We start from the raw sequence: 114,615 nt of genomic DNA, 5'->3' as shown, positions 1-114,615 counted from the left end.
CACGAGGACCAGGCTGCCCGCGCAGGCCAGGCCCGCGATCCCCCGTACCGCACTCTTCATCGCACGCTCCCGTTGTTCACTGTTGTGCGCTGGGAGTATGCCGGGCAGCCCCGCTCCTCATGACGGCGGGGTACTCACAACCGCACCATCACCTCGTCGAGGTCCTTCCTGGCCAGGTCCGGGACCCGGGCACCAGCGACCGGATAGCCGACCGGGATGACATAGGCGCCCCGTTCCTCCGCCGGGCGGTCGCAGATCTCGTTGAGGAACCGCATCGGGCTCGGGGTATGGGTGAGGGTGGCGAGTCCGGCCTGGTGGAGGGTGGCGAGGAGGAAGCCGACGGCGATACCCACGGACTCCTTGGTGTAGTAGGGGCGCGGCGTTCGCGGTCCCTTGTGCACCTCGAAGACGACGATGACGGCGGGCGCGGTCTGCAGGAACGGCTTGTGCTCGTCGGTGCCGAGCGGGGCGAGGGCCGCCAGCCACTCGTCGGAGGCGCGGCGCCGGTAGAACTCGCGCTCCTCCTCCTCGGCCGCGGCACGCAGCCGTCGCTTACGCTCGGGGTCGGTGAGCACCACGAACCGCCAGGGCTGCACATGCGCTCCGCTGGGCGCCGTGGCAGCGGTACGCACCGCCCACTCCAGGACACCGTCCGGAACGGGGCGGCTGTCGAAGTCGCGGACGGTGCGGCGACGGGACATGATCTCGTAGAACGACCTGGCACGGTCCTCCGCCTGCTGTGCGGGGACCTCCAGCGGCCGGAGCGGAACCGTCGGGAGCCGGCCGGGGCCGGAACCGGGACTGAGCTGACTGGTACGGACCATGCCCGCAGCACAGCACATGGCGACGCGCGGAAAAAGGCTTGCGGACGGCAAAAGCACGCGCGTATCGTCCTCGACGAATCTGCTGCCGTCGTTTGGAGAGGCCGTTGCGTATCTGAGGTCTGAGACACCGTGTGCCCTGTCTGTGTGCCACGAGTGTGACCTCGGAAGCGAGTCGGCCGGCAGTCTTCGCGCCTCTCATCTCTTCTGAACCCCCGCCCCAAACGGATGCGTCCACGGCTCCGTTCGGGCCCGGTGTCTCCCGCGTTGTTCATCTCCCACCGCGATGCGACCTGGAGGCCCTGTGCCCACCTCATCCCACTCCCCCGCCCTCGTCTGTTCCCGGCTGACCTTCGCCTGGCCGGACGGCAGCACTCTGCTCGACGGCCTCGACCTGTCCGTCGGCCAGGGCCGCACCGGACTGATCGGCCTCAACGGGAGCGGCAAATCCACCCTGTTGCAGCTGTTCGCCGGCCGGCTGCGCCCCACAGCGGGCACCGTCAAGGCCACGGGCGAGATCGGCTACCTGCCGCAGAACCTCACCCACGACACCTCGCTGCGGGTCGACGAGGCGCTGGGCATCGCCCGCACCCGGGCCGCGCTGTACGCCATCGAGGCGGGCGACGTCAGCGAGGAGCACTTCGCCGCCGTCGGCGACAACTGGGACGTCGAGGAGCGCGCCCGCGCCACGCTCGACGGTCTCGGCCTCACCCATGTGGGGCTCGACCGCACCATCGGTGAGGTGTCCGGCGGCGAGTCGGTGCTGCTGCGGCTCGCTGCGCTGCTGCTGGCCGGACCCGACGTCCTGCTGCTGGACGAGCCCACCAACAACCTCGACCGGTCGGCCAGGCGACGGCTGTACGACGCGGTCGCCTCCTTCAACGGCGTCCTGGTCGTCGTCAGCCACGACCGCGAACTGCTCGCCCTTGTCGACCAGATCGCCGAGCTGCGCGGCGGCGAGGTCACCTGGTACGGCGGCAATCTGGACGCTTACGAGGAGGCGGTCGCCATCGAACAGCAGGCCGCCGAACGCATGGTGCGCACGGCCGAGACGGACGTCAGGCGCCAGCAGCGCGACCTGGCCGAGGCACGGATGAAACTGGCCCGGCGCGCCCAGTACGGCAGGAAGACCGCCGCTTCCAGAAGCGAACCGAAGATCGTGATGGGTGCGCGGAAGCGGCAGGCCCAGGAGACGGCGGGCAAGCACCGCATCCTGCACGAGCAGCGCCTGGAAGAGGCCAAGGAGCGGCTGCAGGAAGCCGCCGAGCGGGTACGGGAGGACGCCGAGATCCGCGTCCAACTCCCGTTCACCGCGGTGCCGCGCGGCCGGCAGGTGCTGGAACTCGACGAGGTGGTACTGCGGAACGGTGCTGACGCTTCGCTGCGGGTGCATGGGCCCGACCGCATCGCGCTGGTCGGCCCCAACGGCGCGGGCAAGACGACGCTGCTGCGCACCATCGCCGGCGAGTTGGCGCCTGCGGCGGGCGAGGTGCGGACCCATGTGCCGCTGCGGTATCTGCCCCAGCGGCTGGATGTGCTGGACGACGGACTGTCCGTCGTGGAGAACGTGGCCAAGTTGGCGCCCGAGGCGACGAATCAGCACATCCGGGCGCGGCTGGCGCGGTTCCTCTTCCGTGGCGAGCGTGCCGACCGGGTGGTCGGCACGCTCTCAGGGGGTGAGCGCTTTCGCGCGACGCTGGCGGCGGTGATGCTCGCCGAGCCGGGGCCGCAGTTGTTGTTGCTGGACGAGCCGACGAACAATCTCGACATCGCGAGCGTGCGGCAGTTGTGCGGGGCGCTCGGCGCGTACGAGGGGGCGTTGCTGGTGGCCAGCCACGATGTACCGTTCTTGAAAGAGCTGAACATCGATCGGTACCTGGCCCTCGCGGACGGCCACCTCCACGAAATGGCCCCCGAGTCCCTGTGACCCCCTTCTGGGTGCCCCGCTTGCGTCCCGGCTGCCGCCGAGGGGTCGTGTCGGGGGCGGAGCCCCCAACATGGGAGGGAGCCAGAGGGCCGGCCCTCAGCCGTTGGGGGCGGTCCCAGTGAGGCGGGCGTCGGCACGGGTGGGGGCGTACAACTCGTCGACCACCATCAACGCGGCGCCGATCAACCCCGCCCGCTCCCCCAACCGTGAGGTCACCACCTGCAAATGGGCGGTCGTACGAGGCATCGCCCGCTGGTACAGCAACTCCCGTACGCCGGTCAGAAACGGCGTACCGGCCAGATCCCCGGCGATCATCAGAACGCCGGGGTTGAGCAGGGTGACGACAGTGACCAGCACCTCGCCCACGCGGCGCCCCGCCTCGCGGGCCAGCCGCACCGCTTCGGGGCGCCCCGCGGCGAGCTGGTCCCGAACGTCGGAGCCGGAGGCGGCAGGCCCTCCCGCGGCGGACAGCTGTTCGGCCAGCGCTCGCCCGCTGGCCACCGCGGCGAGGCAGCCATGGTTACCGCACATGCACAGTGCCTCGGGGCAGTCGGCCAGCCGGATGTGTCCGATGTCGCCCGCGCCCCCGTCGATACCCCGGTAGGGACGGCCGTCCACGACGACGCCGGCCCCGATCCCGGTGGCGACCTTGACCAGGAGGAAGGCCGCACAGTCGGGGTAGCCGACGCGCTGTTCGGCGTAGGCCATCAGGTTGGCGTCGTTGTCGACGAACACGGGGAGGGCGGAGGAGACGGGGGAGGCCGAAGGGGGTGCGGCCCCCGTGACGTGCGCCGCGTAGGCGTCCCGCATACGGGCGCGCAGCGGGTGCCCGTCCCAGCCGGGCATGATCGGCGGCTGCACGACGGTCCCGGAGCCGACGTCGACGGGGCCGGGCACCGAGAGGCCGATGCCGCAGACGCGGGCGGGGTCGGTGCCGTGTTCCTTGAGGAGCTCGGCGAACCACTGCCCGAGCCGGTCGAGTACCTGTTCAGGTCCGTCGCCTATGAGCATCCGGCCCGACCGTTCGGCCAGCACGTTTCCGGCCAGGTCGAGCACGCCGGCTGTGGCGTGCCGGGTGCCGAGGTCGGCGGCGAGCACGACCGCGTGCCCGGCGTCGAACTCCAGCCGCGCCGAGGGGCGCCCGCCGGTGGAGCCCGGGGCCCCTGCGGCCTCGCCCTCGCGGAGCCAGCCCGCGGCGAAGAGCTGGTCGAGGCGGTGGCCGACGGTGGACCTGGACAGTCCGGTGACCCGTTGCAGGGCGCCCCGGGTGGTGGCCCGGCCGTCCCGGATGAGCTGCAGCAGGTGGCCCGCGCTCGACTGGTTGCCCGTGGTACCGGTCATGCTCTCCTCAGCTCTTGTCCGCGCCGCTGGTCGGCAGCGAAGAACAGCGGGACGACGGGATGGTCGGTGCCACCGATCCTGCCAGCTGCTGGTGGCCGAGCGAGACGGTCCTCTTCTCCGGCCGCGCTGCCAGGAAGAGGAGGCACTGTGAGAATTTCATCACGTTTGTTCGGTTCGGGCTCACCCCAGCTCTCTCTGCTGTGGAATTCGTCACATTATGCATGTGAGTTATGCATCTCCACGCCAGTTCTGTCTGTCCATAAGACGTAACCTCGATGTACCTTCGACGAAACCTCTGAAGCCAAGCCGCCCGGAGCCCTTGTGGAGCGAGTCACCCAACCGCACCGAGACCGCGACAGGCGCGGCGTGTTGGCGACGGCTCCCCAACAGCGGCTCTCCCCGGGCCGAAGCCGGCGGCCGAAGCACGGGGCGCTGCGCAGCGCCGCCTGCCAGGTGCTGCGCGGCAACTGGACCGGCACCTCGACCGTCCCGTCCCGCGAGCTGTACCCGCACCAGTGGAGCTGGGACTCGGCGTTCATCGCGATCGGGCTGCGCCACCTGTCCCCCGTACGGGCCCAGCAGGAGATCGAGACGCTGCTGGCGGCGCAGTGGGGCGACGGGCGGGTGCCGCACATCGTCTTCAACCGCGCGGTGCCGCTGAACGCGTACTTCCCCAGCCCCGACTTCTGGCGCTCCTCCACGGCCGGCGCCGGCACCGGAGCCCCTCGCGGGGTCGAGACGTCCGGCGTGGTGCAGCCGCCGGTACACGCGCTGGCCGCCTGGCTGGTGCACGGCGCCGACCCGCACACCTCGCACCGGCGCGGCTTCCTGGCCCGGGTGTATCCACGGCTGGTGGCCTGGCACCGCTATCTCGCCGACCACCGCGACCTGGGCGGGCACGGGCTGGCAGCCGTGGTGCACCCGTGGGAGCCGGGCATGGACAACAGCCCGTGCTGGGACGGGCCGCTGGAGCGGATCGAGCCCGCGGCGCCCGGTTCGTTCCACCGCGCCGACCTGGTGCACGGCGCCGCGGCCGACCGGCCGACCGATCTGGACTACCGTCGCTATGTGCGGCTGGCCGCCGAGTACCGCGACCACGGCTACCGCGACGCCGAGGCCCCGCACTCCTTCGCCGTCGAGGACCCCGGCTTCAACGCCCTGTTCCTCGCCTCCGAGTACGCGCTGGCCCGGATCGCGGAGGCATTGGACGGCGAGCCGGACCCGCACCGGCGACGGGCTGCCGCGCTGACCGAGGCGCTGGTGGAACGGCTGTGGTCCACCGAGGCCGGGCAGTTCCTCTGCCGCGACCTGCGTGCGGAGCCCGGCGCGAGGGCCGGTGGGGAGCGCGGGGCCGCGGCAGGCGCGGAGGCCCGCGCCGCCGGAGCGGGTGACGGGCACGGCGGACGGCTGGTGGCCGAGCGCAGCGCCGCCGGCCTGCTGCCCCTGCTGGCGCCCGAGCTGCCCCGGTCCGTGGTGGAGACGCTGCTGCGTACGGTCGCGGGTGACCACTACGGCCTCGGAACCGCGGTGCGGTTGCTACCCAGTTACGACCTGCGCGGCACCGGGTTCGACCGGCACCGCTACTGGCGGGGCCCCGCCTGGTTCAACGTCAACTGGCTGCTGGAGCGCGGCCTCAGGCAGCACGGCGCCCACGCGCCGGCCGATGTGCTGCGCGCCGAGGTGCTGCACGCGGCCGCTGCCAGCCGGTTCGCCGAGTATCTCGACCCGTACACCGGGCAGGGCCGTGGCGCCGTCGACTTCGGCTGGACGGCCGCCCTCGCCCTGGACCTGCTCGTCCAGGAGACGGCGGCCGACCGCGCCACCTTCCCGGCGCCCGGCCGCGCCTCCGTCCCGGCGCCCGCCGACGTGCCCGCCTGCGAGTACGCGCCCGCCTCCGCGAACGGGCCCGGATACGTGGCGTCCTGACGGAGCGCATACGCGCCCTCGGCACGTAGTGTCGCGGCATGGGTGAGGTGACACATGGGTGAGGCGAGGCGCCGGGAAGGCGCTGAGGTGGTCGTCCTCGGTGGCGGGGTGATCGGGCTGACGACGGCCGTGGTCCTGGCGGAGCGCGGGACGGACGTACGGATCTGGAGTCCTGACCCCGCCGGTGCGACGACCTCGGCGGTCGCGGGCGGACTGATCTGGCCGTACCGCATCGAGCCCGAGAAGCAGGCCCTCGACTGGGCGGTCCGCTCCTTCCGGCACTTCTCCTGGCTCGCCGAGCAGCCGTCGGCCACGGGTGTGCGGCTGGTGCGCGGGCGGATGCCGGGCAGCACGCCGCCCCCGGAGTGGAGCGCGCTGACCGGGTCCCCTCCCCGCGCCCCCCTTGTCGACATGCCGAGTTATCTCCGTTATCTGGCCGACCGGTTCGAGGCCGCGGGCGGGCGCTGGGAACAGCGTGCGGCCGACTCCCTCACCGAGGCGGCGGCAGCGGCACCGGCCGTGGTGAACTGCACCGGCCTCGGCGCCCGCGAACTGGTGCCCGACCCGACGGTGCGGCCCGTACGCGGCCAGCTCGTCGTCGTCGAGAACCCCGGCGTCGAGGAGTGGTACGTAGCCGCGAGCGACAGCGCAGCGGAGACGACGTACATCCTTCCGCAGCCCTACGGACTGGTCCTCGGCGGTACGGCGGAGGACGGCGCGGAGGAGCGCGAGCCCGACAGCGCGACCGCCGCTGCGATCCTGCGGCGGTGCGCCGCCGTCCACCCCGGGCTGGCCACCGCCACGGTCCTCCAGCACCGGGTGGGGTTGCGGCCGTTCCGTCCCAGCGTCCAGCTGGAGGCGGAGCGGGTGCCCGACGGGCGGGGCGGTACCTCGCTGTGCGTACACAACTACGGCCACGGCGGCGCGGGCGTCACCGTCTCCTGGGGCTGCGCGGTGGACGCGGCGCGGCTCGTGGGCCCACCGTGAGCGGGCGTACCGGCGTGGGCAGGCTGTCGTTTCAGGGGGGCGGGGCTGTATCGATGAGCGGCTCCACCGCGTGGGCGCGCCCAGCCACGACTCAACCGGCGGCCCGCAACGCACCCTCAGCGGCAGCCCCGCTCAGCTAGTCAGCAGAATCCGCACCACACACCTGCACCGGCTTCCCCTCCGTCAGCCCGAACTTCGCCCGCCCGTCCAGCAGCAACGGCACCAGTGCCCGCTGCGACTGCCGCAGCGGTACGAACGCGCCGCCACCGTGCCGCTGCTCGGCCCGCACACCGTGCAGCCCCAGCGTGGAGCCGACCTCGCGCCACTGCGCGGCGGTCAACCCGTACCCGCAGGGAGGATCGGCCAGCACCTGGTCCTCCGCGGGCTCCTCATTGTCCGCGCCACCCAGATGGACGGGCCCGCGGTCGGCCGACCCCTCCGCGCGGGCCCGTTCGGTGGCCGCCTCGATCCGGCCGCGACGGCGCTCCGCGAAGTCGAACACACCCTTGAGCGCCGCCAGATGGGACCGGACGCGGCGCCGCTTGTTGACGGAGTCGTCCGACTTCTCCTCGTCGCTGAGGGGATCGGTGCGGGTCTCGGCCAGCAGTCCGACGGAGTGTTTGACACCCACGGTGTTGCGGAGGATGCGCTCCTGCCCGTCCCCGGCGACCTGTTTGACGGGCTCGCCGGTCTCCGGGTCGGTCCAGATGCCGTAGATGCCGGTGCTGTAGCCCGCGTCCTCGGCCGCGGGGCGTACATGTCGCTCGGACAGCACCGTGGCCTCCCGGTGCACGGGGCGCGCGGTATTGAGGTTGCGGGGCCACAGGGAGAGCAGGTCCTTGACGTAGTACGGCGCGTGGGCGCCGTACTCGTGCAGGTCGTGGACGGTGTCGGGGCGCCGGTCGCGGAGGACTGCCGCCAGGGCGCGGGCCTCGGCCGTCCGGAGGGCGAGGTGGTCGCGGTTGATGTCGGTGCCGCTGGAGTTGCCACGGGTGTCCGCCGCCCGGCCGTCGGGGTTGGCGGTGGGGACGACCAGCAGCGTCGTACGGCTGAGGAAGCGCCGGGTGGCGTGGTCCTTGGCGAACGCCAGGTCCCGGATCGTCGTCAGACACGCCTCGCGGCCCGCGGGTTCGTCACCGTGCTGTGAGCAGACCAGCAGCACGGAGTTGCCGCGCCGCACCTGCTCAGGGCTCGGCGGTGCGGGGGCGCCGATGCTGACGAGCTGTAGGGGGCGCCCCTGGGCGGTGCGGCCGATGGTCTCCATGGTGACGCGGCCACTGGCGCTGTCCACAGCGCGCAGAAACCTTTGCTCCTCGGACTGTGTCGTCCAGCGCTCACCGTGCGAGCGTTCGAAACCGGTGCGCGGGACCGAGGCGGCCGGGTCCTGGGCCGCGGCGCCTGGGGTGGCCCGTGCGGAGGTGGTGGCGAGCAGCGGGACGAGCAGCGCCGCCGCGGTCATGGCTGCGGTCTTCCACCGGGAGCGGACGAGCCGCGGGCTTATCCCCATATGAGGGACGGTAACCCTATGTACCCCTGTGCAGAAGGGGGCGTATGTCGACCGTATGAAGGCCGAATGACGATGGTTGCTGTGGACATGCCGTGTGACGCATGAGTACATACGCTTCGACGAAGTGACTCCTGTCGCAGGAAGAGTTGGAGGACTCGTGCGTCACAGACTGATCGTCCCGGGTGCCATAGCCGCGGCCTCGCTGCTGCTCGCGGTCCCGGCCTCGGCGGCCGAGCCGACCCCGGGAGCCCCGGGCGTGGGCGACCCCTACTACCCGGACTACGGGAACGGCGGCTACGACGTCTCCCACTACGACCTTCGGCTCACCTACCAGCCGAAGACGGACAAGCTGTCGGGCACCGCCACCCTGCTGGCCACCGCCGAGCAGGACCTCTCCCGCTTCAACCTGGACTTCGCGCTGGACGTCAGCGAGGTGCGGGTGAACGGCAAGAAGGCCCGTTTCAAGACCTCCGGCGCGCACGAACTGGAGGTGACACCGGCCGAGCCGCTCGCCGAAGGCCGACAGGCCACGGTCGTCGTGCGCTACCACGGCGTGCCCTCCAAGGTGAAGGTGAACGACTACACCTCCTGGCACCGCACCGAGGACGGCGGGGTGGCCGCCAACGAGCCCGAAGCCGCCTGGTGGTGGTTCCCCAGCAACGACCACCCCACCGACAAGGCCAGTTACGACATCAGCGTCGCCGTCCCCGACGGCACCCAGGCCATCAGCAACGGCACCCTCCAGTCGCAGCGCTCGCGGGCCGGCTGGACCCGCTACAACTGGCGGTCCCGCGCCCCGCAGGCCACCTATCTGGCCACCCTGGCCGTCGGCAGGTTCGACATCACGACGGCGAAGACCGACTCGGGCCTGCCCGTCATCAACGCCTACAGCAAGGACCTGGGCGAGCACGAGGGCGCGGCACGGGCCAGCGTCGAGCGCACCGCCGAGATCACCGACTGGCTGGAGGGCTACTTCGGCCGGTACCCCTTCGAGGCGCTCGGCGGCTACGTCCCCAACACGGACACCACCTACGCGCTGGAGACCCAGACCCGGCCCTTCTACAGCCCCGACGACTTCGCCGACGGCTCCAACACCTCAGTCGTCGTCCACGAGATGGCCCACCAGTGGTACGGGGACAGCGTCTCGGTCAAGGGCTGGAAGGACATCTGGATCAACGAGGGCTTCGCGCGGTACGCGCAGTGGCTCTGGTCCGAGGACCAGGGCGAGGGCACCGCGCAGGAGCTGGCCGACTACGCCTACGCCTCGCACCCGGCCGGCGACCCGTTCTGGAAGGTGAAGCCGGGCGACCCGGGGCCGGAGAACCAGTTCCACCGCGCGGTCTACGACCGTGGCGCCATGGCGCTTCAGGCCCTGCGCAACGAGATCGGCGACAAGGACTTCTTCGCCGTGCTGAAGGGCTGGCCGCAGAAGTACAAGGGCGGCAACGCGGAGGTGCGGGACTTCGTCGCGTACGCGGAGAAGGTGTCCGGCGAGCCGCTCGCCGAGCTCTTCGACACCTGGCTGTACCAGCCGTCGAAGCCCGCCGCCGGGGCGGACGCGGGAGCGGCGTCGTTCGCCGTCAAGGGCACACCGGAGCAGCCCCGTTCCTGGAAGCAGATCCACACCGCCGACCACCCTCGCCACTGAGCTCGGCGCACGACCCGTTGGGGTCGGCGCACGACCCGTGCGGGAGCGCCTGTCATCGCGGGCGCCCCGCGCGGGGCCGGCGCGCGGGGTCGGCGGCACCTTGCGCGGGTCGGCGGCGCGCCTCGCGGGCCCTGCGGGCGTAGGGCAAGTAGCGGAAGCGCTCGGGGAGGAGGGGCAGCGTATGGGCGAGGACGCGGCCGAGGCGGCGCAGCCGCCGTTCCTGACGGGGCGTCCACGGCAGCCGCAGGGCCTCACGGGCTTCGGGTGGCATCAGTCCGATGGTCATGAACCGCCGGAACCGGGCGAATCCGGGAAGCAGGAGCGGCCAGACCGCAGCGAGCGCCCGCCGCACGGCACGCGGCCCGTACGGCGGTGGCGGGATGTCGGTGTTCAGCGCCGTGAGTTCCCCGACGACCTTGGTGGGCTCGATCTCCTCGGCCAGCATCCGGCGCCAGTAGGGCCAGAACTCCTCCGTGGAGGACGGCATGTCCCGGTCGGCGATGCCCAGCACGCGGCCGACCTGAAGCCATTCGGCGTACAGTTGCCGCTCCTCGGCGTCGGTGTAGGGGCGGCGGCCGAGGTAGCGCTGGGCGTGCCGGTAGGTGGGGAAGCCGGTGGCGTGCACCCACGCGTAGTAGGCGGGGGTGAGCGCGTGGTAGCGGCGCCCATGGGCGTCGACTCCCTGGATGTGCTTGTGCAGTGCACGCAGTCTGCGCCCCTCGGCGAGGGCGTCTTCGCCGCCGTAGACCCAGGTCAGAAAGCTGTTCATGGAGCGTTCGCCGCGGCCCCACGGGTCGGTGCGGAAGACCGAGTGCTCGCCCACTCCGGCCCCGACGGCGGGGTGGGCGACCTGCAAGGTGAGCGCGGCGGGAAGGATGAGCAGCTGCCGCACTTCCCCGACGACGTCCCACAGGATGCCGTCCGGGGGCGGAGGCTGCGGCTCGGTGCGCGCCGGGTCTCGTCGTTCGCTTGCCTGCACTCTTCTCATGATGCCTCCGGGGCGCCCATGATGCCTGTGGTACCCGGTTCCGGCGCGGCGCGTGAGGCCGGTGTGACGGAAGGCGAGTGGGTGTGTGAACCGGAACACCCCTCTGGCACTTAGTGATCACTAACTGGCCTATATTGGTGCGACGTTGATCGGAGGGCTGCGGCTCAGCCTTCGCCTCTGCCCGGCTCCGTCCCCTAGGACCTGATTGATGACCTCCCCCGAGATATCACCGCCACCGGCCGCAGGCGCGGGCCAACCGGCTCTCGGCGCCGCGCAGCCGGCCACGGGCACCACTCAGCCGGTCACGGGCGCGGACCGGCCGGCCACCGCCGGTACCGGAACCGCCACCGGCACGGGGTCCGCCACCAGCGCCGGAGCCACCACAGGCACCGGGACCGCCACAGGTACGGCGCTGGCGCTGCTGGTCTCCGTCGTGGTCGCGGGTCTCGCGTGTGTGATCGCCGTGTACCTCAGCGACTCCTCCGCGCGCGCCGAGGTCGCCTGGGGCGCCGGTGCGGCCGGAGTGGTGCTGTGCGTCGCGGTCACCGTGGCGGCGCATGCCCGGCTCACCAGCCGCTCGCTGCGGGCCGCGCTGGCGGCGGCCCACGCGCGGGGAGCCGAACGGGAGGCCGCCGACGACCACTTCGCCGACGCGATCGTCCCCGCCGTCGTGGACCGGCTGCGGAGCGGCGGCTCGGCCGAGACCGCGCTGGCCGACGCTCCCCCTGTGACCTCCGAGACCCAGCGCCGCGTACTGGTCACCCTGGCGCGCGAGGTCCACAAGGGCGAGAACATGCGCGCCGCCGCGATGTCGGCCTGCGCCAACGCGGCCGGACGGGTGCAGGCGCTGGCCACCAGCATGGCTGCCGACCTGCGCGAGATGGAGCACCGGCACGCCGACGAGGACGTACTGGCCGACCTGCTGCAGTTGGACCACCGGAACGCGCAGATGGGCCGGATCGCGGACTCCATCGCCGTACTCACCGGCGCGCGCTCGGGCCGCCGCTGGGCCAAGCCGATCGTGATGGAGTCCATCCTGCGCGGCGCCATGGGCCGGATCAGCGGCTACCAGCGGGTACGGCTGCACTCGACGAGCGAGGTCGCCGTCGCAGGGCACGCGGCCGAGGGCGTGATGCACCTGCTGGCCGAGGTGATGGACAACGCCGCGAACTTCTCCCCGCCCACCTCCGAGGTGCACGTCTACGTCGAGGAGGTGGCCGCCGGTGCGGTCATCACCGTCGAGGACGGCGGCCTGGTGATGGGAGAGGTCGCGCTGCGCCGCGCCCAGCAGGCCGTCACCGGGGAGCACGGCGACCTGGCCACGCTGTCGGGCACCCGGCTCGGTCTCGCCGTGGTGGGACGGCTGGCCCGCAAACACGGCCTGTCCGTCTCCTTCCGGCCCTCCGCGCACGGCGGGACGGGAGTGCTCGTCCGCATCCCGCGCGAGCTGATCACCGAGCCGCGCCGCGAGGAGCGCATTCCCTCGGCTCCCCCGGTGGCCCAGCCCGCGCAGGCGCCCCGCGCCGTGCCCCGGAGCGCCGAGCCCGGGCCCCTGGCGGCCGACCGGTCCGGCGCGACCGCCGAGCAGGCCGGGGCCGCCCCCGAATCCTCCGTCGCAGCTGCCGGCCCTCTTCGTCCGGCCCCCGGCCACGCCCGGCAGCCGGAGCCGGCCGACACAGCGCAGCAGGGCGCCCAGGGCCACGACCAGCGGGAGAGCGGCGCCTATGCGACCGCTGCGCCGCCACCCCAGGAGTACGGCGAGAGCGGGCTGCCCAAACGGCGGCGGGGGCAGACCCTCGCCGCCGTCGCCCGGGCCTCGGCCGCCTCGTCCCGGACGGAGCGCACCGGCTCCGAGCGCGGGACCGCACCGGACGCCGGAGAAGGGGCCGCGGCCGACCCGGCAGCCTCCGGCAGGAAGCGCCCCTCCGGTGCGCGGTTCGGCGACTTCCGCCGGGCTGTACAGGGCGCCGGCGACTCGGAAGAAACCGGCCGGAACCCGCTGCCTTCCGCCTCCTCCCCCACCCGCTCCTCTTCCCTCTCGGAGGACGACACCGAATGATCACTGACAGCAAGCTCGACTGGTTGCTGGAAAGCCTCCTGGAGCGCACGCCGGGCGCCCGGCACGCTCTCGTGCTCTCCCGGGACGGCCTCAAACTGTGCCGTACCCCGGAGCTCTCCATCGACCAGGCCGACCAGCTCGCGGCCATCTCGGCCGGTATCCAGAGCCTGTCGCACGGGGCTTCCGTGGAGTTCGGCAACGGCAACGGCGGTGTCCGCCAGGCGATGGCGGAGTTCTACGGCGGCATCCTGTTCGTCGTGGAGGCGGGCGACGGCGCACATCTGGCCGTCGTCGCCGAGGAGGACTCCGACGTGGGCCTCATCGGCCACAACATGAACGAGCTGATCGAACAGCTCAGCGAGTACCTCAGCGCACCGCCGCGCCAGTCCGCCACGGGCGACGGCCGCGGCGGCCCGGCAGACGGAGGCGGAGCAGTATGACCCGGCCGGGCCGGGACGAGGACCCGGACCGGCTGTACACCGTGACCGGTGGGCGCAGCCGTTCCACGGTCGGAGCCGAGACCTTCGACCTGGTGACGCTCGTGGTCAGCGAGAGCGCCCCGGTCCGCGGCATGCAGTCGGAGCACGCCGCGATCCTCCGTATCTGCCGCTTTCCCACCGCGGTGGTGGAACTCGCCGCCGATCTGGGCCTGCCGGTGAGCGTCGTCCGCATCCTGCTGGGCGACCTGCTCGCCCAGGGGAAGATCACCGCCCGTCACCCGCGGCGGGCCCAGACCGCTGACGCACTGCCCGATCCCGACATCCTGAAGCAGGTGCTCGTTGGACTCCGCAACATCTGAATGGAATTCGGTGGCGACTGCAGGCGCCGAGGCCCGTCCGCCACTGCTCAGCACGGCGGCACAGGGGCTGAAGATCGTGGTCGTCGGCGGCTTCGGCGTCGGCAAGACGACCATGGTGCGGGCCGTCAGCGACATCCGTCCGCTGAACACCGAGGAGACGATGACCCGCGCCGGTGAGGGCGTCGACGACCTCTCGGCCGTGCAGGGCAAGACGACCACCACCATCGCCTTCGACTTCGGCCGGATCAGCCTGAACGACGAGACGGTGCTGTACCTGTTCGGCGCGCCGGGCCAGGAGCGGTTCTGGTTCCTGTGGGACCGGCTCTTCTCCGGCACCCTGGGCGCCGTCGTCCTGGTGGACACCCGGCGGCTGGAGGACTCCTGGTACGCCATCGACCGGCTGGAGGCGCACGGTACGCCGTTCATCGTCGCGAGCAACGACTTCGGCGGCCCGCGACACACGGCTGAACAGGTGCGCGAGGCGCTCGATCTGCCCGCTGAGATCCCGCTCGTCGAGTGCGACGCGCGCTCCCGCGAGTCCAGCAAGGACGTACTGCTGGCCCTCGTCCACCACCTGTACGCCCTGTCCACCGCGCGTTCCGCTTCCGAGGACCCCCTGTGACACCCCCGCAGCAGCGCAGCGTCACCCAGGCACCGCCGCCCGGCTGCCCCGCGCACCAGGGCGGCGACGCCGTTCCCCTGATGGGGCCGCGCTTCCAGAACGACGACCGGGTCCGGCTGTACCGGGAGATGTACGAGCAGCACGGCCCGATCGCCCCGGTCGTGCTGCCCGGTGACGTACCCTGCTGGCTGGTGCTCGGCTACCGGGAGCTGCACCGGATCACCTCCGACTCGGCGCTCTTCAGCCGCGACTCGGGGCTGTGGAACCAGTGGCCGAACATCCCGGCCGACTGGCCGCTGCTGCCGATGGTCGGCAAGCAGCCGTCGATCCTCTACACGGTCGGCGAGCGGCACCACCGGCGCTCGGCGCTGGTCAGTGACGCGCTCGCCGCCGTCGACCCGTTCGAACTGCGCGACCGCTCCGAGCGGTTCGCCGACCAGCTGATCGACCGGCTGTGCGGGCGGGGTTCGGCCGACCTGATCGCCGACTACGCCAAGGAACTGCCCGCGCTGGTACTCGCACAGCTCTACGGCTTCTCCGACCAGGCGGGCGCCGAACTGGTGCCCGGCATCAATGCGCTGGTCGACGGCGGCCCCGACGCGCTGCGGGGCCGCGACCGGGTCCAGGCCGCGATGAGCGGCCTGCTCACCTCCCGGCGCGAAGCCCCGGCAGCCGGGGTGGCATCGCGGATGCTGCACCACGACTATTCCTCGGACTTCTCCTTCCAGGAGATCCTCGAGGACATGATGGTCAACTTCGTCGCGGGCCACCAGCCGACCGCCGACTGGATCGGCAACTCGCTGCGGCTGATGCTCACCGACGACCGCTTCGCCGCCTCCCTCTCCGGAGGCCGGCACAGCGTCGCCGAGGCCATGAACGAGGTGCTGTGGGAGGACACCCCCAGCCAGAACATCGCGGGCCGCTGGGCGACCCGCGACACCCAGCTCGCCGGGCGGCACATCGCCGCGGGCGACCTGCTGATGCTCAGCTTCGCCGCCGCCAACGCCGATCCCCAGGTGCGCCCCGACCGCACGTCCTTCACCGGCGGCAACAGCGCCTTCCTCTCCTTCGGGCACGGCGACCACCGCTGCCCCTACCCCGCGCAGGACATCGCCGAGGGCATCGCGCGCACCGGGATCGAGGTGCTGCTGGACCGGCTGCCCGACGTCGAGCTGGCGGTCAGCGCGCACGCCCTGGTCTGGCGCTCTTCGCCGTTCCTGCGCGGGCTGGCCTCGCTTCCCGTCCGCTTCACCCCGACCCCCACGAGCGCCGCAGGAGTCTACAGATGACGTCGTGTCCCGTCACCGGAACCGGCCCGGACGGCGGGGACGCCGCGGACGAGGTGATCGTGCTCGACCCGCTGGTACGCGATCTGGCGGGCGAGGGCGCACGGCTGCGCGCCGCGGGACCGCTCGCGTCCGTCGAACTGCCGGGCGGGGTACGGGTATGGGCGGTCACCCACCACGCGGAGGCCCGCAAGCTACTGACCGACAGCAGGCTCGTGAAGAACATCGACCACTGGGCCGCCTACCAGCGCGGGGAGATCGCGCAGACCTGGCCGCTGATCGGGCTCGCAGACCCGGGCCCCAGCATGCTCACCTTCGACGGCCCCGAACACCGCAGGCTGCGCACCCTGACCGCGCAGGCCCTCACCCCGCGCCGGGTGGCGGCGATGCGGCCCCGCATCGAGGAGATCACCCACCAACTGCTGGACGGCCTGGCGGAGTCGGCGGACGCGGCGGGCCGCGTCGATCTGAAGGCCGCCTACGCCTACCCGCTGCCGATGGCCGTCATCGGCGAGCTGCTGGGCATCGACACCGGCCAGATCCCGCGGCTGCGCACGCTCTACGACGGCTTCTTCTCCAGCGTCACCCCGCCCGAGGAGGTGCAGGGCATCATCGCGGAGCTGGGGTCGCTGTTCACCGCCGTGGTCGCCCAGAAGAAGCAGGCCCCCGGCGACGACCTGACCAGCGCGCTGCTGGCGGCCGCCGAGGAGGGCGACTCGCTCAGCGACGAGGAGATCGTCGCCACCGTCCAGGTGCTGATCACCGCTGGGCACGAGACGACGATCAGCCTGATCGTCAGCGCGGTGCGGGCGCTGCTCACCCATCCCGACCAGCTCGCCCTGGTCCGCTCCGGCGAGGTGAGCTGGGAGGCGGCCATCGAGGAGACGCTGCGCTGGGACGCGCCCACCACGCATGTGCTGATCCGCTTCGCGACGGAGGATGTGGAGGTCGGCGGCACCGTGATGAAGCAGGGCGACGCGGTGATCATCGCCTATGGCGCGATCGGACGGGACGAGCGGCACCACGGCGCCGACGCCGAGCGCTTCGATGTGACCCGCGAGCCCACGCGGCATCTGTCCTTCGGCCACGGCCCCCATGTGTGCCCCGGCGCTCCGCTGTCCCGCCTGGAGGCGCTGGTCGCGCTCCCGGCACTGTTCGACCGCTTCCCGGGTCTTGACCTCGCGGCGGACCCGGCTGACCTCCGCAACAAGCCCGCCATCACCCAGAACGAGCTCTACGAGCTTCCGGTGCGGCTGCGGTAGCGACTCGGTTGAGGGCGTGCCCCGCCGGGAGCAAGGCAACCCCCTCATCAGCCTGCGTACAGCCGCTCGATGACCTGCCGGTAACGGGACCGGACGACTTTCCTGCGCAGCTTGAGTGACGGGGTCAGCTCCCCGGTCCGCGCGGTCCACTCGCGCTCCAGCAGGTGGTAGCGCCTGACCTGTTCGGGGCGGCTGAGGCGGGCGTTGGCTGCGGCCACGGCACGGTCCACCTCGGCGCGTACGGCCGGGTGCCCGGCCAGCGCCCCGGCGATCGCCTCCGGCGCGAGCCCTGGCGGTACGTCGATCCCGTTGCGGGCCGCCCAGCCCCGCGCCGTCTCGCCGTCCAGGACGAGGAGGGCGACCAGGTAGGGGCGGCCGTCGCCGTGCACCATGGCCTGGCCGATCAGCGGGTGCTCCTTGAGGGTGTTCTCCACCAGCGCCGGCGAGATGTTCTTCCCGGTCGAGGTGACGATCATCTCCTTCTTGCGGTCGGTCAGCCACAGGAAGCCGTCCTCGTCGATCCGCCCGATGTCGCCGGTCGCGAACCAGCCGTCCGCGTCGGTGCCGGGCTCAACCGAACCGTCGGGTCGCAGATAGCCGGTGAAGAGGGTGGAGCCGCGCACCAGGATCTCCCCGTCCTCGGCCGTACGGATCTCGGTGCCCTCCAGCGGGCGCCCGACCGCGCCGAGCCGGAAGGCGGCGGGGCCGTTGAGGGTGAGGGCGCCGGTCGTCTCCGTCAGCCCCCAGGCGTCCATGATCGGGACACCGAGGCCGGCCCAGAAGTCGAGCACATCGGGCGGCATCGGCGCCGAGGCGCTGGCGGACCAGACCAGCCGGTCGAGGCCGAAGGGCGCCAGCAGCGGCTGGAGCACCTCGCTGCGGGCCTTCTCGTACGCGGCTTCCGGCCCGGACTCCTGCGGGAGGCCGCGCTCCCGGCGGCGCACCTGGGCGCGGGCCGCTTCCGCCGCCTCCGCCACGGCGGCCCTGCGCGGCTCGGGCAGCGCCTCCAGCCGGGCGCGTAGCGCCGCGGCCAGCTTCTCCCATACGCGCGGCACCCCGAAGAACTCCGCCGGGCGCAGCTCCCGCACCAGCGCGGCCACCTGTGCGGGGTCGGGGCACAGATGGACGTGCGAGGCGCGGAGGACCGGCAGGTAGATGCCCAGCATCCGCTCGGCGATATGGGCGAAGGGCAGGTAGCAGATGTGATCGGCGTGGTCGGGCAGCTCGGCGATGCCGTCCAGTGCGATGCCGTTGAGGACGACATTGCGGTGGCTGATGACCACGCCTTTGGGGTCTCCTGTGGTGCCCGAGGTGTAGACGACGGTCACCGGGTCCTCGGCCCACGCCCGGCGCCAGGTCTCCTCGAAGGCGGCGGGCGCGTACGGGCGCGGCAGGGAGCGCCAGGGGGTGTGCGGGCCCACGGCGTCCGCGTCGGCAACCACGAGCCGCCGGAGGTGTCCTGGAGCCTTCTCGTCCTCTCCCTCGGGTGCCAGCAGCGGCTCCCAGCGGGCTCGTTCCTCGGCGCCCCCGACGACGGCGAGGCGGGCGCGGGAGTGCCGGGCGATATGGGCGATCTGCTCGGGTGCCGCCGTGCTGTAGACGGTGACGGGGACGGCTCCCAGGTGGACGAGGGCGAGGTCGGTCAGCCAGTGCTCGGGCCGGTTGTCCATCATCAGCAGCACGTGTTCGCCCCGGGTGACGCCCAGCGCGCCGAGTCCGGCGGCCACTTCGGCGATCCGGTGCCGGGCCTCGGCCCAGGTGAGTGTGGTGCGCGCGTCGGCCGTGTACCGCCCGTCGCGGTACCAGGTCAGGGCCGGCAGGTCGCCGTGGTCGTGGACGTTGCGCAGCAGCAGGTCCGGGACGGTCAGCTCGGACGGGTCCTTGGTCAGCCGCAGGATCGTCGTCATGACACCTCCGCGCGTGAAGGTGGGCCGAAGGTTTCACAAGAGTGGTGAGACAGCAATACTGTTGAACATGATCGGTACGGTCGGCACCCCCGTGGTGCCGCAGTGAGAGAGGCGCGGCCAATGGAGCGACAGGACGGGCCGGTGGACGGACCTGTGGAAGGGCCCACCGGCCAGCTCACCGTCGACCAGCTCGCGGCCCGCGCGGGTGTGACCGTGCGTACAGTCCGTTTCTACAGCACGCGGGGCCTGCTGCCGCCGCCCACGATCGGCCCCCGCCGTGTCGGCCGGTACGGCCCCGAGCACCTCTCCCGGCTGGCACTCATCGAGGAGTTGCAGAACCAGGGCATGACGCTGGCCGCCATCGAGCGCTATCTGCAGCGGCTCCCGGACGACATCAGCGCCCACGATCTGGCGATCCACCGCGCGGTGGTCGCCTCCTGGATGCCGGACACGGTCGATGAGACGACCCGCGTGCAACTGGAGGGCCGCGTCGGCCGGGAGCTGACCGACGACGACCTGGAGCGGCTGGAGGCGATGAGCGTCCTGGCCCGTACGGACGACCCCGAGGTCTTCCGCGTCGATCCGGCGCTGGTGCAGCTGGGGGTGCGGCTGCTGGACGTGCCGATCTCGCAGGAGGCGATCCTGGCGGCGCGCGAGGTGATGATGGAGCACACCCGCTCGGCCGCGCGGGAGCTGAGCCGCCTCTTCAAGCGCGAGGTGTGGGACCCGTACCGGGGCGTGGAGTCGGACCCGCAGCGGCTGCAGCGGATGAAGTCGCTCTCCGCGCATATGCAGCCGATGGTGGTGCAGGCCCTGGTGACGGCCTTCCAGCGGTCGATGAAGGAGGAACTGCGCGAGGTCTTCCCCCCGGACCCCGCGCCCCTCCCCCGGCCTCCGGCCGGGAGGTAACCCCAGGGGCGCGGGGAACCACGCGAGCGACCACAAACGACCCGCAGCCCGCGAACGACCGAAAGGGGCACCCCCTGATCAGAAGCGAACCGCGGACCCTCAGTCGCTGAAGGTCTCACCCCCGGCGGCTTTCTCCGCGAGCAGCGCGGGCACCGCGAACCGCTCTCCGTAGCGCTCGCCCAGCTCACGGGCGCGGGCCACGAATCCGGGCAGCCCGCCCTGGTAGCCGTTGATGTACTGGAGCACGCCGCCGGTCCACGCGGGGAAGCCGATGCCCATGATGGAGCCGATATTGGCGTCGGCGACGGTGGTGAGCACGCCCTCCTCGAACAGCCGCACAGTATCCAGCGCCTCGGAGAAGAGCATCCGCTCCTTCATGTCCTCGAACGGGATATCGGCGCCGCCCTCCCTGGCGAAGTGCTCGCGCAGCCCCGGCCACAGCCCGAGGCGCTTGCCGCTCTCGTCGTAGTCGTAGAAGCCCGCGCCGCCGCTGCGTCCGGTCCGGCCGAACTCGTCCACCATCCGGTCCAGGACGGTGTCGGCCGGGTGTGCGGGCAGGTCCTTGCCCTCGGCGCGCAGCGCCTGCCGGGTCTCGTCACGGATCCTGCGCGGCAGGGTGAGGGTGAGGTCGTCCATCAGCGAGAGCACCTTGGCCGGGTAGCCCGCCTGTGCCGCGGCCTGCTCGACGGTTGCCGGGTCCACGCCCTCGGCCAGCAGCGCGACGCCCTCGTTGATGAAGTGGCCGATGACCCGGGAGGTGAAGAAGCCCCGCGAGTCGTTGACGACGATCGGCGTCTTGCCGATCTGCCGCACCAGGTCGAAGGCGCGGGCCAGCGCCTCGTCCCCGGTCTCCTCGCCCTTGATGATCTCGACAAGCGGCATCTTGTCGACGGGTGAGAAGAAGTGCAGTCCGATGAAGTCGCCCCGGCGCTCCACACCTTCGGCGAGCGAGGTGATCGGCAGGGTGGAGGTGTTCGAACACAGCAGGGCCTCTGGCGCCACGAGGTGCTGGATCTCCTGGAACACCTTGTGCTTGAGCGCGGGGTCCTCGAACACCGCCTCGATCACCGCGTCACACCCGGCCACCGCCTGCGGGTCGGCGGTGGGCGTGATCCGGGCCAGCAGATCGTCCCGCTTCGCCTCGGTGGTCCTCCCGCGTGAGAGCGCCTTCTCCAGCAGTCCGGCGGAGTACGCCTTGCCCTTCTCGGCTGCCTCCTGGGAGACGTCCTTGAGCACCACCTCGATGCCCGCCTTCGCACAGGAGTAGGCGATACCGGCGCCCATCATGCCCGCGCCCAGCACGGCGACCTTGGCGACCTTGCGCTCGGCGATCCCCTGCGGCCTGCTGCGGCCGGCGTTGACGGCCTGGAGGTCGAAGAAGAACGCCTGGATCATATTGGTGGAGATCTGTCCGCAGGCCAGCTCCACGAAGTAGCGGGCCTCGATCACCTGCGCCGTCTCGAAGTCCACCTGGGCGCCCTCGACGGCCGCCGCGAGGATGTTGCGCTGCGCGGGGTAGGGCGCGCCGCCCGTCTGCTTCTTGAGGTTGGCGGGGAATGCGGGCAGGTTCTCCGCGAACCTGGGGTGCGCCGGTGTACCGCCGGGGATCTTGTAGCCCTTGACGTCCCAGGGCTGCCGCGCCGTGGGGTTGGCCTCGATGAAGGCGCGGGCAGCGGCCGTCAGCTCCTCTGGCGTGGCGGCGACCTCGTGGACCAGGCCGACCTCCTTGGCCCTGCCCGGCCGGTACTGCTGGCCCTGGAGCAGCACGTTCAGCAGCGCGTCCGTGATGCCCAGCAGCCGTACCGTACGGGTGACGCCGCCGCCCGCGGGGAGCAGGCCCAAGGTGGCCTCGGGGCAGCCGATCTTCGCGCCCTCGGCGTCGAGCGCGACCCGGTGGTGGCAGGCGAGCGCGATCTCCAGTCCGCCGCCCAGCGCGGTGCCGTTGATCGCCGCCACGACCGGTACGCCGAGGGTCTCGATCCGGCGCAGGTCGCGCTTGACCTGCATGCCGTAGTCGAAGACCTCCTGGGCGGTCTCGGGGCGCGCCGCGATGAGCAGTCGCAGATCGCCGCCCGCGAAGAAGGACTTCTTCGCGGAGGTCACGATGACGCCCCGCAGTTCGTCCTTCTCGGCCTCCAGCCGGTCGGCGACGGCGGTGAGGGAGGCCCGGAAGGCCGTGTTCATGGTGTTGGCGGACTGGTCGGGGTCGTCGAGGGTGAGGGTGACGATCCCGTCGCTGTCCTTGTCCCAGCGGATGGTCGACGACGCGGTGGATTCAGGCATGGGTGTCTCGTCTCCAGGTGAGGGGCAGGTCTTCTCAGGTGCGGGGAGAGGGCGGTGCGGGGAGCTGCTTCGGCTAGACCCTCTCGATCACGGTGGCGACGCCCATGCCGCCTCCCACGCACAGCGTGACCAGCCCGTACCGCTGCTGAGTGCGCTCCAGCTCGTCGATGCACGTACCGAGCAGCATCGCGCCCGTTGCACCCAGCGGATGTCCCATGGCGATGGCGCCGCCGTTGACGTTCACCTTCTCCAGGGGCAGTTCCATGTCCTTGACGAACCGGAGGACGACGGCCGCGAACGCCTCGTTCATCTCCGCGACGGCGATGTCGTCCACCGTCAGCCCGGCCTTGGCCAGGGCCTTGCGGCAGGCCGGTGCCGGTCCCGTGAGCATGATGGTCGGGTCCGCACCGGAGACGGCGGCGGAGACGATGCGTGCCCGGGGGCGCAGCCCGTACCGCTTGCCGACCTCCTCGCTGCCGACGGCGACCAGCGCCGAACCGTCCACGATGCCGGAGGAGTTGCCCGCGTGGTGCACGTGGTCGATCCGCTCGACCCAGTGGTACTTCTGCAGCGCGACGGCGTCGAATCCGCCCATCTCCCCAATGGCGGCGAACGACGGCTTGAGGCCCGCGAGGGTGTCGACGGTGGTGCCGGGGCGCATGTGCTCGTCGTGGTCGAGGACGGTGAGTCCGTTGCGGTCCCGCACCGGGACCACGGAGCGCTCGAACCGGCCCTGTTTCCACGCCTCGGCGGCCAGTTCCTGGGAGCGCGCCGCGTACTCGTCCACGTCGCGGCGGCTGAAGCCCTCCAGGGTGGCGATCAGATCGGCGCCGATGCCCTGCGGGACGAAGCCGGTCTCGAAGCTGGTCATCGGGTCGTTGAACCAGGCGCCGCCGTCCGAGCCCATCTTCACCCGGGACATGGACTCCACACCGCCCGCCAGCACCAGATCCTCCCAGCCGGAACGGACCTTGGCCGCTGCCATGTTGACGGCTTCGAGACCGGAGGCGCAGAAGCGGTTCTCCTGGACGCCCGCGACGGTGTCCGGCAGTCCTGCGGCGAGAGCTGCGATCTTGGCGATGTCGGAGCCCTGGTCGCCCAGCGGGCTGACGACACCCAGCACGATGTCGTCGATGGCCCCCGGGTCCAGCTCGGGCATCCGACGGCGCAGCTCGTCGATGAGGCCGACGACGAGGTCGACGGGCTTGGTGCCGTGCAGCGCGCCATCGGCCTTGCCGCGCCCTCGCGGGGTGCGGATGGCCTCGTACAGATACGCTTCTGAGCTCACGAGGGGGTGCCTTTCGTACGGGGCGGAGGGTGCGGTTTACAGGGGGCGCGGGGGCGCGGCCGCAGCGGGACGGTTCAGTTGAGCAGGGACCGGCCGATGATCTCCTTCATGATCTCGGTGGTCCCGCCGTAGATGGTCTGGATCCGGCCGTCGGTGAACGCCTTGGCGACCCGGTACTCGTTCATGTAGCCGTAGCCGCCGTGCAACTGGAGGCAGCGGTCGGCGGCGCGCTTCTGCAGTTCGGTCGCCCACCACTTGGCCATGGAGGCGTGCACCGCGTCCAGTTCCCCCTTGGCGTGGTCGGCGATGCAGCGGTCCAGGAAGGAGCGGGTGACGGCGCACTCGGTGGCCAGTTCGGCGATCTCGAAGCGGATGTGCTGGAGCTTGGCGAGCGGCCGCCCGAACGCGGTGCGCTCCTTGACGTATGCGGTGGTCAGCTCCAGCAGATGCTCGGCGGCGGCGATACCGGAGACGGCGATGGCCATCCGCTCCTGGGCGAGGTTGGTCATCAAGTGCGTGAAGGCGCCGTTGAGTTCCCCGAGCAGGTTCTCCTTGGGCACGTGGACGTCGGTGAAGAACAGCTCGGCGGTGTCCTGCGCCTTCTGGCCGATCTTGTCCAGGTTGCGGCCGCGCTCGAAGCCCGCCATACCGCGCTCCACCACGAGCAGGCTCATACCGTGCGCCCCGCCCTCGGGCGTCGTCCTGGCCACGACCACCACCAGGTCGGCGAGGATGCCGTTGGAGATGAACGTCTTCGAGCCATTCAGCAGCCAGTGGTCGCCCCTGTCCTCGGCCGTCGTACGGATGGCCTGGAGGTCGGAGCCGGCGCCCGGTTCGGTCATGGCGATGGCGGTGATGGTCTCGCCCGTGCAGAACCCCGGCAGCCAGCGCTGTTTCTGCTCGTCGGTCGCCAAGGAGATCAGGTAGGGGCCGACGATGTCGTTGTGCAGCCCGATGGCCAGGCCCGGAGCACCCGCACGGGTGAACTCCTCGGCGAGGACGGCGGCGTAGCGGAAGTCCGGCTCTCCCCCGCCGCCGTACTCCTCGGGGACCGCGAGCCCGAGCAGCCCCTGGCGGCCCGCCGCGCGCCACACATCGCGGGAGGTGACACCGTCCTGCTCCCACTGCGCGTAGTGGGGCTCCACCTCCTTGGCCAGGAAGGTGCGCACGGTCTGCCGGAACGCCTCGTGGTCCTCGGTGAAGATCTGCCGCTTCATCTGATGCTTCATGGGGTGGGGTGGTCTCCTTCGCGGGACGCGGCGGGTGCGGCGGGTGCGTACGCCGTCAGGGCAGGGACGTCCCAGTCGCGGGCGACCTCGGCCGTGTGCGCGCCCGGCTCGGCCGGACCCGAGGCGATACGGGTGGGCGTGGCGGAGAACCGGGGCGCCGGGGCCGGCTGGGTGATGCCGCTGTGCTCGACGTAGGTGCCGCGCGCCGCCAGCTGCGGATGGGACGGCGCCTCGGCCGGCGAGAGCACCGGCGCGACGCAGGCGTCGGTGTCCTGGAAGATCGCCGTCCACTCGGCGCGGGTACGGGAAGCGAACCGGGCGGCGATCAGCTGCCGCAGCTCCTCCCAGGCTGTGAGGTCCTCGCGGGGCGGGGCCTCGTCTGCGATGCCCAGCAGGCGGACGAACTCCGCGTAGAACGCGGGCTCCAGGGCACCGACGGCCATGTAACCGCCGTCGGAGGTGGCGTAGGTGCCGTAGAAGGGGCAGCCGCCGTCCAGCAGGTTGGCGGCGCGGCGGTCGCGCCAGCTGCCCGCGGCGCGCAGCCCCTGGATCATCGCCGTCAGGTGGCTCGTACCGTCCACGATCGCCGCGTCCACGACCTGGCCCGCGCCCTGCGGACCGCGCGCGTGATGCAGCGCGGCCAGCACGCCGATGACGAGGTAGAGGGAGCCGCCCGCGTAGTCGCCCAGCAGGTTGGCGGGTGCGACGGGCGGGCCCTCGGCGGGGCCTGTCATGCCGAGCGCTCCGGTGACGGCGATGTAGCCGATGTCGTGCCCGGCCCGCTGGGCCAGTGGACCGTCCTGGCCCCAGCCGGTCATCCGGCCGTAGACCAGGCGCGGGTTGCGGGCCAGACAGACCTCGGGGCCGACGCCGAGCCGTTCGGCGACGCCGGGCCTGAACCCCTCGATCAGGACGTCGGCGCGCTCGGCGAGGGAGAGCGCTGCGGCGACTCCCGTCTGCTGTTTGAGGTCGAGGACGACCGAGCGCTTGTTGCGGTTGGTGACGTCGTACTCCGGCGCGACGGCGAGCGCACCGCCCCCGGGGCGGTCGACACGGACGACGTCGGCGCCCAGATCGGCCAGCGTCATGGCGGCGAAGGGGCCCGGTCCGATCCCGGCCAGCTCCAGTACGCGCACCCCGGCCAGTGGGCCCCCGGCGGGGGCTCCGGCGTCTTCTTCCGCTGCTGCCATCGGGCCCCCAGCGCTGTGACACAACTGATGTAACACCGGTGATGCTATGAACAGCCCCGGCAATCCACAACCCCCCGCGGGGACGCCGGGGGACGGCCGCATCCCGCGGGACACCGGCTCGGGCAGCGGCTCGGGCAGCGGCTCGGGCAGCGGCACGGCCATGCACAGCCGCCGGCTCGGCCACATGCACGCCCGCGCCGAAAGCCACGGCCGAAAGCCGCCAGCGCACCCGGCGGGGAGCGGAGCAGCCTGGGTGCATGGACACCAGCTACGAGATCCGGGCGATCGCGCCCCGCACACTGGCCGAACTGCGCACACGCGACGACGCGGGCGCCCCGCCACGCCGGGTGGTGGACGAGGAGGGCGGCAACCCGCTGCGCTGCTGCCTGGAGCGGAGCAAACCGGGCGAGACCCTCGCCCTCGTCTCCTATGCCCCGCTGCGCCGCTGGGCACAGGAGACGGGAGCGGACCCCGGCCCCTACGACGAAGTGGGGCCCGTCTTCATCCACCCGCACGACTGCGGCGGCTGGGCGGGAGCCCCGGACGGCGGCTATCCGGAGGCGCTGCGCGGCGAACGGCGCTCTCTGCGCGCCTACTCGGCGCAGGGCCACATCCTGGGCGGGCTGCTGCTGGACCAGGAACAGGAGGGGACCGAGTCACTGGAAGAGGGACTGGCCCGGGTCTACGAGGACCCCCGGGTGGCGGCCGTGCACGTACGGGCGGTCGAGTTCGGCTGCTTCCAGCTGGAGACCCGGAGGGCCGGCGCCCGCTGAGCCGCCGGGAGGCATGTCCCCCGGAAGTGGGATGGACAGCTGACCGGGTGATGCGTAAAGTTGCGTGAAAGTCAGAGATTTCACGCAGCTTTACGCACCGGGCCCAGGGGCTCCGGTTCAGGAGGGGGTCCCAGGTATGAGCGAGACGGCGTACATGGAGCAGGAGTTGCGCAGCCAGCCGGAGACCTGGCGGGCGGCGGCCAGGATCGGCTCCGGTGACACCCCTCTTCCTGCGGCGGGCGCCCGGGTGGCCGTGGTCGGCTGCGGCACCTCGTGGTTCATGGCCCAGTCGTACGCGGCGCTGCGCGAGAGGGCCGGGCTGGGTGTCACGGACGCGTTCGCCGCCTCGGAAGCCTTCCTCGGCGAGGCCCGGGGGTACGACGCGGTGGTAGCGATCACCCGCTCCGGCACCACGACAGAGGTGCTGCGCGTACTGGAGGCGGTACGCGGCCGCATTCCCACGGTCACGGTGCTGGGCGACCCGGACACTCCGGCGACACCGCTGTCGGACGAGACGGTGGCGCTGCCCTTCGCCGACGAGAAGTCCGTGGTGCAGACCCGCTTCGCCACCTCGGCCCTGGCACTGCTGAGGGCACATCTGGGCGAGGATCTGGCGGGCCCGGTGGGCGAAGCGGAGGAGGCGCTGGCCGTCCCGCTGGAGCAGGAGTGGCTGGAGGCCGAGCAGTTCACCTTCCTCGGCACGGGGTGGACCTTCGGACTGGCCAACGAGGCCGCGCTGAAGATGCGGGAGGCGTCCCAGAGCTGGACGGAGTCCTACCCCGCCATGGAGTACCGGCACGGGCCGATAGCCATCGCCGCGCCCGGGCGGGTCACCTGGCTGTTCGGTGAGGCACCGGAGGGGCTGGAGGGCGAGGTGACGGCGACCGGTGGCCGGTTCGTGTGCCACGCCCGTGACCCGCTCGCCGATCTGGTGCTGATCCACCGGGTGGCGCTGGAGCGGGCCCGGGTGCGGGGGCTGGACCCGGACAACCCCCGCAGCCTCACCCGTTCGGTGATGCTGGACGGCTGACTCCCACCCGCTCCGTCCGTACACCCCCGCGCCGGTCGCCGTCCGCCCGCCCCGTCCGGCCCGCCGGTCCCGCACCGTCCAGCCCGCCGGTCCCGCCCGTCCAAGGAGCCCCTCGATGCCCCTGGTTCCCACCTCCTCGATCGTCGCCGACGCCCACGCGGCGGGCATCGGCGCAGCCGCGTTCAACGTCATCCATCTGGAGACCGCCGAGGCGCTGGTCGCGGCCGCCGACCAGACCGGCCTTCCGCTGATCCTGCAGATCAGCGAGAACTGTGTGCGCTACCACGGCAGTCTGCTGCCGGTCACCCGTGCCGCCCTGGCGCTGGCGGAAGCCGCGCGGACAGCTGTCTCGGTGCATCTGGACCACATCACCGATGCCGACCTGATCCGGCAGGGGGTGGCGGCCGGTGTCGGCTCGGTGATGATCGACGCCTCCACGCTGCCCTTCGCCCAGAACGTGGCGACGACCGCGCGGCTGACCTCCTGGTGCCACGACCGGGGGGTGTTCGTCGAGGCGGAGTTGGGCGAGGTCGGCGGGAAGGACGGGGTGCACGCCCCCGGGGTGCGGACCGACCCCGACGAGGCGCTGGCGTTCGTCACGGCCACGGGCGTGGACGCGCTGGCCGTCGCGGTGGGGTCCTCGCACGCGATGCGGGAGCGCACGGCGAAGCTCGACCTGGAGCTGATCGGGCGCCTGCGGGAGAAGCTCCCGGTACCGCTGGTGCTGCACGGCTCCTCGGGGGTTCCCGACGAGGAGCTGAGAGCGGCCATCGCGGCAGGGATGACCAAGATCAATATATCGACGCATCTCGTCTCGGTCTTCACCCAGGGCGTGCGTAAGGTACTGGAGGCCGATCCCGCGCTCATCGACTCGCGCAAGTACGTCGCCCCGGCGCGGGACGCGGTCCGCGGCGAGGCGGCGCGGCTGCTGCACGTGCTCGGGGGCGAGGGGCGGAAGAAGGAGACGACGTCAGGTGAAGCGCCATGAGCGGATGAACGCTCTGCTCGAACTGCTGGGTGAGCGCGGCAGCGTGGAGGTGGAGGAGGCCGCCACCGCACTGGAGGTCTCGGCGGCGACGATGCGGCGCGATATGGACGCCCTGGCCGAGCAGCAGTTGCTCACCCGCACCCGGGGTGGCGCGGTGCTCAGCGCCGTGACCTACGACCTGCCGATCCGCTACAAGCGCGGGCACCACACGGGCGCGAAGCAGTCGCTGGCCCGGGCCGCCGCCGCGATGGTGGAGCGCGGCAGCGTGGTGGGGCTCAGCGGCGGGACGACGACCACGGAGATCGCCCGGGCGCTGACGACCCGCCCCGATCTGGCCGAGCCCGGCCCGCAGCCGCAGCTGACGATCGTGACCAACGCGCTGAACATCGCCTATGAGCTGGCGGTACGGCCGCAGGTCAAGACGGTGTTGACGGGTGGGGTGGCGCACTCCCGGACGTTCGAGCTGACGGGCCCGTACAGCGAGCTGGTGCTGGGCGAGATCACCGTGGACATCGCCTTCATCGGCGCCAACGGGATGGACCCCGAGGAAGGCGCAACGGTGCACGACGAGTCGGAGGGGCGGATCAACGGACTGATGGCGCAGCGCGCTGAGCGGGCCGTGGTGGTCACCGACTCCTCGAAGGTCGGCGTCCGCTGCTTCGCCCGGATCGGCGGCCCTGAGCTGTTCGACACCTTCCTCACGGACAGCGGCATCCCGGATGCCGCCCGCCGCCGGTTCGAGGAGCGGGGGCTGACCACCGTGCTGGCGGAGCCGGACCCGGACGACTGAGCGCTACGGGACGCTGCGTCGGCCTCCCGGTACGCTCCGACGATCCGTCCCGGCCCCGGCGGCGCACGGGACAGCACCCGAGCCCTGGCGGCGGCGCGACCGATCGGCTCGTCTGCTTTCAGATCAACTACCGGGTGTCCCCGGCACGGCCTGTTCGGCCCAGATCACTTTCCCGTCCTCGGTGTAGCGGGTGCCCCAGCGTGCGGTGAGCTGGGCAACGAGAAAGAGACCCCGTCCGCCCTCGTCCATTGTGGCCGCGTAGCGCAGATGCGGCGAGGTCAGGCTGCGGTCGTAGACCTCGCAGGTGAGCAGGCGGTCGTGCAGCAGCCGCACCTTGATGGGCCCGACGCCGTAGCGCATGGCGTTGGTGATCAGCTCGCTGAGGATCAGCTCCGTGGTGTCAGCGAGGCTCTCCAGTCCCCACTCCACCAGCCGTGCCGAGACGGCGGCGCGGACACGGTGAACGGCCGCGGGGTCCGACTCCACGTCCCACTCTGCGATCTGTCCGGCCCCCAGCACGCGGGTTCGGGCGACGAGCAGCGCGATGTCGTCGCTCTGGACCTCCGGAAGGAGGGCGTCGAGCACGGCGTCACACGTCTGCTCGGGTGACTGGTCCGCTCCCGAGAGGGTCTCGCGGAGCAGTCGAAGCCCTATATCGATGTCCTGCCCGCGGCGCTCGATGAGGCCGTCGGTGAACAGGACGAGCCTGCTGCCCTCGGGCAGGCGCAGCTCGATGGATTCGAAGGGCAGCCCGCCGATGCCGAGGGGAAGACCCGAGGGCACGTCCAGGAACTCCACTGTGCCGTCGGGGTGTGCGAGGGCGGGTGCCGGATGGCCGGCCCTGGCGATGGCGCAGCTGCGGGAGACGGAGTCGTAGATCGCGTACAGGCAGGTGGCGCCGGTGATGGTGGTCTCGCTGCCGGCCGCGGCGGCCTCCTGGTCGGTCAGGGTGACCAACTCGTCGAGGTGGCCCAGGAGCTCGTCGGGCGGCGGATCGAGGGAGGAGAAGTTGTGCACTGCGGTGCGCAGCCGACCCATGGTGGCGGCGGCGTGCAGCCCGTGCCCGACCACGTCGCCCATCACCAGGGCGACGCGGGCGCCCGGCAGGGGGATGACATCGAACCAGTCGCCGCCGACTCCCTCCTGCGCGGGGAGGTAGCGGTAGGCGACGTCCACGGCGTTCTGTTCCGGCAGGGCACGGGGCAGCAGGCTGCGCTGAAGTGCCACGGCCATGCCGTGCTCGCGGGTGTAGCGGCGTGCGTTGTCGAGGGACACGGCGGCGTGGGCCGCCAGTTCCGCCGCCAGGGAGAGATCGTCCTGCTCGAAGGGGTCGGAGCCGTCCGCGCGCCAGAAGTTGGCCACTCCCAGCAGCACGCCGCGTGCGGGCAGCGGTGCCGTGATCAGTGAGTGGATTCCGAAGTCGAGGATGCGCTGGGCCCGCGCCTGATCCACCTCCTGCCACCCCGGGGAGTCACGCAGCCTGGGCACCAGAATCGCCTGCCCGCTCTCGACGGTGCGGGCGGTGGGCGACGACGGCACAAAGGTGATCAGTTCGCCGAGGGAGAAGAAGGGAACGTCCTCGCGGATACCGCCGACGGCAGCGCGCCGCATTCGCGTACCGCCGCCGGAGACGCTGCCGTTCATCCCTGGTTCGTCGCCGCGCAGCACGGGCTCGGCCAAGTCGACGGTGACGTAGTCCGCGAAACGCGGAACCGCCGCCTGTGTCAGCTCCTCGGCCGTATGAGTGACATCCAGGGTGGTGCCGATGGCGCTGGTCGCGTCGTAGAGGAACTCCAGCCGCTGCCGGATCAGCTCGACCCTCTGCGACGCCTCGCCGATCATCTCCATCACCTCATCGGGGCGGATCTGCTCCTCTCCGACCAAAGCGTCGACCACAAGCCGCGCCGACGCCGCACCGACAGAGCCGGAGAGCTGGGCTTCCGCATGATGGATCAGATCCGGGCTCGCTGCGGCTTCCGGGGACTCGGGCATCGTTCCGGAATAGGAACGCACCACCCGCTCGGCACCCTCACGCCCGAGGAAGCGCTCCAGCATCATCTGCAGCGCGCCGACCGTGGTACGGGCCTGCCAGCGTCGTTCTCCGACGGGCTCCGCGAGAATGTCCACGAACTGCACCGCCTGCGCCCGTTCGGCGGCGCTCGGCCGGACGACGAGTGAGACAGTGACATATCCGCCGATGTTCACCAGCGCGCTCCAGAACATCGCATGGCTGACCGGGTCCAGTCCTGTCAGGCCGAACAGCTGCTGCGGCCGGAGCAGCCAGATGCCGAACGGGCCTTCATCCAAGAACGAGACAGGAAGCAGCCCGGATTCGGCGAAGCTCGGCAGCAGCAGCGTGTACGCCCACATGACGAACCCCGCCACAAGGCCCACCAGCACGCCCCAGCGGGTACCGTTCTTCCAGAACAGGCCGCCGAGGATCGCGGGCGCGAACTGCGCCACGGCCGCGAACGACACCAGGCCGATGGACGCCAGCCCCCGTCCTCCGCCCGTGAGCCGGAAATACGCGTACCCGAGCAGCAGGATCAGCACGATGGCCGCCCGGCGGATGCCCAGTACCAGTCCGGCGGCGTCGTCCCGGTGCGTCAGCCGCGACTTGCCGCGCAGCAGGAGCGGCATCACCAGTGAGTTCGAGACCATGGTGCTGAGCGCGATCGTCTCGACGGTGATCATGGCGGTACCCGCGCTGAGGCCGCCGATGAAGATGAACAGTGCCAGTGCCTGCTGGCCTTCGGCCATCGGCAGGGTCAGCACATAGGTGTCGGGGTCTGCGGCCTTCCCCAGCAGCAGAAGCCCCCCTACCGCGATCGGAAGCACGAAGACGGTGTTCGTGAGCTGGTACAGCGGGAACAGCCAAATGCCCCGCTTGAGGTGTCGCTCGTCGACGTTTTCGACAATGGTGACCTGCCACTGCCGGGGCAGCAGCACAATGGACAGCATGGCCAGCACCACCAGCCAGACCCAGGTGCCGTAGCTGAGGTTCCCCTGCAGGGTGAACAGCCGGCCGAGGCCGGCGTTCGTCGCCTGGGTGAACACATCATCGAACCCGTGGAACATCCAGAAGGTCACGGAGACCCCGACCGCGAACAGCGCCACGAGTTTGACCACGGACTCGAACGCGACGGCGGCGACCAGGCCCTCGTGGCGTTCAGCGGTATCGAGATGGCGGGTGCCGAAGAGGATGGTGAACGCGGCGAGCAGCAGCGCCACGTACAGCCCGGTGTCCTCCAACAGCGGGGCATGACCCAGCTGTGCGGGAGAGGTGATCTCGGGGTACCGCCGAAGGATCTCGAAGGTGTTGGAGACCGCTTTGAGCTGCAGCGAGATATAGGGAACGATCCCGACCACGGCGATGACCGTGACCAGACCGCCCAGCAGCGCGCTCTTGCCGTAGCGGGCGGAGACGAAGTCGGCCAGCGAAGTGACCCGGTTCCGGCGGCTGATCCGGATGATTCTGCGCAGCACCAAGTAACCGAGCGCGAACATGAGCGTCGGCCCCAGGTAGATCCCGAGGAAACCGATGCCGGTCGTGGCGGCATCCCCCACGTTGCCGTAGAGCGCCCAGGCGGTTTCATACACGGTGAGGGACAGGGCGTAGACCGTGGCGTTGTTGATCAGGCTTCGGCCGGCGTCCGCCCGCCGCTCGGCGTAGAAGGCCACGGCGAAGAGCAGGCCCAGGTACCCCACCGAAATACCGACGATGACTCCGGTCCGGAGCAGCACTGCACTACCGCGATCTGGAGACGATGACGGCGATCAGGCCGATCAGGACCGCCCATACGAGATAGAGGTACACGTACAGAACCGGGAGGCCGAAGATCCGGTCCCTGCGGTCGAACTGCGTCAACAGCGGCGGAATGGCCAACAGGAACCCCAGCGCGGCCACGGCCGCCAGGCGCCCGGCGAGCTGTCCGTTGTCCCGTGACTCAGCCACGGCTGCCTCCACAACCCCAATGTCACGCCTCGGCACACGCCCGGTGCCGTACCTGTTCAGTGCCGCATCACGGCTCGGCCACCGACACCGTCATGTCCGGGACATCGCCCACCTCGGCACGGTATCCAGAGCCGCGACGTGGGCGCGGACCGACACGCCCTCCCGCAGCGCCCGCAGGCCCTGGCGGCTCGGTCCGACTCCGTCTCGCTCCGAGTACGCCCCCGTGCCCGTGCGCTCGACGCCGCGGGCGCCGAGAATGGAACCCGGCGCCGCCATGCGACCGCTCAACACGCAGCTCCAGCATCCAGGAGGCCACCGGCACATCCGCCATCCGACGTGGACGACCGCGGGCGACATCGGCCACTTGGACGAGGACGGCTATCTGTTTCTCACCGGCCGCAAAGCGTTCACCGTCATCTCCGGCGGGGTGAACATCTACCCGCAGGAGATCGAGGACTGCCTGACGCTGCATCCGAGAGTCGCCGACGTGGCGCTGGTCGGGGTGCCGGACGCCGAGATGGGTGAGTCGGTGCACGCCGTCGTCCAGCCCGAACCGGAGGCGGCGCCCGGGGCGGGCGTCACAGGTGTCGAACTGGAGCGCGAGCTGCTGGCGTATGTGCGGGAGCACCTCGCCGGATACAAGGTGCCGCGCACTGTGGAGTTCACCGACCGGCTGCCCCGCACTCCGACGGGCAAGCTCGCCAAGGACGTCCTGAAGCGCCGGATCGCTGCCGCAACCTGAGCCCCACCGCCCCGCCGTCGCCCGGTCCCGCGCCCTCAGGTGCCAAAATGCGTGTTATGGATGAGTTTTCTGCGGCTGGGAAGCCGACGGAGGCCCGGGACTTCGCGGCGCGCGACGCCACGAGCGGCAGGAGGGTCGAGACCGAGTTCGTGCCGGGTGAGTTCGAGCCCGCAGGCGGTGATTCCGGCTGCGAGTCCGGCGGACCCGCCCCGGCGGCAGGCCCGGCGGCCACGACCGCGCCCGCCCGAGGTGCGGCGCCCGCGGCCGGAGTGCTCGCCCCGGGTGCCGCTGCGGGCGCCGCCGCCGGAGGACGGGCCGCACCGCAGCCGGGGGCGGCACAGGCGTGGGCGGCGCTCGGCGGGGACCCGGCACTGCTGGCCCGCGTCTCACGCGAGCACCGGCCGGGTCTGCTCCCGTCAGCGCTGCCGGTGCTGGAACTCGCCTCCGCGACGGTGGCGGCCTGCTCGCTGGCGGCCGCCGAGTTCTCCTGCGTGCGGGCCCGCAGCGCGCTGCTGCCGCCCGTCCGGGTGGACGACGGCGCCGTGGCCACCGCCTTCCACAGCGACCGGCTGGTGCGCCTGGACGGCCGCGCCCCGGTGACGTTCGCACCGCTGTCCCGGTTCTGGCGCACGGCCGACGGCTGGGTGCGTACCCACGCCAACTACCCGCACCACCGGGCGCGGCTGCTGTCCGCGCTCGGTATGCCCGACCACGGCCCGGCCGAGGACGAGGCTGCGGCCGGCCGGATGGCCACCGAGCTCGCGGGACGTCAGGCGCGGGACGTCGAGGAGGCCGTCTACGCGGAAGGCGGCGTGGCCGTCGCCGTGCGGACCCCCGACGAGTGGGCCGCGCACCCGCAGCGTGCGGCCGTGGTACCGACCCCGCTGGTGGCCCTCAGCAGGCTGGACAGCGCGCCGACGCTGCCGCTGGAGGGGCCGCACGGTCCTGGCGGGCTGCGCGGCCTGCGCGTTCTCGACCTCACGCGGGTACTGGCGGGCCCGGTCGCCACCCGTACGCTCGCGCTGCTCGGCGCCGACGTACTGCGGATCGACGCGCCCGAACGGCCGGAGTTCCTCGACACCCACGCCGATACGAACCTGGGCAAACGTTCGACGCTGCTGGACCTGTCGACGCGCGCCGGACAGGCCACTTTCGAGGAACTGCTGGCGTCCGCTCATGTGGTGGTGACCGGCTACCGGCCCGGTGCCCTGGACCGGTTCGGGCTGGCTCCCGAGTCGCTGATGGACCGTCGGCCCGGTCTCGTGGTGGGGCAGCTCAGCGCCTGGGGTGCCGCGGGGCCGTGGCAGCGCAGGCGCGGCTTCGACAGCCTGGTGCAGGCCGCGACCGGCATCGCCTGCGTCGAGGCGGCCGGCGCGGCGGGAGCAGCGGGAGCGGCCGACAAGGTGACCAGCTCGCCCGATCTGGCGCCCGGCGCACTGCCGGCCCAGGCCCTCGACCACGGCACCGGCTATCTGCTGGCCGCCGGGCTGCTCCGGGCCCTCACCGAGCAGCGCACCGGCACCATTGGGTCCCGGCTGGTACGGCTCTCGCTGGCCCGCACCGCGCACTGGCTGCAGTACGAACTCCCGTCGGGGGCGTCCGGCCCTGCCGCCTCGCTCGACCCGGCCGCCTCCTTCGACCCGGCCCCGTGGCTGACCGAGACCGACAGCCCATTGGGACGGCTGCGCCATGCCCTGCCCCCGGTCACCTTCGGCCCGACGGCCACCGGCGGTGACGCGGGCGGCGCCCCTGGCACCGCCCGCTGCCCGCACGACTGGCTCCGGCCGCCAGGACAGGTGGGCGGCGACGCCGCCGAGTGGATCTGAGCCCCGAGGGCCCGGCCAGGCTCGGGACCCCCGGGTCACGGGCCGCCCGAGAACCCCAGCAGCCACTCGCCGAACACGACCAGAGCGAATCCCAGCGCCAGCACCGCCGTCGCCACGCGGGTACGGCCCCGGCGGCTGAGGGCGATGGCCGTGCCCGAGAGGATCAGCGCAAGGCCGTAGAAACCCACGGTCAGCACCGAGGGTGCCGAACCCAGCCGGATGACCAGCGCGACGGCCACGGCGAGCATGACGACGGCGGAGAGGACTATGCGTATGCGCCGTGCCTGCCGAGGCGTCAGCGCCGGCCGCTCGTCCTCATCCCGGTTCTCGTCCCCGTGCTCGTCCTCGTAAGGCCCGTCACCCTGCCCGGCCGCCTCGCTGTCCCCGGCCCTCCGGCTCTGCCCGGCCGACTCGCTGTGCCCCGCCGACTCGCTCCGTTCGGCCGACTCGCTCTGCCCGGTCGCCGGTTCCGGCTCGTGCGCAGCATTCGACGCCTCCGGCTTCCGGCCGGGGGCCGGCTCGGTCCCGTCGGCGGGAACTTCGTCCGCGGGAACGCTCCTGTCGGTACGGACGCGGGCTGACGAAGAGGGGGAGTTGGCTTCCGGCATGCACCGGAGCGTATCCCTCCCCGGTTTTCGACGGGACCCTAGGGCTTGCTCCGGGCAGCAGCGCCCTCCCACCTGCCCTCATCGGAACAAGGCCCTCACTTCTCGCCGGAGTCGTCCTTCTTGCCGCCTGCCCAGGACCGCAGCGCCTCACGGCTGTCGAACTCGCCCAGGTTGGTGTCGATCGGGTCGCTGGTGTACTGGTGGAAGCGCCAGCGGTGCTTGACGCCGGGCTCGCCGGGCTTGCCGTTGTAGTGCGCGATCCACAGGCCGTCACCGGCGAACGAGGTCTTGTCGCGGTTCAGCCAGAAGTCGCGGTTGCAGTACAGCAGGACCTTGTGGCCATCGGCCTTCTCCTGCACGTACTTGATCCACTCGTCCTTCTCGTCGTTGCTGACCTTGGGGTCCTCCCAGTCCAGCGCGAGCATGTCGCCCGCCACGAGGTCGATCTTCGAGAGGAAGTAGTCGGCCTGCGCCTTCATGCTGCCCGGCCTGACGAAGTGGTAGAAGCCGGTGACCAGGCCCGCGTCGCGGCCCGTCTTACGCTGCTCGACCCACTTGGGATTGGTGTAGGACTTGCCCTCGGTGAGCTTGATGAAGACGAACTCGATGCCCCGGGTGCTGTAGTCCTCGGGCTGGTACGAGGAGACGTCGATCCCCTTGATCATAACTGTGCGCCACCCACTCTCTTTTCACTCTCCGCACGAGGCTGATTACTCTTTGATACCCGCCGGATGTGACACCGTACCCCCGCGCGGGCTCTCGTCCGGCCGGAAATCGTCGAACGCGTTGAACGGGATCGCGGCGTCGTCGCACGCGATCTCCGCGGCGCCGGACGGGATCGTCGGTACCGGCGCGTCACGGGGTGCGGCAGGTGTGGTGAGAGCGCAGGATCGGGTACTGCGACACTGAAGACGCTGTTGACGCCGACGTTATGAGAGAGGTCACCATGGCGACCACACGCACCGCCCACACCGTCTGGAACGGCAATCTGACGGAAGGGTCGGGGACCGTCAGCCTGGATTCCTCGGGCATCGGCCAGTACCCGGTCTCATGGGCGTCGCGCGCCGAGGAGCCGGGCGGCCGCACCAGCCCCGAGGAGCTGATCGCCGCCGCGCACTCGAGCTGCTTCTCGATGGCGCTCTCCAACGGCCTCAACAGCGCGGGCACCCCGCCCACCAAGCTGACCACCAAGGCTGCCGTCGACTTCCAGCCGGGCACCGGCATCACCGGTATCCATCTGACCGTGGAGGGCGAGGTGCCCGGTATCGACCAGGACGCGTTCGCAGCCGCGGCGGCCGAAGCCGCCCAGAACTGTCCGGTCAGCCAGGCGCTGAAGGCCACCAAGATCACCCACGAGGCCAAGCTGGCCTGAGGCCACCTGGAGCGGGCCCGAGGCGGACCGACCCGAGGCGGACCGGCCAAAGATGGACCGGCCCAAAGCGGAACCGGTCCAAGGCCCGGTTCGGCCTCGGGGCCGCCGGGCCTCGGGCCCCGCTCCGCCGGGCGGGTCGTGTGGCGGGAGGAGAGACCATGCCGGAGCTTCCCGAAGTCGAGGCGCTGCGGGGCTTCCTGGCCGAGCGGCTGACCGGGCGCACGGTCCGGCGTGTGCTGCCGGTCGCGGTCAGCGTGCTCAAGACGTACGACCCCCCGCCGGACGCTCTCGAAGGCCGGGCCTTCACCGGTGTGACGCGGCACGGCAAGTTCCTCGACCTGGAGACGGCCCCTGCCGAGGGCGGGGCCGGCGGCGGCCCCGGGGCGGACGGCGCGCTCCATCTGGTCGTCCATCTGGCGCGCGCCGGCTGGCTGCGGTGGCAGGACGCGCTGCCCGCCGCACCGCCCCGCCCCGGCAAGGGCCCGCTCGCCCTCCGCCTGGCGCTGGCGGGCGAGCCGGCCGAGGGCTTCGACCTGACCGAGGCGGGCACCCAGAAGCGGCTCGCCGTCCACGTCGTACGGGAGCCGGGGGAGGTGCCGGGGATCGCACGGCTGGGTCCCGACCCCCTCTCCCCCGCGTTCGACCGGGCGGCTCTCGCTGCCCTGCTGGCGGGGCAACGGCACCAGATCAAGGGTCTGCTGCGGGACCAGTCGGTCGTCTCCGGGATCGGCAACGCCTACTCCGACGAGATCCTGCACGCGGCCCGGATGTCGCCGTTCCGGCTCGCGGCCGACTTGTCCGACGCCGAGACCACCACGCTGTTCACCGCACTGCGGGAGGTCCTGGCCTCCGCCGTCGAGCGGGCGCGGGGGGTGTCCGCCGCCGAACTGAAGGCGGGCAAGCGGCTCGGGCTGCGGGTGCACGGCCGCGCCGGGGAGCCGTGCCCGGTGTGCGGGGACACCGTCCGCTCGGTCTCCTTCCGGGACTCGTCGCTGGAGTACTGCCCCACCTGCCAGACCGGTGGGAAGCCCCTCGCGGACCGGCGGCTGTCGCGTTTGCTGAAATGAGGGCCGCACATGTAGCTACCCGTCGGTAAGGGCCCTTCGGCCCGGAGAGGTTGCCGTGGTTGACGCCGAGGAGACCGGGAACGGGCCGAAGCAGGGCTCGCGGGAGTTCGATGTCGTCCTGTTCGGGGCGAGCGGATTCGTCGGTGAACTGACAGCGCGGTATCTGGCCGCACACGCGCCCCGCGCCTGCCGCTGGGCGCTGGCCGGGCGCAGCGAGCAGAAGCTGAAGGCCGTACGCGACCGGCTGGCCGAAGCGCACCCGGACGCCGCCGATCTCCCCCTGGTGACCGCCGACGCCGCAGACGCGCGGGCGACGGCCGAACTGGCCGCACGCTCACGGGTGGTGGCGAGCACCGTCGGTCCCTATCTGCGCTACGGCACCCGGCTGGTGGCCGCGTGCGCCGAGGCCGGTACGGACTACCTCGATCTGTCGGGCGAGCCGGAGTTCGTGGACCTGATGTACCTGCGGCACCACTCCCGCGCCCAGGAGACCGGCGCGCGGCTCGTGCACGCCTGCGGCTTCGACTCGGTACCGCACGACCTGGGCGCCCACTTCACCGTGCGGCACCTGCCGGAGGGCGTACCGCTGAGCGTCGACGGCTTCGTCCGCTCCAACGCGGCCGTCTCCGGCGGTACGTTCGCCAGCGCGCTGCTCGCCTTCTCCCGCGCCGACCGGATGGTCCGCACCGCCAGGGCCAGGCACGCGGCCGACCCACGCCCCGCCGACCGCTCCGTCAGAACGCCTACCGGCGGAGTGCGGCGCGAGGAAGAGCTGGGCGTATGGGCGGTGCCGCTGCCGACGATCGACCCGCAGATCGTGGGGCGTTCGGCAGCCGCGCTGGAGCGGTACGGCCCCGCCTTCACCTACCGCCACTACGCGGCCGTCCGGCGGCTGCCGACGGCCGTCGGCGGAATCGCGGGCGCGGGCGGCCTGTTCGCCGCCGCGCAGCTGCCGCCACTGCGGCGCTTCCTGACCTCCCGGCTGGCCTCGGGCGAGGGGCCGGACGAACGGCGGCGGGCACGCAGCTGGTTCTCGGTGCGCTTCATCGGCCGCGGCGGCGGGCGCCGCGTGGTGACCGAGGTGGCGGGCGGCGACCCCGGATACGACGAGACGGCCAAGATCCTCGCGGAGGCGGCGCTCTGCCTCACTCACGACGACCTGCCGCCCACCTCGGGCCAGGTGACGACCGCGGTCGCGATGGGCGACGCGCTGACCGCCCGGCTGGTCCGCGCTGGCCTGGAGTTCCGCGTCCTGGAAGACTCCGAAGTCTGAAGTGAACCGAGCTGCCCTGAACTGTACCGAGTTGGGCTGAGCTGATGAAAGGCTGCACATGCGAGTGACGGATTTCGACCACCTCGTGCTCAATGTGGGGGACGTCGAGCGCGCGTTGGAGTTCTACTGCGGACCGCTGGGCCTGGAGCCGGTCCGGGTCGAGGAGTGGCGGGCCGGCCAGGTCCCGTTCCCCTCGGTGCGGGTCAGCCCGACCACGATCATCGATCTGCTGGACCGGCCGCGCGGGGAGTCGAACGTCGATCACATCTGTCTGGTCGTCGAGCCGCTCGACTGGCAGACGGTCATCGACTCGGGCGACTTCGACGTGATCGAGGGCCCGGTCAGCCGCTTCGGGGCCCGGGGCACGGCGGAGTCGGTCTACGTTCGGGACCCGGACGGCAACACCGTCGAGCTGCGCTGGTACCCGCAGAACGTCACAGGGGCCTGAGGAGGAGGGAGCCGGGTACGGGGGAGGCAGGGCCTGGGGCCGGTCTCAGGCCACCTTGCCGTCCACATACACCCAGGCGCCGTCCAGCCGCGTGAAACGGCTGCGCTCCTCCTGCGCTCCGGGCTCGCCGTCGGCTCCCGCGTAGTGGGCACGGAAGGTGACCGTCCCCTCGTCATGGAAGGCGCTGCCGCCGGATGTGTCGAGGATCTCCAGCCCCGTCCAGCGGGGCCCGCAACCCAGGTCGAGGGTGGCCGGGCGGGTGTCCGGATGCCAGGTGCGCAGCAGATACGCCGTCTCCCCCAGCGCGAAGGCGGCGTACCGGGAACGCATCAGCTCCTCGGGGGTCGCCGGCACCGCCTCGCCGCGGTGGTAACGGCCACAGCACTCGGCGTAACGGGCGGCTCCGGGGGCTGCGCCCTCCGCGGCGGCTCCACAGGGGCAGGCCGTGGGCACGGCGGAGCGGCGAGCGGGGCGGGCGGTCTTGCGTCGGGGCATGCGCTCATGATGCCGGACGTACCGACACGGGCATGGAAAGGGGCTGGGGCCCGCACCTCAGTGGTGGGGCCCCAGCGGGGTACTACGCGTCAAGCGTTGCGTCAGGCGGGAGTGATGTTCTCCGCCTGCGGGCCCTTCTGGCCCTGCGTGACGTCGAAGTTGACCTTCTGGCCTTCGTGGAGCTCACGGAAGCCCTGGGCCGCGATGTTCGAGTAGTGGGCGAAGACGTCGGCGCCGCCGCCGTCCTGCTCGATGAACCCGAAGCCCTTTTCCGAGTTGAACCACTTCACAGTGCCGGATGCCATCTTCTTCTCCTTCAGGGTGGCTGGGAGCCGCACACCTCGTGGGCTCCGCGTCGCCGTCATGACCCCCATCCAGAAAAGCTCCGGAAGACAAAACGCGCCCGAGCCACAAAGCTCAGGCGCGCATAAGTATGGGTACCAAAACTGCAACGTCTGCAACGCTACCACGCCCGACTCGGCGGCGCGCCGTCACCGGTGATCTTCATGCCCCGGCACGGTGCCGTCCGGCTTGGCGATCAGCAACAGCCCCGCCATCCCCATGTCGGAGTGGCTCTGGACGTGGCAGTGGTACATCCACGCGCCCGCTCCCACGCCCTCCCCGGCGATGATCTGGAAGCCGAAGGAGTCCGCGGGGCCGGTGATCTTGTTGTCGATGATCCGGCTGGCGTCCTCGGGACCTTCCAGCAGGCCGGTGCGGTTGTCGGCCCAGCGGTGACCGTGCATGTGGAACGTGTGGTAGTACTCACCGTGCGTGATCATGATGATCTCGACCCGGTCGCCCACCGTGGCCTTGAAGTCCGGCCCCTTCTTGAGGTTGTTGGTGGTCATGTCGTTGAAGACGATGGTGAACTGCCGCTCGGGGTCGGGCAGGATGTCCCCCTCGCGGCGCACGATGACCGGGCCGTAGAGCCCGTTGCGGATGCCTCCGGTGCCGTGCTCGGTGCCGACGACGTGGTCGTGGTAGTGCCAGTAGCCGGCGCTGCCGGGGCGCCAGGTGCCGTCCTTGCGGCGCCCTGGCCGGTGGGTGCGCCAGGTGTAGGTGCGCTTGCCGCCGGGCTCGACGTGGCTTTTGTTCATCTTGGTGCCGTCGTTGGCGATGTCGTAGTCCACGCCGTGCGGATGGAGGCTGGCGGCGACGTCCATGGTGTTCTCGAACTCGATGTGCAGGGTGTCGCCCTCGGTCAGTTCGATCAGCGGACCGGGGATGGTGGCCTTGCCCTTCTCCAGGCCGTACCCCATCTGGCCGTCCGGGAGCTTCTCCGCGTACATCTTGATCCGCCGCGTCTCGCCGCCCTTGCCCGCGCGGCGCAGGGCCCCGGTGCGAGCCGGTGCGGCGGCGGAGGGCGTGGCGGCAGCTGTCAGGGCGCTGCCGCCGACCGCCGCGACGGCACCCGAGGCCAGCAGGCCCCTGCTGAAGGAACGGCGGCTGGGGGTGCTGGGGTTTCCGGTCATCGTTCTCGTTCTCCCCTCGGATGTGAGCGGGCGGAGGGCTGAACGGTGCGCCGTGCTTGTCGAGTTGAGGGGGACGGTAGCGCTCACCGCGCCGTTTATCCACAGTCAGGACAAAGTTCGTCGAGTTGCGGTCATAGACCTTGGCGAACCGCCGAAAGAGGTCTAGCTTCTGCCACGTTTCTGTGACCGAAGAGGGGTGGATCACGCATGCGGTTCCAACCGCACCCGAAACGGACCAGACCCCGACGACCCCGCCGATCCCGACGCAGCAGGATTGCCGCACTGCTGGCCGGAGCCCTCACCGCGGGTCTGCTGGGCGCCCCGGCGCTCGCGGCCCCGCCACCGGGGGCGCCGGCGCCAAAGCTGGCGCTGCCGAGCCCGCCGGGCGGTGAGGACGTCCGTGTCCTGGTCTTCCATGGTGCGACGGGCGAGGAGTCACCCACCGTCGATGCCGCGATCGAGGCCATCGAGAAGATCGGCCAACAGGGCCCGGCCCAGGAGCGTTTCACCATCCGGGCCACCGACGACCCGGCGATCTTCACCAAGCCGCGGCTCGGCCGCTTCAACGCCGTCGTCTTCCTCACCGGCGACGGCGATGTGCTCGATCCCGAGCAGGAGGCCGGCCTGGAGAGCTTCATGGAGGCCGGCGGTGGCTTCCTCGGCATCCACGACGCGGCCCGCGCCGAACCGTACTCGGACTGGTTCACCGGGCTGATCGGCGCCCGGCCCGCCGAGCACAGCCCCCAGCAGGTGCAGCGCGCCGTCGTGGAGGTCGGCGACCGGCAGCACCCGGCGACCAGGGACCTGCCCGCCGCCTGGAAGCGCCCCGACAAGTGGCTCAACTGGAAGGAGAACCCTTCCGGAAAGGTGCACACGGTCGCGCGGGTGCGCACCAACAGCTATGACCCGGGCACCGACGCGGGCAGTTGGGACCACCCGGTCTCCTGGTGCCGCGACTACGACGGCGGCCGCTCGTTCTACACCGCCATGGGCGGCACCAGGTCGAGCTTCGCGGAGACCGACTTCCGCACCCACCTGCGCGGCGCGCTGCTGTGGACCACACGGCTGGCGCGCGCCGACTGCCAGGCCGCGATCGCCTCGAACTACGAGGCCAAGCGGCTCACCGAGCCCAACCAGCCCGGCAAGTCAGACCAGATCGGTGAGCCGCACGGTCTGGTGACCGCGAAGGACGGCCGGATCTTCTACATCGGCCGCGGCGGCGGTGACGCCTCCCAGCCCGTGGTCACCGATTGGAACGACCCGGACATCGGCAAGGGCAAGGGCCAGATCCACATCTGGAATCCGAAGACGGACAAGGTCACCCTGGCCGGGGAGCTCACGGTCTTCGGCAACAAGGGCGGCGGCGACGAGCTGGTCAAGAACGAGGAAGGGCTGCTCGGTATCGAACTGGACCCGGACTTCGCCGAGAACGGCTGGGTCTATCTGCACTACACGCCGCACAGCGAGATCAACCGCGAGACCCATATGGCCGAGCGGCGCGTCTCCCGCTTCACGCTGGACAAGGAGACCGACAAGCTGGACCTGGGCTCGGAGAAGGTGCTGCTCAAGTGGCCGGTCCAGATCCACAGCTGCTGTCACGCGGGCGGCGGGATGGCCTGGGACTCCAAGGGCAACCTCTACATCGCCACAGGTGACAACAACTCCTCGCGGTTCAGCGACGGTTACTCGGGCAACAACCCCGAACCGAACTTCAAGGGCGTCTCCTTCGCCGACGCGCGCCGCACGGCGGGCAACACCAACAACCTCAACGGCAAGATCCTGCGCATCCACCCCGAGGACGACGGCACCTACACCCTTCCCGAGGGCAATCTCTTCACCGGCAAGGAGAGCGCCGAGGGCGGCGGCAAGACCCGCGGGGAGATCTATGTGATGGGTGTCCGCAACCCGGCGCGGATCGCCGTCGACAAGAAGACCGACACCCTGTACGCGGGCTGGGTCGGACCCGACGCGCAGAACCCCAGCCCGACCTGGGGCCCGGCGAAGTACGACACCTTCGCCAGGATCACCAGCGCGGGCAACCAGGGCTGGCCGTACTGCATGGGCAACAAGCAGCCCTACCGCGACCGCAATCTGCCCGACCCGAGCAAGCCGCTGGGCTGGTACGACTGTGATCAACTGAAGAACGAGTCGCCCAACAACGACGGCCTGGTCAACATCCCGCCGGCCCGGAACAACAACATCTGGTACTCCCCGCAGGGCGGAGGCCCCGACTTCCCCCGCGACGAGAACGGCGTCCCGAGCTACAAGTTGGACGAGCAGAAGCTCACCCTGCCCTGGCTCAAGGGCGGTGGCCAGGCAGCGATGAACGGACCGGTCTACCGGTACGACGGCGACAGCGCATCGAAGACCAAGTGGCCCTCCTACTGGGACGGCAAGTGGTTCGTGGGTGACTTCTACGACGGCGCCCAGCCGCGCCACGCGCTGGTGATGCCCGACGGCGACGCCGTGGGCGCACAGCCGGCCCACGCGGAGAGCCTGGATGCGATCGTCCCCGTCGGCGAGGGCGGCATCCGCAACCTCATGGACTGGAAGTTCGGCCCCGACGGGGCGCTCTACGTCCTCGACTACGGGCGCGGCTTCTTCACCTCCGACGACAAGTCGGCGCTGTGGCGGGTGACGTACAAGGGCGGCGAGCCCACGCCGAGCGCCGCTGACCTGGCCGAGCCTGCACTGCGGAAGGGGACGGGCCGATGAGGGCGAGCGCACGAGTGAGGCGCCGGCGCGGAAGGGAGCGGCGCAGACTGCTGACGGCGCTGCTGGCCGCGCTGTTGATGGTGCTGGGGCTCTCCTCGGCGACGGCGTGGGGGCGCAGCCCGGCGCCCGCCGCACAGTCCGCCGCGCGAGGCGGCGGGGACACGGTGGCCGATCAGGTGCTGACCTGGACGGCGGACGACGACATGACCAAGTACGCCTCGGTGCCGACGACCGCGGTGGCGGGCAAGGCGACCATCGTCTTCGAGAACAGCAAGGCGACCGGCAACACCACCGGAATGTCGCACACCCTGACCTTCGTCACCTCCGACCCCGACTACAACCAGGACGTCGAGCTGAACATCCTGGCCTCGCCCAACGACGCGCAGGGCGGCAAGCACACCGCGGAGGTCACACTGACCCCCGGAACCTACAAGTACCTCTGCACCATCCCGGGCCATCAGCAGATGCAGGGCACCCTGGTAGTGACCGGGGACGATCCCGGGGACGACACCACACCGCCGCAGACCTCCGCCGCGGTGGCGGGCGACAAGGACGAGGACGGCAACTACCTCGGCAGCGCGACGGTCACCGTGACGGCCTCGGACGCGGACTCGGGCGTCGACTCCATCGAATACGCGCTCGACGGCGGCGAGTTCCAGCCGTACACCGCGCCGGTGACGGTCACGGACCCGGGCGAGCACACCGTCCGCTACCGGGCGAGGGACAAGGCGGGCAACGCGGCGGAGGAGAAGTCGGTGAGCTTCACCGTCGTCAGGCCGCCCGATGTGGACACCACCCCGCCGACGGCCGAGGGCAGGACGGAGGGCAGCAGGAACTCCGACGGCGACTACCTCGGCAAGGCCACCGTCACGGTGACCGCGACGGACGACAAGTCCGGTGTCGACAAGATCGAATACTCGCTGGACGGCGCGCCCTACGTCGCCTACTCCGGGCCGCTGGTCGTCGACCGGGCCGGATACCACGCGGTGACGTACCGGGCCACCGACAAGGCCGGCAACACCTCGGAACCGCGGAAGGTCTCCTTCCGCGTCGTGGCCGGCGGCGGAGTGCCCGCACCGGACTGTCCGGAGTACGACGAGCGGGAGACGGTGATCGTCGGGACCGTCGACACCGGGGTGCCCAACCGGATGACGAAGCGCCGCTGCACCGTCAACGAGCTGATCGAGGACGAGAAGGAGTGGACGTCACAGGCGCTGTTCCTCAAGCACGTGGACAGCGTCACCGACCAGCTCGTCAAGGAGGGCGTGCTCGTCCCCAGAGAACAACGGCTCATCAAGCGGGCGGCCAGGAGCTCCGGCATCGGCACCCCGGGGCAGAACACCGGCTACCGCGACCTGTTCGACGGCAGCCGCGAGTCCTTCGCCAACTGGGAGCAGGTCGGCGGCGGCCGATTCGGGCTGAACGACGACGCCAGCATGACCAGCGACGACAAGGTCGAGGGCATGGGCATGCTGTGGTATCCGAAGCGGAAGTACGGTGACTTCTCGCTGAAGCTCCAGTTCCGCGACGACGCGCCGGGTGACGGCCGCACCAACAGCGGCGTCTTCGTCCGGTTCCCCGACGTCCACGACCATCCGGAGGAGTCACGTCCGGAGTGGGTGGCCATCAAGTACGGCCACGAGCTGCAGATCCTGGACCGCCCGGACGGGGACATGTACAAGACCGGCTCCGTCTACGGGTTCGACCGCGTCGGCCTCGCGGGCGCGGGCGTCACCCCGAAGGGCACCTGGAACGACTACGAGATCCGGGTGATCGGCCAGCACTACGAGGTCTACCGGAACGGCACGCTGATCAACGAGTTCGACAACGCGCGAGGCCAGGTCTTCGAGCCCCCGCGTGAGGGGGACCCCGGCACCGACGGCCGCCGGTACGCCTCCGGCTATGTGGGCCTCCAGGTCCACAGCACCACTGACGTGGTGTCCTATCGCAACATCCGCATCAAGGACCTGTAGGAGCCCGACCCTCGGGCTGGGCCCTGGTGCGCTGCGCTTGGGCAGCACTTCGCTGTGCTTGGGCAGGTGCGGACTGCCCAAGCACAGCTTGCTGAACAGCTAGCTGGAGCGCTGTTGCGGGATGCCCATGTGGGAGGCGAAATCTTCGGGGGCTCCCTCATAGCCGCGGAGCGCGGCGCGGTGATGCCACTCCCCCGTCTCGCCCCGGACGAACTCGGCGACCGTCGCCGCGGTTGCCCCCGCGACCCCGGAGAAGTCGTAGTCGAACAGTTCCTCGTAGCCCTCGCGGATACGCACACCCGTGTTGGGAACATGGGCGAACGTCTTGTGGCCCTCCCCCTGCTGGATGGCAACGCCGACGACGACCCGCACATACCGCTCGGCCAGCCGCTCCAGTTCGAGGGTCATCACCTCGTCGGAGCCGAAGCCCTGTCCGGTCTTGCTGTCCCGGTTGAGGGTGATGGTGCCGTCGGGGGCGCGGCTGTCGAAGTGGACGAGGTAGGCGGGCTCTCCATAGGGGGCGTCCGCGGTGTAGGTGGCGGCCACTATGTCCAGGTCGTGCGGCGGCTCCCCCATGGGGCTGGGGTCCCACTTGAGGGTGACCTCCACCTTGCCGAGCCCTTTGTTGAGACTGCTCATCCTGCCCCTCCTCCTCGGACCGCCTACGGCACCATCGTGCCACGTCAACCGGGCAGGGATCAGGGGGAATTCCGGGAGCTTCGCCGGAGGGCGCCCGCGCGTTCGAAACCGGTCCACACGGCGTCCACCGCCGCGGCCACCACCCGCTCGCGCGGGACCTGGGGGCGGTCGAGCCACCACAGGGCCAGCCCCTGGAGGACGCTGCGGCACACTTCCCAGGCCATCTCGGCGTCGATCCTGCTGTCCTCGTCGGGGGCCTCGTCGGAGGTCTCGTCGAAGGGGATGCCGACCAGCCGGGCGAAGAAGGGGAGCAGCGCCTCGCGGCTCTCGGCGATGACGGCCTGGTGGTCGGCGCGCACGGCAGCGTCCCCCGTGGTGTCGCGGAAGAGCATCCGCCAGGCGTAGGGGTGGGTCTCGATGTAGCCGAACCAGGCGTCGAAGGCCCCGGTCACCTCTTCGGTCCTCGGTTCGCCGGGTGCGCCGGCCGTGCCGGGGTCGGGGAGCCGCTCGCGCCACAGCCGGCGCAGTTCGGCGAAGTGCCGCTCCAGCAGGCGCCGGTGGAGCTGGCGTTTGGAGGAGAAGTGGTCGTAGACGACGGGCACGGAGACCCCGGAACGGCGGGCGATCTCCTCCATCGAGGCGCGCTGGTAGCCGTGCGCGGCGAACACCTCGGTGGCCGCCTCCTCGATGACGGCACGGCGCTGCTCGGCGCTCATGCGCTTGCGCGGCTCGCTCATGCGCTTGCGTGGCTTGTCAGTTGACAACCTAGCGGTCCTTAGGTTTAGCTTCGTCTGGAACCTAGCGATTACTAGGTTACCGGTGGACCAGGTACCGGCCGAGCGCTCCGGCGAGGGGTGCCCGACAGGGCGTGAGGAGCGGTGATGAGCGGCAGCGACGAGCGGTACGACGTGATCGTGGTCGGAGCCGGATGCGCCGGGGCGCCGCTGGCCGCACTGCTGGCCCGGCAGGGGTACACGGTGTGCCTGGTGGAGAAGGCCCGCCTGCCCTCCGGTACCCCCTCGACCCATGTCTTCCAGGCCGACGCGCTGGCATTCCTCGACTCGCTCGGCGTCCTGGAGAAGCTGCGCACCACGGGAGCCCCGCTGATCGGGCGGGCCGACGCCCGCGTGGGTGACGTGCGCTGGCCGGTGAACTGGCCGGTGCGCCCCGGCGATCCGGGCGGCGTGATGTCGGTGCGCCGCTTCCGGCTCGATCCGCTGCTGGCCGAAGCCGCCCGGGAAGCGGGCGCCACGCTGCTGGCCGGCACGGCGGTGACGGACCTGGTCAGGACCGCGGACGGCAGGGTGGCCGGCGTCAGGGTCTCCTCGGCCACGGGGGGCGAGGAGACCCGGGGCGGCACAGGGCAGGAGCGGGTGCTGCGGGCCCGGCTGGTGGTGGGGGCCGACGGCCGCGCCTCCACCGTGGCGCGGCTGGCGGGCGCCCGCTTCTACCATGTGACGCCGAGCCAGTTCGCGCTGTTCTGGGGGTACTTCGCGGAAGCAGACATCGGCGAGCCGACCTTCGTCTTCCACCGCTGGGCCGACCGCGTGGTGCTGGGCCTGCCCACCGACGACGGGCTCTACCAGGTGCAGGTCGGCGTGGACCCGGCCCGGCTGCGCGAGTTCCGCGCCGGGCTGCCCGGCAGCCTGCTGGAGTACGCGCGGGCGGCCGAGCCCGTGGCCAAGGCGCTGTCCGGGGCGCGGCTGGTCGACAAGCCGCACGCGGCCACGCACTGGAAGGGGTACTTCCGCGAGTCGTCGGGGCCAGGCTGGGTGCTGGTGGGCGACGCGGGGCACTTCAAGGACCCGACGGCGGGGCGCGGGATCGGTGACGCCTTCCTCCAGGCGGCCCGGCTGGCCGAGACCGTCACCGGACATCTCAGCACCGGCAAGGCGGAGACCGCCGGGACAGAACTGGACGAGGCGCTGCGCCGCTGGGCGGCGTGGCGGGACGCCGAGTTCGTGGAGCCGTACTGGTTCGCGGCCGACATCGGCAGCCTCGCACCGCTGCCCGCCGTCCTGCCGGAGGTGCTGCGCGGGATGCGCCGCGCGGGAACGGCCGACAGCCTCTTCGAGATGGTCAACCACCGGGCGATGCCCGGCGACATCGTCACCGGGCCCCGGCTGCTCGGGGCGGTCGGCAGGCTGCTGGCCCGGGGTCGGCTGGGCGTGCTGCGCGAGGTCGCAGGGCTGGCCGCGGCCGACCGTCGCCGCCGGGCCCTGGCCCGCAGCCCGCGGTACGAGACCGGCCGGCCGCACCACGAGGCGTGGTGAGCCCTCAGCCGCCGCTGCAGGGAGGACACGCGCCGGCGCTGCTGAACGTGCCGGGCCCCAGCGCTTGCGGGGGTGTGCAGGCACCGACTCCGGGCGTGCGAACGACCCGGAGGACCGCTCCCCGGGTCCACTCGAGCCACCAGGAGCGGTAACGTGGCCGTCGATCATGGGCAGGGGCCCGGGCAGTTGGAGCGGCGGGGCCGGGAACGGGGCACGAGGGTGTACGCGGTAGGCGAGCAGGACGATCACGACGACATCTTCCCGGTCATCGAGTACGGGGGTGCCGAAGGCTGCTGGGAGGCCCCCGGCGATCTGGAGCGGCGGCTGTACAAGCTGTCCCAGGTCGAGGAGAGCTACACCTACCTGCGCACCCTCGCCGAGAACGGTGTCTACCACCCGGTGCCGATCGAGCAGGCCAACCGCAACCCGGCCGAACGGCAGCCGCTCACCAGCCGGATCACCGGCTCCGACGGCGTCCCCCGCACCATCACACAGGTCTACACCGACGGTCTGCTGCCGCGCCCGCACCCGTATGTCGTCTTCGAGTTCATCACCCTGGGCACCCTCGCCCACATCCTGCCGCCCGAGGTGGACGTGCTGGTCGTCAACGCGGCGACGCCCTGCCAGGAGATGTTCCAGGTGGACGACGAGGAGCGGGAGGTGTGGGCGGATCTGCACGAGGAGCTGTTCGACCCGCAGGTGCTCACCGACCGGCTCGTCACCCGCCGCACCGGTGCCCCGGAGCCAGGGCCGCTGCTGCACGGTCTCGCCTGCGGAGCGCACCTGTGCTACGGCAACGGCGACCCCTGGAACACCCTGGACTGGCACGGCGCCGGCTACAGCGCCGAGGTCGAGCGGCTGGAGGAGAGCTGGGGGGTCTCCAGCCGGGAGGACTGGCTCGAGACCCAGCAGCGGCTGCTGGAGTGCGAGGTCAGCCCCTGGTTCTGGGATTTCGTGCTGGGTGCGCGGCAGGCGCTGGACCGGGAGCGGGGCGCGAGCGGCGGCCGTGGACCGGTGGACGCCGGGCTGTGGCGGGACTGTGTGGAGGCCACCCTGCGGCGCGCCGTCGAGGCGCCCGAGGGGCCGGAATTCGAGCAGTTCCTTGGGGAGATGCGCGAGATGGTCGGCAAGATCCTGCGCTACGAGGCGCGGTTCCGCGCCGACGGGCTGCTCGGCTCCGACGAGGTGGTCCGTACGGTCGCGGCCTGGGACCTGGGACGGGCCTCCAAGATGGCACGCTGGGGCCGGGGTGCCCGCTATGCGACCCGGGCGGAGATGTACGACGCTCTCGAGCGGGTGAGCGCGGGCGTACGGAGCAGCTACCGCTCCTGGGCGGAGTTCTCGGCGGCGTATGTGATGGGCCGCTGTCTGCACTTCGACGAGGAGCGGTTCGGTGAGTGGTACACCGAGGTGCTGGAGGCGCACCACGCGCTGCTGCGGGCGCCGGGCAGCCCGTGGAACACGGTGCCGTTCCAGCTGCCGGGCTGATCGCGCTCCGGGCCGGTCGCACAGGCGACCGGCCCCCGTGCGCGTCGGTGGGTCAGCGGCCTTCCGGCCGCTCCAGCGCCACCTTCGGCAGCCGTGCGGCGAGCGGTGCCGGAAGCCACCAGGCGCGACGGCCGAGCAGTTGCATCGCGGCGGGCACGATCAGGCAGCGGATGACCAGTGCGTCCACCAGAATCGCCACCGCGAGGCCCAGCCCGAACTGCTGCAGCATGCGACTGGGGCTGAGCACAAAGGCGGCGAAGACCACGATCATGATGGCCGCGGCCGCGGTGATCACTTTGCCGGTGGCGGCCAAGCCCTCGCGTACGGCGTGGTCGTGCTCCTTCGTGCGCATCCACTCCTCGTGGATGCGGGAGATCAGAAAGACCTCGTAGTCCATCGACAGCCCGAAGACGATTGCGAAGATCATCACCGGGATGAACGCCTCGACGGGCCCGGGCTGCACCCCGAACCAGCCTTCCTGGAAGACCGGCGTGACCACACCCAGCGCGGCGGAGATGCTCAGCAGGTTCAGCACGGCCGCCTTGAGCGGGATCAGCACCGAACGGAAGACCGCCACCAGCAGCAGTGACGACATCCCGACGACGATCGCCACGAACAGCGGCATCCGTTCGGCGACACTGTCGGCGAAGTCCTGCGTGGCGGCGGTCGGTCCGCCGACCAGAGCCTCGGCACCTGTCTGCCGTTCCAGCGGTGGCAGTACATCGTCCCGGAGCCGGTGCACGAGTTCGGTGGTGCCCTCGTCCTGCGGCGCGGTCTTAGGAAAGACGACGACCGTGGCGGGCCCTCCGTTCTTCGAGGGCAGTACGGGAGTGGTCGCGGCGACGCCGTCGGCCTCGGCGACGGCGGTGCGGATCGCCCGGCCGTCCGCCCTGTCACCGTCCACGACGAGGATCAGCGGACCGTTGAAGCCGGGGCCGAAGCCCTCAGCCAGCAGGTCGTACGCCTGTCTGCTGGTCGTGGTGCGCGCGTCGTTGCCCGCGTCCGAGAAGCCGAGCCGGATGCCGAGTGCGGGCGCTGACAGGGCGAGGAGGGCGATGAGCGCGGCGAGCAGCGCGGGCAGCGGGCGGCGCTGAACCGCGGCCGCCAACTGCCGCCATCGGGCTCCATCTTCCTTTCCCTTGGCCGCGGACTTCTCGGCGCGCCCGAGCACCTGGCGCTGGATTCGCCGCCCGAACAGCGCGAGCAGCGCGGGCAGCAGGATCAGCGAGGCCGCCATGGTGGCCAGCACTGTCAGCGCCACCGCCAGGGCGACGCCCTGCAGCGAGCCGAGGCCGAGTGCGATCAGGCCGAGCATTGCGGTGATCACTGTGCAGCCGGCGAAGAAGACCGTCCGGCCCGCGGAGTCCACAGCGAGCAGGGCCGCGCTCTCGGAGTCCGCGCCACGGGTGAGTTCGTGCCGGTAGCGGTAGAAGATCAGGAGGGCGTAGTCGACACCCACGCCGAGACCGATCAGCATCATGATCGGCGGGGTGAAGTCGGCGACGGTGAACGCATGGGAGGCCAGAGCGACCAGCCCGACCGCACCGCCCACCGCGAACAGCGCGGTCAGCAGCGGCAGTGCGGCCGCGATCAGCGAGCCGAAAAGCAGTACGAGGATCACGAGTGCGGCGAGCAGGCCCGCCCCTTCCGCCGAGCCGCCCCCTTCCTCCTCGGCGCCGCGCACGGCCTCGCCGCCGAGTTCGACGCGCAGACCGTCTCCGGCGGCGGACCGGGCGGTGTCGATGATTCTTGTGATGTCGGCCTTGGGAACGTGCTGCGCCTTGTCCTCCAGTGTCACCGTGGCATAGCCGATCGTGCCGTCCTCGGAGACGGCCGAGGCGTCGGCGTAGGGGCTGCGCACCTCGGCGACGCCGGACAGGTCGCGTACCCGGCCGAGCATCTGCCGCACCGCCGGCTCGCGCTCGAGGATGCCCGCGCGGTCCTCGAGAACGATCTGGATGCTGTCCCCCGCCTGCGACGAGCCGTGCCGCTCGAGCAGATCGGTCGCGGCCTGGGAATCGGTGCCGGGCAGTGTGAAGTCGTTGCGGTAGTCGCTGCCTGCTGCCTGCGAGCCGAGTGTGATCGCGGCCAGCACGACCACCCACAGCAGCACAGCGCCCCAGCGATGGCGCTGGGACCAGCCGGCGAGCCGACCGAAGACGCCGCGCTGAGAGGCAGCGGCGGACCGGTCGGAGGGTCCGGTCGCGGGTATGCCGCGCAAGGGGGACATGCTCACCGGCCCCCCTTCCGGCACATCGGACGACCCGTCCGGCGCGCACCGATCACCGCACCGGCGAGCGCGCTGAGGACCGGTACGACGATGAAGGCGGCCAGCAGCGTGCTGCTGCCGTCCACATCGAGGGTCCGGTCGAGGACGAAGGTGAAGAACGCGCCCACCGTCTCGGTCAGCAGAAAGCCCGCGGCTCCGCCGAGCAGAAACCCCAGTATGACGGCCGGGGCCTTGGCGTACAGGAACGGAATTCTCATGGACGGAGCGTGCGGGGAAGGTTCGCCCGCGGACATCGGTCTCCGGCGGGCATCCGCGCTACGCCAGTGGTTGCGGCCGGGCGAGCCCGGCTACCCCAGGGGTTGCGGCTCCGGCAGCGGGGCCGGCGAGGTCACCCCGCGAGCCAGCCAGGACTGACCATCCCTAGCTCGTAGGCCAGGACGACGAGTTGGGAACGGTCACGTACGTCCAGCTTCGACATGATGCGGCTGACGTGGGTCTTGGCGGTGGCCGGGCTCAGCACCAGCCGCCCGGCGATCTCGTCGTTGGTCAGCCCGGACGCGACCAGCTCCATCACCTCGCGCTCCCGCTCCGTCAGCGCGTTCAGACGCGGACTGGCCTCGGGCGCCCTGACCCGGCGGGCGAACTCGGCGATCAGCCGACGGGTGACGGAAGGACTGATCAGCGCATCACCGCGGGCGGCGACCCGTACCGCCTGCACCAGTTCCTCGGGTTCGGTGTCCTTCACGAGGAAGCCGGTGACGCCCGCCCGCAGGGCCCCGTAGATGTAGTCGTCCAGGTCGAAGGTCGTCAGGATGACCACCCGCACCTCGGCGAGCCGGCGGTCGGCGGCGATACGGCGGGATGCCTCCAGGCCGTCCACCTCCGGCATCCGGATGTCCATCAGGACGACGTCGGGACGCAGTTGACGACAGGCGGTCACGGCAGCCTCGCCGTCGCCCGCCTCGCCGACCACGGTGATGTCGTCCTCGTCCTCCAGGATCGAACGGAATCCGGCACGGACCAGCCGTTGGTCGTCGGCCAGCAGGACCTCGATCATGAGAAGCCGGCTCCGATCGTCAGGTGACCCGACCGCCGGGTCCGATCATCAATGCGCGTACGGAATACGGGCGGTGACGGCGAATCCGCCGTTCGGCCCCGGCTCCGCGGCAAGTTCACCGCCGAGCATAGCCGCCCGCTCCCGCATCCCGGCGATGCCACTGCCCCTGGTACTGCCGTGGCTCGCGGCCCTTCGGTCCAGCGCACCCGTCACCTTCCCGTCGTCCTCGACCGCCAGTGCGAGCTCCCGCTCCCCGAAATCGAGGCGTACGTCCACCGAGGTGGCCCCGGCCGCATGCCGGGTCACGTTGGTCAGCGCCTCCTGCACGATCCGGAACGCCGCGAGATCGACCGCGGCGGGAAGTTGCCTTGCCCTGCCCTGGCTGTGCACTCGCACGTCGAGCCCCGTCGGCTTGGCCGAGGCCACCAGATCGTCCAGGCGGGCGAGACCCGGCGCCGGCTGCGTCGGCGCCGCCTCGTCGACTTGGCGCAGCACCCCGAGCGTGGCGCGCAGTTCCCGCAGCGCATCCCGGCTGTTCTCCTTGATCGCGGCCAGGGCTTCCTCGGCCTCCCCCGGGTGCTTCTGGAGCCGGTGCAGGGAGGCGCCTGCCTGCACGTTGATGAGGGAGATCCGGTGCCCGATGACGTCATGCAACTCGCGTGCGATCCGCAGCCGTTCCTCGGTGACCCGGCGTCGCGCCGCCTCCTCCGCATAGGCGAACCGCCTGTGCCGCATCGTTCCGAGCGCCACCACAGCAACCAGCCAGCCGGTGAGCATGAAGACGGCGACACTGTTGATGTCGTTGTTCCCGGCAAGCGCCCCGATGCCCACCCCGATGACGACAACGGCGGCGAGCGCGAGGGCCGCCTGCAACCGGCCCTCGGCGGCGACGGAATAGAGCGCGATGATCACGGCGACCACCAGCGGGCCGTCGTACGTGCTGGTGACGTAGTACAAGGCGGTGGCGGCCAGGACGAACACCGTCACGGCCACCGGATACCGACGCCGCACGTACAGTGCCCCGCACACGGCTCCGGTCAGCAGCCAGCCCAGGATGGTCACGGGCCAGGGCTCCGCCGGTTCGCGTATCAGTGGCGCCGATCCCCAGACGGCGCCCAGCAGCAGCACACCGCAAGCCGGCACCACATCCGCTGTGCGGCCGTCCGGCAGCCGCAGCCGATGCGTGGTCTCACGTGCCATGCGGCCAGCCTAAGCAGCCGCGGTGACAGCGGAGTCGGCCGGACGGCCGAACCGCGCGGGAGGAACCCGCAACCACGGAGGTACGGCTGCCCGGCACCGCCACAACCCCAGTGGTAGAGCAGTTGCCCGCCCGGGGGCGACGCCCCGGGCCGAGCCGGACGGCCATTCTCGGCGGCATGAACATGTACGAGCACAAGCACTCGGCCCCGCCACTGCTGCGGCGCCCGGACTGGCCGGTGGTGATCGGGCTGGCGGTTGTCGCGCTGGTCAGGCCGCTGTTCTCGATCACAGGGCTGAGCGGCAGCCTCGGCAGACCCGCCACCCCACTGATTCTCACGGCCGCCATCTCCGTGCTGTGGGTCGGCGCCGGTGTCCTGAGCCGAGTGCGCGAGCCGCTGCCGACCCTCGTCGCCGCCGGTCTCGCCTACGCGCTCGGCACCCTCGTGCTCAGCGGGGTGCTCTCGCCGCTCCTCGACGGCGAGTTGGCCGGCCCACTGGCCCGTCCGCAGTCGATCGTGCCGCTCTTCGCCGTCAACGCCGCGTGGGGTGCTCTGTGCGGCGTCTGCGCCGTGGGCCTGCGCAGAGCTCGCGCACGCGGCCGTTGAGGGCCACCGCCCATCGCCGTACAGGAGCCGGTCTGCCGCCGGGCGTCCGCGTCAGTCCCGTACCGCGGCGACCGCCTCGATCTCGACCAGCTGGTCGGTGTAGCCGAGCACGGTGACGCCCAGCAGCGTGCTGGGGACGGCGTGGTCGCCCATGGCGTCGCGGTAGACCGCCCAGGCCGCACCCAGGTCCTCCTGCCGGCTGGAGGCGACCAGGACCCTGGTGCTGATCAGGTCCGTGAGGTCGGCGCCCGCCTCGCCGAGCGCGGTGCGCAGGTTGGCGACCGCCTGGGCGGCCTGGCCCGCGTAGTCGCCGACGGGGGTGACGATGCCGTCGGCGTCCAGCGGGCAGGCCCCCGCGAGGAAGATCAGCCGGGCATCGGCCGGTGCCGTGGCCGCATAGGCGTATTCGGCCACGTCGGAGAGGGTGTTGGAACGGACCAGAGTGACGGCTCGGGGCACGGGGTTCCCTTCGGGAGGTCCGGGTGGGTTCCCCCGAACCTCAACGCAGCGGCCGGGCCCGCGCAACCGGTTATCCGCACCGGCCGAAGGGGCCTCAGCCGCCCAGTCCCCGCTTGAGGCGCCCGATCAGGTCCGCGTCGCAGAAGTCCAGGAAGCCCCGCGGGTCGGGGCCCGCGTTCATCAGGACCAGCCTGTCGAAGCCGGCGTCGGCGAACGGCTTGGCCACCTCCAGATACCGCTCGGGGTCGTTGCCGCAGGCGAAGCGCTGCCTGATGTCCTCCTCGCGGACGTGCGCGGTGGCGGCCTCGAAGTTGACCGGGTTGGGAAGCTCGCTCATCACCTTCCAGCCGGCCAGCGCCCACCGGAAGTATTTGAGCGCGGACTGGGCAGCCTCGCTCTCGCTCTCCGCCCATGCCGTCGGCACCTCGGCGTAGCCGGGTCCTGTGCCGCCGGCCTCCCGGTAGGCGCGTACGATCTCGGGTTTCTCCTCGGTGGCGAAGATGCCGTCGCCGAGTTCGGCGGCGATCCGGGAGGAGGCGGGTCCGCCGGCGGCGACGGCCATCAGGGGCGGCTCGGGCGGCAGGTCGAAGACGCAGGCGTCCTCCAGACGCAGGTACTTCCCCTCGTAGGAGCGGTAGCCGCCCTGCCACAGCAGGCGGATGATCTCCAGCGCCTCCCGGAACCTCGCGTGCCGCTCGGCGACGGCGGGCCAGCCGGTGCCGATCACATGCTCGTTCAAACGTTCGCCGGAGCCCACACCGAGGACGAAGCGGCCCTCGGAGACGAGCGCCATCGTCGCGGCGGCCTGGGCGACGATGGCCGGGTGGTACCGCATGCTGGGGCAGGTGACGCCGGTGACCAGCTGGATGCGCTCCGTCCTGGCAGCGATGGCGCCGAGCACGCTCCAGGTGAAGGCGGAGTGGCCCTGGTCGTCCAGCCACGGGTGGTAGTGGTCGCTCATCTCGACGAAGTCGAATCCGGCGGCCTCGGCAGCGATGGCCTGGCGGATCAGTTCCTGGGGGCCGTACTGCTCGGTGGCGAGCTTGTAGCCGATCTGCATGTGTACTGCTCCTTGGTCGCTCTCCCCCCTCGGGTACCTCCACGTCCTCTCGCACACTCGCACCGTTCCACCGCCGCCGAAGGGTGTGACACGGCCGATGCTGGGAACCGCCGGGTACCGACACCTCCGTGCGAAGGAGACCGGGCATGGACACACTCTCGGACCTGTCGGTGCTGGTGACAGGCGGTTCCCGAGGGCTGGGACTGCTGCTGGCCCGCCAGTGTGTGGAACGGCGCTGCGACGTGACCATCGCCGCGCGCCACGAGGAGGAGCTCGACCGCGCTGTCGGACTGCTGCGCCGCAGGGCCCGGGACACCGAGGTGACCGGGCGGGTGTGCGACGTGACCGACCGGGCCGCCGTCCACGAACTGGTGGAGAACACCGCGGCAGCCCAGCGGGGACTGGACGTGGTGATAGCCAACGCCGGGAACATCCAGGTGGGGCCCGCTGAGGAGTCCGGCACCGAGGCGTTCCGGAGCGCGATGGAGACGATGTTCTTCGGCGCGCTGCACACCGCGATGGAGTCGCTGCCGCAGCTGCGGGAGAGCCCGGCGGGCGGCCGGCTCGGGCTGATCGGTTCGGTCGGCGGGCTGCTCCCGGTGCCCCATCTGGTGCCGTACTCGTGCGCGAAGTCCGCCATCGCGGCGCTGGCGGAAGGGCTGCGCGCCGAACAGGCCGAGCACGGGGTCAGCGTCACCGCAGTCCATCCCGGACTGATGCGGACCGGCTCGCACCGCCAGGTGGAGCTGTCCGGCGACAAGGGCAAGGAGTTCGCCTGGTTCGCCACGCTTGCGGGACTGCCGGGTCTGTCCATGGACGCGCTGGAGGCCGCCGAACGCATCATCCGAGCGCTCGAACACCGCCGTACCAGGGTGGTCCTCACCCCGGCGGCGCAGCTCGGCGCGAAAGCGTACGGGGTGGCGCCGACGCTGGTCACCCGCACCAATGAGCTGGTGGCGCGGATGATGCCGGGGCCGGAGCCGTCCGGCCGCGAGGGGCGCTCGCGCTGGCAGTCGGCGGTCAGCGCGATGAACGACCGCGCGGCCAAGCGGCTGAATCAAATGGGTGCCTGAATTGCGCCCCGAAGGGATCTGGAGGGACACATGAGGGCTCTCACCTATCAAGGCAAGCGCAACGTCAGCGTGGAGACGGTGCCCGACCCGGAGATCACGGAACCGGACGACATCCTGCTCCGGGTCACCACCAGTGGGATCTGCGGCTCCGACCTCCATCTGTACGAGGTGCTCGGGCCGTTCCTCGACGAGGGCGACATCCTCGGCCACGAACCGATGGGGGTGGTGGAGGACGTGGGCCCGGAAGTGGCGGCGCTCTCCCCCGGGGACCGGGTCGTGGTGCCGTTCAACGTGAGCTGCGGCACCTGCTGGATGTGCCGCCAGGGGCTCCAGTCGCAGTGCGAGACCACCCAGGTGCACGAGTACGACAGCGGCGCCGCCCTGTTCGGCTACAGCAAGATGTACGGCCAGGTGCCGGGCGGCCAGGCGGAGTTCATGCGGGTCCCGTTCGGCAACCACCTGCCGATCAAGGTGCCGGACGGGCCGCCGGACGAGCGGTTCGTCTATCTGTCCGACGTCCTGCCGACGGCCTGGCAGGCAGTGGCGTACGCCGACATCCCCAAGGGCGGCAGTGTCACCGTGCTGGGTCTCGGACCCATCGGCGACATGGCGACCCGGATCGCGCAGCACCAGGGCGCGGAGCTGGTCATCGGCGTAGACCTGGTGCCCGAGCGGCTGGAGCGGGCCCGTGCGCGCGGTGTGCACACCCTCGACCTGCGCGAGCACCACGACCTCGGTGCCGCCGTACGGGAGCTGACGCAGGGCCGGGGCACGGACGCGGCCATCGACGCCGTCGGTATGGAGGCGCACGGCGCGCCCGTCGCCAAGGCCGCGCACCAGGCGGTCGGCCTGCTGCCGGACGCGCTGGGCGCCAAGATGATGCAGCGGGCCGGTGTCGACCGGCTGGCCGCGCTCAACGCGGCGTTCGACGTCGTACGGCGCGGCGGCACCGTGTCGGTCTCAGGCATCTACGGGGGCGCCACCGATCCGCTGCCGATGCTGAAGCTGTTCGACAAGCAGATCCAACTGCGGATGGGCCAGGCGAACGTCCGCAACTGGGTGGACGACATCCTGCCGCTGCTCACCGATGAGGACCCGCTGGGTGTCGACCACTTCGCCACGCATGCGCTGTCGCTGGAGCAGGCGCCGAGTGCCTACGGCACGTTTCAGCGCAAGGAGGACGGCATGGTGAAAGCCCTCTTGAAGCCCTCGGCAACGTGATTGCTGGGGAGGGGCTGCCCCTGCCCGGCCGCTGCAGTCTGCGGGTTGGTTGTGGTTGTTCACGCGGTTCCCCGCGCCCCCCTGACGGGGCGCACCTCCCGCTGTGCTTGGGAGGTCTGCGCCAGAGGCGTAGGGCTGGCAAGCGCAGCCCCCCGTGCGGGGTACGCAAGACATGGTGCTATCGCATATCGCGGAGGCGGCGGAATTTGCCGACCGAGCGCTCGATGGTTTCCGGGTCGACGACGTGGGCCTCGACCGTCACACCGATGCCCTCCTTGACGCGGCGGACCACGGTTTCCGCCGCATCCGCCCGCTGGGCATCAGTGGCCGCCGCCCGCGCCTCCACCACCACGGTGAGGTGCTCCATCCGGCCCCGCCGGGTGAGTTGGAGCTGAAAATGCGGGGCCACAGCCGGTGTGGCCAGCACGATTTCCTCGATCTGGCTGGGGAAGACATTCACCCCGCGCAGGATGATCATGTCGTCACTGCGACCGGTGATCTTCTCGATACGGCGGAAGGCGGCCCGAGCCGTCCCCGGCAGCAGCCGGGTCAGATCCCGGGTGCGGTACCGGATGACGGGCAGCGCCTCCTTGGTGAGCGTCGTCAGCACCAACTCGCCGCGCTCGCCCTGGGTCTGCGGCTGCTCCCCCAGCGGGTCGACGATCTCCGGGTAGAAATGGTCCTCCCACAGGTGGAGTCCGTCCTTGGTCTCCACGCGCTCCTGGGCGACGCCCGGGCCCATCACCTCCGAGAGCCCGTAGATGTCCACGGCGTGCATGTCGAAGCGTTCTTCGAGCTCGCGGCGCATCGCTTCCGTCCACGGTTCGGCCCCGAAGATGCCGACCCGTAGCGAGGTGGTGCGCGGGTCGATCCCCTGCCGCTCGAACTCGTCCAGCAGCGTGAGCATGTACGTGGGGGTCACCATGATGATCTCGGGCCGGAAGTCCTGGATGAGCCGCACCTGTCTCTCCGTCATCCCGCCGGAGGCCGGGATGACGGTGCAGCCGGCGCGCTCGGCGCCGTAATGCGCTCCCAGCCCGCCCGTGAACAGCCCGTACCCGTACGAGATGTGCACCTTGTGGCCCGGCCGCCCGCCCGCGGCACGGATGCAGCGCGCCACCAGATCCGCCCAGGTGTCCAGGTCGCGCTGGGTGTACCCGACGACGGTCGGGCGCCCGGTCGAGCCGCTGGAGGCGTGGATACGGCGTACGTCCTCCATGGGCACGCCGAACATCCCGAACGGGTAGGTGTCGCGCAGGTCGGCCTTGGTGGTGAACGGGAACTTCGCCAGATCGTCGAGGGTGCGGCAGTCCTCGGGTCGCACCCCTGCCGCGTCGAACTTCTTGCGGTACAGCTCCACGTCCTCATACGCGTGCCGCAGTGTGCTGCGCAGCCGCTCCAGTTGGAGCCGCCGCAACTCGTCCGTGCTCAGCAGCTCACCGTCGTCCAGCAGTTCGTCCATCTCGCCGTCCCCGTTCACTTCACCGGCGTCGCCGTACGGCTGCGTCCCCGGAACTCCGCGATCACCTGTTCGCCGCACGCCACGGTGACGTCGTAGATCCCGCTGCGGCCGTATCGCGTGCGCTCCTGCGCCACGGCCAGCAACTCGTCACCCTCCCAGGCAGGCGCCACAAAGGTGATGTCCGCCCCTGCCGCCACCGTCACCGGGCCATGGCTGTTGCAGGCGCAGGCGAAAGCGGTGTCGGCGAGGAGGAAGAGATAGCCGCCGTGGGCCGTCCCATGGCCGTTGACCATGTCGGCCCTGACCCGCATCCGCACGGTCGCAAATCCCTCACCCGCTTCGATGAGGCCGATGCCCAGCGCGGCGGAGGCCCGGTCGGCACCGAGCATCGCGGCCACGGACCGGGACCCGGTTCCCGCACCGTTCCCCACCTGCGACCTCCCGCCTCCGGCAGACACCGACCGACCATTCGGTGCGCCCAGTAATCCAGCGCGGGGTCCGGCCTGTCAAGACGGCTGCAGTGCTCTCTTCGGCAACCCGCTCGTTTCCATCCGCGACCGGGAACCAAACAGCCGCGAAACGGCGTGGAACGACACGTTCAGGTGTTCGTGCCCCGACTGTTCCGGCGGCGGGGGGAACGGCCGGCGATACGGGTGGAGGAGAACGGCGGGCAATGGCTCTGACCTTGGAGACAGCCGCGATGCGTGCGGGGGACGGAAACCCGGGCGCGCTGCTGGGCGAGTTCCGGCGCACCGCGGTGCTGGTGCCGACGGGCGGCCAGAACGCAGGTCAGCTGCTGACCCGGTCCCTCGGCGGGGTGCGCTGGATTCTGGCGTTCACCGACGAGGCCGCGCTGGCCCGGTTCGCGCGGGAGCCGGGCAGCGGCGGCTCACCGGGCGCCGAGTGGCCGTATGTGTCCGTACTGGGTGCCCGGCTGCTGGACGCCGTGATCCCGGCGCTGGCCGGCCCCACCGGCGTGGCCGTCGACATCGCCGACCAGGACGGCTCCATGCTCTTCCCGCCCGTGCCGGGCATCGTGCCGGACAAGGTGGCCGTGGGCGGAACCGGCGACACCAAGAGGCAGCCGGTCTGATGGGCAGCGGCGGCGGCAAGGACGACGGCGTCAACTGGAACAAGGAGTCCCTCGGCCTCATCGAGAAGGGCCTCAAAGGCGCCATCGACGAACTGAAGGCATCCGGCAGTTCCGCGACCTCCTCCCTCCAGGGCGCCGGTTTCGAAGAGCTGTCCCTCACCGGGATGGAGGCCGGGCACGGCGGAGTGGCCGTCGACTTCGAGGACTTCTGCGAGAAGTGGGAGTGGGGCGTACGCGCCCTGGTGCAGAACGCCAACGGGCTGGCCGAACGGCTGGGCCTGTCGGCGGGCATGGCCTACGAGGAGGACCAGTACGCGGCGGGAGCGCTGAAGGTGGGCCTCAACTCCATTCTGGTGACCGGCAATCCGCATGCCACGGAGGAGGAGATCGCCCAGCAGGGCTGGGGCGACATCGTGAAGCCGGACGCACCGGACTGGAGCAGGGAGTCCTGGGACAAGGCGGGCGAGGACATCAAGCAGGACTGGAAGGACACCGGCCGGGAGCTCACCACCAAGGGCCGGGGCGGAATGTACATGGACATGGCGCAGGACGCCGCCGGTTTGAGTGATGAGCAGATCGAGGCCGAGCGGGACGAGTGGTTCGGCCCGTCGCCGGAAGAGCGAGCGACGGCGCAGCAGCAAGGGGGTCAGGGCTGATGGGCTGGGATCTGGTCCCGGACTCGTGGGAGGACAAGGCCGAGGATCTGACCGAGAAGGTCGGTGACGGCGTCGAGGGGTTCGGCAACTGGACGGCCGACCGAATGGACGACGCCGGCTGGGAGTCCGGCGGGGACTGGGTTCGGGACAAGTCACGCTCCGCAGCGAACGCGATGGGTGCCGAGACGGCCGAGTTCCAGCTGGACGAGACCGAGGACCCCAAGAAGCTGGTCTTCGGCAGCCCCAGCAAGATCCGCGCCACCGCCACACATCTGAGGAACTTCAAGACCGCCTTCGACAAGGTCGTCAAGGGCCTCAAGGGTCTGCACAAGGGGACGCTCAAGGGCAAGGCCGCCGACGCGTTCTGGGAGAAGGTCGGCCTGGAGCCCGCCAAGTGGATCAAGGCGGCCGACGCCTGCGAGAAGGCGGCAGGTGCCCTGGAGGACTTCGCCCACACCGTGGAGTGGGCCCAGGGCCAGGCCCGGGAGGCGGTCGCCCAGTACAAGGACGACAAGAAGGACGAGGCCGAGGAGACACTGCAGGAGGCACGCACCCAGCGCAACACCGCCGCCGCCCGCGCCCAGAAGGCGATCAAGGCGGCCCGGGACGCGGCCCCGCCCAAGCCCGACTACTGGGACCAGGCCGGCGACGGCCTCGAAGGGCTGAAGCTGGACGCCGTCCACGTGTCCGGCGGCATCGTCAAAGGCACCGCGGGGGTGATCAACTTCGTCCGCAGCGTCAACCCCGCCGACCCCTACAACCTCACCCACCCCGCCGAATACGTCACCAACCTCAACTCCACCGTCACCGGCCTGGCCCGGGTGGCCAACGACCCGGCCGGCGCCGGGAAGCGGATGTGGGACGCCTTCCAGAAGGACCCCGCGGAAGGCACGGGCCGCCTCATTCCCGAACTCCTCGGCACCAAGGGCGCAGGAGCCGCGATAAAAGCCGGGCGGGCGGGAAAGCTGGCCGGCCTCGCGGACGACCTGCCCGGCGGACGAGGCGCCCTCGATGGCAAGGGCGCGGAGGCCGCCGCCAGAGGTGCGAAGGAAACCCCGTGCAAGGGAACCGACCCGGTGGACCTGGCGACGGGTCGGATGTATCTGCCGCAGACCGATCTGTCCCTGCCCGGCTCCCTGCCGCTGGCGTTCACCCGTCGCGCGGAGTCCGGCTACCGGCTCGGCCACTGGTTCGGCCCGTCCTGGACCTCGACGCTGGACCAGCGCCTGGAGATCGACGCCGAGGGCGTCGTCTTCGTGGGCGATGACGGCCGGCTGCTGGCCTTCCCCCACCCGGCGCCCGGGGTCCCCACACTGCCGACGGCCGGTCCGGTGCGGATGCGGCTGGAGCGCACACCGGACCTCGGCTACACGCTCACCGACCCGGACACCGGCTGGGTGCGGCACTTCGGGCCCGCCCAGGGCGGGCCGGGCTCCGAGGACGACGGTGTCGCGCGGATCGAGCAGCTCACCGACCGCAACGCCCACAGCATCACCTTCGAGTACGACGCACAGACCGGCGCGCCCTCCCGTCTCGTCCACAGCGGCGGCTACGCGGTGGCGCTGACCGTCGAGGACGACCGGGTGGCGGCGCTGTCCCTCGCGGACGCGGACGGCGGCACAACGGTGATGCGCTACGGCTACACCGACGGCGATCTGACCGAGGTCACCAACTCCTCGGGCCGCCCGCTGCGCTTCGAGTACGACGACGAGCAGCGGATCATCGCCTGGACCGACACCAACGGCCGCCGCTACGACTACGTCTACGACAACCTGCACCGCGTCATCGCCGAAGGCGGCACCGCGGGCCATATGCAGATCCGTATCGACTACGACGGCACCGACGAGGCCACCGGCCACCGGGTCACCACGGTGACGACGCGCGACGGACACGCGACCCGCCACCTGTTCGACGAGCGTGGCCACTCCATGGGCCAGATCGATCCGCTGGGCCACCGCACCCGCATCGAACGGGACCCGCACAACCGGCCGCTGTCGCACACCGACACGCTGGGCCGGACCACGACGCTGGGTTACGACGCGGGAGGCCGCCTCGCTTCGGTCACCCACCCCGACGGTGCCACCAGCACCATCGCTCGTGACGCGCTGGGCCGCCCGGTCGCCACCACGGAGCCGGACGGATCGGTGTGGCGCCAGGAGTGGGACGGCTACGGCAACCGGATCTCGGCCACCGACCCGGCGGGCAACACGACGCGCTACACCTACGACGGCCGCGGCCACCTCGCCTCCGTCACCGATCCCCTGGGCGCGACCACCCGGGTGTACTGCGACCCGGCGGGCCTCCCCGTGGAGATCACCGACCCGCTGGGCGGTGTGACCCGCTACGAGCGCGACGCGTTCGGCCGCCCCGTACGCATCACCGATCCCACGGGCGCCGGAACCGAGCTGGAGTGGTCCGTCGAGGGACACCCTCTCCGGCGCACCGGCCCGGACGGCACGACGGAGCGCTGGGAGTGGGACGGCGAGGGCAACTGCGTACGCCACCTGAACGCGGCGGGCGCCGAGTCGGTGTACGAATACGGCGACTTCGATGTCCTGACCGCCCGCACGGACCCGGACGGGGTGCGCTACGAGTTCGCCTACGACGCCGAGCTGCGGCTGACCCGTGTCACCAACCCCCAGGGCCTGACCTGGGACTACACCTACGACCCGGTCGGCAGACTGATCGCCGAGACGGACTTCGACAACCGTACGCGCGGCTACGAGCTCGACGCCGCAGGCCAGTTGACGGCGCGGATCAACCCGCTGGGTGACCGGATCGGCTACGAGTTCGACGCCATGGGTCGGATGACCCGCAAGGACGCGGCGGGAAAGGTGACCACGTTCGCCTACGACGCGGCCGGCCGGCTGGCCGAAGCCGTCGGTCCGGACGCGGAGGTGCGCTTCCAGCGCGACAAGCTGGGACGCGTCAAGGCGGAGCTGGTCGACGGCCGGGTGGTGACCCACACCTATGACGCACTGGGCCGCCGTGTCCGCCGCACCACCCCCACCGGCGCCGTCTCCACCAGCACCTACGACGCGGCGGGCAGCCGCACCTCCCTGACGGTCAACGGCCGCACCCTCGGCTTCGGCCGCGACGCGATGGGCCGCGAGACGGAGCGCCGCATCGGTGACACGGGCCTCGCCCTCCGGCAGCTGTGGGACCCGGCCGGACGGCTGACGGACCAGGCCCTGTCCCTGGCCGGCTCCGACCCCGTCCAGCAGCGCCGCTACTCCTACCGGCCCGACGGCCACCTGACCGCCGTCGACGATCTGCTGACCGGCACCAGCACCTTCGACCTGGACGCGCTCGGCCGGGTCACGGCCGTCAACGCCCGCAACTGGACCGAGCGCTACGCCTACGACGAGGCGGGCAACCTGACGCACGCCTCCTGGCCCGCCAAGCACGCGCCGGAAGCCACCGGCGACCGCACCTACGACGGCACCCGCGTGACCACAGCGGGCAGGGTCCGCTACGAGCACGACGCGGCCGGCCGGCTCACCCTGCGTCAGAAGACCCGGCTGTCGAAGAAGCCGGACTCCTGGCGCTACACCTGGGACGCCGAGGACCAGCTGACCGAGGTCACCACCCCGGACCGCACGGTCTGGCGCTACCTGTACGACCCGCTCGGCCGCCGCACCGAGAAGCGCCGGATGGCACCCGACGGCGAGACAGTGCTGGAGCGCACGCTCTTCACCTGGGAGGGCTCGACCCTCATCGAGCAGACCACCACCGGCACCGGCTCCTCGACGCCGGTCACCCTGACCTGGGACCACGAGGGCGACACGCCGCTCAGCCAGACCGAGCGCCGCCTGGACCAGGCCACCCAGCGCGAGATCGACGCGCGCTTCTTCGCCATCGTCACCGACCTGGTCGGCACCCCGACCGAACTCGTCGACGAGAGCGGCGAGATCGCCTGGCGCAGCCGCGCCACCCTGTGGGGCACCACAGGGTGGCGCGCCGACAGCACCGCGTACACCCCGCTGCGGTTCCCTGGCCAGTACCACGACCCGGAGACGGGCCTCCATTACAACTACTTCCGCCACTACGACCCGGAGACGGCACGCTACGCGTCACCGGACCCCCTTGGTCTCGCCCCCGCGGCGAACCCGGCCGCCTACGTCCACAATCCGCAGTCCTTGGTGGACGTTCTCGGGCTCGCCCCCAAGTGCGGGCCTTCACTGATGGACCGGATCAAGGGCCTCTTCGGCAGGGGCGGAGGCGACGCGCCGACTCCCGAGCCACCTCGCGAGCCCCTGGCTCTGCCCCCTGGCCGCCCCGACATCGGCGAGCCCGCCACCCTTTATGGTCCCTACCACAGGAGGGGCTCCCCCACTCAGACCCCCGAGGTGGTGCAGCAGGTGCTGGACAGTGGTGAACTGTGGGGACGGACACCACGTACCGGCCAGGTGGAAGCGGTGCAGGCACATAACGGCCCGATCCCCCCGGAACACGGACCCGGCAGCTTCGAGTTCTATACTTCGGTTCCGCCGACAGGTTCGTCCTATATGACCGGTTACTCGACCTGGGATCTGGGCGGCCCAGGCGTCGGGCACACGTTCCACAACGGGGACGACTTCGCCCGTATCCCGGTGTTCGTCACGGAGGTGAGATGACGATGGAGCGCGTCGACGCTGCACTGCTGCGCCGCAATGCGCAGGTCGCGTATCTGGACCTGAGCACGGAGGAAGCCGTACGGCGCTGGGGCGAGCCCGAGGTCACCTGGGATGACCTCGGGCCGTGGAACACCTTCGTCTTCCGCCTCGCGGACGGGACCCTGGCGGGGCTGGTACGCGAGGTCGAGAACGCGCCGAAGCCTGGGTACTTCCTGGTCGCCGCCAATGAGGAGACCGGCACCCCGGTCGGCGTCGACACCACCGAGGCGCTGGTCGCGTTCCTCTCCGAGGCGGACTTCGACGAGAGCCGCGTGCTGGAGCGGTACCCGAACTGACCGTCAGCGGCCCGCGTGTGCGATGAACGCCGACCAGGCGGTCGGCGTGATGCAGAGGGAGGGGATGGTGGTGTCCTTGGAGTCCCGGACATGGACCGCTCCGGGGAGGGTTGCGACCTCGACGCAGTCGTCTCCTTGAGGGCTGCTGTAGCTGCTCTTGAACCAGTTGAGCTCGGTGTCATTGCTCATAGCGCTCCTCGCATTCGCTTCAGCAGGCTCAGGGAATCTGCCGGGGTCAGAGCCTGTGAGCGCAGTTTTGCATACCGCATGTGCAAGCGGCTGAGTGCGCCGTCTTCAGTGATGAGTTGACCGGTCTCTTGTCCTTCCACGTAACCAAACCACCGATGTTCGGGCGTCTCCAACAGCCGGAAGGGCCCTGCCACACCGGCATGTCCGTACGGCTGCACCAAAGGCATGACCTGGAGTTCCAGCGACGCTATGTCGGCACAAGCGATCAAATGGTCGAGCAGCTCCCGAGCCACTTCGTCCCCACCTGTGCGGCGCTCCAACACGGCTTGCTCAATGATGAAGCTGAGCGTGACCGGCCGCTTCCGAGTCAACAACTGCTGCCGTTCCAGCCGATCCGCAATCAGCTCCTCGATCTCTTCCTCCGTCGGCAACGGGGGCGTCCCTAGGATCAACGCCCGCGCGTACGCCTCGGTCTGCAAGAGCCCCGGGACCACTCGGCACTCGTAGGTGTACAGGCTGAGCGCCGTGAGCTCCATCTTGGCCAACTGGCGGAACCAGGCGGCGATGCCGTTGCCCCTCGACAGATGCTTCACGGCTTCCCTCAGGGCGCCACCCGCGTCGAAGTCCCGCTCCGCCCGTTCAATGAACCGAGGCGGCGGAAACCTCCGCCCCTGCTCGACACCCGCACACGTACTTAACGAGTAGCCGGAGCGCTCGGCCCACGCCTCCTGTGTGAAGCCCGCCCGCTTGCGCAACTGCTTCACAACGGCGCCGAATGTACAGAGACTGTCCGAACGTTCCGGCTCCCTCCCTCCACCGCCGCGCTCTTCCTCGTCCTCGTCGTAGTCGGTCACTTCCAGCCACCTCCCTGTGGCGGGGGAACGTCCCCAACTCACCCAGGGTTACGGGCCATTGCCGGTACTGTCCACACTCCGCACCCCTACGCTTGCGCAGCGTAGGGGTTGCTGATCTGGTTAAAACGGGCGCCAGGGGCCAGCGTGACGGCCATGTCTCAGCGTCAGTCACTCTCTCCGGCTCACTCGGCCACTACCGAGCGTATGTTCGTACAGCGTTTCTCCGCCACCCGGCGCGGCGCCCGCTTGGCGCGACTTCTCGCGCTGCACCAGTTCGACGCGTGGGGCATCCCCTACGGCAGCGAGCGCAGCGACAACGCGGCGGCGGTCGTCGCGGAGCTCGCCGCGAACTCGGTACTGCACGGCCGCGTACCGGGGCGTGACTTCGAACTGGCGCTCAGCCGCCCGCAGGGCTCCGTGCTCATCGAGGTGACGGACACCCTGGGCGAGGCGGCGCCCCCGGTGGCGGCACCGGAGTGCCCCCGACCCGACGAGGAGTCGGGCCGGGGCCTGCTGCTCGTCGCAGCGCTGGCGACGGAGTGGGGCGTACGCGCCCGTACGCCGGCCGCCCCTGGAAAGACGGTCTGGGCCCGGTGCCCGGCATGAGACCGCGCCCCGCAGGGGCGCGGGGAACGGCGGGACCGCCACCGGCCCCGGCCCAGGAATGACGCCGTCCCTCGCACGGCCCGTCCCGGTTGCCGGGGATCGCGGATGTACGCAGGGTGGGGAGCGACCGCCCCTGCGAGAGGAACGACCATGGCACACCTGTGCGAGCTGCGTCGGCGTGCCGGTTGGGCAGCGGCCGCGTTGATCCTGGTCGCCTCCGGGAGCGGATGCGGCGGGGACGAGGACTTCAACCTGCCGGACTGGGACGCGCCGGGCCAGAACTCCCGCGTCGGTGACCTGATGCTCAGATACGCGCACCTGGCCGAGCCGCGCGGCGGCGAACCGTGGAAGCCGGGAGACGACGTGCCCGGGTATGTGTGGGTCTACAACAAGAGTCAGAAGGACGACAAGCTGGTCGGCGCCAGTTCGCCGGTGGCTTCCTCCGTGCAGATCGTGGGGGCGGACGACACGCCCCGAGAAGAGGTGCGCCTCCCCGCGCAGAAGCTGGTCGAATTGGAGTCCGGAAAGCCTCATCTGCTCCTGCGGGGCCTGCGCAAGCAGATCCGGGGCGGCGAGTACGTCAAGATCACCCTGCGGTTCCGGGACGCCGGGTCGACCACTTTCAACATCGCTGCCCAGCGGCCGCAGTACGACAAGAGCCCGTCGCCCAGCGAGTGAGACCCGGGAGGACGGCACCGCGGGCTCGTCACTCCCGCGCGGCTCATCTCTTCCCGGGCTCCCGCCGGACCACCACATAGCCCTGCCGCGCCAAACGGCGACGGCGTTCCACGGCGGCGCGGATCAGCACCAGCAGGCGCAGGCCGATCGCCACGGGAGGAAGCGTGTACGCCAGGGTGTGCCACTTGCTGCGTTTTTCGAGCCATTTGGTCGGCCGGGGGTCCAGCCGTCCGCGGGGGTCGTAGGTCACCTCGATGCGATCGCCCTTGTCGGCCTGCTTCTTGTCGAGCGTCATCGAGTCGGGCCGCCCGGCGGCGCAGTCGAGCTTGTGTTTGTAGTCGACGGTGGTGGTCGTGTGGGTCGTTCCATCGCTCTCGGTGTAGGTGTAGGTGTGCACCTGCCGGTCGACGTCCAGCACGGTGCAGTGGGTCGACCTGCCCCGGCTGCGCAGCGTCTCGCCGTTCACGACCTCCGTCACCCCGATCACGCTCGCGGCCAGCAGCAGGCTGGTCAAGATCGCGACGAACGGCTGCGAGGGATGGGAGGGGTCGGAGAGGAAGCCGGTGCCGAAGGTCCCGAGGAACGCCACGATGACCAGGGCGTTGCCGATGAACACGCTGTGGTCCGGTTCTCCGTTGACGGCGTACGACGCACCGCTGTACGCCATCCAGAGCACCAGGAGCGGGGCGCCGACGGCCCCCATCGTATGGAAGAGCACCCTGCCTGCGCGTTGTCGCCTGGATTCGTGGACGTACACATGCACAGCAACCACCCCCTGTGACAGAGGGTTTACTCCGTCCGGGGCTCAGCCGCCAGCTTTGGCCAGCATTTCGGCGGCTTCGGTCAGCTCCTGCTCCTCCCAGCGGCGGCCCCGCGGCCCGGCTTCCAGGCTCACCGGCCGGAAGGCGGCCAGCTGCGGTACGAGACCGGCGAGGGCGTGCTGGTCGCGTCCGAGCACCTCGCGGGCGACGACCAGCGCGGACCCGGGCGGCACGTACTGGCTGAACAGCAGCTCCAGCACGGCCGGCAGACCGCCCGCGGCGAACGCGGTACGGCACTCGGCGGTCAACGGAGCGAGCCAGCGGGCGAACGCCTGATAGCGGGCGGGCTCGCCGCTGCCGTCGTCGTCCAGCGCGAAGGTGGGGCGCAGGGCCTCGACGAGCCGCTGCCCGCAGTCCGCACCGGGAATGTCCAGGTGCGGGTACTCCTTGGCGAACTCCGACCAGTCGGTGTGTTCACTCACTTCGGCCCCGAACCAGTCCAGCAGCAGCGGATTGCGGTCGAAATAGCCGTGGTCCACCCCTCGGAAGACCGCGCGCAGCAGCTCGTAAGGGAGCGAGACCTGCTCGTCCTCGGCGAGCAGTACGGCGTCGTAGAGATCTTTGGCCTCGGGGTGCATGTCGCTCGCCAGCCACAGGATCTTCCACGCCAGGGAGAGTTCACGGCTGGCAGCGCGCAACTCCAGGGTCGCGCCGCCGCCGGGCGCACCCGCGGGGCGGGGTATCGGGGTGGTCACCGCGGGCGCCGGGAGCGGTTCGTTGAAGACGAAGTCGAGCTGGACCGCACCGCCCGGCAGCCCCTCGGCCGTCCAGGGGACGACCAGGCGGCGGCCCGGCACCCGGTCGTAGGTCCAGATCTCGTCGTGGACCGCGCCCCGCGAGTCCAGCCGTACGTCCCCGTCCGCCCTGCGGGAGAGCAGGTCGGCATGGCGGGCCAGCTGCTCCAGCATCCGCTCGGTGCGCTCGTCCGCGAGCTGCCAGTCAGCCGGCTCCACCACGAAATCCAGGTCGCCGGGTTCGCGCGCGGCCGCCCCGTACCAGGCGCGCAGCAGCACGCTGCCGCGCAGCACCAGGTGTACGGCCCACGGCGAGTCGGCGACGGCCGCCAGGGCGAGGTCGAGCGCCCGGCGACGGGCCGCATACCAGCGCTCGCCGGTCGCGGGGTCGGCGAACTGAGGGTTCCCCAGCCGCATCGCGTTGGCGTAATGGACGGCCGAAGGGTCGAAGACGGCACGCTGCACGACGGCTTCGCCGGTGACGGGCCGCAGCGTGGGAGGCAGCCGGAGAAGATTGCGGGTCGCCTCGTCCGGCACCTGCTGGGGCACGGCCTTCTCGGCGGACCAGGGGCCGTGACCGAGCTCCTCCCAGGCGGACTCGTTCATGACGGCGCCCCCGTCTCTCCGCCGCCTTGGCCGATGGCCCGCTCCTCGGTGATCCACCCGGCGTCCAGCATCCGCGCGCTGTCGTGGACCACGAACTCCCTTTCCACCGAGAGGATCCGGTACGGCAACCGGGACAGCGTCGCGAGGAGCGCGTCCAGTCGCCGCTCGGCCGTCGCCTCGCCCACCGCGTGGCAGCGCTGGGTGACGAAACGCTCCGACTGCCCGTCGTCGCGGGCCCGGCGTGCGTTGCGGGAGAGGTGCGCAGTGTGCCGTACGGCGAGCCGAGCCAGCTCCGCCGTGTCGGTGTCCGGCGGCAGCAGCAGCTTCACATGGTGCTCGAAGTAGTACTCCGGGCCGAGCGTCGCGCCCTCGCTGTCGGTGGCCGGTACGCCGCGCGCCCACGGTGCGGCCTCCACCTTGACGCGGACGACCGGACAACCGGCGGCGGCCAGCTCCTCGGCCGCCGCGCGCGCCGCGGCCCGCGCGGCGCCGAGCGTGCTGTCGTCGACCGTAAAGGTGACCATGGGCTGTACGGGGGCGCGTCCCCGGTCCAGCACGATGTGCGCGTACTTCCACCCCCGTTCGGCCGCCCGACCGGCGAGGGCGCCGGTGCGGACGGACGGGCAGGAGCCGTCGACGGTCAGATGGATCTCGAACTCGCCCGCGAACGCCTCCGCGTCCGCGACCGTGGCCGTGGCCGTGGACGTGGCCGTGGACGGACAGGCGGGCACCGGGGAGGGATGGGATGCGCACACACGTCCGATCATCTCAATCCCCCGGCGCCGCCCGCTGATTCAGCCGACGCTGTCTCCGCCCCAGTCCGCGTTTCCCCGCCCTCGCGGTCGTGACCGTGGTCGCGCAGGTACGCGTGCAGGAGTCCGGAGCCCTCCAGCATGGCCGTCGTGCGCGCTGTCAGCTCCTGCGCGCGGTGGGCGAGCGCGGCGCGCAACTCGGCCGTGCTGCCGGTCTCCCGCAGACCGTCCAGGACGGTACGGATCTGGGGCAGCGGGTAGCGGCTCTGCCTGAGCAGCGCGATCAGGCGGGCGTCGCGGATCTCGGCCGGGCCGAAGCTGCGGTAGCCGGTGACCGGTTCGCGGCGCGGGGTCAGCAGCCCTGCCGACTCCCATACGCGCAGCGCGGAGCGCCGTACGGAGAGCTGGTGTGCCAGCTCCCCGATGCGCAGGACGGTGCGCGCGTGTGCCGCCTCCTCCGGGGCTCGCTCCGCCGTCGCCGTCAGCGCCTCGCTCGCCATCCGCAGGGAGCGGCGCTGCTCGTGCAGGATCGCGTGCCCTTCGTTCACCAGGGCAAGTGCGGCCCCCACGTCGCCGGCGTGTACGGCGTGCAGCATCCGCCGGGCCGGATCGAGGCCGTAGCCCTTCACCAGCGCGCGGTAGGTGAGCAGCGCCGCGCGGTGCCGTTCGGTGAAGAGGCGGTAGCCGGAGGGGGTGCGGTCGGCGGGTGGGAGGATGCAGTCCTCCTCGTAGTTGCGCACCTGCTGCGTGGAGATCCCGGCGGCGCGCGCGAGATCCACCGAGCGCAGGGTCCGCCGCCCTTGTGGCGAGGCTGCCGTCCCCATGGCAGGCACTCCTCTCTCCGGCTCTTTCCGACTCTTCGCCGGTCCTCCGGTCCTCCGGTCCTCCCGTCCTCCGGACGGCAACCTACTCCGGCGCCCGCGCCCGGGGACCTGCGGGTGCGCCTGCGACGAGAGCAGTGAGCGACGTCATCCAAGTGGGGGATTTGTGGGGGCCCGCTGTGGCGCTCCCGTTCCCCCGGGCTTCCCGGAAGGCGGACTATGCGGTCATCGGTTCCCATCCGGGACAGTGTCCGACAAATGAGGTGTTCATATGCTCCGCGCCGCTGTGCTCCGTTCCGTCCATACCCGTAGTGTCCTCGCCCTGTGCGCCGCAGGGGTGGTGGCGCTGGCACTGTCCGTACCGGCCGCGCAGGCGGCACCGGCACCGCAGGCGGCTCCCTGGGCGTCCGCCGCGCGGGCGGACGGGCCGGCAGACACACCGTCGAAGAGACCGGTCGTCCGCCACCGGCACACCGCCGACGACATCCACCGCTTCCTGACCTGGTTCTACGGCACGCACGGGCCGACCGAAGCCCAGCGGGAGCGCTTCGTCTCCGACTTCCTCAAGGAGAAGCAGGCGCAGAACCCCGACCACGACGTCATCCTGTGCGCCCAGAACACGCCGCGGAACATCGAGGTCGGTCCGGTGACCGTCGCACAGTCGGCCGGGGTCGGCTGGGCGACCGTGACGGCGTACTGGGCCGACGGCACCACCAGCACCTTCACCGCGTACGTCGCTCTAGACTCCCACCCGATCGAGCTGCACGAGGTGGTGTGCGCTCAATGACGGCCGACTACAGCGGAGTGAGATGGGCGAGTCGACAAGCGCGGAGCTGCCGGACTGGCCCCGGACCGAGGCGGAGGCCGTCGCGGCGCAGGAGCGGCTGCGCGAGGCCGCCGACCTGGTGGGGCCGGGGCCAGGGCCCGAGCAGGTGCGGACCGTGGCCGGGGTGGATGTCGCCTACGCGGACGACGGCGGCCTGGTGGCGGCCGCCGTCGTGCTCGACGCGGCAACGCTGACCGTGCTGGACGAGGCCGTCCATGTGGGCCGTACGGACTTTCCGTACGTCCCTGGGCTGTTGGCGTTCCGCGAACTGCCGTCCGTCATGGCCGCGCTGCGAGGGCTGTCCCGGCATCCGCGGCCGGACGTGGTGGTGTGCGACGGCTACGGGGTCGCACACCCCCGGCGCGCGGGACTCGCCGTGCACCTGGGCGTGTTGACCGGACTGCCCTGCTTCGGGGTGGCCAAGACGCCGTTCCTCTTCGAGTACGCTCAGCCAGGGCACGAGCGGGGCGCGTGGACGCCGCTGACCATCGGCGGCGAGCAGGTCGGCCGCGCGCTGCGCACCCGGGCCGGGGTCAAACCGGTGTTCGTCTCGGTCGGCAGCCGCATCGGCCTCGACAACGCCTGCGCCCTGACCCTCCGGCTGGCCCGCACCTACCGCCAGCCCGAGACGACGCGCCGCGCCGACCGCCTCGCCCGGCGCGGCCTCGCCGAACATCGCGGCAGGTCCGCAGGCCGGGAGGGCTCGGGAGAGGGCAAGGTCACACCCCTGAGCTGATGCTACTCGCGGGTTGCCTCCCCTAATCTGCGGCCATGACGGTCCCGCCTGAAGAAGGGCTCTCCCTCGCGGAGGACTTTCCGGAGGCCACGTACGACCAGTGGCAGCAACTCGTCTCCGGTGTCCTGCGCAAGACGGGAGCGACGGTCCCGGATGCATCCGTGCCCGAGTCCGCCCTCACCACGACGCTCGCCGACGGCATCGAAGTACGCCCCCTGTACACGAGGAGGGACGGCGGTGGCGCGCGCGGGTTCCCCGGGTTCGCGCCGTTCACCCGGGGCGGTCGCGCGGAGGGGAACGCCGCGCGGGGCTGGGACATACGGCAGCGGCACACGCGTACCGACGCCGGGGGGACCCGCGAGGCCGTGCTCGCGGACCTGGAAAACGGTGTCACCTCCCTCTGGCTGACCGTGGGCACGGGCGGACTGCCCGTCGCCGAGCTGGAGCGCGCGCTGGAGGGTGTCTACCTCGACCTGGCGCCCGTCGCGCTGGACGCGGGCGCCGAGTTCGGCGCGGCAGCGGCCGAACTGCTGCGGCTGCGGGAGCGGCTGGAGAAGGACGGCACACAGCCGGCGCCGGACAGCCTGCTGGGCGCCGACCCGCTGGGCCACGCGGCCCGTACGGGCGCGCACGAGACGGCACCCGGGCTGCGGCAGGAGGCAGCGCAACTGGCGGCGCGGTGCGCGAACCGGTACCCGGGCCTGCGTACGTATGTGGTCGACACGCTGCCGTACCACGAGGCGGGCGGCACACCGGCGCGGGAGCTGGGATGCGCGCTGGCCACCGGGGTGGCCTACCTGCGGGACATGACCGAGGCGGGGCTCTCCCTCGAAGCGGCCTGCGGGCAGCTGGAGTTCCGGTACGCGGCGACCGCCGACCAGTTCGCCACCATCGCGGCACTGCGCGCTGCGCGCAGGCTGTGGTCCCGGGTGGTACAGGCGTGCGGCGGCCCCGCACACGCCGGTGCGCAGCGGCAGCACGCGGTGACCTCTCCGGTGATGATGACCCGCCGCGACCCGTGGGTGAACATGCTGCGCACGACGGTCGCCACGCTGGCCGCCGGAGTCGGCGGGGCCGACGCGGTGACGGTGCTGCCCTTCGACGAGGCGCTGGGGCTGCCCGACGCGTTCGCCCGGCGTATCGCCCGCAACACCTCCACCATCCTGCTGGAGGAGTCGCACCTGGCCGGGGTGATCGACCCGGCGGGCGGCTCCTGGTACGTGGAGGCCCTCACCGACGAGCTGGCCCGTACCGCCTGGGAGCACTTCCAGGAGATCGAGGGTGCGGGCGGTATGGCCACGGCGCTGCGCGACGGGCTGGTGGCCGAGCGGCTGCGCGCGGGCTGGGCGGAGCGCAGCGGGAAGCTGGCACGCCGCAGCGAACCGATCACCGGAGTCAGCGAGTTCCCGCTGCTGGACGAGCGCCCCGTCGAGCGCGAGCCGGCACCCGTGAGGCCCGGCGGCGGGCTGCCGAGGGTACGGCGGGACGACGCGTACGAGGCGCTGCGCGCCCGTTCGGACGCACATCTGGCGGCGACCGGCGAGCGCCCGAAGCTGTTCCTGGCTGCGCTGGGTCCGGCGGCCGCACACACCGCGCGGGTCTCGTTCGTGGCCAACCTCGCGCGGGCCGGGGGTATCGAGCCCGTACACGATCCGGTGACGGTGGACGCCTCCGGCGCGGCGGATGCCTTCCGCCGCAGCGGCGCCTCCGTCGCCTGTCTGTGCTCCGGCGACGCCCTCTACGCCGAGCAGGCCGCCGGGGTGGCCGCCGCGCTCAAGGCAGCGGGTGCGGCCCGCGTGCTGCTGGCGGGCAAGCCCAAGGACCCCGAGCTGCGCGCGGAGTTCACCGGCGCGGGGGTCGACGAGTTCGTCCACGCGGGCGGCGACGCCGTCGCCCTCCTCACCTCTCTTCTCGACCGCATGGGGGTCGACGCATGAGCATCCCGGACTTCACAGCCGTCGGCCTGGACCCCGAAGAGCCCGAAGAAGCGGCCGGCACCAGAGAGCAGTGGAGCGCGGCCGTCAAGGAGCGCGTCGGGCGCGGCGTTCCGGACCTGGAGTGGCACACGCCCGAGGGCATCGCGGTCAAGCCGCTGTACACGGACGGGGATCTGCGGAGCCTGGACTTCCTGGAGACGTACCCGGGCATCGCCCCGTATCTGCGCGGCCCGTACCCGACGATGTACGTCAACCAGCCGTGGACGATCCGGCAGTACGCGGGCTTCTCCACCGCCGAGGAGTCCAACGCCTTCTACCGGCGCAATCTGGCGGCCGGTCAGAAGGGCCTGTCGGTCGCCTTCGACCTGCCCACCCACCGCGGCTACGACAGCGACCACCCGCGGGTGACGGGCGACGTCGGCATGGCGGGCGTGGCGATCGACTCGCTGTACGACATGCGGCAGCTGTTCGACGGCATCCCGCTGGACAGGATGACCGTCTCGATGACGATGAACGGCGCGGTGCTGCCGGTGCTGGCGCTCTACATCGTCGCCGCCGAGGAGCAGGGTGTGCCGCCGGAGAAGCTGGCGGGGACCATCCAGAACGACATCCTCAAGGAGTTCATGGTCCGCAACACCTACATCTACCCGCCGCAGCCCTCGATGCGGATCATCTCCGACATCTTCGCGTACACCTCGCAGAAGATGCCGCGCTACAACTCCATCTCCATCTCCGGCTACCACATCCAGGAGGCCGGGGCCACGGCCGACCTGGAGCTGGCGTACACCCTGGCGGACGGGGTGGAGTATCTGCGCGCCGGGCTGGAGGCCGGGATGGACGTGGACGCGTTCGCGCCCCGGCTGTCGTTCTTCTGGGCGATCGGCATGAACTTCTTCATGGAGGTCGCCAAGCTGCGCGCGGCGCGGCTGCTGTGGGCGAAACTGGTACGGCAGTTCGATCCGCAGAACCCCAAGTCGCTGTCGCTGCGCACCCATTCGCAGACCTCCGGCTGGTCGCTGACGGCGCAGGACGTGTTCAACAACGTCACCCGTACGTGTGTCGAGGCGATGGCCGCGACCCAGGGGCACACCCAGTCGCTGCACACCAACGCGCTGGACGAGGCGCTGGCCCTGCCCACCGACTTCTCGGCGCGGATCGCGCGCAACACCCAGCTCCTCCTCCAGCAGGAGTCGGGCACCTGCCGGGTGATCGACCCGTGGGGCGGCAGCGCGTACGTCGAGCGGCTCACCCACGATCTGGCGCGCCGCGCCTGGCAGCACATCGAGGAGGTGGAGGCGGCGGGCGGCATGGCCAAGGCCATCGACGCGGGCATCCCCAAGCTCCGCGTCGAGGAGGCCGCTGCCCGCACCCAGGCCCGGATCGACTCCGGCAGGCAGCCGGTGATCGGCGTCAACAAGTACCGGGCGGCCAGTGACGAGCAGATCGACGTGCTCAAGGTCGACAACTCCGCGGTGCGTGCCCAGCAGATCGAGAAGCTGCGCAGGCTGCGGGCCGAGCGGGACGAGGGTGCCTGCCGGGCCGCGCTGGACGCGCTCACCCGGGCCGCGGAGGCGGGCTCGGGGCCGGGGCTGGAGAACAACCTGCTGGCGCTCGCGGTGGACGCGGCGCGCGCCATGGCCACAGTCGGCGAGATCTCCGATGCGCTGGAGAAGGTGTACGGGCGGCACGCGGGTCAGATCCGTACGATCTCCGGTGTGTACCGCGAGGAGGCAGGAGTGTCGTCGTCCCTGGCCCGCACCCGTCAGCTGGTGGACGCCTTCGAGGAGGCGGAGGGGCGCAGGCCCCGGCTGCTGGTGGCCAAGATGGGGCAGGACGGGCACGATCGGGGCCAGAAGGTGATCGCCACCGCCTTCGCCGACCTGGGCTTCGACGTCGATGTCGGGCCGCTGTTCCAGACCCCGGCCGAGGTGGCACGGCAGGCGGTGGAGGCGGACGCGCACATCGTGGGTGTCTCCTCGCTGGCGGCCGGCCACCTCACGCTCGTACCGGCGCTGCGGGACGAACTGGCGGCGGCCGGGCGGGACGACATCATGATCGTCGTCGGCGGGGTGATCCCGCCCGCCGATGTCGAGCCGCTGCACGAGGCCGGTGCGACGGCCGTCTTCCCGCCGGGGACCGTGATCCCGGACGCGGCGTACGACCTGGTGCGTAAGCTGGCCGACGAGCTGGGCCACCACGACCTCGGCCAGGGCGGACCCGAAGGCCGTGAGGGCTGAGCGGGTGCCCAGGACGATCGACCTCGACAGCTATGCCAAGGGCGTGCTGGAGGGCTCCCGCGCGCACATCGCCCGCGCCATCACGCTGGTCGAGTCCCGCAGGGCCGACCACCGCGAGCTGGCCCAGCAGCTGCTGACGACGCTGCTGCCGCACTCGGGCGGCGCCCGGCGGGTGGGTATCAGCGGGGTGCCGGGAGTCGGCAAGTCGACGTTCATCGACGCGCTGGGCACCCTGCTGACCGAGCGGGGACACCGGGTCGCCGTGCTGGCGGTCGACCCCTCCTCCAGCCGTACGGGCGGCTCCATCCTGGGCGACAAGACCCGGATGGAGCGCCTGGCGGTCAACCCCGCCGCCTTTGTCCGCCCCTCCCCCACCGCGGGGACGCTGGGCGGCGTCGCCAAGGCCACCCGCGAGACGATGATCGTGATGGAGGCCGCCGGCTATGACGTCGTCCTGGTGGAGACGGTCGGCGTGGGGCAGTCGGAGGCGACCGTCGCGCAGATGGTCGACTCCTTCCTGCTGCTGACCCTGGCCCGCACCGGCGACCAGCTCCAGGGCATCAAGAAGGGCGTGCTGGAGATCGCGGACGTGCTGGCCGTCAACAAGGCCGACGGTCCGCACGAGCGCGACGCCCGCTCGGCCGCCCGCGAGTTGGCGGGCGCACTCCGGCTCATGCGTCCCCAAGCTCTCGGCTCCGCTCGAGCAGGGGAGACCCCACTCACCGACACCGCCTGGACGCCGCCCGTGCTCACCTGCAGCGGCCGGGAGGGCTCAGGGCTCGACGAGGTGTGGGAGCGGCTGGAGCGGCACCGCGCGGTTCTGGAGTCGACCGGGGAGCTGACGGCCAAACGGCGCGACCAGCAGGTCGAGTGGGTGTGGTCGATGGTGCGCGACGACCTGCTGAGCCGACTGGAACAGCACCAGGATGTCCGGCGGCTGGCGCCGCTGCTCGAAGAGCGGGTCCGCGAGGGTTCGTTGACGGCGACCCTGGCGGCCCAGCGCATCGTGGAGGCATTCGGCCTCCGCTGACGTCTGTACCGGGCGCTTGGTTGTACGCCCGGGAGATCGCACTGCCGCACGCGGTGTGGTGAGTGCCGCCGCTGCGCGCGGACCTTGCCGTCGATCCCATCCCCCGTCCGAGGGGGCGGCCGGAGCACAGGCACGTGCCGCCCCTCCAATGGGCATGCACAACGGCAGCCACGGACTCGGTCACGAGTGCCGCGTTGACGGGCCCCCTGGCTGCCGGCGGACGGGGCCCGAAGGACTCGTACGCAGTTCCGCCACCCGGACGAGAGAGGTACCGGATGGGAGAAGCGGCACCCCTGGTCCATACGGCCACCACCGTCGCCGTGATGGTCCTGCTCATTCTCAAGGCGAAGCTCAACCCCGCGCTCGCGCTGGTGCTCAGCGCCATCTACCTCGGCATCGTCTGCGGACTCGGCCCCGAACAGACCCTGGAGACCGTCCACAGGGGCTTCGGCGACCTGATGGCCAAGGTGGGGCTGCTGATCGTGCTCGGTGTCCTGCTGGGCACGCTGCTCGCCTCGTTCGGCGCCTTCGAGCGGCTGATGGCCGTGCTGCTGCGCAGACTCGGCCGGCGGGCGCTGCCCTATGCCTTCGCCGTACTGATCGGCACCTTCCTCCAGTTCATCTTCACTGATGTGCTGCTGGTGGTGACCGCGCCACTGGCCAGAGCACTGGGCGGGCGGATCGGCCGGGGCGGCCCGGCGCGGATGGCCGCGGCGCTGGCCCTGGGCCTGGAGGTGGGTGTCGCCCTTTCGGTGCCGGGTGTCGGCGCCCTCGCGCTGGCCGGGCTGCTGGGCGTCTCGCTGGGCCACATACTGCTGTACGGCCTGCCACTGGCGTCCGTGACGATCGTGCTGACGTTGCTCCTGTTCGACGTACTGGTCAAGCACGGCTTCTGGAACCCCGAACGGGACGAGAGCGCCGCGGTGCCCGGTGAACCGGCCAGGCCGAGCGAGGAGTCGGCGAACACGGCGCGCGACGCGGCCGCTGCGCCGGACGCGTCCGCACCGCAGGATGCGTCCGCACCGCAGGATGCGGCCGCACCGCAGGATGCGTCCGCACCGCAGGATGCGGCCGCAGCGCGGGACGCCGCCCCGGCGCGACCGTTGCCGCTGCTGCTCTCCCCGCTGCTCCTCGCACTGGCGATGACCGCGACCGGCGCCGTCGCCGAGGTAGCCGGGTGGCGTTCGCCCGTCCTCGGCTTCCTCGGCGACCCGGTGGTCGGGCTGCTCGCCGGGCTGACCTGCGCCTGCTGGATCGCACGGCGCCAGCTGCCCCGGGGCGCAGTCAGTGAGCTGTTCGGGCGGGGCTACCGGAAGACCGGCCAGATCCTGGTGCTGCGGGGCGTGGGCGGGTCGCTGGCCGCTGTGGTGGGCGCGGTGGGGCTCGGGAACCTGGTAGAGGATCACGTCTCGACCAGCACCTGGGCGCCGCTCGCGCTCGTCTGGCTGATCGCGGCCCTCCTGCACATGGCCATCGGCTCCGTCGTCACCGCGGCCATCACAGCGGCGAGCGTCCTGGTCCCGGTGGTGCCGGACCTGGACGTGGAGCCGGTCCTGGTCGCCCTCGCAGCGGGTGCGGGCTCGCTGTTCGCCATCCACGCCACCAGCAACACCTTCTGGCTGCTGCAGAGCCTGCTCGGCCAGACGACGCGGGGCGCGTTGAAGACAGTGACGGTGACCGTCTCGACCGCATCGGTGATCGCGCTGGGCCTGATCCAGACGATGAGCCTGGTGCTGTGAGCGGACTGTGAGAGGACGGCAAAACCCTGAGATCGTGGCTTCGGTTTCCTTGGGCACCGGAATCAGCCTCACATGGCACCGAAAGCCCCTATAACAGTTGTTGCGAGCCATCAAGGCAACGGATTCCGTTGAATGGAGGTCTTGACTCCGCTTCCCTGCAACAGCTTGTATGCGCTCACCGGAACGCGATTCCGGCGTCCACACCTTCCGCACCGACCGCTCGGTGCGCCACCGGAGGCGATACCGCTCCCCCGCCCAGTACGCACGGTACGAACGGACCAGCATGACCGACACGCTCGAAGACCCCGGCAAGCCCAAACTCACCCGCTCCATCGGCGTGGTGGGCGGTACGCTGCTCACCCTGTCCTGTCTGACCCCGGCATCGTCACTTTTCGTGATCGTGCCGGACTCGTTCAGCACCCTGGGCACCGGGACCGCGCTCACCATCACCGTCGCCGCGCTGCTGTGCATCGGCGTCGCGTTCACCTACTCCGAGCTGGGCACTCTCATCCCGAGCTCGGGCGGTGAGTACGCCATGGTCGGCACCCTGATGGGGAGGCTGGCGGGGTGGCTGGTCTTCGTCCTGTCACTGATCGTCGTCATGATCGTGCCGCCGATCATCGCGCTGGGCACTGCGGACTACCTCGCCCCGGTCATCGACCTCGATCCACGGTTCGCGGCCGCCGCCGTGATGCTGCTCTCCACCGCCATGGGCCTGCTGGACCTGCGGGCCAACGCGTGGATCACGGGTGTCTTCCTCGCCCTGGAGGTCGTCGGTGCCGCCATCGTCGCCTTCCTGGGCTTCACCCACGCCCAGCGCCCCGCCTCGGTGCTCGTCAACCCGGTCATGGACGGCGGACACGGCCACACCTCGCCGGTCACCGCCGGGCTGATCGTCGCCGGGCTCGCCACCGCGCTCTTCATCCTGCAGGGCTTCTCCACCGCCGTATATCTGGCCGAGGAGATGGAGAACCCTCGGCGCACCGTGGCCCGCACCGTGCTGTGGACACTCGGCATCGGGTTCGCGGTCGTCATCGTCCCGGTGGTCGCCATCACCCTGGGCGCTCCTGATCTGCACACACTGGCCGGCGGCGACATCGCGGCCATGGTGCAGCAGTGGAGCAACTCTGCCGTCGGAACGTTCATCAGCCTGTGCATCGCGCTGGCGATCGTCAACGCCGCGATCGTGATGGTCATCCAGAACTCCCGGGTCGTCTTCGCCTCCGCACGCGACGCCGCCTGGCCCACCCCGGTCAACCGCGCCCTGACCCGGCTCGGCCGGCGCTTCGGCTCCCCCTGGGCGGCCACACTGGTGGTCGGCGTACCCGGCGCGCTGCTGTGCTTCGTCGACCTGGACATGCTGAGCGAGGTCACCGGGGTGGCCGTGGCCGGGATGTACGTCTTCGTCGCGCTCGGCGCCCTCGCCGCGCGCCGGGCTGCGTACAAGCACCGGGCAGCCTGGCGTATGCCGCTGTGGCCGGCGCTCCCCGCGCTCCTGATGGCGGCCCTGCTGTGGGTGCTGTGGCAGCAGAGCGCGCAGAGCCTCGCCATAACGGGCACCATCGTCGCCCTCGCCGTCGCCTACTGGGCGCTGTATCTGCGCCCGCGGCACCGGACGCACTGGGTCATCTCCGTCCCCGAGGACGAGCAGGCCCCGCCGGCCGCGCAGCCGGAAACCCTCCAGCCCGTCTGAACGGAGGCGGCGCCCCTCGCGCGCGGACAACCGTCTCGAATGTCCGGAACTGTTCTGACCTGCGGATCTGTGACACAGGCGAGACCGGGGATCGATCATCCTGTCGCCAAACGTGGCCGATAGTGTTCCGTACGCGAACGCGGGGGCACACGCGTCGAACCGCGTGAGCGCTGACGTCTCCCCCCGCTGCTCCGTGCCCGTACTCAGGGGCGCCGAACACCGAGGAGGGGAGCCATGTCCTATCCGAGCCCGCCTGAAAGTCCCGGGAACGCCGGGGACTCCGGGCGGCATCCCGGCCCACCTCCTACGGCGCCGCCGCCGGTGCCGCCAGGCACCGCACCCGGTGCGGCGCCTGGTCCGCCCGGAGCCCCGCCCGGACCGCAACCCGGGGCCGCTCCCGGCGCCGCACCCGGATTCCAGCCGGGGATGCCCCCGGCCGGCGCGCCAGGCGGCTATCCCAACGGCGGCTTCCCCGGCGGCGGAATGCCCGGTGGCATGCCCGGGGGCGGCGGGGTGCCGGGCGGTGGCGGAATGCCCGGCATCGGAATGCCGGGCGGTGGCGCGGCGCCCTTTGCGCCCCGGCCGAAGAAGAACACCGGCCGCAACTGTCTCACCGCCCTCCTCAGCGTCGTGGGCGCCCTGGCCCTCCTCGCGGGCGGCGCCCTGACCGCGCACACCTTCTCCAACGCGAACCAGGACATCCCCAACCGCACCGGCTACGGCCCCGTGATGTGGCGCAACAAGCCGGTCGACCAGCTCTTCCCCAAGACGCTAGGGCCCCGGACCGGCCAGTCCGACGCCGACGACCCGAAGAGCGCCGAGTGGCACCGCCTGGGCATATCCGAGAAGACGGGCTGCTCCGAGGCGTTGACCGGAACGCTGGCCGCCGAGGCGGACAAGCGCGGCTGCAAGGCCGTGCTGCGCGCCACCTACACCGACCCGACGGGCAACCTGGTCGCCACCGTGGCACTCATCGTCCTGCCGAAGACGGACGATCCAGAGGCGGGCATGAGCTCCTTCTTCGACGCGGAGAAGGACAAGGACACCGCGAGCCACGGCGTCAAGGCCCTCCCGGTACCGGACACCGTCGCCGCCGACTGGAAGGACGCCGCCCGCAACGGCTCGGACGGGACGCAGACCACAGGGCCCGGCCTCCCCTACGCCATCGCCGTATCCGCCGGTTCCACCGACGGCCGCAAGGCGGGCCACCTGCCCGGCGACTGGGGCAGGACGGAGCTCGATGCCAAGTCGGACCGGATGCCCTGGCGGGAGGCGGCGGCCACCCTCGCCGAGGACCTGAACATGCATCTGGGCGACCTGCTGAACGAGGAGACCTCATGAACCGCCGGCGCCTCGGCACGCTGATCGCCGCGGCCGGACTGAGCTCCCTGCTGTGCGCGACCACCGTGACACCCGCCCGGGCCGACACGCCCACCAGTTGGGAAGCGCGGGCCCTCGGCCTGTCCGCCGCGCAGCGCACCACCAAGGGCGAGGGCATCAAGGTCGCCGTGCTGGACAGCGGTGTGGAGAAGAACCACCCGGCCCTCGCCGGCAAGGTGACCACCGGGCCCGACTTCCTCAAGGACGGCCTGGAGCCGGGAGATCCGCGCTGGGGAGGCCACGGCACGGCCATGGCGTCCGATGTGCTCAAGGTCGCCCCGAAGGCACACATCCTGTCGGTACGGGTGATCGACGACAAGAAGGAGCACGACGCGGACGACTGGAAGACCGGGCCCAGCCCCGTCGCGCAGGGCATCAACTACGCGGTCGACCACGGCGCGGACGTCATCTCCATGTCGCTGGGCGGCGACTCCTTCGGGTCCAGCTTCAACGAGGACGAGACCAAGGCCCTGGCCCACGCCGCGTACAAGGGTGTGACCGTCGTGGCCTCGGCGGGCAACGACGGCGACGTCCTCAACGACTCGTCCTACCCGGCCGGCTATCCCGGCGTCATCGCCGTCGCCGCCGTCGAACAGGGCGGCAGCCGGGCCGAGTTCTCCACCGTGCGGACGTACAACACGGTGGCGGCGCCCGGCGTCGGCATCGTCAGCGCGAAGAACACCGGCGGCTACGAAGCCGTCAACGGCACCTCGCCCGCCGCCGCGCTCACCTCCGGTGTGGTGGCACTGATGCTGGCCAAGAACCACAAGCTGAAGCCCTCCCAGATCCGGGCCATCCTCACCGAGACCGCGGAGCACCCGCCGGGGGGCTACAGTCCGCTGGTCGGCCACGGGGTGATCAACGCGGCGGCCGCCGTACGCGCCGCGTCGAAGCCTCCGGCTCACGACGCCTCCCCCACCGAGTACAAGGGCGAGGAGTTCCTGGCCTCCCCGACGGACGTCAAGCCCACCCAGCACCCGCCGATGGACACGGCACTGCTGACAATCGGCCTCTCGGCGGCCGGCGTGGGCCTGCTGATGGTCGTCGGCGCCATCATCGTGAACCGCACCGGCCGCCGCCCCACCGCCACTGGAGCGGCCGGCCATGGGGGTGCCCCTGTGTGAGGCGTGCGGGGTGGGCTGCGGGTGCTCCGTAGTTGCTCTCGCAGTTCCCCGCGCCCCTGATGGGGCGCTCACGGGAGCATGCGCAGGCCGTCCTCCTCGGCCCCTCGACTGAAGACGGCCTTGCGGATGGTCTCGTACGCTTCATCCTGCGCGGGGTCACCCGCACCCCTGCTCTTCTCGGACGCGAGATTGATCAGCGTGTGCCGAGGCGAGGTCTTCATCATGAACGGAGTGAACCCCGCCTTGTCGACGGTCCACTGCCTGCTGCCGCCTTTGCTGTCCTTCGCACCGGGCCGCGTCTTCGGCGGCACGAAGTGGAACCGGGCCGCGGTGCCCATGCTGCCGCGCGGGTCGTTCATCTTCCCGGCGATCTGGTCGCCCATCCCGTAGACCACCCAGGTCCCGTTGACCTTCTCGTACGCCTGGGGAACGTGTGCGTGGGTGCCGAGGATCAGATCGATGTCCCGGCGCCCGTGGGAGCGCGAGGCGGTCAGCTTCTTGGCCACGGAGCGCTGGAGTTCGTCCGGGCTCTCCTGCCACTCGGTGCCCCAGTGCAGGCTGGCCACCACCACGTCGGCCCCGGCCCGGCGCGCGACCCGGGCATCCCGGATGATGCGCTCGGGCTCGATGAGGTTGACGAGCCACGGCTTGTTCTCGGGCAGGGAGATGCCGTTGGTGCCGTAGGTGTAGGACAGCTGCGCCACCTTGGCGTCACCCGCCCGCAGCAGGGCCGGACGGCCGCGCTCCTGTTTCGACCGGGCCGACCCCACATGTTTGAGACCGGCACCGTCCATCGCCTTGAGGGTGCGGCCGACCCCGTCGGCACTGTCGTCCAGGGTGTGGTTGGAGCCGGTCGAACACGAGTCGTAGCCCGCCTCCTTGACGGAGCGGGCGAGCTGCGGTGGCGTCTGGAAGAGCGGATAGCCGGTGAACGGCCCGCCGTCGGGACCGTAGATGGTCTCCATATGGCAGATCGCCAGGTCGGCCTGGCGCGCCAGCGGCTTGGCCGCGGCGATCATACGGCCGAAGTCGTAGCCGGAGCCGCCCGCGTCCGCGCGTGCCTGCCGGATGATCGAGTCGTGCACCAGCAGGTCTCCCGTGGCGAAGAGCGAGAACCCGCGCCGCGAGTGCTCGCCGCGCTCACCCTGCGCCTGCGCGGCCTGCTCCCCGCTGCCGTGTCCGGCCCGGCCGCCGTCCCGCCCGGAACGGGAGCCGTCGCCGCATCCGGTGACGCCGCCGAGCAGCGCGGCGAGGGCGACGGCGGCCGCCGCGTGCCGGACACCGACCCGGGTACGGCCTCGGGGGCGGGCGCCGACGGGGGCGGCGGTGCGGGTGCGGACACCGGTGCGGTGGGGAGCGGGGCCGGGGGCGGGGTGACTGCTGCTCATTCGAGCTCCTCCGAGGTGGGACAGGCCGAGAGTGGGAGGGAAAGTCATATAAGTCCGATTAACGGACTGGTAAATGACTCGTCCCCTCTGTCCCGCAGCCACACCGCGGCTACCGCCGAACGGCCTACGAGGTGCACCCGGACGATCGTCCGACACGCCCACAGCTCCCGCCCGGACGGCTCAGCCCGGGCCGCTCAGCCGGGCCGCTCGCGCTCACGCGCGGGTGACGGTGTGCCGGAAGAGCGCGCGAAGGGCGGCGTGCGACGCGGATGGCAGCTCGGCCTTGTCCAACTGAGTGAACGCCTCGGAAAGTTGCCAGGAGGAGATCTCGTGCGCCGCGGCGCGCCCGCCCGCGTTCTCGATGAGGTCGGCCAGCTCGTCGGGGGGCGGCGGGCAGGCGGGGCCGCCACCCAGAGACTCGGCGAGAGTGCGTGCCGCGGGGTTGCCCGCGCGCAGCGCCGCGATCAGCGGCAGGCTCGGCCCGCCCTCCCGTAATCCGCTCATGACGGGCCGGCCGCTCAGGCCCGTACCGGACCAGAGGTCCTCGATGTCGCGGGCGGCCTGCACGGCTATGCCCAAATGGTGACCGGCCCGGGTCAGCGCCTCGACGACCCGCTCGTCGGCGCCGCCCAGCAGCGCCCCGCCCGCCAGCGCACACTCCAGCAGGGAACTGGTGCGGGCCGCCGCGACCGCCGCGTACTCCTCCACACTGATCCCCTCGGGCGCCCGGCGGCGCAGTGCCAGTTCGGCCGAGCGACCGCTGATCAGCCGGGAGGTCGTACGGGTCAGCAGTCGCAGCACGACGGCGCGTGCCTCTCCCGCGTCCTCCTCCCGCGCGCCCCCCGCGCCCTCTCCCCGGGTACCGCCAGGGTCCCCGGACAGCAGCAGGCAGCGGGTGGCCGCGCCCAGCAGCGCGTCCCCCGCCAGCACGGCCCAGCCGGTGCCGTAGACGGCCCATACAGCGGAGCGGCCCCGTCGCAGTGCTTCGCCGTCCATGACGTCGTCGTGCAAAGCGGCCCAGTTGTGTACGAGCTCCACGGCCGCGGCCCCCGGCAGTGCCGCGGCCGTGGAGGCATCGGGGAGCCCGCCGTCCCGCTCGGCCTCGCCGGCGCCCGCCGCGTGCAGGGCGAGCGCCGCGTGCGGGTACGGGCCCGGGGTGACGCCGTAGGTGGGGCTGCCGTCCGGCCGGGTCCAGCCGAAGTGGTAGCCGCAGACCCGCCGCAGCTCGGGCTGCAGCGCCCCGACTGCCTCCCTCAGCACGGGTTCGGTCCGCTCGTGCGCGTACGCCAGCAGGGAGGGTGCGGCGGGGACGTCGGTGAGGTCGTGAGTCGTCATACCGGAGCGGCGTCTCCTTTCTCCGGCCCAGGCGCGCCAAGCAGCGCGAAGCGTGTGGGAATGGTGCGCTCTCAGTAATCGGCTTTCCCCTCACCGTGCCCGGTGACTCCCGCTCGGTGGGCCCAGTACGAAGCACGCGGGGGCGCAGGGGGCGGCACGGCGCGGCAGGGGGCAGCAGAGCGCAGCCGAGCGGGAGAAGGCGCAGGTGTGAGGCGCCCGAGGAGTGCAACCCGGAGCCAGAGCGCACGGCTCCCGGATGCGGGTGAGCACACCAGGGGCCAGAGTGAGAGCGCACGCGCCGGCGCCCTGCGGGACCGAGGGGGCGCACGGCACGTCCGCAGCACAGAGTGGCCGCTTCCGCAGGTGGCCGCTTCGCGGCACGGAGGAGCAGCCAGGGCACAGGAAGGGCGGGAGAAGCGATGGCACGTCCGGTCTGGAGGGGAGTGATCACCTTCGGGCTGGTCACGGTTCCGGTGCGGATGTACGCCGCGACCGAGGACCACACCACCCACTTCCACCAGCTGCAGCGGGGCACCAACGACCGGGTGCGCAACAAGCGCGTCAACGAGCGCACCGGCAAGGACGTCGAGTACGACGACATCGTCAAGGGATACGAGGTCGCCGACGGCGAGTACGTCACAGTGGAGCGGGAGCAGTTGCTCGAAGCACTGGGCGGCTCCGGCAAGGCCGCCTGAGCCGGCCGCACCGGACCGGCCGCCATCCGTGACCGGTCGTGGGTCGGCGGATCACGGTGTCCAGCGGCGCAGCGGCGTCCGGCTCTCGTACGGCATCGGGTCCGGGTACGTGAGCAGTTCCAGCGTGCTGTCCCAGGGGGTGCGGCAGTAGACGAACCGGTTGCGGGCGCCGGCCTCGGGGCCGGGCAGCCCGTGCGGCTGGTCGAGTACGGTGCCGCCCGCCTCCCGGACGGCGGCGCAGGCGGCGGGCAGGTCCGTCACATAGCAGGCCAGGTGCTGCCAGCCCAGATCGCTGGGTACGGCCGCCGCACGCTGCCGGGGACCATGAAATTCGAACAGTTCGATACCGGGCCCGTGCGGCAGGCTCAGCATGCGCACGGCGACCTGCTCGGCGCCGGGCGGCACCCCGAGCCGCCGGGTGGTCTCCCGGCCTCCTCTGGGACCTTCCGCTCGGGGAAGCGTGTCGTAGAGCACTTCGGCTCCGAGCACCCGGGCGAAGAACTCGCTCGCCGCCTCGATATCGGGGACGGTCACGCCGACATGGTCGATTCCCCGGGGCTCATGTATATGACGCATACAGGCGCGCTCCTTTCGTTCTCGATGATGACGCGAGAACAGCAGGACCGCATACGGGAGTTCACCGCGCGAGGGCGGCGCTCACCGGGCCGTTACAGCGGAATGTCCGCGCAGATGATCTTTCCTGCTTCGGGGTGCAGCCGAATGGTGACATCCCGCGCCAGATGGCAGACGATGGGCCAGCCGAAGCCGCCCCCTTCCCCCTCGGCGAAATCCTGCGGACTGCGGTCACGGGGAAGCGCCGAACTGGAATCCGCCACCTCGACTGTGACGGTTCCGTGCCCGGCGCTCAACCGGAAGTCCCGGACCCCGTCGCCGTGCCGGAGGGCGTTGGTCACCAGCTCGGACACGACCAGCAGCACGGTCTCTGCGGCTTCGGACGAGGGCGGCGGCGAGACCGTGGCCAGAAAGTGCCGAGTGAGTCTGCGGGCCTGAAAACTGCTGCGCACATAACGCGTGCGCGCGGTGTCCGCTGTAACACTCTCCTCACCACGGAGGGCCGCTACCTGTTCCATGCTTGTCTCCCGTCTCCGCAGGGCTGTTGCCGCCGAAAGCGGCCAGACCCACGAATGTGGGGGTCTTTCCTCTTCCGTCGAGGTCTCGCCCCTGTGCGAATACCTCGCCGGCCGCTGAACGGTGCCCCTTGTGAACGCTCGAACGGCTGCAGGGTCAGTTACCCGGGCCTTTCGTCTTCATGCATGGTTCGGCCCGGATGGTACGGACAAGGAAAGGTCAGATCATTTGGTCGTCCATGAACGATCACCGGGGGAACCGAATCCGCCGGGGCGACGCACGGAGGGACGCGCCGCCACAGCCGGAGGAAGAGGGCGCCGTGCCGGGCGGCAGGACGTACGATCACTGTGCGAAGGGGGCACCGGGGAGGCGATCGGCGCGCCCCGGGGAGGACACAGGATTTGGGATACTCGGAAGGCCGCAGATCCGCATCGTGCGGGACGCGCAGAGCACCGGCTCCGTGCCGGGGGACGGAGGCGGAGTGAGGTCGCGGGAGAACGACCGTCTGGCCATCACGCCGCTCACCGTCAGGGACGAGTGCGCGGTGATCCGCTTCAGTGGGGAACTGGACCGCGGCTCCGAGGAGTTCTATCTGGACCGCATCGGCGCCGTGATCGCCACCGGATACCGGCACCTGGTGCTGGATGTGACGGCTCTGGTCTTCTGCGACTCGCGGGGCCTCAACTGCCTGCTCGCCCTGCGGTGGCTGCTGCAGCGCAGGGAGGGCAGCCTGCTGCTCGCCTGTGTGGGGCGGCGGCTGGCCGCGGTGCTCGCCCTGACCGGGAGCACAGAGATGTTGCCCGTCTTCTCCAGCGTCAGTGAGGCGCTCCGCTCCCTGCCCGCCGACCAGCGTCCCGACTGGCCTCCCACCGAGAGCGCGGACCCGAACATTCCGCTGCACAGTCCGGAGCCGCTGGAGACCTCTTGGCAGAAGGACGCCAACCCGCACTTCCCCCGGGACCCTGAGGGCAGGGACTCCTGAGGTCCGAGGGCAGGGACACCTGAGGCCCGCGCAGCGGTGCACGGCGGTGTCGCGGCGGGCGGCGGGCCCCGGCGGGTGAGGATGGAGGGCCGCAGAGCGCACCTCGGAGCATCGCACCCTAGGAACCGTCCATGGAGCAGCAGCACCAGGCCGTGAGGCAGCCGCCGCAGCAGTCCTTCGACCGGGCCCAGCAGATCGTGGAACACCCGCGGCCCAAAGCGCTGTCCACCCGCGCCTTCCTGCTGTGGGGCCTCGGCCTCACCCTGCTGGTGGTCGGACTGAGCCTGGTGGCCGGGTCCGAGGTGCGGCTGGTCGGTCTGCTGATCTTCCTCCCGGCCATCGCGGCGAGTGTGGGCACCGAACGGCAGACACAGGCCGCCTCCGTCTGGGCTACAGCCGGCGCCGTCATCTCGATCGTGCGCAGGCCGGGCTACCACCTGGACGACGTGATCACCCTGGTGCTCACCCTGCTGTTCGCCGGGCTCGCCGTGTTCGGGGCGCGCTGGCGCATCGCGCGGGACACCGAGCTGCTGCGGCTGCGCTCGACCGCGGCCGTCATCCAGCAGCACATCCTGCACCCGCTGCCGGAGGTGACCGATCAGGTGCGGGTGGACGGGGTCTTCGAACCGCTGCAGGAGGACAAGCTGTTCGGCGGTGACATCTACGACGTGGCCGCCACCCCCTACGGCACCCGGGTGCTGATCGGGGATGTGCAGGGCAAGGGGCTGTCGGCGGTCGGCGCGGCCTTCGCCGTACTGGGCGCGTTCCGCGAGGCAGCCCACCGGGAGCCGACGCTCACGGGTCTGGTGGACGCGCTGGAGACCTCGGTGGTGCGCCACAACGCGTACGCCCGCCACTCGGGTGAGCCGGAGCGGTTCATCACCGCCCTCGTCCTCTCGGTCGGCCCCCTCGATCGGGACGCCGCACAGGTCGTCAACTGCGGCCACCTGACGCCCTTTCTGGTGCGTGCGGCGGAGCAGCCGTGCGAGGTACCGCTCGGGGAGACAGGGGTGCCGCTGGGGCTGGCGTCACTGGTGGGCGAGGAGCGTTCGGCGGCGGGGTTCGACTTCCCGCCCGACTCGACGCTGCTGCTGTACACCGACGGCCTCTCCGAGGCGCGGGACGGTGACGGTGCCTTCTACCCGCTCGCCGGACGCCTCACCGAGCTGGTACTGGCGGCCAGGGCCGCGCCGGACGGTGAGGGCGCACGCACGGAGCTGGCCCGCGCACTGCGCGACGACGTCCGTACCTTCACCCACCCCTACCAGCAGGACGACCTGGCCATTCTCACCCTCCGACGCCTCCCGGCCGCCGAACGGCCAGGGAAGGACGACCGGTCGCGTCCGGAGTGACACCGAGGATCGGCGGCGCCCGTCGGACGCTGCGGTTATCGTCGGTGCGGACGGGGACGGTGGAAGCGCTGGGGGCGCTGCACCCAGGGGGATGCCGAAGGGCGACGGAGGGGGAGCCGCATGACGTCCGGCCAGGGCCGGCTGCTCGCGGTCAGCGATCTGCATGTGGGGATGGCGGCCAACAAGCCGGTCACCGAGTCACTGCGCCCGCACACCGACGACGACTGGCTGATCGTCGCGGGGGATGTGGCCGAGCACTTCGAAGAGGTGGCCTGGGCCCTGCGGCTGCTGGCCGAACGGTTCGCCCGGGTGATCTGGACGCCGGGCAACCACGAGCTGTGGACACCGCGCGGCGACCCGGTGCAGCTGCGCGGGGCCGAGCGGTACGCGCAACTGGTGGAGCTGTGCCGTTCATTGGGCGTGCTGACACCGGAGGACCCCTACCAGCGCTGGGCGGGACCTGACGGCGAGGTGTTGATCGCGCCGGTCTTCCAGCTGTACGACTACACCTTCCGGGCGCCCGGGACGCACACCAAGGAGGAGTCGCTGGCCCGGGCCCGCGCCTCCGGCATCGTCTGCACGGACGAGTACCTGCTGCACCCCGATCCCTACCCGGCCGTGGACGACTGGTGCCGGGAGCGGGTGGCCGCGACGGAGAAACGGCTGGCAGCGCTCGACCCGGACACCCCGCTGGTACTGGTCAGCCACTGGCCGCTGCTGCGGGAGCCGACCGATGTGATGTGGTATCCGCAGTTCGCGCAGTGGTGCGGCACGGAGCTGACGGCGGACTGGCACACCAGGTACAACGTGGCCGTCGCCGTCTACGGCCATCTGCACATCCCCCGCACGACCCACCACGACGGGGTCCGCTTCGAGGAGGTCTCCATCGGCTATCCCCGGGAGTGGCGGCGGCGGGGCCATCCGCGCGGTCTGCTGCGGCAGATCCTGCCCACGCCTCACGAAAGCTGAGGCAGGTACGCACGGGAGGAGCTGAGGCAGGTACTCAACTGCCCTGCCGGTGCAGCTTCCGCGCCCGGCGCACGGCGGCGAACAGCAGCGCCGAGGTGAGCCCGACAGCCGCCGACACCGGCCGCAGCACAGCGCCCGCGTGCGCCCCCGAATCCAGCACACCGCTCAGCCCCACAGCGGCGGTCAGCGAGCCGACCGTCGTCAGGAACGGCGTGGCGTACCAGGCGAGGAAGACGAAGACGCTGGCGTCGCCCGCCGGGGTCACCAGGCCCAGGGACAGCAGGTCCGTACGCACCGGGCCGCGCACCGCCGCCACTACCGCAGCAGCGGCGAACGGCGGCGCGCACAGGGGCATCAGCAGCAGCGCCCGCTCCCCGCCCTGCTGCGCGAACGGGACCGCCGCCAGCAGCGCGAGGACTCCGCCCACCAGCGCCGGCACGAGGGTGTGCCGCACCATCAGCGCGCCGAGGCGGTACGGCGACCAGGCGGAGCGCCGTATGTCGTCGGCCTCCAGGCGTGCCGTCTCCGCCAGCCTGCCGACCGCGAACCAGCCGAGGGTCAGCGCCCCGGCGAGTGAGGCGATACGGGCCGCCCCGTCCAGCGCGGCGGCGAGCCCCACCGTGCCGGCTGCCGCCGCGGTCCACAGCGCGGCGCTCAGCACGCTTCCCGGGGCACGCAGCAGCGCGACGGTGTCCCGCCATACGACGACGAGCCGCCGCGAGCGGGGCATCGGCAGCCGCCGCCGGGGCCCGGCCGCGCCGTCCGCGAGGGCTTCGCCGATCGCCAGCTTCGCCGCGCGCAGTTCGGCCGACCACAGCACGGAGGCCACGGTCGCCGCCGTGGCGGCACGCGCGCGCAGCCGTCGGGTGGGGATGGTGCCGGCCACCGCGAAGGCGTGCACGAGAGCGGCCGCCGTACCGGCACACAGCAGGACAACTGCCCACGGCCAGCTCCCGGCCCGCCCGCCGGTGGCGTGCAGCACCGGCTGCGCCGCCCAGCCCCACGGTCCTGACCACAGCTCGACCGTCTCCAGGAGCGCCGACCGCCGCCCTGTCGCCGCCAAGGCCGCCTGTCCGGCCAGCAGGAGCAGCACCAGCACGGCGTACGGCGTCAGTGCCCGTACCCACCGCGCCCACCGGCCGCTGCGTTCCACCTGGAGACCGAGCGCGGCAGCCAGCAGCGGCAGACAGACCCCGGCCGGCAGTGACAACCCCAGTGCGGGCCCCAGCTCGGCCAGGCCCGTCAGCCGGAGCAGCACGGCGCAGCCGACCGCGCCCAGCACACCGCCGGCTGTCATCAGTGCCGCCGTCAGCCGGAAAGCGGGCCGTAGTACCCGCTCCCGCCGCACGGGCTGGGACAGCAGCCAGGACACCTCGTGGCGCGGTACCAGCACGGGGCCGCGCCAGAGTGCGTCCCGCGCGGCGAACACCGCGAGAGCGCAGGCCAGCAGGACCAGGACGGCGGGAAAGGCGCGGCGTACGGCCTCTGCGGTCTCCTCCCGCGCGGTGAGGTGCCCGAGCCGCTGGACGAAGCGGTACCCCAGGGTGCTGCCGTAGCCGACGGCGAACAGCAGCAGCGTGTAGCCGGTGACGGCCAGGTCGCGGTTGCGCTGTCTGCGGTACGCCTGACGCCTCTCACGCAGCCAGCGCAGTGTCTCGGGGGTGCGGTCGTCCTCGTCCGTCCACTCGGCGCCGCCGGGCTCCGCCGGGGCCGCGTCGGCCAGTTGGGTGTCCGGAAGGCCCGGCCCGCTCATCTGCCGCCGTCCAGCTCGTGCAGCACCTCGGGCCCTCCCCGGAGGAGGACCTTCCCGTCCTCCAGTACGACCACATGGTCGGCGACAGCGTGGACGAGTTCCGCCTGGTGGGTGGCGAGGAGCACCGCGACACCGTCCGCCTTCTCCCCGCGCAGCAGCTCAGCGAGGCGGGTACGGGCTGACGGGTCGAGCCGCTGTTCGGGCTCGTCCAGCACCAGCAGATCGCGCGGCCGGACCAGAGCGGCGGCCAGTTGCAGTGCCTGGGTCTGGCCGGAGGAGAGGGCGGAGGGCGGCTGGTCGGCGTGGTCGGTCAGCCGCCGGTCGGCCAGCACCTGGCCGATCCACCCGTCGGCGGCGGCGACTCCGTGGGCAACGGTGATCAGTTCGAGGTGTTCGCGTACGGTCAGATCTGGATAGAACGCGACGGTGTCCCCCGTGACCGCCACGCGGGCGCGCACCTGCGGGTCGTCCTCGTCCACCGGTCGGCCGTCGAACAGCGCGGTTCCCGTCGTCGGCCGGTCCCGTCCGCACGCCAGGCGCAGCAGCGTGGACTTACCGGAACCGTTGTGACCGAACAGCGCTGTGCAGGTGCCGGGGAACAGTTCGAGGTCGAGCGGGTGGAGGGCCTGCCGCTCGCCGTAGCTCCGGCTCACCCCGGACAGCCGCAGCAGCGGCTCCCCGCCACGCGGCGTTCGCGCCGTGCCGGGCGGCGTCATCGGTCGGCGTCGCGGACACGGTGGCGGCCCGGCCGGTGGAGCATGTGGACGGTGACGGGCTTGCCCAGAAAGGTGTCCTGGCGCCCCGGCACGAAGCCCAGCCGCTCGGCGACCCGGGCGGAGGCGGAGTTGCCGTGCACGATCATGGCAGTGAAATAGTCCACGTCCAGCCGGTCGAAGCCCCACTCGACCACGGCCCGGGCCGCCTCGGTCGCGTATCCGCGTCCCCAGCGGTCACGCCGGAACGTCCAGCCCGCCTCCACCTCGTCGAAGACCTCCCAGTGGTTGAGGCCGCACCGGCCGATCAGCTCCCCCGTCTCCTTCGACTGGACGGCGCACAGCCCGTGGCCCCGCTCGCTCCACTGGCGCCCGATCTCCGCGAGCCGTTCGCGGGCCTGTTCCCTGGTGAACGTCGGCACGAAGCGGGTGATCTCGGGGTCGCTGTGCAGTTCGACGAAGAAGTCCAGGTCGCGCGGCGTCAGCGGGCGCAGCAGCAGCCGCTCCGTCTCGATGACGGCGTCGCCGTCGCTCTCGCCCGGAGTGACAACACGTTCGGTCGATCTCATGACGGTCATGTTCTCACCAGGTGCCGGTCCTGCTCTCGGCGAGCGGCCGGTCCTGTCGGACCGCCCCGATATCGTGCTCGGCATGCGGAGTTCGGCGCCGCTGGGCCGCTTCGCGCCGCCGCACGGGGGCGAGAAGCGCGCAAGGCAATGACCGCGTGGCCGGGACGTCATACTCCTGTCACAGCCAGGCGTCGGGCGCTGACCGGCGGGGCAGTTGGTTGGTTAATCTGCAAGTGCCGCGCGTCTCGGTCGAGACGAGGATGCGGGTGACGGGGAGGGACTGTCGATGCCGGATGCTCGGGGGAGCTCCGAAGAGGGCCGGACGCCGGGGCTGCGTCCGCGGCGGCTGGTCGACGAGACGGAGGAGACCGGCCGGGAGCCCGGCCGGAGCGGTGTCGCGGCACTGAAGGCGCGCTGTGCGAGGCTGGCGCGCGCCGCGTGGGCGACCGTACGGCCCAACCGGCGCCGGGCTACGGGCTATATCGCGCTGTGCTCGGTGAGCGCGCTGGTCGGTACGTCCGTCGTCGTGGGGACCGGCAAGGCGGGCGCGGTGCCCGATCTTGCCGACATCGGTGCCTGGCTGACCAGTTCGCGCACCGGTGAGGCCGCGCACGCCAACGGGCTGACCGGGGACGTGGACGGCAAGGTCAAGCTGCCCGGCATGGACGGCCATCCGGTCTCCATCTCGCAGGACGGCAAGACGGTGCTGGTCCTGGACGAGAAGACCGGCAAGCTGGTGCGGATCGACCCCTCGCAGCTGACCGTCGAGGGCTCATCGCGCTACGGCGCCGGGCTCCAGTTGGTCTCCGGCGGGAAGTACGCGTATCTGGTCGACCCGGTCAAGGCGCGGGTGCAGCGCATCGATCCGGTGCGCACGACACCGATCGGAGCGCCGGTCGACCTGGGTTCAGGTCCGCTGGGCAAGGCGGTGGCTGATCCCAAGGGCACGCTGTGGGTTCCGGTGCCCGGCAAGGGCAAGGTCGTACCGTTCCCGCGGGGCAAGAAGGCGGCGGGTATCAAGGTGGCGGCCGGGAGCAGCAAGCCCGCCACGCTGCTGATGACCCTCGCTGACGGCCGCCCGGTGGTGACCGACACCAAGGGCGGCACGGTGACGCTGCTCAAGCGCACGGGCCGCGGCATGCGCTTCAAGCTGCCGAGCAACATCGCCAAGGCGCCGACGGGTTCGGTGCTGGTCCCGGCGGCGACGGCGGGTGACGTGGTGCCGGTGCTGGCGCGGAAGTCGGGGCGGATGGCGCTCGTCAACACCCGCACCGGTTCGCTGCTGACCGCGGCCCTGGGCGCCTCGGACCACCAGTACGGCACTCCGCAGGTACTGGGCTCGAAGGTGTATGTGCCCGACCAGAGCAACGGGACCTTGAAGGTGTACGACACCGAGGCGGCCGCGATCACCAAACCGGTGAAGGTGACCGGCGACCCCGGCAAGCTGAGCCTGTTCGTCCGGGACGGCCTGCTGTGGGTCAACGACGCGGACAACGCCACCGCTGTGGTCATCAACTCCGCCGGGCACGTCAACCGCGTGCACAAGTACGACACCGACGCGCCCTCGGGCCGCAAGCCCGGTCAGAAGGACCGCACCGGCGACAACGGCAAGCGCGACCCCGCGCCGGGACCGGACGCGCCGGACCCGCTGCCCGAAGGGCCCTCGGGTCCGGGCCGGAACGACAGGCCCTCGCGTCCCGACGCTCCGGCGGGCAAGCCGGACCGGGACGGCGACGGCCCCGACAAGCCCGCACAGGACCCGGAACCGGGCCCCGGGAAGCCCGATCCGAAGAAGCCCGATCCCACCGGGCCGGACGAGGAGGAGCCCGCGAAGCCGCAGCCGCCCGGCGTCCCGCAGGCGGAGTCGGGCCCCGGCACCATCCGGGTCTCCTTCGCGCCCTCCTCGGGGGTGAAGCCGACCGGGTACCGGCTCAAGGGTGCACCGCCCGGCGCCGAGGTGAAGCCGGCACGGATCGGCCCCGGCGGGCCGTTCACCTTCGAGATCGAGGGCGGCTCCTGCGACCGGCAGTACAGCTTCACCGTCGAGGCGGAGTTCTCGGACGGGCAGAAGGCCACCTCCGGCCGCTCCGGGCCGGCCCGGCCGTGCGTGGCACCCGGCCAGCCGCAGAACGTCAAGTACGACTTCCCGCAGGGCGGCAAGGGCATCGACCTGACCTGGCAGGCGCCGGCCAACGCGGGGAAGGGCACCACGTACGACGTCACCGGCGCCGGGGCCGGCAACGACAAGCGGAACCTCACCGGCACCGAGGCTTCGCTGCGCGGCCTGGAGAACTTCAGGACCTACACGCTCACCATCGCCGCAAAGAACGCGGCCGGCTCGGGCGGAAGCGTGGTGCAGCGGGTGAACCTGTCCAACACGAAGACCATCCGCGTCGAGGACAACGTGGACGACGGGGACGACGTGGGTGTCCGCAGCCAGCCCAGCACCACGGCCGGAACGCGCAAGGGCAAGATCCCCGCCGGGCAGACTCCTCAGCTGAAGGTGGTCTGCCAGGTCCGGGGAACGATGGAGACGCACGACACCTACGGGTGGAAGAGCAATGTCTGGGACCGCATCGAGTGGGAAGGCGGTACGGCCTACATCAGCGACCTCTGGGTCGGCACCAGCAACCACAAGAAGGGCGACTACTCCCCGGAGGTCTGGCCATGCAACTAGAACACCAGAAGGCAGCAGCGTCAGCACCGGCCGCCGCACCGGCCTCCCCGGAGTCCGTCTCGCTGCTCGCCCAGTGCTTCCACGCGCTCGGTGACAACATCGAACGGGTCGTCAAGGGCAAGCGTGACACCGTCGAACTGGCGCTGGTGTGCCTGTTCTCGGAAGGGCATCTGCTCATCGAGGACGTGCCCGGAACCGGCAAGACGACGCTGGCCCGCTGTCTGGCCGCGTCGCTCGAAGCGAGCTGGCACCGGGTGCAGTTCACCCCCGACCTGCTGCCGTCGGACATCACAGGGGTGACCATCTACCGGCAGAACACCGGCAGCTTCGAGTTCCTGCCAGGCCCGGTGTTCGCCAACATCGTGCTCGGCGACGAGATCAACCGGGCCTCGCCCAAGACGCAGTCCGCGATGCTGGAGGTCATGGAGGAGCGGCAGGTCACCGCGGACGGCAGCACCCACCCGGTGCCCCGCCCCTTCATGGTGATCGCCACGCAGAACTCGGTGGACATGGGCGGCACCTATCCGCTGCCCGAGGCGCAGCTCGACAGGTTTCTGATGCAGGTCACCCTCGGATACCCGGACCACGCCTCGGAGGTGGCCGTACTCTCGGGCGCCGGATCGCAGCCGAGCATCGAGCAGTTGCCGACGATCGCGACGGGCCGCCACATCGCCGAGTTCATCCAGGTCGCCCGGCAGATCCAGGTGGCGCCGCAGCTGTACGACTACCTGGTGCGGGTGGCCGCGGCCACCCGTCAGCTGCCCGAGGTGCGGCTGGGCGCCAGCCCGCGCGGCTCGGTCGCGCTGCTGCGTGCGGTACGGGTGCGCGCCGCTTCGCAGGGGCGCACGTACGCGCTGCCGGAGGACGTCAAGGCGCTGGCGGGTCCTGTCCTGGCGCACCGGCTGATCCTCACACCCGAGGCGGAGCTGAGCGGCCGCACCGGCGCCGACGTCGTCACTGAGGCCCTGGCCACCGTTCCCGTACCGCAGGCGGGGGCGCAGGGCTGATGCTGTCGCCGACGGGTTGGGGGGCACTGGTCGGCGGTGCGGCACTCACGGGGGCCGGCTACGCGCTCGGCTACCCGGAAGCTGTGGTTCTGGGGGTGGGCTGTCTGCTCGCGGTGGGCGTGGCCCTCATCTGGACGGGGCGCTCACCGCGGCTGTCGGCGAGCCGCCAGGTGACGCCGCGGAAGGTGGCGCGCGGAGACCGGGCCGAGGGCGCGGTCGCCCTCACCAACACCGGCCGCCGCACCCGGCGCGGGCTGGATGTCACCGACAGCTGCGGCGCGCTGCCGCTCACCCTCCGGGTGCCGCCACTGGCCGCCGGAGCCGAGCACACGGTGCGGTACGCGCTGCCCACCGAGCGGCGCGGCCGGATCGCGCTGGGACCGCTGCGGATCGAGCGTACGGACCCGCTCGGACTGGCCCGCCGGGTGCGCGTCTTCGGCCCCGGCGAGGGCGGCACGGACACCCTGCTGGTACGGCCCCGGGTGTGTCTGCTGCCCGTCCTTCCTTCGGGTACGGCCCACCATGTGGAGGGGCCGACGACCGACACGGCGGACGAGGGGTCGCTGACCTTCCACGCGCTGCGCGAGTACGTGCTGGGCGATGATCTGCGGCGGGTGCACTGGCGGTCCTCGGCGCGCACCGGAACGCTGATGGTCAAGCAGCTGGTGGACGTCTCGCTGCCGCACAGCACGGTCGTACTGGACACCCGGGCCGCCGCCTACCGCAGCGAGGACGACTTCGAACTGGCCGTGGACACCGCCGCGTCCGTCGCGTTCGCCGCCGCGCGCTCCAACTTCCCCGTCGAGGTGCTCAGCGAGACCGGCCCCGTCCTGCGCACCGACGGCGCGGGCGGCAACGACGCGGAGGCGCTGCTGGACCGGCTCGCGCTCGTGCGCCGTTCGCAGGCGGCCTCGGCGGCGGGCGCTTTCGACGAGCTGGAGCGTGCGCGCCGCCGAGGTTCACTCACCGTCATCACCGGTACGGGCGACGCCAGCGGGCTGAGCGCCCTGGAACGGGTGCGCCGCAGCTTCGACCGTACGGTGGTGCTGCGCACCGGCGCCGCCGCCTCGGCCGACGATCCGCACGCGCCCGCGGGGCTGGGCAGCGATGTGCCCCAGCTCCGGGTGACCGGGCTCGACTCGCTGCTTGCCGCCTGGCGCAGGGAGGCGGTGCGATGAACTCGCCGTCCACCCCGCACCGGCCCACGCGCTACGGGCCCACCCTGCGCGGCACCGCTCTGCGCGGCGTCGGTCCCGTCGGCCCGGCCGGACTCACCGGCCATAACGGACTCACCGGCCATGACGGACCGTCCTGGGCACCACCGCGTCCGACAGCGCCCGAGGCCCCTCCCCTGCCGACAGCCGTCTCCGCTGCCGACGGAAACGGCGGCGGAGAAGCCGACGGGGGCAGCGGGCGTGACGGCCGCCGACCGACGAGAGCACCGGCCGCGCCGCACCGGCTCGCGCTGTCGCGCCGCCTGTGGTCGCTGCTGCCCGTCGCGGGGCTGCTGGCCTGCGCCGGACTGGGCTTCCACCGGGTCTTCGGCCCTGGGCCGCTCCTTCCCGTGCTCGCGGTCGCCGTGCCGGTGCCGATGGCGCTGGCCGCGGGGCTGTTCCTGGTCCAGAGCCGCAGGGAGCGCTCGGCTCCGCTGTGGCCCTCGCTGGTGCTGGGCGTCGTGGTGTGGCTGGTAGCGGTACGGGTGATGCTGTTCCGCGACGCGGCCGGCGGGCTCGCCTCGGGCGGTGCCGTCCCCGAGATCTGGTCCGCCTTGCTCGACTCGCCGCACGCGATCCTCACCACGATCCTGCCCGCGCCACCGGACCCGGACTTCCTCGTGCTGCCGCACGCGGTGCTGTGGCCGGCCGCGCTCGCCGCCACCGAGCTGGCGCTGCGGACCCGTTCACCGCTGCTGCCCGCGCTGCCGCCCGTGCTGGCGTTCGGCTTCCCGCTGGTGCTGGGCGTGTCCGGACCCGGCTCGAACACCCTCCCGGCTGCGGGCCTGGTGGCCTGCGCCGCGCTGCTGGTGCTGCTGCGGTCGCGGGCGGCCCGGCGCGGCACCGTACGCGTGCTGAGCACGGGGCTGCCCCTCGTCGCGGTGCTGGCACTGGCCGCCGCGCTGCTCGGGCCGCGGCTGCCCGGACTGGCCTCCCGCGAGCCGTGGGACCCGCGCCAGGATGTGCGCCCGCCCACCGTCCACCCGCAGTCCACCAGCCCCCTCGACCAAGTGGCCGCCTGGCTCCAGCACCCGCGGACGCGGCTGTTCACGGCGCGGAGCACGGCCGCCGACCGCAACTGGCGGCTGGCCGTGCTGGACCGCTACGACGGTGTGAAGTGGACGTCCGGCGCCGAACTGGCCCGCTCCGGCGGTCGGGTGCCTCCCTCGCGGGGCACCGATCCCGGGCGCCGCGAACGGGTGGAGCAGCGGGTGCGCATCCAGAATCTGCCGGGTATGTGGCTGCCCGCCGTCGACCGGCCCTCCTCGCTGAAGATCACCGGCAGGGGCGCCGACAGCGGTGGCGACGGGCACGGCACCTCCGGGGGCGAGAGCGACGGGGAGGCCCGCGAACTCGCCGTCGATCCCGCCAGCGGTGTGCTGGCCCTCGGCGAGGGTGGCCCCACCGGCACCCCGGTCAACCGCGGGCTGTCCTACACCGCCGTCTCACAGGCGCCGGTGTTCGACGCGGAGCGGCTCAAGTACGCGCCCGTACCGGACGGGACCGCCTACACTTCACTGCCCCGCACCGACGCGGAGGGCGAGCCGATCGAGGCCGTCGAGACGTTCTCGAAGCTGGCGGCCACCGCGACCGCGGGCAGCAGCTACCCGTACGAACAGGCGCACAAGCTGGCCACCTGGCTGCGCGAGCACTACCGCTTCGACCCCAAGGCCGTGCCCGGGCACGGCTACCGCAACCTGGAGTTCTTCCTCACCACAGGCAAACACGGCACCTCGGAGCAGTTCGCGGCCTCCTTCGCCGTACTGGCACGGACGCTGGGGCTGCCGACGCGGGTCGCGGTCGGCTTCCGCGCGGACGGCACGGGGGCACGGGGCACCGACCGCGAGAGCGGCAGCGGGAAGGGCACCGAGCAGTTCACCGGACGGGACGCGCTGGCCTGGCCCGAGGTGCGGTTCAAGGGCGTCGGCTGGGTGCCGTTCTATCCGACACCGGGGCAGGCGTCGCGGGACGGTTCCTCCGTGCCGCCCGCCGGGCAGCCCAAGCAGCGGGAGAAGGCAGACCGCGACATCGCCGAGCAGCCGCGCCCCTCCGTGCCTCCCACGCAGCAGGACGACGACAAGAGCCGCGGAGACCAGGCGGCAGGCGGCGGCGAGGGGCTGCCCGCGTGGGTGTACGCGCCGTCGGCGGCGGTGCTGCTGCTCCTCGCTTACGGCGGTTGGGCGGCCTGGGCCCCGTACCGCACCCGCAGACGGCGCCGCCGTGCCCGCGATCCGGGGCAGCGGGTGCTGGGCGCCTGGCAGCAGATCGTCGACCGGCTCACCGAGATCGGGCTGCCCGCCACCTCGGCGCATACCGCGACGGAGGTGGCGGCCTTCGGCGTCGGGCGGATCGGCGGCAGCAGCAGTGAGCAACTGCCGGCGCTGGCCCGGCTGGTGAACGAGGTCGGCTACGGAGGCCGGACGCCGGACGAGGCCACGGCGGACGCCGCCTGGCGGCACTGCGACGCGATCGAGGAGGTCGTCGCGCGGACGGTACCGCGCCGTGAGCGGGTCAAGCGGGCGCTGCGTCCCCGCACGTTGCTACGTCACAGCCGATCAGGAGCACACCGGTGAACGCCAACCAGAGCCCGGGCCCGGCCAAGGCGGTCGGCACGGAAGGCCCAGCGGCCCCGCCGCCGCCCACCGCGCCGGCCGGCCCACCCGCCACTCCGGCCGTCGCAACGCCCACCGCCCCGCCCTCCGTGCCGCCCCCGCTGCCCGACGGCTACCAGCCGCAGCGCACGCTGGCCTCGGGGGCGCACAGCACGGTCGCGCTGTGCCGGGAGACGTCCAGCGGCCGAGAGGTGGCCGTCAAGGTGCTGCTGCCGACGGTTGCCGACCCGGCGCGCCGGCTCGCCGCGCACTCCGAGCTGCTGGCGGCGGGCGCGGCCGCCCGGCACCCGTGCGCGGTCACGGTCATGGACGCCGGGTCAACCGGTGCCGAACAGCTCTACATGGTGGAGGAGTTCTGCCCGGGGGGCTCGGCCCAGGACCGGCTGGCCGCGTCCGGGCCCTTCGCGGTCGAGGACGTACTGGTGATCGGGGTACGGCTGGCCCTCGCGCTGCACTCCTCGCACCGCCGGGGCGTGCTGCACCTGGATGTGCGTCCGGCGAACATCCTCTTCGACGCGCAGGGCGGCGCACTGCTGTCCGGGCACGCGCTCGGCCGGGTGCTCCAGCGGGCCGTACCCTCGGCCGGCGCCGTCTTCGACCCGGCGTTCGCGGCTCGGGAGCTGTTCGGCTGGGAGGCCCCCGGGCCCGCCGCCGATGTGTACGCGCTGGGCGCGACGCTGTACGCGCTGCTGGCCGGGGAGCCCGCACAGGCCGAGGCGGTACGCGCCGGCGGTTCGGCAGCGTACCGGGCGGTGCTGACGGGTGGGCTGCCCCGGCCGCGGCGCGGCGATGTGCCCGAGCCGCTGTACGCGCTGCTGCACCGTATGACGGCACCGCACGCCGAGGGGCGGCCACCGCTGACGGAGGTGCACCGGGTGCTGCGGATGCTGCTGCCCGTCTCCTGTGCGTCGCGGGTGCCCGACCTGCAGCCGGAGGCCGAGCCCGAGCCCCCGCTGCCCGGCTGGAACCCGGCCGACGACGCGCTCACCCAGCCACCACCGGAGACGGACGACGACCCGGACTCCGCCGAAGCCGTCGCACGGCGCCGCCGTACCCGCAACCGCGTCCTGGCCGTGTGCGGAGCGCTGCTGCTGGTGGGCGGCGCCGTGCTGACCCTGTTCGTGGTGCGTGCCGGAAGCGACCCCGGGTCACAGAACGCGAAGAAACCTCCGAAGAAGTCCGCCAAATCGGCCCATCCGCTGCCCAAGGGCCAGGTCCCCGACTTCCAGGCGCAGGATGTGAAGGTCACCAGGGTCGGCCGGCAGGTGCAGGTGGTCTGGAGCAAACCGAAGAAGCCGCAACCCGTCTACGGCTACGCCATCACGGCGCAGTCCGCCGACGGCGAGACAGTGAAGGTGAAGAACACCAGCGCCGACGAGCCGAGCGTCGTCTTCTCCTCCCCGCCCGTGAAGCCCGGCTCCTGCTACGTGGTCACGTCTTTGGTGCAGACCGCCGACGGCAGCGTGGGGCTGGCCTCGGCCGAGTCGGTGTGCGACCGGGGTGAGCGGCGCGACTGAGGCCGACGGCAGCCACGACTGTCACACCGACGCGTCACAATGTCGGAACACGGCTTACGCGCCCCGGCGTTGAGCGGGGAAAATGCTGTACTGAACAACGGCACCGAAGACCTGCAACAACTGCCACACCTGCACTGAGCAACTGTGCGGCATCGGGGGGAGCAAGCACGTATGGGTGAGTTCACTGGCGTCGATCCACTGCGGCTGCGCGAGTTGGCCAACGCGCTGCAAGGTCTGGCGGACAGGCTGGAGACGGACGGCGCCACCATTCGTGATCTGTTCTCGAAGTGGGGCGGGGCGCTCAGCCAGTCCGTGCTGACGCAGCAGACCAGCCAGGTCGCCGACGACGCGCACGACATGGCGCTGCGCGCCTCCCTCGCCTACAACCTCTTTCTGCAGCCCCGGTTCACCTCGGCGAACAGCCCGCACTCGAACTGGGTCAACATCGAGTGGGACGTCTCGAAGATCGACACCGCCACAGAGGGCCAGCAGGAGGCCGTAAAGCTGCTGCAGGCGCTGAACGACCCGGACAACCCGCAGTCGCGTACGACGATCCGGATGCTGTCCCAGTCGCTCGAGGACCACGCGGACGACCCCGCGTATCTCGAGGCGTTCATGAAGTTCGGCGGTCTGGACGCCTCGGTGCGCGCGGCACGGTTCCTGCACGAGCAGGACGGCACCCACGGCAGCACCGTGCTCTCCAAGGACTCGCAGGAGATCCTCGCCAGGTTCGGACTGGCCGTGCAGTCCGCGACCAGCCTCGCCGAGGACGGGAAGATCCAGCTCCCGGCCAGCTACCTGGACAAGCTGACGAGTCCGCCCAACGGGGACATGTGGTCGGTCGGCATGCTCTTCCAGTACGGGCCCAAGGGCGACAAGTGGGACCCGAAGGTGCTCTCGTCGGTCGGCGGCGCGATGCTGGACTGGCGCTCGAAGCAGCAGATGCGCCCGAACTACTCGGCGCCGAGCACCAACATCGCGGGCTATGTCCCCGGCGGCTATGTCGAGTCCGACAACCCCTGGTACGACAACCTCGGCCTGGACGTCTCGTACATCACGGCGGGCGCCGACGACGCCGCCGCCCGTATCCAGGCCATCGCCGCCAACGACCCGTCGGTCATCCTCATGCAGCGCGTCAGCGAGAACGCGGACGCCTCCCGTCTGCTGCTGACCGGCCCCGACGGCGCCAAGCACGCCAAGGTGCTGGTCGACGACAAGTGGCACACGCCCGGCCCCCAGTCGTTCAACGAGGCCCAGTGGCCGGCCGCCGTGATCACCGCCGCCACCACCGACCGCGCTGGTCACCCGGAGGAGTCGGTGGAGGCCGCCGCCAACGTCATCAACGCCGGCGCGGCGGAGTACGGCGACGAGAAGAAGAAGAGCGACTACGACAAGTCGCAGTATCCGGTCCCGAGTCAGATCACCCACGCTCTGGCGCAGGTGTTCGCGACGTATGTGCCCGACTTCGCCCAGTCCCACGGCATGCCCAAGGACCAGGCAGCGGCGCCCGCGACCGGGACGGACAGCAACGGCATGCTGATCGTCGGCCACCAGACGGCGCTGAATTTCATCAGCATGATCGCGCAGAACAGCGGCGACGCCGGTCACCTGGTCAACTCCGTCAACGCGCAGATCTCCCTGACCTCCGCGAAGGGCATGGACTCGCCGGACGCGACGACCTACCTCACCAACCTGGCCGAGCTCCAGGGAGTGGTGACCGCCGGCGCCTACCAGACCGGGCTCGACTCCAAGAAGCTGCAGGACGAGGCCAACAAGAAGGCGCAGCTGTGGATCGACTCGGTCGGCGGCGCCGTCACCTCCATCCCGGGGCTGCCGGTCGGAGCCGAGTGGGTCCAGACAGCCATCACGGCCGGACTGCCCGCCGTGAAGGAGAGCTTCTCCACGGACAACGCCCAGAAGTACGCGGAGGAAGCCGGGACGAAGTTCTACGACGACCAGTCCTCGATGCGGCTGCCCCTGATGCAGGGACTGGTCATCAGCAGCCAGATCAAGCCACCCGAGGGGCACCCGGAGTGGGCGAACGGGCAGATCAAGCTGGAGGACGCGGGGGACCTGACGGACTTCAACAGCTGGTGGCAGCAGGTGGCGCGGCAGCAGGGCGGCAAGTTGGACGGGTTCGACGACGACATGCGGGACGCCTTCGAACGCGGCAACAGCGCCAACTGACAGCGCAGTCCGCACCGACCGACGACGGGACGAGGGAGAGAACGGTATGTCGCAGGCCGACCTCTGCAAACAGGACATGGCCAGGATCGGGACCGCGGTGGAGAGCATCCGCGCCGCCGCGCAGAAAGTGACCGACCTGATGGGCTCCGACACCTGGGCGGGCACAGCGGCGGACAACTGGGCCGGGGACTTCAACGGACGCCTGAGTTCACTCAACTACCTCTTCGACTCCTACCCGGCGGAGGAGTCCCGGCTCATCGCCAAGGCCGAGGAGGAGGAACCGAAGTAGGCGGGACCGGTCCGGCGACGAGACCGGAACGGACGGGAACACGCGAGGCGGCCACCGGCCGATTCGGGGGGCTCATATGGAACTGCGGCTTACCGCCGTCGACGGTGCGGGCGGGCGGCGTGCCGATCTGCTGGTGGACACCGAACCCGACGCCGCCGTCGGGTCCGTCACACAAGAGATCGCCCGGCAGTTGCGCGTCGGGGCTCCGGACGGCGACGGTGCGGCAGCGCCCGCGCTGTACGTCAACGGATACCGGCTCGACCCGGCCGTCCCGGTGGCCGACTCCCCCGTACGTGACGGCGCGACGGTCTCTGTCGGAGCGGCCGGCGCCTGCCCCCGGCCGCAGGCGCAGGGCACCGTGGAGGTGCGGGTTGTGGGCGGCCCCGACGCCGGGCGGGTATACCGGCTGGGCCCCGGCGTGGCCGTGGTCGGCAGCGGCCCCGAGGCGTGGGTACGCGTGGCGGACAGCACACTGCCCAGCTCCGCCTACGAGATCGATGTGGCCGTCGACGGGACCGTGACCCTCGCTCCGGCCTTCGGCAGCGGCGTCACGATGGACGGCCGCCGGCTGGAGCAGCCCACCGTCTGGCGGCGGCGCGGCGTGGTCGCCGCCGGGCACTCGCTGTTCGAGCTGCGCGAGCCCGCCTTCCCGGACGCCGCGCTCAAGCCCTCGCAGGACGGCACGGGCCTGGACTACAACCGGCCGCCGCGCATCCAGCCGTCGGCGCGCAAGACGCAGTTCCATCTGCCCTCCAAACCCAAGCCGTCCGAGACCCGGCCGCTGCCGTGGGCGGTGGCGCTGGCACCGCTGCTGGCCGCCATCGCCATGGTGGTGATACTGGGCAGCGCCATCTACATGATCATGGCGGTGCTGACCCCGGTCACGCTCGTCGCCAACCACTTCTACGACCGCAGGAACGGCCGCACATCCCACCGCCGCAAACGCCGCGAGTACGAGCAGCACAAGATCTCCATCGAGTACCAGGCGCTCAAGGCGATGGCCGAGGAGACGGCGGCACGCCGCCTGGCCTGCCCGGACCCGGCCGAGCTGTACGTGGTGGCGACCGGGCCCGGACAGCGGCTGTGGGAGCGGCGGCTGGAGGACGACGACTTCGGGGTGCTGCGGGTCGGGACCGGCGCGCTGCCCTCCGAGGTGGAGGTGAACGACCCCAACCAGCAGGAGCACCGTCGTACCGAGCGGCGGATGCTGGCCGACGTACCCGTCGGGGTACCGCTGCGCACCCACGGCATCCTCGGTGTGGCGGGCCGCGGGGAGCTGCCCCGCGCCATCGGCCGCTGGCTCGTGGCGCAGGCGTCGGTGCTGCACAGCCCGGCCGACCTGACCGTGTGCGTGCTGACGGACCCCTCGGGGCGCGAGTGCTGGGAGTGGGTGCGGTGGCTGCCGCACGCGCGCGGCCGTGAGGGCCACAGCGCGGTGGCGCTGCTGGGCACCGAGACCGAGAGCGTGGCCCGCCGGATCAGCGAACTGCTGGCGCTGCTCGGCGCGCGCCAGGAGGCCGCCGGGGAGCGCCCGCCGGGCGCCGACGACCGGTGGCGGGGCCCGTGTGTGCTCGTCGTCCTCGACGGGTCCCGCAGGCTGCGCGCCCTGCCGGGGCTGACGCAGCTGCTGCGCGAGGGGCCGCGCTTCGGGATCCACCTGGTGTGCCTGGACGCCGACCGAGGGCTGCTGCCCGAGGAGTGCCGGGCGCTGGTGGAGGAGGACCACTTCGGGCTGCTGCAGGTCTCGCAGTTCGGGGAGGACCCGGTGCAGTCCGTGCGGCCGGACTGCGTGCCGCCCGCCTGGTGCCAGGACGTGGCCCGCGCCGTGGCGCCGGTCCGCGACGTGAGCGAGAAGGAGTCCGGTGCCCTGCCCGACTCCTGCCGGCTGCTGGACCTGCTGGACCTGGAGCCGCCGTCGGCCGCCGCGATCACGGCGCGGTGGGCGGCCGGCGGCCGCTCGACCGGCGCGGTGGTCGGTGCCTCGTTCGACGGCCCGTTCACCATCGACCTCGTGCGGGACGGGCCGCACGGGCTGGTCGCGGGCACCACCGGGTCCGGCAAGTCGGAGCTGCTGCAGACCCTGGTGGCGTCGCTGGCGGTGGCCAACAGGCCGGACGCGATGAACTTCGTACTGATCGACTACAAGGGCGGCGCCGCTTTCTCGGCCTGCGAGCAGCTGCCGCACACCGTCGGGATGGTCACCGACCTCGACTCCCACCTGGTCGAGCGGGCGCTGGTCTCGCTCGGCGCCGAGCTGCGGCGCCGGGAGCGGATTCTGGAAGCGGTGGGCGCCAATGACCTGGAGGCGTACCTCCTGGCCATGCGCCGCGACCCGGGGCTGGCGCCGCTGCCGCGGCTGCTGATCGTCGTCGACGAGTTCGCCTCGATGGCCCGCGAGCTGCCCGACTTCGTCACCGGTCTGGTCAACATCGCCCAGCGGGGCCGCTCCCTGGGCATCCACCTCATCCTCGCCACCCAGCGGCCCAGCGGTGTGGTCTCGCCGGAGATCCGCGCCAACACCACCCTGCGGATCGCGCTGCGGGTCACCGACAACGCCGAGAGCCAGGACGTCATCGACGCGCCCGACTCCGCCTCCATCTCCAAGAGCACACCCGGCCGCGCCCTGGTACGGCTGGGCGCCTCCTCGCTGCTGCCGTTCCAGTCCGGACGCGTGGGTGGGCGCCGTCCGCAGACGGCCGCCGAGCGCACCGTCGAACCGTGGGCGGCGCCGGTGGAGTGGGCCGACCTGGGCAACCCCGCGCCGACCCGGCCCAAACCGCCGGGCCGGGAGGACGACGATCCGCTGACCGACCTGGCACTGCTGGTCGACGCCGTCCGCGAGGGGGCTGCCGCGCTGAAGTGCGAGGAGCCGTACCGGCCCTGGCTGGAGCCGCTGTCCGACCTGGTGACCGTAGACGAGGCGCCCCGGCCCGCGGCCGCGCGCCGCGTGGACGTCCCACCGGCGGTGTTCGGCGTCACCGACGTACCGGCACGGCAGGCCCGCGAGCCGCTGACCCTGGACCTGGTGGACGGCGACCACCTGCTGCTGGTCGGCGGGCCGCGCTCGGGCCGCTCGACAGCGCTGCGCACCATCGCCGCCTCCCTGGCCGACCTGGCCTCCCCCGCCGACGTCCACCTGTACGGCGTGGACTGCGGTTCCAACGCGCTGGTCCCGCTCTCAGCTCTCCCGCACTGCGGCGCCGTGGTGACCCGCGACCAGACCGACCGGCTGACCCGGCTGCTGGCCAGGCTCCAGGCGGAGGTCGCCCGCCGCCAGCAGCTGCTCGCCCTGGCCGGCGCGGCGAACGTCGCCGAACAGCGCGCCTCCGCCGCCTCACCCGAGGAACGGCTGCCCTGGCTGGTGCTGCTGCTGGACGGCTGGGAGAGCTACACCGCCGCGTTCGAGTCGTACGACTACGGCAAGCTCATCGACGCCATGACACAGCTGTTCCGCGAAGGGCCGTCCGTGGGACTGCGGGTGGTGATGTCCGCGGGGCGCAGCGGCCTGTCGGGCGTCGTCTCCTCGTCCTTCGGCGAGCGGCTCGTCCTGCGGCTGGCCGACCCCAACGACTACACCACCGCCGGTATGACTCCCCGGGACATCCCCTCGCACCTGCCGCCGGGCCGCGGTCTGCAGCCCGGGGACGACGGAGTGCTGGAGAGCCAGATCGCGCTGCTCGACCCCGACCCCTCGGGCCAGGCGCAGGTGCGTGCCATCCGGCGGATCGCCGAGCGCGCCGCCACCGCGCACGGCCGCCCACCGCGCGGCCTGCGCCCGATGCGGGTGGACGCCCTCCCGGGGCGGGTCACGACGCGCGAGGCGCTGGCGCTCGACCCGGAGTTCACCCCGCCGTCCCCGCTGTGGGCGATGGTGGGCGTGGGCGGCGACGAGCTCGGGCCGCTGGGCGTGGACCTGTCCCAGCACGGCCCCGGCTTCGTCATCGCGGGCCCACCCAAGTCGGGCCGCTCCACCACGGTGTGCACGGCTGCGCGGTCGCTGCTGCGCGCCGGCCTGCCCGTGGTCGCCGTCACACCGAAGCGCTCCCCGCTGCGCGAGCTGGAGGGCGAGGCGGGAGTGCTGGGCGTGGTGCAGGACACCAAGGACGCGGCGCCGCTGAAGGAGCTGCTGGAGCGGGCAGCCGCGGACGGCGGCCGGTACGCGGTGGTCGTGGACGACGCCGAGTTGGTGTACGACACACCGCTGGACTCCGTGCTGGAGTCGGTGGTGCGCAGCGGGGTGGACGGCGGCCACGGCCTGGTGGCGGCGGGCACGACGGACACGCTGACCTCGCAGTACCGGGGCTTCGTCAAGGAGGCCCGCCGTGCCCGCAGCGGGCTGCTGCTCACGCCGCAGAACAACTCGGAGGGGGAGCTGTTCAACATCCGGCTGCCGCGGGCCACCGCGTCGCGCGTCGCGGGGCGCGGACTGCTGGTGCTCAACGGGGAGATGATGCCGGTGCAGGCGGTCACGGAGGAGTGAGGGAGGCGGCGGCCGGGGCCTGAGCGGCAGGGCCCGGCGCCGTACGCA

Annotated in this window: 95 protein-coding genes and 1 pseudogene (1 of these 96 only partly in view); 55 read left to right on the top strand and 41 right to left on the bottom strand. The window is 71.6% G+C overall.

The window, feature by feature from the left end; all coding sequences use genetic code 11:
- Positions 1-60: the beginning of a DUF8094 domain-containing protein gene (locus tag JW592_RS25165; RefSeq protein WP_209267505.1), read on the bottom strand. Its footprint begins 1,008 nt before the window's first position; only the first 60 of its 1,068 coding nucleotides appear in the window; the start codon lies at positions 58-60; its stop codon lies beyond the left edge, outside the window.
- A 74-nt stretch (positions 61-134) separates the two neighbouring features.
- Positions 135-824: a nitroreductase family protein gene (locus JW592_RS25160; protein WP_209267504.1), complete on the bottom strand. Its 690-nt coding sequence runs from the start codon at positions 822-824 to the stop codon at positions 135-137.
- A gap of 283 nt (positions 825-1,107) precedes the next feature.
- Here JW592_RS25160 and JW592_RS25155 point away from each other — a divergent pair, with 283 nt between their 5' ends.
- Complete coding sequence (locus tag JW592_RS25155; protein WP_209267503.1) at positions 1,108-2,748, top strand: ABC-F family ATP-binding cassette domain-containing protein; 1,641 nt, start codon at positions 1,108-1,110, stop codon at positions 2,746-2,748.
- 96 nt (positions 2,749-2,844) lie between these two features.
- Here the strand turns inward: JW592_RS25155 and JW592_RS25150 are convergent, their stop codons facing one another.
- Together JW592_RS25150 and JW592_RS25145 are read right to left on the bottom strand one after the other, a co-directional pair.
- Positions 2,845-4,089 (bottom strand): ROK family transcriptional regulator, encoded by a 1,245-nt coding sequence (locus JW592_RS25150; protein ID WP_209267502.1) that lies wholly within the window; start codon positions 4,087-4,089, stop codon positions 2,845-2,847.
- 7 nt (positions 4,090-4,096) lie between these two features.
- Positions 4,097-4,249 (bottom strand): hypothetical protein, encoded by a 153-nt coding sequence (locus JW592_RS25145; protein WP_209267501.1) that lies wholly within the window; start codon positions 4,247-4,249, stop codon positions 4,097-4,099.
- Between the two features lie 209 nt (positions 4,250-4,458).
- Here JW592_RS25145 and JW592_RS25140 point away from each other — a divergent pair, with 209 nt between their 5' ends.
- Both JW592_RS25140 and JW592_RS25135 read left to right on the top strand, forming a co-directional pair.
- Complete coding sequence (locus JW592_RS25140) at positions 4,459-6,015, top strand: MGH1-like glycoside hydrolase domain-containing protein (RefSeq protein ID WP_229376789.1); 1,557 nt, start codon at positions 4,459-4,461, stop codon at positions 6,013-6,015.
- Between the two features lie 54 nt (positions 6,016-6,069).
- The gene (locus tag JW592_RS25135; protein ID WP_209267500.1) at positions 6,070-7,002 is read left to right on the top strand and encodes an FAD-dependent oxidoreductase; all 933 of its coding nucleotides are present in this window, start codon (positions 6,070-6,072) and stop codon (positions 7,000-7,002) included.
- Between the two features lie 136 nt (positions 7,003-7,138).
- Here the strand turns inward: JW592_RS25135 and JW592_RS25130 are convergent, their stop codons facing one another.
- Positions 7,139-8,509, bottom strand: a complete 1,371-nt coding sequence (locus JW592_RS25130; protein WP_229376788.1) for a M14 family metallopeptidase — start codon at positions 8,507-8,509, stop codon at positions 7,139-7,141.
- 157 nt (positions 8,510-8,666) lie between these two features.
- Between JW592_RS25130 and JW592_RS25125 the strand changes: the two genes are divergently transcribed.
- Positions 8,667-10,157, top strand: a complete 1,491-nt coding sequence (locus JW592_RS25125) for a M1 family metallopeptidase (protein ID WP_209267499.1) — start codon at positions 8,667-8,669, stop codon at positions 10,155-10,157.
- 52 nt (positions 10,158-10,209) lie between these two features.
- Here JW592_RS25125 and JW592_RS25120 read toward each other — a convergent pair whose 3' ends face one another.
- The gene (locus JW592_RS25120; RefSeq protein WP_209267498.1) at positions 10,210-11,145 is read right to left on the bottom strand and encodes an oxygenase MpaB family protein; all 936 of its coding nucleotides are present in this window, start codon (positions 11,143-11,145) and stop codon (positions 10,210-10,212) included.
- Positions 11,146-11,353: 208 nt separating this feature from the next.
- Here JW592_RS25120 and JW592_RS25115 point away from each other — a divergent pair, with 208 nt between their 5' ends.
- Genes JW592_RS25115 through JW592_RS25090 form a run of 6 tightly spaced genes read left to right on the top strand, consistent with a single transcriptional unit; the run spans position 11,354 to position 17,173 of the window.
- Complete coding sequence (locus JW592_RS25115) at positions 11,354-13,204, top strand: sensor histidine kinase (protein ID WP_209267497.1); 1,851 nt, start codon at positions 11,354-11,356, stop codon at positions 13,202-13,204.
- A complete protein-coding gene (locus tag JW592_RS25110; RefSeq protein WP_209267496.1) occupies positions 13,201-13,644 on the top strand; it encodes a roadblock/LC7 domain-containing protein in 444 nt (147 codons plus the stop codon). Before JW592_RS25115 ends, JW592_RS25110 begins: the two co-directional genes overlap by 4 nt.
- Complete coding sequence (locus tag JW592_RS25105) at positions 13,641-14,003, top strand: DUF742 domain-containing protein (RefSeq protein ID WP_209267495.1); 363 nt, start codon at positions 13,641-13,643, stop codon at positions 14,001-14,003. The genes JW592_RS25110 and JW592_RS25105 overlap by 4 nt, the downstream gene beginning before the upstream one ends.
- Positions 13,984-14,625 carry a GTP-binding protein gene (locus tag JW592_RS25100; protein ID WP_372446568.1) on the top strand — a complete coding sequence of 214 codons (642 nt, stop codon included), beginning with the start codon at positions 13,984-13,986 and terminating at the stop codon, positions 14,623-14,625. Before JW592_RS25105 ends, JW592_RS25100 begins: the two co-directional genes overlap by 20 nt.
- Positions 14,622-15,914: a cytochrome P450 gene (locus JW592_RS25095; RefSeq protein ID WP_372446567.1), complete on the top strand. Its 1,293-nt coding sequence runs from the start codon at positions 14,622-14,624 to the stop codon at positions 15,912-15,914. Before JW592_RS25100 ends, JW592_RS25095 begins: the two co-directional genes overlap by 4 nt.
- Positions 15,911-17,173 (top strand): cytochrome P450 family protein, encoded by a 1,263-nt coding sequence (locus tag JW592_RS25090; RefSeq protein ID WP_209267493.1) that lies wholly within the window; start codon positions 15,911-15,913, stop codon positions 17,171-17,173. The genes JW592_RS25095 and JW592_RS25090 overlap by 4 nt, the downstream gene beginning before the upstream one ends.
- Before the next feature lie 47 nt (positions 17,174-17,220).
- On the opposite strand, the gene JW592_RS25085 is transcribed toward JW592_RS25090, so the two are convergent.
- Positions 17,221-19,080 (bottom strand): AMP-dependent synthetase/ligase, encoded by a 1,860-nt coding sequence (locus tag JW592_RS25085; protein WP_209267492.1) that lies wholly within the window; start codon positions 19,078-19,080, stop codon positions 17,221-17,223.
- 120 nt (positions 19,081-19,200) lie between these two features.
- Between JW592_RS25085 and JW592_RS25080 the strand changes: the two genes are divergently transcribed.
- Positions 19,201-19,989 carry a MerR family transcriptional regulator gene (locus tag JW592_RS25080; protein WP_209267491.1) on the top strand — a complete coding sequence of 263 codons (789 nt, stop codon included), beginning with the start codon at positions 19,201-19,203 and terminating at the stop codon, positions 19,987-19,989.
- Positions 19,990-20,088: 99 nt separating this feature from the next.
- On the opposite strand, the gene JW592_RS25075 is transcribed toward JW592_RS25080, so the two are convergent.
- From JW592_RS25075 to JW592_RS25060, 4 genes are all read right to left on the bottom strand, one after another.
- Positions 20,089-22,272, bottom strand: a complete 2,184-nt coding sequence (locus JW592_RS25075; RefSeq protein WP_209267490.1) for a 3-hydroxyacyl-CoA dehydrogenase NAD-binding domain-containing protein — start codon at positions 22,270-22,272, stop codon at positions 20,089-20,091.
- Positions 22,273-22,345: 73 nt separating this feature from the next.
- Entirely contained in the window at positions 22,346-23,560 is a 1,215-nt protein-coding gene (locus JW592_RS25070; RefSeq protein ID WP_209267489.1) for an acetyl-CoA C-acetyltransferase, read from the bottom strand.
- A 74-nt stretch (positions 23,561-23,634) separates the two neighbouring features.
- Entirely contained in the window at positions 23,635-24,777 is a 1,143-nt protein-coding gene (locus JW592_RS25065) for an acyl-CoA dehydrogenase family protein (RefSeq protein WP_209267528.1), read from the bottom strand.
- A gap of 8 nt (positions 24,778-24,785) precedes the next feature.
- Positions 24,786-25,979, bottom strand: a complete 1,194-nt coding sequence (locus JW592_RS25060) for a CaiB/BaiF CoA transferase family protein (protein ID WP_209267488.1) — start codon at positions 25,977-25,979, stop codon at positions 24,786-24,788.
- Between the two features lie 257 nt (positions 25,980-26,236).
- Between JW592_RS25060 and JW592_RS25055 the strand changes: the two genes are divergently transcribed.
- The 4 genes from JW592_RS25055 to JW592_RS25040 all read left to right on the top strand — a co-directional run bounded on the left by JW592_RS25055 (position 26,237) and on the right by JW592_RS25040 (position 29,560).
- Positions 26,237-26,752: a DUF1203 domain-containing protein gene (locus JW592_RS25055; protein ID WP_209267487.1), complete on the top strand. Its 516-nt coding sequence runs from the start codon at positions 26,237-26,239 to the stop codon at positions 26,750-26,752.
- 136 nt (positions 26,753-26,888) lie between these two features.
- Complete coding sequence (locus JW592_RS25050) at positions 26,889-27,782, top strand: SIS domain-containing protein (RefSeq protein WP_209267486.1); 894 nt, start codon at positions 26,889-26,891, stop codon at positions 27,780-27,782.
- A gap of 115 nt (positions 27,783-27,897) precedes the next feature.
- Positions 27,898-28,770, top strand: a complete 873-nt coding sequence (locus JW592_RS25045) for a class II fructose-bisphosphate aldolase (RefSeq protein ID WP_209267485.1) — start codon at positions 27,898-27,900, stop codon at positions 28,768-28,770.
- The gene (locus tag JW592_RS25040) at positions 28,757-29,560 is read left to right on the top strand and encodes a DeoR/GlpR family DNA-binding transcription regulator (RefSeq protein ID WP_307805535.1); all 804 of its coding nucleotides are present in this window, start codon (positions 28,757-28,759) and stop codon (positions 29,558-29,560) included. The genes JW592_RS25045 and JW592_RS25040 overlap by 14 nt, the downstream gene beginning before the upstream one ends.
- A 123-nt stretch (positions 29,561-29,683) precedes the next feature.
- Here JW592_RS25040 and JW592_RS25035 read toward each other — a convergent pair.
- Both JW592_RS25035 and JW592_RS25030 read right to left on the bottom strand, forming a co-directional pair.
- Positions 29,684-31,381: pseudogene (locus JW592_RS25035) on the bottom strand (ATP-binding SpoIIE family protein phosphatase); the annotation flags it as partial.
- A gap of 1,927 nt (positions 31,382-33,308) precedes the next feature.
- Complete coding sequence (locus JW592_RS25030; RefSeq protein ID WP_209267484.1) at positions 33,309-33,515, bottom strand: hypothetical protein; 207 nt, start codon at positions 33,513-33,515, stop codon at positions 33,309-33,311.
- 274 nt (positions 33,516-33,789) lie between these two features.
- Between JW592_RS25030 and JW592_RS32940 the strand changes: the two genes are divergently transcribed.
- Together JW592_RS32940 and JW592_RS25020 are read left to right on the top strand one after the other, a co-directional pair.
- Entirely contained in the window at positions 33,790-34,257 is a 468-nt protein-coding gene (locus JW592_RS32940; RefSeq protein ID WP_229376785.1) for an AMP-binding enzyme, read from the top strand.
- A 47-nt stretch (positions 34,258-34,304) separates the two neighbouring features.
- Complete coding sequence (locus JW592_RS25020) at positions 34,305-36,083, top strand: CoA transferase (RefSeq protein ID WP_229376782.1); 1,779 nt, start codon at positions 34,305-34,307, stop codon at positions 36,081-36,083.
- Positions 36,084-36,118: 35 nt separating this feature from the next.
- Here the strand turns inward: JW592_RS25020 and JW592_RS25015 are convergent, their stop codons facing one another.
- Positions 36,119-36,691, bottom strand: coding sequence for a hypothetical protein (locus tag JW592_RS25015; protein WP_209267482.1), 573 nt, complete (start codon positions 36,689-36,691; stop codon positions 36,119-36,121).
- A gap of 95 nt (positions 36,692-36,786) precedes the next feature.
- Positions 36,787-37,356 (bottom strand): glycoside hydrolase family 25 protein, encoded by a 570-nt coding sequence (locus JW592_RS25010; protein WP_209267481.1) that lies wholly within the window; start codon positions 37,354-37,356, stop codon positions 36,787-36,789.
- A 281-nt stretch (positions 37,357-37,637) separates the two neighbouring features.
- Here JW592_RS25010 and JW592_RS25005 point away from each other — a divergent pair, with 281 nt between their 5' ends.
- The 4 genes from JW592_RS25005 to JW592_RS24990 all read left to right on the top strand — a co-directional run bounded on the left by JW592_RS25005 (position 37,638) and on the right by JW592_RS24990 (position 40,851).
- Positions 37,638-38,063 carry an OsmC family protein gene (locus JW592_RS25005; RefSeq protein ID WP_209267480.1) on the top strand — a complete coding sequence of 142 codons (426 nt, stop codon included), beginning with the start codon at positions 37,638-37,640 and terminating at the stop codon, positions 38,061-38,063.
- A gap of 158 nt (positions 38,064-38,221) precedes the next feature.
- The gene (locus JW592_RS25000; RefSeq protein ID WP_209267479.1) at positions 38,222-39,130 is read left to right on the top strand and encodes an Fpg/Nei family DNA glycosylase; all 909 of its coding nucleotides are present in this window, start codon (positions 38,222-38,224) and stop codon (positions 39,128-39,130) included.
- Positions 39,131-39,185: 55 nt separating this feature from the next.
- Positions 39,186-40,403: a saccharopine dehydrogenase family protein gene (locus JW592_RS24995; RefSeq protein WP_209267478.1), complete on the top strand. Its 1,218-nt coding sequence runs from the start codon at positions 39,186-39,188 to the stop codon at positions 40,401-40,403.
- Positions 40,404-40,461: 58 nt separating this feature from the next.
- A complete protein-coding gene (locus JW592_RS24990; RefSeq protein WP_209267477.1) occupies positions 40,462-40,851 on the top strand; it encodes a VOC family protein in 390 nt (129 codons plus the stop codon).
- A gap of 45 nt (positions 40,852-40,896) precedes the next feature.
- Here JW592_RS24990 and JW592_RS24985 read toward each other — a convergent pair whose 3' ends face one another.
- From JW592_RS24985 to JW592_RS24975, 3 genes are all read right to left on the bottom strand, one after another.
- Positions 40,897-41,346: a YchJ family protein gene (locus JW592_RS24985; RefSeq protein ID WP_209267476.1), complete on the bottom strand. Its 450-nt coding sequence runs from the start codon at positions 41,344-41,346 to the stop codon at positions 40,897-40,899.
- A 101-nt stretch (positions 41,347-41,447) separates the two neighbouring features.
- Entirely contained in the window at positions 41,448-41,651 is a 204-nt protein-coding gene (locus JW592_RS24980) for a cold-shock protein (protein WP_030405997.1), read from the bottom strand.
- Between the two features lie 186 nt (positions 41,652-41,837).
- The gene (locus tag JW592_RS24975; protein ID WP_209267475.1) at positions 41,838-42,821 is read right to left on the bottom strand and encodes a multicopper oxidase domain-containing protein; all 984 of its coding nucleotides are present in this window, start codon (positions 42,819-42,821) and stop codon (positions 41,838-41,840) included.
- 207 nt (positions 42,822-43,028) lie between these two features.
- Between JW592_RS24975 and JW592_RS24970 the strand changes: the two genes are divergently transcribed.
- Entirely contained in the window at positions 43,029-45,536 is a 2,508-nt protein-coding gene (locus JW592_RS24970; protein ID WP_209267474.1) for a ThuA domain-containing protein, read from the top strand.
- Positions 45,533-47,509 (top strand): OmpL47-type beta-barrel domain-containing protein, encoded by a 1,977-nt coding sequence (locus tag JW592_RS24965; protein WP_209267473.1) that lies wholly within the window; start codon positions 45,533-45,535, stop codon positions 47,507-47,509. Before JW592_RS24970 ends, JW592_RS24965 begins: the two co-directional genes overlap by 4 nt.
- A 99-nt stretch (positions 47,510-47,608) precedes the next feature.
- Here JW592_RS24965 and JW592_RS24960 read toward each other — a convergent pair whose 3' ends face one another.
- On the bottom strand, positions 47,609-48,148 hold the full coding sequence (locus tag JW592_RS24960; RefSeq protein ID WP_209267472.1) for a TerD family protein: 540 nt from the start codon (positions 48,146-48,148) through the stop codon (positions 47,609-47,611).
- A 59-nt stretch (positions 48,149-48,207) separates the two neighbouring features.
- Positions 48,208-48,912: a TetR/AcrR family transcriptional regulator gene (locus JW592_RS24955; RefSeq protein WP_209267471.1), complete on the bottom strand. Its 705-nt coding sequence runs from the start codon at positions 48,910-48,912 to the stop codon at positions 48,208-48,210.
- 117 nt (positions 48,913-49,029) lie between these two features.
- On the opposite strand from JW592_RS24955, the gene JW592_RS24950 reads away from it, so the two are divergent.
- Both JW592_RS24950 and JW592_RS24945 read left to right on the top strand, forming a co-directional pair.
- Positions 49,030-50,421 (top strand): NAD(P)/FAD-dependent oxidoreductase, encoded by a 1,392-nt coding sequence (locus tag JW592_RS24950; RefSeq protein ID WP_209267470.1) that lies wholly within the window; start codon positions 49,030-49,032, stop codon positions 50,419-50,421.
- A gap of 153 nt (positions 50,422-50,574) precedes the next feature.
- Positions 50,575-51,909: a DUF1266 domain-containing protein gene (locus JW592_RS24945; RefSeq protein WP_307805534.1), complete on the top strand. Its 1,335-nt coding sequence runs from the start codon at positions 50,575-50,577 to the stop codon at positions 51,907-51,909.
- A gap of 52 nt (positions 51,910-51,961) precedes the next feature.
- On the opposite strand, the gene JW592_RS24940 is transcribed toward JW592_RS24945, so the two are convergent.
- From JW592_RS24940 to JW592_RS24925, 4 genes are all read right to left on the bottom strand, one after another.
- Positions 51,962-54,139, bottom strand: coding sequence for an MMPL family transporter (locus JW592_RS24940; protein WP_209267523.1), 2,178 nt, complete (start codon positions 54,137-54,139; stop codon positions 51,962-51,964).
- A gap of 2 nt (positions 54,140-54,141) precedes the next feature.
- Positions 54,142-54,396, bottom strand: coding sequence for a hypothetical protein (locus tag JW592_RS24935; protein WP_209267469.1), 255 nt, complete (start codon positions 54,394-54,396; stop codon positions 54,142-54,144).
- A gap of 131 nt (positions 54,397-54,527) precedes the next feature.
- Positions 54,528-55,196 carry a response regulator gene (locus tag JW592_RS24930; RefSeq protein WP_209267468.1) on the bottom strand — a complete coding sequence of 223 codons (669 nt, stop codon included), beginning with the start codon at positions 55,194-55,196 and terminating at the stop codon, positions 54,528-54,530.
- A gap of 48 nt (positions 55,197-55,244) precedes the next feature.
- Positions 55,245-56,396, bottom strand: a complete 1,152-nt coding sequence (locus JW592_RS24925) for a sensor histidine kinase (RefSeq protein ID WP_209267467.1) — start codon at positions 56,394-56,396, stop codon at positions 55,245-55,247.
- Between the two features lie 176 nt (positions 56,397-56,572).
- Here JW592_RS24925 and JW592_RS24920 point away from each other — a divergent pair, with 176 nt between their 5' ends.
- Positions 56,573-57,001: a hypothetical protein gene (locus JW592_RS24920; RefSeq protein WP_209267466.1), complete on the top strand. Its 429-nt coding sequence runs from the start codon at positions 56,573-56,575 to the stop codon at positions 56,999-57,001.
- A gap of 51 nt (positions 57,002-57,052) precedes the next feature.
- On the opposite strand, the gene JW592_RS24915 is transcribed toward JW592_RS24920, so the two are convergent.
- The gene (locus JW592_RS24915; RefSeq protein ID WP_209267465.1) at positions 57,053-57,460 is read right to left on the bottom strand and encodes a RidA family protein; all 408 of its coding nucleotides are present in this window, start codon (positions 57,458-57,460) and stop codon (positions 57,053-57,055) included.
- A gap of 94 nt (positions 57,461-57,554) precedes the next feature.
- Complete coding sequence (locus JW592_RS24910; RefSeq protein ID WP_209267464.1) at positions 57,555-58,520, bottom strand: TIGR03557 family F420-dependent LLM class oxidoreductase; 966 nt, start codon at positions 58,518-58,520, stop codon at positions 57,555-57,557.
- Between the two features lie 146 nt (positions 58,521-58,666).
- On the opposite strand from JW592_RS24910, the gene JW592_RS24905 reads away from it, so the two are divergent.
- Complete coding sequence (locus JW592_RS24905) at positions 58,667-59,593, top strand: SDR family NAD(P)-dependent oxidoreductase (RefSeq protein WP_209267463.1); 927 nt, start codon at positions 58,667-58,669, stop codon at positions 59,591-59,593.
- Between the two features lie 30 nt (positions 59,594-59,623).
- On the top strand, positions 59,624-60,814 hold the full coding sequence (locus tag JW592_RS24900) for a zinc-dependent alcohol dehydrogenase (protein WP_209267462.1): 1,191 nt from the start codon (positions 59,624-59,626) through the stop codon (positions 60,812-60,814).
- Between the two features lie 178 nt (positions 60,815-60,992).
- Here the strand turns inward: JW592_RS24900 and paaK are convergent, their stop codons facing one another.
- A complete protein-coding gene (gene paaK / locus JW592_RS24895) occupies positions 60,993-62,276 on the bottom strand; it encodes a phenylacetate--CoA ligase PaaK (RefSeq protein ID WP_209267522.1) in 1,284 nt (427 codons plus the stop codon).
- Positions 62,277-62,290: 14 nt separating this feature from the next.
- Positions 62,291-62,665 (bottom strand): hydroxyphenylacetyl-CoA thioesterase PaaI, encoded by a 375-nt coding sequence (gene paaI / locus JW592_RS24890; RefSeq protein WP_209267521.1) that lies wholly within the window; start codon positions 62,663-62,665, stop codon positions 62,291-62,293.
- A 284-nt stretch (positions 62,666-62,949) separates the two neighbouring features.
- Here paaI and JW592_RS24885 point away from each other — a divergent pair, with 284 nt between their 5' ends.
- From JW592_RS24885 to JW592_RS24870, 4 genes are read left to right on the top strand one after another with little or no spacing between them, the layout of a single operon-like run.
- Positions 62,950-63,369 (top strand): hypothetical protein, encoded by a 420-nt coding sequence (locus tag JW592_RS24885; protein ID WP_209267461.1) that lies wholly within the window; start codon positions 62,950-62,952, stop codon positions 63,367-63,369.
- Complete coding sequence (locus JW592_RS24880; protein ID WP_209267460.1) at positions 63,369-64,025, top strand: hypothetical protein; 657 nt, start codon at positions 63,369-63,371, stop codon at positions 64,023-64,025. Before JW592_RS24885 ends, JW592_RS24880 begins: the two co-directional genes overlap by 1 nt.
- Positions 64,025-68,641 (top strand): putative T7SS-secreted protein, encoded by a 4,617-nt coding sequence (locus JW592_RS24875; RefSeq protein ID WP_209267459.1) that lies wholly within the window; start codon positions 64,025-64,027, stop codon positions 68,639-68,641. Before JW592_RS24880 ends, JW592_RS24875 begins: the two co-directional genes overlap by 1 nt.
- Positions 68,638-68,976, top strand: a complete 339-nt coding sequence (locus JW592_RS24870) for a hypothetical protein (RefSeq protein ID WP_229376780.1) — start codon at positions 68,638-68,640, stop codon at positions 68,974-68,976. The genes JW592_RS24875 and JW592_RS24870 overlap by 4 nt, the downstream gene beginning before the upstream one ends.
- A gap of 3 nt (positions 68,977-68,979) precedes the next feature.
- On the opposite strand, the gene JW592_RS24865 is transcribed toward JW592_RS24870, so the two are convergent.
- Entirely contained in the window at positions 68,980-69,165 is a 186-nt protein-coding gene (locus tag JW592_RS24865) for a DUF397 domain-containing protein (protein ID WP_209267458.1), read from the bottom strand.
- Complete coding sequence (locus JW592_RS24860; protein ID WP_209267457.1) at positions 69,162-70,019, bottom strand: helix-turn-helix domain-containing protein; 858 nt, start codon at positions 70,017-70,019, stop codon at positions 69,162-69,164. The genes JW592_RS24865 and JW592_RS24860 overlap by 4 nt, the downstream gene beginning before the upstream one ends.
- Before the next feature lie 204 nt (positions 70,020-70,223).
- On the opposite strand from JW592_RS24860, the gene JW592_RS24855 reads away from it, so the two are divergent.
- Positions 70,224-70,625: an ATP-binding protein gene (locus JW592_RS24855; protein WP_209267456.1), complete on the top strand. Its 402-nt coding sequence runs from the start codon at positions 70,224-70,226 to the stop codon at positions 70,623-70,625.
- A 150-nt stretch (positions 70,626-70,775) separates the two neighbouring features.
- Positions 70,776-71,303, top strand: a complete 528-nt coding sequence (locus JW592_RS24850) for a copper chaperone PCu(A)C (RefSeq protein ID WP_209267455.1) — start codon at positions 70,776-70,778, stop codon at positions 71,301-71,303.
- A gap of 43 nt (positions 71,304-71,346) precedes the next feature.
- Here JW592_RS24850 and JW592_RS24845 read toward each other — a convergent pair whose 3' ends face one another.
- The 4 genes from JW592_RS24845 to JW592_RS24830 form a co-directional block, all read right to left on the bottom strand.
- A complete protein-coding gene (locus JW592_RS24845; protein ID WP_209267454.1) occupies positions 71,347-71,970 on the bottom strand; it encodes a hypothetical protein in 624 nt (207 codons plus the stop codon).
- 138 nt (positions 71,971-72,108) lie between these two features.
- Positions 72,109-73,464 (bottom strand): nucleotidyl transferase AbiEii/AbiGii toxin family protein, encoded by a 1,356-nt coding sequence (locus tag JW592_RS24840; RefSeq protein WP_209267453.1) that lies wholly within the window; start codon positions 73,462-73,464, stop codon positions 72,109-72,111.
- Positions 73,461-74,219 carry a hypothetical protein gene (locus tag JW592_RS24835; protein WP_307805533.1) on the bottom strand — a complete coding sequence of 253 codons (759 nt, stop codon included), beginning with the start codon at positions 74,217-74,219 and terminating at the stop codon, positions 73,461-73,463. The genes JW592_RS24840 and JW592_RS24835 overlap by 4 nt, the downstream gene beginning before the upstream one ends.
- An 8-nt stretch (positions 74,220-74,227) precedes the next feature.
- Positions 74,228-75,040, bottom strand: coding sequence for a MerR family transcriptional regulator (locus JW592_RS24830; RefSeq protein WP_209267452.1), 813 nt, complete (start codon positions 75,038-75,040; stop codon positions 74,228-74,230).
- A 268-nt stretch (positions 75,041-75,308) separates the two neighbouring features.
- Here JW592_RS24830 and JW592_RS24825 point away from each other — a divergent pair, with 268 nt between their 5' ends.
- The 9 genes from JW592_RS24825 (at position 75,309) to JW592_RS24785 (ending at position 87,739) form a co-directional block, all read left to right on the top strand.
- Positions 75,309-75,824, top strand: a complete 516-nt coding sequence (locus JW592_RS24825) for a hypothetical protein (RefSeq protein WP_209267451.1) — start codon at positions 75,309-75,311, stop codon at positions 75,822-75,824.
- A gap of 22 nt (positions 75,825-75,846) precedes the next feature.
- Positions 75,847-76,599: an endonuclease V gene (locus JW592_RS24820; RefSeq protein WP_209267450.1), complete on the top strand. Its 753-nt coding sequence runs from the start codon at positions 75,847-75,849 to the stop codon at positions 76,597-76,599.
- Positions 76,600-76,634: 35 nt separating this feature from the next.
- Positions 76,635-78,536 (top strand): methylmalonyl-CoA mutase family protein, encoded by a 1,902-nt coding sequence (locus tag JW592_RS24815; protein ID WP_209267449.1) that lies wholly within the window; start codon positions 76,635-76,637, stop codon positions 78,534-78,536.
- Positions 78,533-80,773, top strand: a complete 2,241-nt coding sequence (gene scpA / locus JW592_RS24810) for a methylmalonyl-CoA mutase (RefSeq protein ID WP_209267448.1) — start codon at positions 78,533-78,535, stop codon at positions 80,771-80,773. The genes JW592_RS24815 and scpA overlap by 4 nt, the downstream gene beginning before the upstream one ends.
- A 4-nt stretch (positions 80,774-80,777) precedes the next feature.
- Positions 80,778-81,803: a methylmalonyl Co-A mutase-associated GTPase MeaB gene (gene meaB / locus JW592_RS24805; RefSeq protein WP_209267518.1), complete on the top strand. Its 1,026-nt coding sequence runs from the start codon at positions 80,778-80,780 to the stop codon at positions 81,801-81,803.
- A gap of 275 nt (positions 81,804-82,078) precedes the next feature.
- Positions 82,079-83,542, top strand: coding sequence for a GntP family permease (locus tag JW592_RS24800; protein WP_209267447.1), 1,464 nt, complete (start codon positions 82,079-82,081; stop codon positions 83,540-83,542).
- 283 nt (positions 83,543-83,825) lie between these two features.
- Positions 83,826-85,235 (top strand): APC family permease, encoded by a 1,410-nt coding sequence (locus JW592_RS24795; RefSeq protein WP_209267446.1) that lies wholly within the window; start codon positions 83,826-83,828, stop codon positions 85,233-85,235.
- 426 nt (positions 85,236-85,661) lie between these two features.
- Positions 85,662-86,576, top strand: a complete 915-nt coding sequence (locus JW592_RS24790) for a hypothetical protein (RefSeq protein ID WP_307805532.1) — start codon at positions 85,662-85,664, stop codon at positions 86,574-86,576.
- Complete coding sequence (locus JW592_RS24785; RefSeq protein WP_209267445.1) at positions 86,573-87,739, top strand: S8 family peptidase; 1,167 nt, start codon at positions 86,573-86,575, stop codon at positions 87,737-87,739. Before JW592_RS24790 ends, JW592_RS24785 begins: the two co-directional genes overlap by 4 nt.
- A 68-nt stretch (positions 87,740-87,807) precedes the next feature.
- Here the strand turns inward: JW592_RS24785 and JW592_RS24780 are convergent, their stop codons facing one another.
- Entirely contained in the window at positions 87,808-89,127 is a 1,320-nt protein-coding gene (locus JW592_RS24780) for a CapA family protein (protein ID WP_229376778.1), read from the bottom strand.
- Positions 89,128-89,340: 213 nt separating this feature from the next.
- On the bottom strand, positions 89,341-90,462 hold the full coding sequence (locus tag JW592_RS24775; protein ID WP_209267444.1) for a polyprenyl synthetase family protein: 1,122 nt from the start codon (positions 90,460-90,462) through the stop codon (positions 89,341-89,343).
- Positions 90,463-90,881: 419 nt separating this feature from the next.
- Here JW592_RS24775 and JW592_RS24770 point away from each other — a divergent pair, with 419 nt between their 5' ends.
- Complete coding sequence (locus tag JW592_RS24770) at positions 90,882-91,157, top strand: Ku protein (RefSeq protein ID WP_372446566.1); 276 nt, start codon at positions 90,882-90,884, stop codon at positions 91,155-91,157.
- A 51-nt stretch (positions 91,158-91,208) separates the two neighbouring features.
- Here the strand turns inward: JW592_RS24770 and JW592_RS24765 are convergent, their stop codons facing one another.
- Both JW592_RS24765 and JW592_RS24760 read right to left on the bottom strand, forming a co-directional pair.
- Positions 91,209-91,733, bottom strand: a complete 525-nt coding sequence (locus tag JW592_RS24765) for a VOC family protein (protein WP_209267443.1) — start codon at positions 91,731-91,733, stop codon at positions 91,209-91,211.
- A gap of 92 nt (positions 91,734-91,825) precedes the next feature.
- A complete protein-coding gene (locus tag JW592_RS24760) occupies positions 91,826-92,248 on the bottom strand; it encodes an ATP-binding protein (protein WP_209267442.1) in 423 nt (140 codons plus the stop codon).
- Between the two features lie 479 nt (positions 92,249-92,727).
- On the opposite strand from JW592_RS24760, the gene JW592_RS24755 reads away from it, so the two are divergent.
- From JW592_RS24755 to JW592_RS24745, 3 genes are all read left to right on the top strand, one after another.
- Complete coding sequence (locus tag JW592_RS24755; protein WP_209267441.1) at positions 92,728-93,228, top strand: STAS domain-containing protein; 501 nt, start codon at positions 92,728-92,730, stop codon at positions 93,226-93,228.
- Between the two features lie 131 nt (positions 93,229-93,359).
- Positions 93,360-94,580 carry a PP2C family protein-serine/threonine phosphatase gene (locus JW592_RS24750; protein WP_209267440.1) on the top strand — a complete coding sequence of 407 codons (1,221 nt, stop codon included), beginning with the start codon at positions 93,360-93,362 and terminating at the stop codon, positions 94,578-94,580.
- Positions 94,581-94,700: 120 nt separating this feature from the next.
- A complete protein-coding gene (locus JW592_RS24745) occupies positions 94,701-95,549 on the top strand; it encodes a metallophosphoesterase family protein (RefSeq protein ID WP_209267439.1) in 849 nt (282 codons plus the stop codon).
- A 34-nt stretch (positions 95,550-95,583) separates the two neighbouring features.
- Here the strand turns inward: JW592_RS24745 and JW592_RS24740 are convergent, their stop codons facing one another.
- From JW592_RS24740 to JW592_RS24730, 3 genes are read right to left on the bottom strand one after another with little or no spacing between them, the layout of a single operon-like run.
- Complete coding sequence (locus tag JW592_RS24740; protein ID WP_209267438.1) at positions 95,584-97,302, bottom strand: hypothetical protein; 1,719 nt, start codon at positions 97,300-97,302, stop codon at positions 95,584-95,586.
- Complete coding sequence (locus JW592_RS24735) at positions 97,299-98,018, bottom strand: ABC transporter ATP-binding protein (RefSeq protein WP_209267437.1); 720 nt, start codon at positions 98,016-98,018, stop codon at positions 97,299-97,301. The genes JW592_RS24740 and JW592_RS24735 overlap by 4 nt, the downstream gene beginning before the upstream one ends.
- A complete protein-coding gene (locus JW592_RS24730) occupies positions 98,015-98,584 on the bottom strand; it encodes a GNAT family N-acetyltransferase (protein ID WP_209267436.1) in 570 nt (189 codons plus the stop codon). The genes JW592_RS24735 and JW592_RS24730 overlap by 4 nt, the downstream gene beginning before the upstream one ends.
- Before the next feature lie 286 nt (positions 98,585-98,870).
- Here JW592_RS24730 and JW592_RS24725 point away from each other — a divergent pair, with 286 nt between their 5' ends.
- The 8 genes from JW592_RS24725 to JW592_RS24690 all read left to right on the top strand — a co-directional run bounded on the left by JW592_RS24725 (position 98,871) and on the right by JW592_RS24690 (position 114,567).
- Positions 98,871-101,261, top strand: coding sequence for a fibronectin type III domain-containing protein (locus tag JW592_RS24725; RefSeq protein ID WP_209267435.1), 2,391 nt, complete (start codon positions 98,871-98,873; stop codon positions 101,259-101,261).
- Positions 101,252-102,268, top strand: coding sequence for an AAA family ATPase (locus tag JW592_RS24720; RefSeq protein ID WP_209267434.1), 1,017 nt, complete (start codon positions 101,252-101,254; stop codon positions 102,266-102,268). Before JW592_RS24725 ends, JW592_RS24720 begins: the two co-directional genes overlap by 10 nt.
- Positions 102,268-103,446 (top strand): DUF58 domain-containing protein, encoded by a 1,179-nt coding sequence (locus tag JW592_RS24715; protein ID WP_209267433.1) that lies wholly within the window; start codon positions 102,268-102,270, stop codon positions 103,444-103,446. The genes JW592_RS24720 and JW592_RS24715 overlap by 1 nt, the downstream gene beginning before the upstream one ends.
- The gene (locus JW592_RS24710) at positions 103,443-106,055 is read left to right on the top strand and encodes a transglutaminase domain-containing protein (protein WP_209267432.1); all 2,613 of its coding nucleotides are present in this window, start codon (positions 103,443-103,445) and stop codon (positions 106,053-106,055) included. The genes JW592_RS24715 and JW592_RS24710 overlap by 4 nt, the downstream gene beginning before the upstream one ends.
- Positions 106,052-107,611 carry a serine/threonine-protein kinase gene (locus JW592_RS24705; protein WP_209267431.1) on the top strand — a complete coding sequence of 520 codons (1,560 nt, stop codon included), beginning with the start codon at positions 106,052-106,054 and terminating at the stop codon, positions 107,609-107,611. The genes JW592_RS24710 and JW592_RS24705 overlap by 4 nt, the downstream gene beginning before the upstream one ends.
- Positions 107,612-107,782: 171 nt before the next feature.
- Positions 107,783-109,798 (top strand): hypothetical protein, encoded by a 2,016-nt coding sequence (locus tag JW592_RS24700; protein WP_209267430.1) that lies wholly within the window; start codon positions 107,783-107,785, stop codon positions 109,796-109,798.
- 46 nt (positions 109,799-109,844) lie between these two features.
- Positions 109,845-110,087, top strand: coding sequence for a hypothetical protein (locus tag JW592_RS24695; protein WP_209267429.1), 243 nt, complete (start codon positions 109,845-109,847; stop codon positions 110,085-110,087).
- Positions 110,088-110,163: 76 nt separating this feature from the next.
- Complete coding sequence (locus tag JW592_RS24690) at positions 110,164-114,567, top strand: type VII secretion EssC family protein (RefSeq protein ID WP_209267428.1); 4,404 nt, start codon at positions 110,164-110,166, stop codon at positions 114,565-114,567.
- Positions 114,568-114,615 lie beyond the last annotated feature (48 nt).

Origin of the sequence: Streptomyces spirodelae (assembly GCF_017676385.1) — a bacterium.
In the GTDB taxonomy this organism is placed as follows: Bacteria; Actinomycetota; Actinomycetes; order Streptomycetales; family Streptomycetaceae; genus Streptomyces; species Streptomyces spirodelae.
Note: the sequence above shows the minus strand (reverse complement) of the source record. Positions and strands in the feature narration are given on the sequence as shown.

What these genes read in the sequence shown, in the direction of transcription:
- JW592_RS25160 (WP_209267504.1), bottom strand. Translation starts at nt 824, where the DNA reads ATGGTCCGTACCAGTCAGCTCAGTCCCGGTTCCGGCCCCGGCCGGCTC.
- JW592_RS25155 (WP_209267503.1), top strand. Translation starts at nt 1,108, where the DNA reads ATGCGACCTGGAGGCCCTGTGCCCACCTCATCCCACTCCCCCGCCCTC.
- JW592_RS25150 (WP_209267502.1), bottom strand. Translation starts at nt 4,089, where the DNA reads ATGACCGGTACCACGGGCAACCAGTCGAGCGCGGGCCACCTGCTGCAG.
- JW592_RS25145 (WP_209267501.1), bottom strand. Translation starts at nt 4,249, where the DNA reads ATGAAATTCTCACAGTGCCTCCTCTTCCTGGCAGCGCGGCCGGAGAAG.
- JW592_RS25135 (WP_209267500.1), top strand. Translation starts at nt 6,070, where the DNA reads ATGGGTGAGGCGAGGCGCCGGGAAGGCGCTGAGGTGGTCGTCCTCGGT.
- JW592_RS25130 (WP_229376788.1), bottom strand. Translation starts at nt 8,509, where the DNA reads ATGGGGATAAGCCCGCGGCTCGTCCGCTCCCGGTGGAAGACCGCAGCC.
- JW592_RS25120 (WP_209267498.1), bottom strand. Translation starts at nt 11,145, where the DNA reads ATGAGAAGAGTGCAGGCAAGCGAACGACGAGACCCGGCGCGCACCGAG.
- JW592_RS25115 (WP_209267497.1), top strand. Translation starts at nt 11,354, where the DNA reads ATGACCTCCCCCGAGATATCACCGCCACCGGCCGCAGGCGCGGGCCAA.
- JW592_RS25110 (WP_209267496.1), top strand. Translation starts at nt 13,201, where the DNA reads ATGATCACTGACAGCAAGCTCGACTGGTTGCTGGAAAGCCTCCTGGAG.
- JW592_RS25105 (WP_209267495.1), top strand. Translation starts at nt 13,641, where the DNA reads ATGACCCGGCCGGGCCGGGACGAGGACCCGGACCGGCTGTACACCGTG.
- JW592_RS25090 (WP_209267493.1), top strand. Translation starts at nt 15,911, where the DNA reads ATGACGTCGTGTCCCGTCACCGGAACCGGCCCGGACGGCGGGGACGCC.
- JW592_RS25085 (WP_209267492.1), bottom strand. Translation starts at nt 19,080, where the DNA reads ATGACGACGATCCTGCGGCTGACCAAGGACCCGTCCGAGCTGACCGTC.
- JW592_RS25080 (WP_209267491.1), top strand. Translation starts at nt 19,201, where the DNA reads ATGGAGCGACAGGACGGGCCGGTGGACGGACCTGTGGAAGGGCCCACC.
- JW592_RS25075 (WP_209267490.1), bottom strand. Translation starts at nt 22,272, where the DNA reads ATGCCTGAATCCACCGCGTCGTCGACCATCCGCTGGGACAAGGACAGC.
- JW592_RS25065 (WP_209267528.1), bottom strand. Translation starts at nt 24,777, where the DNA reads ATGAAGCGGCAGATCTTCACCGAGGACCACGAGGCGTTCCGGCAGACC.
- JW592_RS25060 (WP_209267488.1), bottom strand. Translation starts at nt 25,979, where the DNA reads ATGGCAGCAGCGGAAGAAGACGCCGGAGCCCCCGCCGGGGGCCCACTG.
- JW592_RS25055 (WP_209267487.1), top strand. Translation starts at nt 26,237, where the DNA reads ATGGACACCAGCTACGAGATCCGGGCGATCGCGCCCCGCACACTGGCC.
- JW592_RS25050 (WP_209267486.1), top strand. Translation starts at nt 26,889, where the DNA reads ATGAGCGAGACGGCGTACATGGAGCAGGAGTTGCGCAGCCAGCCGGAG.
- JW592_RS25045 (WP_209267485.1), top strand. Translation starts at nt 27,898, where the DNA reads ATGCCCCTGGTTCCCACCTCCTCGATCGTCGCCGACGCCCACGCGGCG.
- JW592_RS32940 (WP_229376785.1), top strand. Translation starts at nt 33,790, where the DNA reads ATGCGACCGCTCAACACGCAGCTCCAGCATCCAGGAGGCCACCGGCAC.
- JW592_RS25020 (WP_229376782.1), top strand. Translation starts at nt 34,305, where the DNA reads ATGCGTGTTATGGATGAGTTTTCTGCGGCTGGGAAGCCGACGGAGGCC.
- JW592_RS25015 (WP_209267482.1), bottom strand. Translation starts at nt 36,691, where the DNA reads ATGCCGGAAGCCAACTCCCCCTCTTCGTCAGCCCGCGTCCGTACCGAC.
- JW592_RS25010 (WP_209267481.1), bottom strand. Translation starts at nt 37,356, where the DNA reads ATGATCAAGGGGATCGACGTCTCCTCGTACCAGCCCGAGGACTACAGC.
- JW592_RS25005 (WP_209267480.1), top strand. Translation starts at nt 37,638, where the DNA reads ATGGCGACCACACGCACCGCCCACACCGTCTGGAACGGCAATCTGACG.
- JW592_RS25000 (WP_209267479.1), top strand. Translation starts at nt 38,222, where the DNA reads ATGCCGGAGCTTCCCGAAGTCGAGGCGCTGCGGGGCTTCCTGGCCGAG.
- JW592_RS24990 (WP_209267477.1), top strand. Translation starts at nt 40,462, where the DNA reads ATGCGAGTGACGGATTTCGACCACCTCGTGCTCAATGTGGGGGACGTC.
- JW592_RS24985 (WP_209267476.1), bottom strand. Translation starts at nt 41,346, where the DNA reads ATGCCCCGACGCAAGACCGCCCGCCCCGCTCGCCGCTCCGCCGTGCCC.
- JW592_RS24980 (WP_030405997.1), bottom strand. Translation starts at nt 41,651, where the DNA reads ATGGCATCCGGCACTGTGAAGTGGTTCAACTCGGAAAAGGGCTTCGGG.
- JW592_RS24975 (WP_209267475.1), bottom strand. Translation starts at nt 42,821, where the DNA reads ATGACCGGAAACCCCAGCACCCCCAGCCGCCGTTCCTTCAGCAGGGGC.
- JW592_RS24970 (WP_209267474.1), top strand. Translation starts at nt 43,029, where the DNA reads ATGCGGTTCCAACCGCACCCGAAACGGACCAGACCCCGACGACCCCGC.
- JW592_RS24965 (WP_209267473.1), top strand. Translation starts at nt 45,533, where the DNA reads ATGAGGGCGAGCGCACGAGTGAGGCGCCGGCGCGGAAGGGAGCGGCGC.
- JW592_RS24960 (WP_209267472.1), bottom strand. Translation starts at nt 48,148, where the DNA reads ATGAGCAGTCTCAACAAAGGGCTCGGCAAGGTGGAGGTCACCCTCAAG.
- JW592_RS24950 (WP_209267470.1), top strand. Translation starts at nt 49,030, where the DNA reads ATGAGCGGCAGCGACGAGCGGTACGACGTGATCGTGGTCGGAGCCGGA.
- JW592_RS24940 (WP_209267523.1), bottom strand. Translation starts at nt 54,139, where the DNA reads ATGTCCCCCTTGCGCGGCATACCCGCGACCGGACCCTCCGACCGGTCC.
- JW592_RS24935 (WP_209267469.1), bottom strand. Translation starts at nt 54,396, where the DNA reads ATGAGAATTCCGTTCCTGTACGCCAAGGCCCCGGCCGTCATACTGGGG.
- JW592_RS24930 (WP_209267468.1), bottom strand. Translation starts at nt 55,196, where the DNA reads ATGATCGAGGTCCTGCTGGCCGACGACCAACGGCTGGTCCGTGCCGGA.
- JW592_RS24925 (WP_209267467.1), bottom strand. Translation starts at nt 56,396, where the DNA reads ATGGCACGTGAGACCACGCATCGGCTGCGGCTGCCGGACGGCCGCACA.
- JW592_RS24920 (WP_209267466.1), top strand. Translation starts at nt 56,573, where the DNA reads ATGAACATGTACGAGCACAAGCACTCGGCCCCGCCACTGCTGCGGCGC.
- JW592_RS24910 (WP_209267464.1), bottom strand. Translation starts at nt 58,520, where the DNA reads ATGCAGATCGGCTACAAGCTCGCCACCGAGCAGTACGGCCCCCAGGAA.
- JW592_RS24905 (WP_209267463.1), top strand. Translation starts at nt 58,667, where the DNA reads ATGGACACACTCTCGGACCTGTCGGTGCTGGTGACAGGCGGTTCCCGA.
- JW592_RS24900 (WP_209267462.1), top strand. Translation starts at nt 59,624, where the DNA reads ATGAGGGCTCTCACCTATCAAGGCAAGCGCAACGTCAGCGTGGAGACG.
- paaK (WP_209267522.1), bottom strand. Translation starts at nt 62,276, where the DNA reads ATGGACGAACTGCTGGACGACGGTGAGCTGCTGAGCACGGACGAGTTG.
- paaI (WP_209267521.1), bottom strand. Translation starts at nt 62,665, where the DNA reads ATGCTCGGTGCCGACCGGGCCTCCGCCGCGCTGGGCATCGGCCTCATC.
- JW592_RS24885 (WP_209267461.1), top strand. Translation starts at nt 62,950, where the DNA reads ATGGCTCTGACCTTGGAGACAGCCGCGATGCGTGCGGGGGACGGAAAC.
- JW592_RS24880 (WP_209267460.1), top strand. Translation starts at nt 63,369, where the DNA reads ATGGGCAGCGGCGGCGGCAAGGACGACGGCGTCAACTGGAACAAGGAG.
- JW592_RS24875 (WP_209267459.1), top strand. Translation starts at nt 64,025, where the DNA reads ATGGGCTGGGATCTGGTCCCGGACTCGTGGGAGGACAAGGCCGAGGAT.
- JW592_RS24870 (WP_229376780.1), top strand. Translation starts at nt 68,638, where the DNA reads ATGACGATGGAGCGCGTCGACGCTGCACTGCTGCGCCGCAATGCGCAG.
- JW592_RS24865 (WP_209267458.1), bottom strand. Translation starts at nt 69,165, where the DNA reads ATGAGCAATGACACCGAGCTCAACTGGTTCAAGAGCAGCTACAGCAGC.
- JW592_RS24855 (WP_209267456.1), top strand. Translation starts at nt 70,224, where the DNA reads ATGTTCGTACAGCGTTTCTCCGCCACCCGGCGCGGCGCCCGCTTGGCG.
- JW592_RS24850 (WP_209267455.1), top strand. Translation starts at nt 70,776, where the DNA reads ATGGCACACCTGTGCGAGCTGCGTCGGCGTGCCGGTTGGGCAGCGGCC.
- JW592_RS24845 (WP_209267454.1), bottom strand. Translation starts at nt 71,970, where the DNA reads ATGGCGTACAGCGGTGCGTCGTACGCCGTCAACGGAGAACCGGACCAC.
- JW592_RS24840 (WP_209267453.1), bottom strand. Translation starts at nt 73,464, where the DNA reads ATGAACGAGTCCGCCTGGGAGGAGCTCGGTCACGGCCCCTGGTCCGCC.
- JW592_RS24830 (WP_209267452.1), bottom strand. Translation starts at nt 75,040, where the DNA reads ATGGGGACGGCAGCCTCGCCACAAGGGCGGCGGACCCTGCGCTCGGTG.
- JW592_RS24825 (WP_209267451.1), top strand. Translation starts at nt 75,309, where the DNA reads ATGCTCCGCGCCGCTGTGCTCCGTTCCGTCCATACCCGTAGTGTCCTC.
- JW592_RS24820 (WP_209267450.1), top strand. Translation starts at nt 75,847, where the DNA reads ATGGGCGAGTCGACAAGCGCGGAGCTGCCGGACTGGCCCCGGACCGAG.
- JW592_RS24815 (WP_209267449.1), top strand. Translation starts at nt 76,635, where the DNA reads ATGACGGTCCCGCCTGAAGAAGGGCTCTCCCTCGCGGAGGACTTTCCG.
- scpA (WP_209267448.1), top strand. Translation starts at nt 78,533, where the DNA reads ATGAGCATCCCGGACTTCACAGCCGTCGGCCTGGACCCCGAAGAGCCC.
- JW592_RS24800 (WP_209267447.1), top strand. Translation starts at nt 82,079, where the DNA reads ATGGGAGAAGCGGCACCCCTGGTCCATACGGCCACCACCGTCGCCGTG.
- JW592_RS24795 (WP_209267446.1), top strand. Translation starts at nt 83,826, where the DNA reads ATGACCGACACGCTCGAAGACCCCGGCAAGCCCAAACTCACCCGCTCC.
- JW592_RS24790 (WP_307805532.1), top strand. Translation starts at nt 85,662, where the DNA reads ATGCCCCCGGCCGGCGCGCCAGGCGGCTATCCCAACGGCGGCTTCCCC.
- JW592_RS24785 (WP_209267445.1), top strand. Translation starts at nt 86,573, where the DNA reads ATGAACCGCCGGCGCCTCGGCACGCTGATCGCCGCGGCCGGACTGAGC.
- JW592_RS24780 (WP_229376778.1), bottom strand. Translation starts at nt 89,127, where the DNA reads ATGAGCAGCAGTCACCCCGCCCCCGGCCCCGCTCCCCACCGCACCGGT.
- JW592_RS24775 (WP_209267444.1), bottom strand. Translation starts at nt 90,462, where the DNA reads ATGACGACTCACGACCTCACCGACGTCCCCGCCGCACCCTCCCTGCTG.
- JW592_RS24770 (WP_372446566.1), top strand. Translation starts at nt 90,882, where the DNA reads ATGGCACGTCCGGTCTGGAGGGGAGTGATCACCTTCGGGCTGGTCACG.
- JW592_RS24765 (WP_209267443.1), bottom strand. Translation starts at nt 91,733, where the DNA reads ATGCGTCATATACATGAGCCCCGGGGAATCGACCATGTCGGCGTGACC.
- JW592_RS24760 (WP_209267442.1), bottom strand. Translation starts at nt 92,248, where the DNA reads ATGGAACAGGTAGCGGCCCTCCGTGGTGAGGAGAGTGTTACAGCGGAC.
- JW592_RS24750 (WP_209267440.1), top strand. Translation starts at nt 93,360, where the DNA reads ATGGAGCAGCAGCACCAGGCCGTGAGGCAGCCGCCGCAGCAGTCCTTC.
- JW592_RS24745 (WP_209267439.1), top strand. Translation starts at nt 94,701, where the DNA reads ATGACGTCCGGCCAGGGCCGGCTGCTCGCGGTCAGCGATCTGCATGTG.
- JW592_RS24740 (WP_209267438.1), bottom strand. Translation starts at nt 97,302, where the DNA reads ATGAGCGGGCCGGGCCTTCCGGACACCCAACTGGCCGACGCGGCCCCG.
- JW592_RS24735 (WP_209267437.1), bottom strand. Translation starts at nt 98,018, where the DNA reads ATGACGCCGCCCGGCACGGCGCGAACGCCGCGTGGCGGGGAGCCGCTG.
- JW592_RS24730 (WP_209267436.1), bottom strand. Translation starts at nt 98,584, where the DNA reads ATGAGATCGACCGAACGTGTTGTCACTCCGGGCGAGAGCGACGGCGAC.
- JW592_RS24725 (WP_209267435.1), top strand. Translation starts at nt 98,871, where the DNA reads ATGCCGGATGCTCGGGGGAGCTCCGAAGAGGGCCGGACGCCGGGGCTG.
- JW592_RS24720 (WP_209267434.1), top strand. Translation starts at nt 101,252, where the DNA reads ATGCAACTAGAACACCAGAAGGCAGCAGCGTCAGCACCGGCCGCCGCA.
- JW592_RS24715 (WP_209267433.1), top strand. Translation starts at nt 102,268, where the DNA reads ATGCTGTCGCCGACGGGTTGGGGGGCACTGGTCGGCGGTGCGGCACTC.
- JW592_RS24710 (WP_209267432.1), top strand. Translation starts at nt 103,443, where the DNA reads ATGAACTCGCCGTCCACCCCGCACCGGCCCACGCGCTACGGGCCCACC.
- JW592_RS24700 (WP_209267430.1), top strand. Translation starts at nt 107,783, where the DNA reads ATGGGTGAGTTCACTGGCGTCGATCCACTGCGGCTGCGCGAGTTGGCC.
- JW592_RS24695 (WP_209267429.1), top strand. Translation starts at nt 109,845, where the DNA reads ATGTCGCAGGCCGACCTCTGCAAACAGGACATGGCCAGGATCGGGACC.
- JW592_RS24690 (WP_209267428.1), top strand. Translation starts at nt 110,164, where the DNA reads ATGGAACTGCGGCTTACCGCCGTCGACGGTGCGGGCGGGCGGCGTGCC.